Annotated in this window: 104 protein-coding genes, 1 tRNA gene and 2 pseudogenes (1 of these 107 only partly in view); 39 read left to right on the top strand and 68 right to left on the bottom strand. The window is 70.1% G+C overall.

Annotated elements, in window-relative coordinates; all coding sequences use genetic code 11:
• Positions 1-122 precede the first annotated feature (122 nt).
• The 8 genes from J8J14_RS06120 to J8J14_RS06155 all read right to left on the bottom strand — a co-directional run bounded on the left by J8J14_RS06120 (position 123) and on the right by J8J14_RS06155 (position 7,358).
• Positions 123-491: an SH3 domain-containing protein gene (locus tag J8J14_RS06120; RefSeq protein ID WP_209378593.1), complete on the bottom strand. Its 369-nt coding sequence runs from the start codon at positions 489-491 to the stop codon at positions 123-125.
• 626 nt (positions 492-1,117) lie between these two features.
• Positions 1,118-1,489: a DsrE family protein gene (locus J8J14_RS06125; RefSeq protein ID WP_209378594.1), complete on the bottom strand. Its 372-nt coding sequence runs from the start codon at positions 1,487-1,489 to the stop codon at positions 1,118-1,120.
• A complete protein-coding gene (locus J8J14_RS06130) occupies positions 1,486-2,280 on the bottom strand; it encodes a HesA/MoeB/ThiF family protein (RefSeq protein WP_209378595.1) in 795 nt (264 codons plus the stop codon). The genes J8J14_RS06125 and J8J14_RS06130 overlap by 4 nt, the downstream gene beginning before the upstream one ends.
• Positions 2,281-2,331: 51 nt before the next feature.
• Complete coding sequence (locus J8J14_RS06135; protein WP_209378596.1) at positions 2,332-2,907, bottom strand: hypothetical protein; 576 nt, start codon at positions 2,905-2,907, stop codon at positions 2,332-2,334.
• 66 nt (positions 2,908-2,973) lie between these two features.
• Positions 2,974-3,432: a dUTP diphosphatase gene (dut, locus tag J8J14_RS06140; protein ID WP_209378597.1), complete on the bottom strand. Its 459-nt coding sequence runs from the start codon at positions 3,430-3,432 to the stop codon at positions 2,974-2,976.
• Entirely contained in the window at positions 3,429-4,874 is a 1,446-nt protein-coding gene (locus J8J14_RS06145; RefSeq protein ID WP_209378598.1) for a bifunctional phosphopantothenoylcysteine decarboxylase/phosphopantothenate synthase, read from the bottom strand. Before J8J14_RS06145 ends, dut begins: the two co-directional genes overlap by 4 nt.
• Complete coding sequence (locus J8J14_RS06150) at positions 4,871-5,614, bottom strand: class I SAM-dependent methyltransferase (protein WP_209378819.1); 744 nt, start codon at positions 5,612-5,614, stop codon at positions 4,871-4,873. The genes J8J14_RS06145 and J8J14_RS06150 overlap by 4 nt, the downstream gene beginning before the upstream one ends.
• Before the next feature lie 46 nt (positions 5,615-5,660).
• Positions 5,661-7,358 (bottom strand): gamma-glutamyltransferase family protein, encoded by a 1,698-nt coding sequence (locus J8J14_RS06155; RefSeq protein ID WP_209378599.1) that lies wholly within the window; start codon positions 7,356-7,358, stop codon positions 5,661-5,663.
• Positions 7,359-7,459: 101 nt separating this feature from the next.
• On the opposite strand from J8J14_RS06155, the gene mutM reads away from it, so the two are divergent.
• Positions 7,460-8,353 carry a bifunctional DNA-formamidopyrimidine glycosylase/DNA-(apurinic or apyrimidinic site) lyase gene (gene mutM / locus J8J14_RS06160; RefSeq protein ID WP_209378600.1) on the top strand — a complete coding sequence of 298 codons (894 nt, stop codon included), beginning with the start codon at positions 7,460-7,462 and terminating at the stop codon, positions 8,351-8,353.
• On the opposite strand, the gene J8J14_RS06165 is transcribed toward mutM, so the two are convergent.
• The 13 genes from J8J14_RS06165 to J8J14_RS06225 all read right to left on the bottom strand — a co-directional run bounded on the left by J8J14_RS06165 (position 8,354) and on the right by J8J14_RS06225 (position 22,625).
• Positions 8,354-8,923: a histidine phosphatase family protein gene (locus tag J8J14_RS06165; RefSeq protein WP_209378601.1), complete on the bottom strand. Its 570-nt coding sequence runs from the start codon at positions 8,921-8,923 to the stop codon at positions 8,354-8,356. It abuts the gene before it with no gap.
• Positions 8,924-9,003: 80 nt separating this feature from the next.
• Complete coding sequence (locus J8J14_RS06170) at positions 9,004-9,630, bottom strand: glutathione S-transferase family protein (protein WP_209378602.1); 627 nt, start codon at positions 9,628-9,630, stop codon at positions 9,004-9,006.
• A gap of 147 nt (positions 9,631-9,777) precedes the next feature.
• A complete protein-coding gene (gyrB, locus tag J8J14_RS06175; protein WP_209378603.1) occupies positions 9,778-12,234 on the bottom strand; it encodes a DNA topoisomerase (ATP-hydrolyzing) subunit B in 2,457 nt (818 codons plus the stop codon).
• Positions 12,235-12,423: 189 nt separating this feature from the next.
• Positions 12,424-13,569 (bottom strand): DNA replication/repair protein RecF, encoded by a 1,146-nt coding sequence (gene recF / locus J8J14_RS06180; protein WP_209378604.1) that lies wholly within the window; start codon positions 13,567-13,569, stop codon positions 12,424-12,426.
• A 136-nt stretch (positions 13,570-13,705) separates the two neighbouring features.
• A complete protein-coding gene (gene dnaN, locus J8J14_RS06185) occupies positions 13,706-14,833 on the bottom strand; it encodes a DNA polymerase III subunit beta (RefSeq protein WP_209378605.1) in 1,128 nt (375 codons plus the stop codon).
• A 90-nt stretch (positions 14,834-14,923) separates the two neighbouring features.
• Entirely contained in the window at positions 14,924-15,619 is a 696-nt protein-coding gene (locus J8J14_RS06190; RefSeq protein WP_209378606.1) for an SDR family NAD(P)-dependent oxidoreductase, read from the bottom strand.
• A 19-nt stretch (positions 15,620-15,638) separates the two neighbouring features.
• Positions 15,639-17,108 (bottom strand): chromosomal replication initiator protein DnaA, encoded by a 1,470-nt coding sequence (gene dnaA / locus J8J14_RS06195; RefSeq protein ID WP_209378607.1) that lies wholly within the window; start codon positions 17,106-17,108, stop codon positions 15,639-15,641.
• A gap of 229 nt (positions 17,109-17,337) precedes the next feature.
• Complete coding sequence (rpsT, locus tag J8J14_RS06200) at positions 17,338-17,610, bottom strand: 30S ribosomal protein S20 (RefSeq protein ID WP_209378608.1); 273 nt, start codon at positions 17,608-17,610, stop codon at positions 17,338-17,340.
• Positions 17,611-17,805: 195 nt separating this feature from the next.
• The gene (locus J8J14_RS06205) at positions 17,806-18,585 is read right to left on the bottom strand and encodes an enoyl-CoA hydratase (protein WP_209378609.1); all 780 of its coding nucleotides are present in this window, start codon (positions 18,583-18,585) and stop codon (positions 17,806-17,808) included.
• A gap of 49 nt (positions 18,586-18,634) precedes the next feature.
• Positions 18,635-19,798 (bottom strand): ceramide glucosyltransferase, encoded by a 1,164-nt coding sequence (locus tag J8J14_RS06210; RefSeq protein WP_209378610.1) that lies wholly within the window; start codon positions 19,796-19,798, stop codon positions 18,635-18,637.
• Between the two features lie 176 nt (positions 19,799-19,974).
• Positions 19,975-20,838 (bottom strand): DMT family transporter, encoded by an 864-nt coding sequence (locus J8J14_RS06215; RefSeq protein WP_209378611.1) that lies wholly within the window; start codon positions 20,836-20,838, stop codon positions 19,975-19,977.
• 55 nt (positions 20,839-20,893) lie between these two features.
• Positions 20,894-21,868, bottom strand: a complete 975-nt coding sequence (locus tag J8J14_RS06220; RefSeq protein WP_209378612.1) for a Bug family tripartite tricarboxylate transporter substrate binding protein — start codon at positions 21,866-21,868, stop codon at positions 20,894-20,896.
• Positions 21,869-21,932: 64 nt separating this feature from the next.
• Positions 21,933-22,625 carry an SIMPL domain-containing protein gene (locus tag J8J14_RS06225; RefSeq protein ID WP_209378613.1) on the bottom strand — a complete coding sequence of 231 codons (693 nt, stop codon included), beginning with the start codon at positions 22,623-22,625 and terminating at the stop codon, positions 21,933-21,935.
• A gap of 209 nt (positions 22,626-22,834) precedes the next feature.
• On the opposite strand from J8J14_RS06225, the gene J8J14_RS06230 reads away from it, so the two are divergent.
• The 4 genes from J8J14_RS06230 to J8J14_RS06245 are packed head-to-tail and all read left to right on the top strand — an operon-like array spanning position 22,835 to position 26,651.
• Complete coding sequence (locus tag J8J14_RS06230; protein WP_209378614.1) at positions 22,835-23,221, top strand: PH domain-containing protein; 387 nt, start codon at positions 22,835-22,837, stop codon at positions 23,219-23,221.
• Between the two features lie 19 nt (positions 23,222-23,240).
• Positions 23,241-24,143 (top strand): DMT family transporter, encoded by a 903-nt coding sequence (locus tag J8J14_RS06235; RefSeq protein WP_209378615.1) that lies wholly within the window; start codon positions 23,241-23,243, stop codon positions 24,141-24,143.
• Positions 24,144-24,201: 58 nt separating this feature from the next.
• Positions 24,202-25,929, top strand: a complete 1,728-nt coding sequence (locus J8J14_RS06240; RefSeq protein ID WP_209378616.1) for a cation:proton antiporter domain-containing protein — start codon at positions 24,202-24,204, stop codon at positions 25,927-25,929.
• Positions 25,926-26,651 carry an alpha/beta hydrolase gene (locus J8J14_RS06245; RefSeq protein ID WP_209378617.1) on the top strand — a complete coding sequence of 242 codons (726 nt, stop codon included), beginning with the start codon at positions 25,926-25,928 and terminating at the stop codon, positions 26,649-26,651. The genes J8J14_RS06240 and J8J14_RS06245 overlap by 4 nt, the downstream gene beginning before the upstream one ends.
• Before the next feature lie 40 nt (positions 26,652-26,691).
• Here J8J14_RS06245 and J8J14_RS06250 read toward each other — a convergent pair whose 3' ends face one another.
• A complete protein-coding gene (locus tag J8J14_RS06250; RefSeq protein ID WP_245215514.1) occupies positions 26,692-27,666 on the bottom strand; it encodes a Bug family tripartite tricarboxylate transporter substrate binding protein in 975 nt (324 codons plus the stop codon).
• Between the two features lie 91 nt (positions 27,667-27,757).
• On the opposite strand from J8J14_RS06250, the gene J8J14_RS06255 reads away from it, so the two are divergent.
• Positions 27,758-29,317 (top strand): sulfatase-like hydrolase/transferase, encoded by a 1,560-nt coding sequence (locus J8J14_RS06255; protein WP_209378619.1) that lies wholly within the window; start codon positions 27,758-27,760, stop codon positions 29,315-29,317.
• A gap of 39 nt (positions 29,318-29,356) precedes the next feature.
• On the opposite strand, the gene J8J14_RS06260 is transcribed toward J8J14_RS06255, so the two are convergent.
• Entirely contained in the window at positions 29,357-29,617 is a 261-nt protein-coding gene (locus J8J14_RS06260; RefSeq protein WP_209378620.1) for a hypothetical protein, read from the bottom strand.
• A gap of 124 nt (positions 29,618-29,741) precedes the next feature.
• On the opposite strand from J8J14_RS06260, the gene moaB reads away from it, so the two are divergent.
• The 3 genes and pseudogenes from moaB to J8J14_RS25735 all read left to right on the top strand — a co-directional run.
• Complete coding sequence (gene moaB, locus J8J14_RS06265) at positions 29,742-30,281, top strand: molybdenum cofactor biosynthesis protein B (protein WP_209378621.1); 540 nt, start codon at positions 29,742-29,744, stop codon at positions 30,279-30,281.
• Positions 30,282-30,369: 88 nt separating this feature from the next.
• Positions 30,370-30,666: pseudogene (locus J8J14_RS25730) on the top strand (cupin domain-containing protein); the annotation flags it as partial.
• 49 nt (positions 30,667-30,715) lie between these two features.
• Positions 30,716-30,850, top strand: a pseudogene (locus J8J14_RS25735) (hypothetical protein); the annotation flags it as partial.
• A gap of 179 nt (positions 30,851-31,029) precedes the next feature.
• Here J8J14_RS25735 and J8J14_RS06275 read toward each other — a convergent pair.
• Both J8J14_RS06275 and J8J14_RS06280 read right to left on the bottom strand, forming a co-directional pair.
• A complete protein-coding gene (locus tag J8J14_RS06275) occupies positions 31,030-32,004 on the bottom strand; it encodes a threonine ammonia-lyase (RefSeq protein WP_209378623.1) in 975 nt (324 codons plus the stop codon).
• Complete coding sequence (locus J8J14_RS06280) at positions 32,001-33,119, bottom strand: NAD(P)/FAD-dependent oxidoreductase (protein ID WP_209378624.1); 1,119 nt, start codon at positions 33,117-33,119, stop codon at positions 32,001-32,003. The genes J8J14_RS06275 and J8J14_RS06280 overlap by 4 nt, the downstream gene beginning before the upstream one ends.
• A 269-nt stretch (positions 33,120-33,388) precedes the next feature.
• On the opposite strand from J8J14_RS06280, the gene J8J14_RS06285 reads away from it, so the two are divergent.
• From J8J14_RS06285 to J8J14_RS06300, 4 genes are read left to right on the top strand one after another with little or no spacing between them, the layout of a single operon-like run.
• Positions 33,389-34,453 carry a methionine ABC transporter ATP-binding protein gene (locus J8J14_RS06285; RefSeq protein WP_209378625.1) on the top strand — a complete coding sequence of 355 codons (1,065 nt, stop codon included), beginning with the start codon at positions 33,389-33,391 and terminating at the stop codon, positions 34,451-34,453.
• On the top strand, positions 34,450-35,115 hold the full coding sequence (locus tag J8J14_RS06290; protein ID WP_209378626.1) for a methionine ABC transporter permease: 666 nt from the start codon (positions 34,450-34,452) through the stop codon (positions 35,113-35,115). The genes J8J14_RS06285 and J8J14_RS06290 overlap by 4 nt, the downstream gene beginning before the upstream one ends.
• Before the next feature lie 16 nt (positions 35,116-35,131).
• On the top strand, positions 35,132-35,932 hold the full coding sequence (locus tag J8J14_RS06295) for a MetQ/NlpA family ABC transporter substrate-binding protein (protein ID WP_209378627.1): 801 nt from the start codon (positions 35,132-35,134) through the stop codon (positions 35,930-35,932).
• Positions 35,933-35,952: 20 nt separating this feature from the next.
• Positions 35,953-36,774, top strand: a complete 822-nt coding sequence (locus J8J14_RS06300) for a MetQ/NlpA family ABC transporter substrate-binding protein (protein WP_209378628.1) — start codon at positions 35,953-35,955, stop codon at positions 36,772-36,774.
• Between the two features lie 80 nt (positions 36,775-36,854).
• Here J8J14_RS06300 and J8J14_RS06305 read toward each other — a convergent pair whose 3' ends face one another.
• Entirely contained in the window at positions 36,855-38,225 is a 1,371-nt protein-coding gene (locus J8J14_RS06305) for a transglycosylase SLT domain-containing protein (RefSeq protein ID WP_245215495.1), read from the bottom strand.
• Positions 38,226-38,579: 354 nt separating this feature from the next.
• Here J8J14_RS06305 and J8J14_RS06310 point away from each other — a divergent pair, with 354 nt between their 5' ends.
• From J8J14_RS06310 to J8J14_RS06320, 3 genes are all read left to right on the top strand, one after another.
• A complete protein-coding gene (locus J8J14_RS06310) occupies positions 38,580-39,143 on the top strand; it encodes a glycine zipper 2TM domain-containing protein (RefSeq protein WP_245215496.1) in 564 nt (187 codons plus the stop codon).
• A gap of 65 nt (positions 39,144-39,208) precedes the next feature.
• Complete coding sequence (locus J8J14_RS06315) at positions 39,209-40,051, top strand: ABC transporter permease (RefSeq protein ID WP_209378630.1); 843 nt, start codon at positions 39,209-39,211, stop codon at positions 40,049-40,051.
• Between the two features lie 4 nt (positions 40,052-40,055).
• Entirely contained in the window at positions 40,056-40,802 is a 747-nt protein-coding gene (locus tag J8J14_RS06320) for an ABC transporter ATP-binding protein (protein WP_209378631.1), read from the top strand.
• A gap of 90 nt (positions 40,803-40,892) precedes the next feature.
• Here the strand turns inward: J8J14_RS06320 and J8J14_RS06325 are convergent, their stop codons facing one another.
• Together J8J14_RS06325 and J8J14_RS06330 are read right to left on the bottom strand one after the other, a co-directional pair.
• Positions 40,893-42,047, bottom strand: a complete 1,155-nt coding sequence (locus J8J14_RS06325; protein ID WP_245215497.1) for a DegT/DnrJ/EryC1/StrS family aminotransferase — start codon at positions 42,045-42,047, stop codon at positions 40,893-40,895.
• Positions 42,048-42,168: 121 nt separating this feature from the next.
• Positions 42,169-42,783 (bottom strand): acetyltransferase, encoded by a 615-nt coding sequence (locus J8J14_RS06330; RefSeq protein WP_209378632.1) that lies wholly within the window; start codon positions 42,781-42,783, stop codon positions 42,169-42,171.
• 273 nt (positions 42,784-43,056) lie between these two features.
• Here J8J14_RS06330 and J8J14_RS06335 point away from each other — a divergent pair, with 273 nt between their 5' ends.
• Positions 43,057-44,472 carry a glycosyltransferase family 4 protein gene (locus J8J14_RS06335; RefSeq protein ID WP_209378633.1) on the top strand — a complete coding sequence of 472 codons (1,416 nt, stop codon included), beginning with the start codon at positions 43,057-43,059 and terminating at the stop codon, positions 44,470-44,472.
• Positions 44,473-44,580: 108 nt separating this feature from the next.
• The gene (locus J8J14_RS06340) at positions 44,581-45,546 is read left to right on the top strand and encodes a mechanosensitive ion channel family protein (protein ID WP_209378634.1); all 966 of its coding nucleotides are present in this window, start codon (positions 44,581-44,583) and stop codon (positions 45,544-45,546) included.
• A gap of 37 nt (positions 45,547-45,583) precedes the next feature.
• Here the strand turns inward: J8J14_RS06340 and J8J14_RS06345 are convergent, their stop codons facing one another.
• The 4 genes from J8J14_RS06345 to J8J14_RS06360 form a co-directional block, all read right to left on the bottom strand.
• On the bottom strand, positions 45,584-46,558 hold the full coding sequence (locus tag J8J14_RS06345; protein ID WP_209378635.1) for a GDP-mannose 4,6-dehydratase: 975 nt from the start codon (positions 46,556-46,558) through the stop codon (positions 45,584-45,586).
• A 5-nt stretch (positions 46,559-46,563) separates the two neighbouring features.
• On the bottom strand, positions 46,564-47,544 hold the full coding sequence (gene gmd, locus J8J14_RS06350; RefSeq protein ID WP_209378636.1) for a GDP-mannose 4,6-dehydratase: 981 nt from the start codon (positions 47,542-47,544) through the stop codon (positions 46,564-46,566).
• Between the two features lie 72 nt (positions 47,545-47,616).
• Entirely contained in the window at positions 47,617-48,786 is a 1,170-nt protein-coding gene (locus J8J14_RS06355) for a glycosyltransferase (protein WP_209378637.1), read from the bottom strand.
• Positions 48,783-49,883, bottom strand: coding sequence for a glycosyltransferase family 4 protein (locus tag J8J14_RS06360; RefSeq protein ID WP_209378638.1), 1,101 nt, complete (start codon positions 49,881-49,883; stop codon positions 48,783-48,785). Before J8J14_RS06360 ends, J8J14_RS06355 begins: the two co-directional genes overlap by 4 nt.
• Positions 49,884-49,935: 52 nt before the next feature.
• Between J8J14_RS06360 and J8J14_RS06365 the strand changes: the two genes are divergently transcribed.
• The 3 genes from J8J14_RS06365 (at position 49,936) to J8J14_RS06375 (ending at position 52,674) form a co-directional block, all read left to right on the top strand.
• Positions 49,936-50,718, top strand: a complete 783-nt coding sequence (locus J8J14_RS06365; protein WP_209378639.1) for an SGNH/GDSL hydrolase family protein — start codon at positions 49,936-49,938, stop codon at positions 50,716-50,718.
• 29 nt (positions 50,719-50,747) lie between these two features.
• Positions 50,748-52,154, top strand: coding sequence for a leucyl aminopeptidase family protein (locus J8J14_RS06370; RefSeq protein ID WP_209378640.1), 1,407 nt, complete (start codon positions 50,748-50,750; stop codon positions 52,152-52,154).
• A gap of 112 nt (positions 52,155-52,266) precedes the next feature.
• A complete protein-coding gene (locus J8J14_RS06375) occupies positions 52,267-52,674 on the top strand; it encodes a MarR family transcriptional regulator (RefSeq protein WP_209378641.1) in 408 nt (135 codons plus the stop codon).
• Positions 52,675-52,730: 56 nt separating this feature from the next.
• Here J8J14_RS06375 and J8J14_RS06380 read toward each other — a convergent pair whose 3' ends face one another.
• From J8J14_RS06380 to J8J14_RS06410, 7 genes are read right to left on the bottom strand one after another with little or no spacing between them, the layout of a single operon-like run.
• Positions 52,731-53,147, bottom strand: coding sequence for a hypothetical protein (locus tag J8J14_RS06380; protein WP_209378642.1), 417 nt, complete (start codon positions 53,145-53,147; stop codon positions 52,731-52,733).
• Positions 53,144-54,751, bottom strand: a complete 1,608-nt coding sequence (locus tag J8J14_RS06385; RefSeq protein ID WP_209378643.1) for an ABC transporter ATP-binding protein — start codon at positions 54,749-54,751, stop codon at positions 53,144-53,146. Before J8J14_RS06385 ends, J8J14_RS06380 begins: the two co-directional genes overlap by 4 nt.
• On the bottom strand, positions 54,748-55,785 hold the full coding sequence (locus J8J14_RS06390; RefSeq protein ID WP_209378644.1) for an ABC transporter permease: 1,038 nt from the start codon (positions 55,783-55,785) through the stop codon (positions 54,748-54,750). Before J8J14_RS06390 ends, J8J14_RS06385 begins: the two co-directional genes overlap by 4 nt.
• Complete coding sequence (locus tag J8J14_RS06395) at positions 55,782-56,891, bottom strand: microcin C ABC transporter permease YejB (protein WP_209378645.1); 1,110 nt, start codon at positions 56,889-56,891, stop codon at positions 55,782-55,784. The genes J8J14_RS06390 and J8J14_RS06395 overlap by 4 nt, the downstream gene beginning before the upstream one ends.
• A 3-nt stretch (positions 56,892-56,894) precedes the next feature.
• Entirely contained in the window at positions 56,895-58,736 is a 1,842-nt protein-coding gene (locus tag J8J14_RS06400) for an extracellular solute-binding protein (protein WP_209378646.1), read from the bottom strand.
• Between the two features lie 46 nt (positions 58,737-58,782).
• Positions 58,783-59,556, bottom strand: a complete 774-nt coding sequence (locus J8J14_RS06405; RefSeq protein ID WP_209378647.1) for an inositol monophosphatase family protein — start codon at positions 59,554-59,556, stop codon at positions 58,783-58,785.
• Between the two features lie 13 nt (positions 59,557-59,569).
• Positions 59,570-60,100 carry a c-type cytochrome gene (locus J8J14_RS06410; protein WP_209378648.1) on the bottom strand — a complete coding sequence of 177 codons (531 nt, stop codon included), beginning with the start codon at positions 60,098-60,100 and terminating at the stop codon, positions 59,570-59,572.
• A gap of 169 nt (positions 60,101-60,269) precedes the next feature.
• Here J8J14_RS06410 and J8J14_RS06415 point away from each other — a divergent pair, with 169 nt between their 5' ends.
• The 5 genes from J8J14_RS06415 to J8J14_RS06435 all read left to right on the top strand — a co-directional run bounded on the left by J8J14_RS06415 (position 60,270) and on the right by J8J14_RS06435 (position 64,496).
• Complete coding sequence (locus J8J14_RS06415) at positions 60,270-61,028, top strand: 3-deoxy-manno-octulosonate cytidylyltransferase (protein ID WP_209378649.1); 759 nt, start codon at positions 60,270-60,272, stop codon at positions 61,026-61,028.
• Entirely contained in the window at positions 61,025-61,879 is an 855-nt protein-coding gene (locus J8J14_RS06420; RefSeq protein WP_209378650.1) for a prephenate dehydratase, read from the top strand. The genes J8J14_RS06415 and J8J14_RS06420 overlap by 4 nt, the downstream gene beginning before the upstream one ends.
• Positions 61,880-61,972: 93 nt before the next feature.
• Positions 61,973-63,076, top strand: coding sequence for a TRAP transporter substrate-binding protein (locus J8J14_RS06425; protein ID WP_209378651.1), 1,104 nt, complete (start codon positions 61,973-61,975; stop codon positions 63,074-63,076).
• Between the two features lie 101 nt (positions 63,077-63,177).
• On the top strand, positions 63,178-63,984 hold the full coding sequence (locus J8J14_RS06430; RefSeq protein WP_209378652.1) for an undecaprenyl-diphosphate phosphatase: 807 nt from the start codon (positions 63,178-63,180) through the stop codon (positions 63,982-63,984).
• Between the two features lie 68 nt (positions 63,985-64,052).
• The gene (locus tag J8J14_RS06435) at positions 64,053-64,496 is read left to right on the top strand and encodes a hypothetical protein (protein WP_209378653.1); all 444 of its coding nucleotides are present in this window, start codon (positions 64,053-64,055) and stop codon (positions 64,494-64,496) included.
• A gap of 102 nt (positions 64,497-64,598) precedes the next feature.
• On the opposite strand, the gene J8J14_RS06440 is transcribed toward J8J14_RS06435, so the two are convergent.
• Both J8J14_RS06440 and J8J14_RS06445 read right to left on the bottom strand, forming a co-directional pair.
• Complete coding sequence (locus tag J8J14_RS06440) at positions 64,599-65,246, bottom strand: CoA transferase subunit B (protein ID WP_209378654.1); 648 nt, start codon at positions 65,244-65,246, stop codon at positions 64,599-64,601.
• A 13-nt stretch (positions 65,247-65,259) separates the two neighbouring features.
• On the bottom strand, positions 65,260-66,015 hold the full coding sequence (locus J8J14_RS06445) for a CoA transferase subunit A (protein WP_209378655.1): 756 nt from the start codon (positions 66,013-66,015) through the stop codon (positions 65,260-65,262).
• A 135-nt stretch (positions 66,016-66,150) separates the two neighbouring features.
• Between J8J14_RS06445 and J8J14_RS06450 the strand changes: the two genes are divergently transcribed.
• Positions 66,151-66,226, top strand: a tRNA-Ala gene (locus J8J14_RS06450).
• 102 nt (positions 66,227-66,328) lie between these two features.
• Here J8J14_RS06450 and J8J14_RS06455 read toward each other — a convergent pair.
• The 8 genes from J8J14_RS06455 to J8J14_RS06490 all read right to left on the bottom strand — a co-directional run bounded on the left by J8J14_RS06455 (position 66,329) and on the right by J8J14_RS06490 (position 75,759).
• Positions 66,329-66,694, bottom strand: a complete 366-nt coding sequence (locus tag J8J14_RS06455; protein WP_209378656.1) for a hypothetical protein — start codon at positions 66,692-66,694, stop codon at positions 66,329-66,331.
• A 36-nt stretch (positions 66,695-66,730) separates the two neighbouring features.
• Positions 66,731-68,611 (bottom strand): potassium transporter Kup, encoded by a 1,881-nt coding sequence (locus tag J8J14_RS06460; RefSeq protein ID WP_342452404.1) that lies wholly within the window; start codon positions 68,609-68,611, stop codon positions 66,731-66,733.
• A gap of 147 nt (positions 68,612-68,758) precedes the next feature.
• On the bottom strand, positions 68,759-69,553 hold the full coding sequence (locus J8J14_RS06465; RefSeq protein WP_209378658.1) for an amino acid ABC transporter ATP-binding protein: 795 nt from the start codon (positions 69,551-69,553) through the stop codon (positions 68,759-68,761).
• 20 nt (positions 69,554-69,573) lie between these two features.
• On the bottom strand, positions 69,574-70,719 hold the full coding sequence (locus J8J14_RS06470) for an amino acid ABC transporter permease (protein WP_209378659.1): 1,146 nt from the start codon (positions 70,717-70,719) through the stop codon (positions 69,574-69,576).
• 13 nt (positions 70,720-70,732) lie between these two features.
• The gene (locus J8J14_RS06475) at positions 70,733-71,875 is read right to left on the bottom strand and encodes an amino acid ABC transporter permease (protein ID WP_456307506.1); all 1,143 of its coding nucleotides are present in this window, start codon (positions 71,873-71,875) and stop codon (positions 70,733-70,735) included.
• A gap of 138 nt (positions 71,876-72,013) precedes the next feature.
• A complete protein-coding gene (locus J8J14_RS06480; RefSeq protein ID WP_245215498.1) occupies positions 72,014-73,075 on the bottom strand; it encodes an amino acid ABC transporter substrate-binding protein in 1,062 nt (353 codons plus the stop codon).
• Between the two features lie 223 nt (positions 73,076-73,298).
• On the bottom strand, positions 73,299-73,856 hold the full coding sequence (locus J8J14_RS06485) for a hypothetical protein (protein ID WP_209378661.1): 558 nt from the start codon (positions 73,854-73,856) through the stop codon (positions 73,299-73,301).
• A 34-nt stretch (positions 73,857-73,890) separates the two neighbouring features.
• Positions 73,891-75,759 carry a transglycosylase domain-containing protein gene (locus J8J14_RS06490; RefSeq protein WP_209378662.1) on the bottom strand — a complete coding sequence of 623 codons (1,869 nt, stop codon included), beginning with the start codon at positions 75,757-75,759 and terminating at the stop codon, positions 73,891-73,893.
• A gap of 117 nt (positions 75,760-75,876) precedes the next feature.
• Here J8J14_RS06490 and J8J14_RS06495 point away from each other — a divergent pair, with 117 nt between their 5' ends.
• The 3 genes from J8J14_RS06495 (at position 75,877) to J8J14_RS06505 (ending at position 78,945) form a co-directional block, all read left to right on the top strand.
• Positions 75,877-76,746 carry a DUF4189 domain-containing protein gene (locus tag J8J14_RS06495; protein ID WP_209378663.1) on the top strand — a complete coding sequence of 290 codons (870 nt, stop codon included), beginning with the start codon at positions 75,877-75,879 and terminating at the stop codon, positions 76,744-76,746.
• Positions 76,747-76,830: 84 nt separating this feature from the next.
• On the top strand, positions 76,831-78,429 hold the full coding sequence (locus J8J14_RS06500) for a M20/M25/M40 family metallo-hydrolase (protein WP_209378664.1): 1,599 nt from the start codon (positions 76,831-76,833) through the stop codon (positions 78,427-78,429).
• A gap of 138 nt (positions 78,430-78,567) precedes the next feature.
• The gene (locus tag J8J14_RS06505; protein WP_209378665.1) at positions 78,568-78,945 is read left to right on the top strand and encodes a c-type cytochrome; all 378 of its coding nucleotides are present in this window, start codon (positions 78,568-78,570) and stop codon (positions 78,943-78,945) included.
• A 30-nt stretch (positions 78,946-78,975) separates the two neighbouring features.
• Here J8J14_RS06505 and J8J14_RS06510 read toward each other — a convergent pair whose 3' ends face one another.
• The 15 genes from J8J14_RS06510 to J8J14_RS06580 all read right to left on the bottom strand — a co-directional run bounded on the left by J8J14_RS06510 (position 78,976) and on the right by J8J14_RS06580 (position 95,900).
• Positions 78,976-79,338, bottom strand: a complete 363-nt coding sequence (locus tag J8J14_RS06510; RefSeq protein ID WP_209378666.1) for a hypothetical protein — start codon at positions 79,336-79,338, stop codon at positions 78,976-78,978.
• Complete coding sequence (locus J8J14_RS06515; RefSeq protein ID WP_245215499.1) at positions 79,335-81,845, bottom strand: cbb3-type cytochrome c oxidase subunit I; 2,511 nt, start codon at positions 81,843-81,845, stop codon at positions 79,335-79,337. Before J8J14_RS06515 ends, J8J14_RS06510 begins: the two co-directional genes overlap by 4 nt.
• Entirely contained in the window at positions 81,842-82,822 is a 981-nt protein-coding gene (coxB, locus tag J8J14_RS06520) for a cytochrome c oxidase subunit II (protein ID WP_209378667.1), read from the bottom strand. The genes J8J14_RS06515 and coxB overlap by 4 nt, the downstream gene beginning before the upstream one ends.
• Positions 82,819-83,541, bottom strand: a complete 723-nt coding sequence (locus J8J14_RS06525; RefSeq protein ID WP_209378668.1) for a cytochrome c oxidase assembly protein — start codon at positions 83,539-83,541, stop codon at positions 82,819-82,821. Before J8J14_RS06525 ends, coxB begins: the two co-directional genes overlap by 4 nt.
• A gap of 33 nt (positions 83,542-83,574) precedes the next feature.
• Positions 83,575-84,498, bottom strand: a complete 924-nt coding sequence (locus J8J14_RS06530) for a hypothetical protein (RefSeq protein ID WP_209378669.1) — start codon at positions 84,496-84,498, stop codon at positions 83,575-83,577.
• On the bottom strand, positions 84,495-84,908 hold the full coding sequence (locus tag J8J14_RS06535) for a c-type cytochrome (RefSeq protein WP_209378670.1): 414 nt from the start codon (positions 84,906-84,908) through the stop codon (positions 84,495-84,497). The genes J8J14_RS06530 and J8J14_RS06535 overlap by 4 nt, the downstream gene beginning before the upstream one ends.
• Entirely contained in the window at positions 84,905-85,444 is a 540-nt protein-coding gene (locus J8J14_RS06540; RefSeq protein ID WP_209378671.1) for a DUF3341 domain-containing protein, read from the bottom strand. Before J8J14_RS06540 ends, J8J14_RS06535 begins: the two co-directional genes overlap by 4 nt.
• The gene (gene nrfD, locus J8J14_RS06545; protein WP_209378672.1) at positions 85,441-86,763 is read right to left on the bottom strand and encodes an NrfD/PsrC family molybdoenzyme membrane anchor subunit; all 1,323 of its coding nucleotides are present in this window, start codon (positions 86,761-86,763) and stop codon (positions 85,441-85,443) included. The genes J8J14_RS06540 and nrfD overlap by 4 nt, the downstream gene beginning before the upstream one ends.
• The gene (locus J8J14_RS06550; protein ID WP_209378673.1) at positions 86,760-89,564 is read right to left on the bottom strand and encodes a 4Fe-4S dicluster domain-containing protein; all 2,805 of its coding nucleotides are present in this window, start codon (positions 89,562-89,564) and stop codon (positions 86,760-86,762) included. Before J8J14_RS06550 ends, nrfD begins: the two co-directional genes overlap by 4 nt.
• A complete protein-coding gene (locus J8J14_RS06555; RefSeq protein WP_209378674.1) occupies positions 89,561-90,232 on the bottom strand; it encodes a cytochrome c3 family protein in 672 nt (223 codons plus the stop codon). The genes J8J14_RS06550 and J8J14_RS06555 overlap by 4 nt, the downstream gene beginning before the upstream one ends.
• 72 nt (positions 90,233-90,304) lie before the next feature.
• Positions 90,305-91,915: an ABC transporter substrate-binding protein gene (locus tag J8J14_RS06560; RefSeq protein ID WP_209378675.1), complete on the bottom strand. Its 1,611-nt coding sequence runs from the start codon at positions 91,913-91,915 to the stop codon at positions 90,305-90,307.
• 87 nt (positions 91,916-92,002) lie between these two features.
• Positions 92,003-92,911, bottom strand: a complete 909-nt coding sequence (locus J8J14_RS06565; RefSeq protein ID WP_209378676.1) for an ABC transporter permease — start codon at positions 92,909-92,911, stop codon at positions 92,003-92,005.
• Complete coding sequence (locus J8J14_RS06570; RefSeq protein WP_209378677.1) at positions 92,908-93,861, bottom strand: ABC transporter permease; 954 nt, start codon at positions 93,859-93,861, stop codon at positions 92,908-92,910. Before J8J14_RS06570 ends, J8J14_RS06565 begins: the two co-directional genes overlap by 4 nt.
• Before the next feature lie 15 nt (positions 93,862-93,876).
• Positions 93,877-94,851 (bottom strand): ABC transporter ATP-binding protein, encoded by a 975-nt coding sequence (locus J8J14_RS06575; RefSeq protein WP_209378678.1) that lies wholly within the window; start codon positions 94,849-94,851, stop codon positions 93,877-93,879.
• Positions 94,848-95,900 (bottom strand): ABC transporter ATP-binding protein, encoded by a 1,053-nt coding sequence (locus J8J14_RS06580; protein WP_209378679.1) that lies wholly within the window; start codon positions 95,898-95,900, stop codon positions 94,848-94,850. Before J8J14_RS06580 ends, J8J14_RS06575 begins: the two co-directional genes overlap by 4 nt.
• A gap of 137 nt (positions 95,901-96,037) precedes the next feature.
• Here J8J14_RS06580 and J8J14_RS06585 point away from each other — a divergent pair, with 137 nt between their 5' ends.
• The 9 genes from J8J14_RS06585 to J8J14_RS06625 all read left to right on the top strand — a co-directional run bounded on the left by J8J14_RS06585 (position 96,038) and on the right by J8J14_RS06625 (position 107,448).
• The gene (locus tag J8J14_RS06585; protein ID WP_209378680.1) at positions 96,038-97,699 is read left to right on the top strand and encodes an ABC transporter substrate-binding protein; all 1,662 of its coding nucleotides are present in this window, start codon (positions 96,038-96,040) and stop codon (positions 97,697-97,699) included.
• Between the two features lie 276 nt (positions 97,700-97,975).
• Positions 97,976-99,244, top strand: coding sequence for a glucose-1-phosphate adenylyltransferase (glgC, locus tag J8J14_RS06590; RefSeq protein WP_209378681.1), 1,269 nt, complete (start codon positions 97,976-97,978; stop codon positions 99,242-99,244).
• Positions 99,245-99,562: 318 nt separating this feature from the next.
• Complete coding sequence (locus J8J14_RS06595; protein WP_209378682.1) at positions 99,563-99,832, top strand: hypothetical protein; 270 nt, start codon at positions 99,563-99,565, stop codon at positions 99,830-99,832.
• A gap of 58 nt (positions 99,833-99,890) precedes the next feature.
• Positions 99,891-100,331: a response regulator gene (locus J8J14_RS06600; RefSeq protein ID WP_209378683.1), complete on the top strand. Its 441-nt coding sequence runs from the start codon at positions 99,891-99,893 to the stop codon at positions 100,329-100,331.
• Positions 100,332-100,514: 183 nt separating this feature from the next.
• Complete coding sequence (gene glgA, locus J8J14_RS06605; RefSeq protein WP_209378824.1) at positions 100,515-101,963, top strand: glycogen synthase GlgA; 1,449 nt, start codon at positions 100,515-100,517, stop codon at positions 101,961-101,963.
• A gap of 96 nt (positions 101,964-102,059) precedes the next feature.
• On the top strand, positions 102,060-104,528 hold the full coding sequence (locus J8J14_RS06610) for a glycogen/starch/alpha-glucan phosphorylase (RefSeq protein ID WP_209378684.1): 2,469 nt from the start codon (positions 102,060-102,062) through the stop codon (positions 104,526-104,528).
• A gap of 94 nt (positions 104,529-104,622) precedes the next feature.
• Complete coding sequence (locus tag J8J14_RS06615) at positions 104,623-105,951, top strand: LLM class flavin-dependent oxidoreductase (RefSeq protein ID WP_209378685.1); 1,329 nt, start codon at positions 104,623-104,625, stop codon at positions 105,949-105,951.
• Positions 105,952-106,016: 65 nt separating this feature from the next.
• Positions 106,017-107,018 carry an LLM class flavin-dependent oxidoreductase gene (locus J8J14_RS06620; RefSeq protein WP_209378825.1) on the top strand — a complete coding sequence of 334 codons (1,002 nt, stop codon included), beginning with the start codon at positions 106,017-106,019 and terminating at the stop codon, positions 107,016-107,018.
• 94 nt (positions 107,019-107,112) lie between these two features.
• The gene (locus J8J14_RS06625) at positions 107,113-107,448 is read left to right on the top strand and encodes an FKBP-type peptidyl-prolyl cis-trans isomerase (protein ID WP_209378686.1); all 336 of its coding nucleotides are present in this window, start codon (positions 107,113-107,115) and stop codon (positions 107,446-107,448) included.
• A 134-nt stretch (positions 107,449-107,582) separates the two neighbouring features.
• On the opposite strand, the gene J8J14_RS06630 is transcribed toward J8J14_RS06625, so the two are convergent.
• The 4 genes in view from J8J14_RS06630 to J8J14_RS06645 are tightly spaced (at most 13 nt apart) and all read right to left on the bottom strand, a layout consistent with a single transcriptional unit that may run on beyond the window.
• Positions 107,583-108,644 carry a siderophore-interacting protein gene (locus tag J8J14_RS06630; RefSeq protein WP_209378687.1) on the bottom strand — a complete coding sequence of 354 codons (1,062 nt, stop codon included), beginning with the start codon at positions 108,642-108,644 and terminating at the stop codon, positions 107,583-107,585.
• Between the two features lie 13 nt (positions 108,645-108,657).
• Entirely contained in the window at positions 108,658-109,770 is a 1,113-nt protein-coding gene (locus J8J14_RS06635) for an ABC transporter substrate-binding protein (protein WP_209378688.1), read from the bottom strand.
• Entirely contained in the window at positions 109,767-110,603 is an 837-nt protein-coding gene (locus tag J8J14_RS06640; protein WP_209378689.1) for an alpha/beta hydrolase, read from the bottom strand. Before J8J14_RS06640 ends, J8J14_RS06635 begins: the two co-directional genes overlap by 4 nt.
• A protein-coding gene (locus J8J14_RS06645) for a TonB-dependent siderophore receptor (protein WP_209378690.1) crosses the window boundary here: on the bottom strand, positions 110,603-112,773 show its 3' portion. The gene runs 22 nt beyond the window's last position; only the last 2,171 of its 2,193 coding nucleotides appear in the window; its start codon lies off the right edge, out of view; it ends in the stop codon at positions 110,603-110,605. The genes J8J14_RS06640 and J8J14_RS06645 overlap by 1 nt, the downstream gene beginning before the upstream one ends.

The following is a 112,773-nucleotide window of genomic DNA, read 5'->3' on the forward strand; positions in this document are numbered from 1 at the left end:
GATCCTCGCCCACCTCAGGACCCTTTTGATCGCCCTCCTTGGCGCTCTCATTCAGAAAATGGGTCGGCCAGACTACCAGCCGGTTACGATCCAGACGGCCTGAGGAGGTTATTCAAGGCCGACTACTTGATCTCCTCCTCGGGCTTCGCGCCGAAGAATTCGCTGCGTTTCATCCAGCCGCGATGCTCGCCGACCTGGACCTCGCACCAGACCTGCCCACCCTCGCAGAGCCGGATGCGGCCGAGCACGCCCGGCTTCAGCCGGGCAATCACATGGGCCGCGTCCTCGGGCCGGCGGCGCAGGGCGCGCTCCTCCCCGGTCACCACGAAGGTGCGGCGGCCCGCAAGGTTGGACTGGTGAACCCAGCCCTCGGTGCCGTCCATGTCGCGGATGCGCCGCCAGAGCTCGTATTCCCGCACGATCTCCACGGGCAGGTCGCGCCGCTGATAGGTCCATTCGATCGGATAGCGCGTGCCGGGGCCCGCGCGCATGTTCACCTCCTCGGCCCGCAGCGCGGCGAAGCGCGGCAGGGGGAGACTCGTGACAGAACCGATGCTGGGCTGCGGTTCCGGCGGGGGAGCGGGTTGCGGAGCCGGGCTGGCGGCAGCCGCGGCAGCCCCTGCCGCCGCGCCGGCCACGGCACCGGCGGCGGCCGCGGCACGGCGGCGGTTGGGCTGGGGTTGCTGCGGTGAAACCGTGCGGGGCTGGGCCGGCTGGGATTGCGTGGGGCGCGGCGCTGGCCGGCGCTCACGCGCCGAAGCGGCGGGCGCCGGTCCAGCTGCGGGTCCAGTTGCGGGTCTGGGCGCGGGCCCAGGCCGTGCTGTGCCCGTGGCGCGGCCACTCTCAGCCGGCGCGGGGCTGGGCGGGGGCGCCGGCCGGGGCGGGGCGGGGGCTTCCCGCCGCTGGGCCGATGGCGCGGCTGGTGCGGGTGCCGGTGCCGCTGCCGGTGCCGGCGCGGCTGGCGCCGCGGGCTGGTTGCGGGGAACCGGCGGCGGAAGCGTGCCGGTCTGTGTCCAGCCCGGGGCGGCGGGGGCGAGCAGCAACAGGATGGGAAGCAGGCGTCTCATCAGGTCCGATCACGCGCATACAGGCAGGGATGGTCAAGCGGCGGGGCTATTTAGAGCGAGAGAAGCTGGCCGTCGCGCGTTGCCTCGAGAAAGGTGACGACGCCTGCCAGCTCGATCCCTTCGGAGAGCGCTTCCGCCGCGATGCCCTCGCTCCGCATCCCCGCCTCGCAGGCGATCCGGCGCAGGCCGAGTTCCACGGCAGCTTCCCAGAGCGTTGCTACCCCCGCCACCCCGCTGGCCTCGAGCCGCGCCTCACGCGGATCGGAAAGCAGGGGGGCGTCTCGGCGGAACAAGGCAAGCCCGGCATTGGTGGCGAACAGCGTCACCGGCCGCCCGATGGCGGCGGCACCCGTGGCGAGCACCAGGGCGTAATGCGCGGGCTCATGCCCGGCGCCGCGCAGGAGGATGCCGAGCGGGGTCATGCCCCCTCACCGCCCCCGCAAAGCGGGCAGGCCGGGTCACGCTTCAGCCGGATGGTGCGGAAGCGGGTGTCCAGCGCGTCCCAGAGAAGCAGGCGGCCGGAAAGGGACTCCCCGATGCCCAGGATCTCCTTCAGCACCTCCGTGGCCTGCAGCGTCCCCATCACCCCCGTCACCGCGCCGAGCACCCCCGCCTCTCCGCAGGAGGGAACGAGGCCCGGCGGCGGCGGCTCGGGGTGGAGGCAGCGATGGCAGGGATGCGGCGCGCCCAGATGCGACTTGAAGGTGGAAAGCTGCCCTTCGAAGCGCAGCACCGCCGCCGAGACGAGTGGCCGGCCGAGCCTGTGGGAGCAATCGCCCAGGAGAAAGCGCGTGGGGAAGTTGTCCGTCCCGTCGCAGACGATGTCATAGCGCGGGATCAACTCGCGGGCGGCAGCCTCGTCCAGGCGGCGGAGATGGGGCTCGACGGTGGTGAGCGGGTTCAGCGCCCGCAGGGCCGTGGCCATGCTCTCGACCTTGGGCTGGCCGATCCGGTCCGTGCTGTGCGCGACCTGGCGCTGGAGATTGGAGAGCTCCAGCGTGTCATGGTCGATCAGGCCAATCGTCCCGATTCCCGCTGCCGCAAGGTACAGCGCGAGGGGAGAACCCAGCCCCCCCGCCCCCACCACCAGCACCCGCGCCTGCCGCAGCCGCGCCTGGCCGATGGCCCCCACCTCCCCCAGAAGGATGTGGCGGGAGTAGCGGTGCAGCTCGTCCTCGGAGAAGTCGAGCGCGAGGGGGGCGGGGCCATCCATGGAGCGCATGTTGTCCAGGATGGCCGCCGGGGCAAGGACGGAAGGCGCGGGTCAGAGGGTCTGCTGGCGCCGCTCCTCCAGCTGGACGAGGAAGCGGTCGCGCTGCGCCTCGGCCTCCGCAACCCGCGTGTCGCAATCCGATCCCTGGCAGCCCTGGCGGATCGAGGCGAGATGCAGGTCGGTTGCGCGCCGGATCTCCAGGGCGCGCTGGGCGAAATAGGCGGCCTTGTCCTCGGGCGAGGGGAAGCTTGCCGGAATCAGCGTGACCTGCACGGTTTCCGGGTATTTGGAGACGGCGCCGGTGCTGACATCGACGACGAGCCCCACGACGCCGCCGATCAGGATGTTCCCGAGGGTGACGGGCTGGAATTCCGGCGTCAGCGTCGCCTGGGCGGGAAGATGGGCCTCACGCGTGCAGGTGACGGTGGTGTCATGCACGGATTTGCCGATGCGGGCGGTGCCGGGGGTGGGGCTGACCACGGCGACATGCCGGCTGTTGCGCTGGATCTCGCAGCTGGCACCAGGGGGCTCGGTGAGCACCGTCAGGTTCTGGCTCGGGCTGGTCGTGATGGTGGCGCAGGCGGAAAGGAAGACAAGCCCGATCAGGGCGCAGAGACGCAGCAGCATGCAGAATGCCTCACGGGAACGTTAATAAACCGGAATAATCTTCCCGTGAGGTATGCGCAATAACGGTCAGCCTGCGCGGGACAGGCCCGTGCTGCCGAAGCCCCCTTCTCCCCGTGCCGTATCCGGCAGTTCCGTCACCTCGGTGAGGGCCGCGCGCGTCACCGGGGCCAGCACGGCCTGGGCGATCCGCATCCCACGCTCCACCGTGAAGGGCTCCGTGCCGGCATTCAGGACGATCACCTGCACCTCGCCGCGGTAATCCTCATCGATCGTGCCGGGCGCGTTGGGCAGGACGATCCCATGCTTCAGCGCCAGGCCCGAGCGGGGGCGGATCTGCCATTCATGCCCCGGCGGGAGGGCGACGCGAAGGCCGGTTGGAACCAGGGCGCGCCCGTTCGGCGGAATGCTGAGCGGGCCGGTCACGGCGGCCAGCAGGTCCATCGCGGCCGCCCCTTCCGTGGCGTAGGCGGGCAGCGGCAGGTCCGCCGCATGGGGCAGGCGGACCACCTGGATGGCGACACTCATGCCAGCGCCTCGGCCACGCGGTCGGCCAACCGGGAGGCGACCTCCTGCTTCGGCAGGCGCGGCCAGTCCTCCACCCCGGCGTCGGTGACGAGATGCACCGTGTTCTCCGCGCCGCCCATCGCATCGCCCGAGACGTCATTCGCCACGATCCAGTCGCAGCCCTTCCGCGCCAGCTTCGACCGGGCATGCTCCACCACATGCTCCGTCTCCGCCGCGAAGCCGATGACGAGGCGCGGGCGCATGGCATGGCGGGAGAGGGTGGCGAGGATGTCGGGATTCGGTACCAGGGCCATCGGCGGGGCCGCTTCGTCAGCCGGCTTCTTCATCTTCTGCGTGGCGGCTTCCGCCGGGCGCCAATCCGCGACCGCGGCGGCAAAGACCGCGGCATCGGCCGGCAGCGCCGCCTCGGAGGCGGCGAGCATCTCGCGCGCGGTCTCCACATGCCGGACCGTCACCCCCGGCGGGTCCGGCAAGGCCACGGGGCCGGAGACGAGCGTCACCCGCGCCCCGAGCGCGGCCAGCGCGGCGGCGATGGCATGGCCCTGCTTTCCCGAGGAGCGGTTGGCCAGGTAGCGGACGGGATCCAGCGGCTCATGCGTCGGGCCCGACGTGACGAGGACATGGCGCCCGGCTAGCGGCAGGGTGCCCGGCGCGGTGCCACGCAGGGCATGCGGCGCCGGCCCCGGCGTGGCGGCATGGGAGGCCGAGAAGGTCGAGGGCGCTGTCTCGGCCGCATCGGCATGGTGGTCCAGCGCCTGCGGATGGCCGTCCGAGAAGGTGGAGGGGCTCACTGCTGGCGCGGGGCTCCGCCGTACCGGGGGCGGGGCACCGTCCTGGGCCGCGATGGCGGCGTCCAGCGCATCCTCCAGCGCCGCATCCGGTTCGCCATGGCCGGGGTCGGACAAGATGGCCGAAATCGCCGCGAGGATGGTGGCGGGTTCCGAAAGGCGGCCCGTGCCACTCTCGGCCTCGGCCATCAGCCCGTCCTCGGGCCCGATGAAGGTCACGCCGCGCGCCATGAGGGTGGCGACATTCGCGCCGGTCGCCGGATGGGCCCACATGGTCGGGTTCATGGCCGGCGCGACCAGGACGGGGCCATCCCAGGCCAGCAGGGCGGCACCGGCGAGGTCGTCGGCCAGGCCTGCCGCCATGCGCGCGATGCGGTCCGCCGAGGCGGGCGCGACGACGACAAGATCCGTCTCCCGCACCAGCCGGATATGGCCGCGCGCCGATTCCTCCTCCAACGACCAGAGATCCTGGGCCAGGGGCCGCCCGGTGATGGCCTGCAGCGCGTGGGGCGTGACGAATCGGGCCCCGCCGGCGGTGAGCAGGCCCGTGACCGCCGCGCCGGCCTTGCCGAGCAGCCGGGCCAGTTCCAGCGCCTTGAACGCGGCGACCGAGCCCGAAACGATGAGGAGGACGCGCTTGCCGGACAGGCTCACAGGCGCCAGCCCGAATGGATCGCGACGATGCCGCCGGAGAGGTTGCGGTGGCTCACATTCTCCAGCCCCGCCGCGCGGAACATGCCGGCCAGCTGCTCCTGGTCCGGCATCATGCGGATGCTTTCGGCGAGGTAGCGGTAGGACTCGGAGTCCTTCGCCACGCGCGCGCCGATAGCGGGAAGCGCCTTGAAGCTCCATGCGTCATAGACCGGGTCCAGCGCGGCAACCTGCAGGCGGGAGAATTCAAGCACGAGAAGGCGCCCGCCCGGGCGCAGCACCCGGCGCGCCTCGCGCAGCACGGCGTCCTTGTCCGTGCAGTTGCGGAGGCCGAAGGCCATGGAGACGCGCTCCACGGAGCGGTCGGGGAAGGGCAGCTTCTCCGCGTCGCAGCAGACGAAATCCAGCCCGGCGGCCAGGCCGCGGCCGAGCGCCCTGCCCTGCCCCACATTCAGCATGGCGTGGTTGATATCGGCCAGGATCACCCGGCCGGCCCCGCGTTCCTTTGCCAGGAAGCCGATATCGCCCGTGCCGGCGGCGAGATCGAGCAGCGTGTCGCGCGGCCCGGCGCCGATGGCATTGACGAAGATGCGCTTCCAGAGCCGGTGCAGGCCCAGCGACATCAGGTCGTTCATCACGTCGTATCTGGGCGCCACGCTGTCGAAGACCTGGCGCACCATCCCGGCCTTCTCGGCGCGGGGAACGGGGGTGAAGCCGAAGTCGATCGTGTCGTTCTGGGGCATGGCGGGAAGATAGGCCCACAAGGCCCGGCCGTCACGGGCGGCCCGTTCAGTCGCCCAGGGCCACACCGTCCCGCCTGGGATCGGCCGCGCCTTCCCATCCGCCGGGGACGCGGCGGATGAGCTGGAGGCCGGTGTTCATCTCCCGCAGCACGGGCCGGTGGCCCATGGCGCGGAGCGGCCCGGCCAGATCGGCCGCCTGGCTATCCTCCTCCAGCTCCTCCCGGCCCATCTGGGCGCCGATCCGGGGACGGGCGGTGGCGCGCCGCGCATCGGCGCCCCAGGCCAGCACCTCCACCGTGGCGAGGACGATGGAATCAATGATCCGGAGCCCGCCCGCGGAACCGACCAGCAGCTCCGGCGCGCCATCCGCGCCGAGCACGATGGTCGGCGCCATGCTGGTGGCCGGGCGCTTGCCGCCCTCCATCCGGTTGAAGGCCGGCGCGCCCGCCGGGCCCGGATCGGCGGCGAAATTCGTCAGCCCGTTATTCAGCACGATGCCGGCGGCCAGTCGTTCCGCGCCGAAATTCAGGTTGTTCGTCATGGTGAGGGAGAGGGCGTTGCCGGCCGCATCCACCACCACCGCCTGGGAGGTACCCCAGAGCGCCAGGGGATCCCCCGGGGGCGGCAGGGCGCCCTGGCGTTCCAGCGGATTGCCGGCCGGCGCATCCCGCATCGCCTGCCCGGGCGCCACCAGGGCCGCGCGCCGCTTCAGATAACCCTCCGAGACCAGCGCCTCGGCCGGCACCGCGGCGCGGTCCGGATCGCCCAGCCAGCGCCGGCGATCGGCCGTGCCCAGGCGGCTCGCCTCCAGAATGAGATGCGCCGCCTCGGGCGAATCCGGAGCGACGCGGGCGATCCCGAGGCGTTCGAGCAGGCCGAGCTGCTGCTGCACCGTCACCCCCGCGGAGGGCGGCGCCGCGGAGCAGACCTGGCGGCCGAAGGCCGGGCTGCAGACGGGATCCCGGCGCCTTGCCTCGTAGCCGGCCAGGTCCTCGGCCGTCATCCAGCCCGGCAGGGGCTCGCGCGCCACCGCGTTCAGCACCGCACGCCCGAGGGGGCCGGTGTACAGCGCCTCCGCGCCTCCTTCGGCCAGAAGCCGCAGCGCGGCGGCCTGGGCAGGGTTGCGGATCAGCGCACCAACAGGCAGCGGACTTCCATCCGCCCCGAAAAGCAGCGCGCGGATATCCGGATCGCGGGCAAGCTGCGCGGGCCGGGTTTCCAGGATGCGATGCAGGGTCGGCGGAAGCGGGAAGCCTTCCTCCGCCACGCGGATCGCGGGAGCGAGCAGGTCACGCCAGGGCAGGCGGCCATGATCGGCATGCACCATCGCGAGCATCCGCAGCGCGCCCGGCACGCCGATCGCGCGGCCGGAGCGCGTGATGCTGACCGGGGTGCCGCGGGTGAGGTCGGTCCCCTCCGCCAGCCGCGCGGGCGCCGCAGCCGGGGCGGATGCGAGCCCTTCATAGCCATCCAGCCGGCGCGAGGAGGCACTCCAGTGCAGGAGAAGCGAACCGCCGAGGAGGCCGGAGGCATTGGGCTCCACGACCGAGAGCATCGCCTGGATGGCCACGGCAGCATCCGCCGCGCTCCCGCCCGCGCGGAGGATATCGAGACCGGCCTGGGCAGCCAGGGGATGAGCCGCTGCGACCATCTGGCGCGTCGCGCGCGCCGGGCCATCCATCGCCGCGACGGGTCCTCCGGCGAACAGCGACAGAAGCAGCGCGGCAAAAAGGCGGAACGGCATGGGCGGGGCTCCGTAGAGGCGCGAAGGAGAGCACCGGCTCCTGGCCACGTCGATCCGGCGGGCTCTATCGCCCGGGGCCCGCGCCACCCCATATTCGGTCGATGCCTGAACTGCCCGAGGTGGAAACCGTGATGCGCGGCCTCTCCGCCGTGCTCACCGGCCGCATCATCGCCCGCGCCGAAACCCGCCGCGCCGGCCTGCGCTGGCCCTTTCCCGACATGCTCGCCGAGCGCCTGGCCGGACGCCGCGTGGAGGGGTTCCGGCGGCGCGGAAAATACATGCTGATGCGGCTTTCCGGCGGGGAATCCGCCCTGATCCATCTCGGCATGTCCGGCCGGATGGTGGCCCGCCCTCCGGGGCAGGCGCCGCAGCCCCGCATCGCGCCCCAGGGCGCCTTCTCCGATGCGCGCGGCGCGGGAGACGGGCTGGCCCATGAGCATCTGGTGATGGAGACCAGCGATGGCTGGCGCGTAGGCTTTCAGGACCCGCGCCGCTTCGGCTGCGTGGATCTGATGGCGACCGAGGCGGAGGACGCCCACCGGCTTCTTGCCGCGCTGGGCCCGGAACCGCTGGAAGAGGACTTCACCCCCGCCATCCTTTCGAAGGCCCTGGCCGGGAAGAACACGCCCATCAAGGCGGCGCTGCTGGACCAGGGCGTGGTGGCCGGCCTGGGCAACATCTATGTGGCGGAGGCGCTGTTCCGCGCCGGCATCTCGCCGCGCCGCCTGGCCGGAACCGTGCCGGGGGCGCGGGCCGCGCGGCTTGTCCCGGCCATCCGGTCCGTGCTCAGCGAGGCGATCGAGGCCGGGGGGTCATCGCTTCGCGACTATGTCCGCAGCGACGGCGAGATCGGAGGGTTCCAGGACCGGTTTGAGGTCTATGACCGAATGGGGCAGCCCTGCCCGCGCTGCCCCGGCCCGCCAGCCTGCGCCGGCGTGGCGCGGATCACCCAGGCCGGGCGCAGCACCTTCTTCTGCCCCCGGACGCAGCGCTGATCAGGCGCCCAGTTCGGCCGGCGTCAGCCGCCAGCCCCGGTCCGCCGCCGGCGGCTCCACCCAGAGCGGCAGGGCGTTGGGCGTGCGGATATTCGCCTCCAGCCCCGTGGCCTGGCGGAAGGCCCGCCACAGGGCGCCATGCGCCACCACCAGCACCGGCCCCGGATTGGCGGTGGCGCGGTTGATGGCCCGCACCGCGCGGGCGCGGAGGTCCGCGAAGGGCTCGGCGCCCTCCGGCGTGGTGATCCCGTCGATCCAGTCCTGGAACCAGCCGGACATCTCCTGCCCTTCCTGCACCCCGAAGGCGCATTCCATCAACTCGGGGTCCAGGTTCACCGGCAGGTTCAGCCGCGCCGCCACAATCTCCGCTGTCACCCGCGCGCGACCCAGCGTGCTGGCATGGATGGAACGGATGCCCTGCCCCACCAGCGCCTCGGCCGCCCGCCCGGCCTGGGCGAGGCCGACGCTGTTGAGCGGAATGTCCACCTGCCCCTGGGACAGCATGCGGGCATTCCAGTCGGTTTCCCCATGGCGGAGAAACCAGAAGGGGATGGGGTTGGGATCGGTCATGGCTGGCGCAAGGCCAGGGCGAAGGCGCACCTTCGTCCCGGCCCCTCTCCTTCTCTCGGATATGTCGCAGTCGCCCCGTCTTAGGCGGAGAGGCCTTCCTGCTCCAGGGCGCGCTGCACCGCCGGGCGCTCCAGCATGGCCCTGTAGTGGCGCTCCACCTTCGGGGGCAGCGGCTGGCCAACGCGCTTCACCTGCCAGTACTGGACGAAGAACAGCGCGGCATCGGCGATGGAATAGCCCTGGGGCATGACCCAGGTTTCGCCGGCCCAGATCCGGTCGAGCACGCCGAAGAACTTCTCCGCATTGCCGCGCGCCTGCTCCACCACCTTCGGGTGGTCCTCCTCGCGCAGGGAGAACATGTTCGGGCGAAACTGGCGTGTGAAGGCATGCGGGTGGATGGTGCCGGTGACATAGTCCACCGCCTCCAGCGTGCGGGCCTGGCCCAGCGGGTCCTTCGGCATCAGCCCCGCCTCGGGATTCGACAGGGCAAGATAGGCGGCGATGGCCGGGAACTCGGTCAGGGCACGGCTGCCATCCCCGAGATCGAGGGCCGGCACCTTCGACTTCGGGTTCACGGCCACATATTCCGGCTTGTGCTGCGCCCCTTCCTTGAGGGCGACCTGGCCCAGCTCGTAGGGCTTGCCGATCTCCTCAAGGATGATGTGGATGCCCAGGGAGCAGGCACCGGGGGCGTAATAGAGCTTCATGGCGAATTCCTCAGCCGTTCACGACGGTGCGGCGGAGGGTGGCCGGATTCGAGGGCCTGTTGAAGGGGCGGGCGCCGGTTTTTCAGAGCTTCCCGGCCCGAGGCGGCGAGGGGATCTGACGAACCCCCGCCGCCCTGATTCCCAACCTCAAACGTCGAGATTCGCCACCTTCAGCGCGTTGCCCACGATGAAGTCGCGGCGCGGCTCCACGACATCGCCCATCAGCGTCGAGAAGACGCGGCCGGCATCATCGGCATCCTCGACCGCGACGCGCAGCAGGGTGCGCGCCTCCGGGTCCAGCGTGGTCTTCCAGAGCTGCTCCGGGTTCATCTCGCCCAGCCCCTTGAAGCGCTGGACGGTGAGCCCCTTGCGGCCCTGGGCCAGGATGCGGTCGAGCGCCGTCATCGGCCCCCGCACCTCCTGGTGTTGGGCGTCGAAATGCAGCGTGGCCGGGCCGTCGAAATCGGTGAAGAGGCGCTGCCGGCGCTCCTCCAGCCAACGCGCCTCGGCCGAGCGCAACGCCACCTGGTCGAGATGGTGGCTCTCGGTCACGCCGCGCACCTGGCGGAACACCCGCAGCCCATCCTCGTCCAGCGAGGCCTTCCAGCTCCGCTCCGTCGGCGCCGCGATGTCGTTCAGGCGCGCGATCAGGCGCTGCGCCGCATCGGGATGCGGCTCGACGCCGAGCGCGCCGGCCACCGCCGCCTGCTCGACGATCTCCGCCGGCACATTCGTCGCTAGGCGGCGGATTCGGCGGGAGGTGTTGCGCAGCTCGTCCACCGTGGCGCGCAGCTCATCACCCGAGATCTCACGCCCATCGGCGAAGGACATGCGGGCGCCATGCAGCGCCTTCTCCAGGAGAAACTCCTCCAGCGCGCGGTCATCCTTCAGGTAGCGCTCATCATTGCCGCGCTTGGCGCGATAGAGGGGTGGCTGGGCGATGTAGAGATAACCACGCTCGATCAGCTCCGGCATCTGCCGGAAGAAGAAGGTCAGCAGCAGCGTGCGGATATGCGAGCCGTCCACATCCGCGTCCGTCATGATGACGATGCGGTGGTAGCGCAGCTTGTCCGGATCGAAGAACGGCATGTTCGGCCGGTCCGGATCACGCGCGCCGATGCCGGCGCCCAGCGCGGTGATCAGCGTGCCGACCTCGGCGGAGGAAAGCATCTTGTCCATCCGCGCGCGCTCGACATTCAGGATCTTGCCCTTCAACGGCAGGATCGCCTGGTTCGCGCGGTTGCGGCCCTGCTTGGCGGAGCCGCCTGCGGAGTCACCCTCGACGAGGAAGAGCTCGGACTTCGCCGGATCCTTCTCCTGGCAATCCGCCAGCTTGCCCGGCAGGGTGGAGATATCGAGCGCGTTCTTGCGGCCCACCTTCTCGCGCGCCGCCTGGGCGGCCTTCCGCGCGACGGCGGAGAGCACGACCTGGTCGAGGACGAGCTTCGACTCCTTCGGATGCGTCTCGAACCAGTGGCTGAGCGCATCGGCGACCGCCATGTGCACCACGGGCTGCACTTCGGAGGAAACGAGCTTGTCCTTGGTCTGGGACGAGAACTTGGGATCCGGCACCTTCACCGAGAGGATGCAGGTCAGGCCCTCGCGCATGTCCTCGCCGGAGAGCTCGACCTTTTCCTTCTTCGCCAGCTCCGCGGCGTATTTCGTCACCACGCGCGTCAGCGCCTGGCGGAAGCCGGCCTGGTGCGTGCCGCCGTCGCGCTGCGGGATGTTGTTGGTGAAGCAGAGGGTGCGCTCGCGCGGCGAGCGGTTCCACCACATCGCCATCTCCACCTTGATGCCGTTCACCTCCTTCGAGGAAAAGGACACGGGCGGCTTGAAGAGCGGATCCTCGGCGGCGTCCATCCACTCCACGAAGGCGACGAGGCCACCCTCGAAGTGGAAATCCACCTCCTGCACCGGGGTGTGCCGCTCGTCCCGCAGGTGGATGCGCAGGCCCGAGTTCAGGAAGGCCAGCTCGCGCAGGCGCTTCTCCAGGATGGCGAACTCGAACTCGGTCCTGGTGAAGGTCTCGGCGGAGGGCTTGAAGGTCACCTCGGTGCCGTTCGGGTGATCGCTGGGGCCGACGATCTCCAGCGGCGTCACCGTCTCGCCATGCTCGAAGCGGATGAAGTGCTCCTTGCCGTCCCGCCAGATGCGGACCTGCATCCATTCGGAAAGCGCGTTCACCACGGCCGCGCCCACGCCGTGCAGGCCGCCGGAGACCTTGTAGGAGTTCTGGTTGAACTTGCCGCCCGCATGCAGGCGCGTCAGCACCACCTCGGCGGCGGAGACGCCTTCCTCGGCATGGATGTCGGTGGGGATGCCGCGGCCATTGTCGGTGACGGTGACGCTGCCATCCCCGTTCAGCACCACCACGCAGGTGTTGGCGAAGCCGGCCTGGGCCTCGTCCACCGCGTTGTCGATAATCTCGAAGGCCATGTGGTGCAGGCCCGAGCCGTCATCGGTGTCGCCGATATACATGCCGGGGCGCTTGCGGACGGCCTCAAGGCCGCGCAGCACGGTGATGGAGGCGCTGTCATAGGCGCCATCGGCGCCAGCGGCGGCGACCTCGGCCTTATGGGCGGCGCGGGCGGATTCGGACATGCGGTATGGAGACCTCTCGGGCCGCGCAGGATGGGCGCGCGACAACAGCGGAATCAGTTGATGACAATATAAGGATTCCGCGCGCGCGAAGCCATGCTTCCGACTCGGAAATCAAGGATTTCGGCATGAAATCGCCCGCTTCCGGGGCGATTCCGGCCAGGAACGGCAGGTTCCGTCCCGGCCCCTCCGTCAGCCCGGCAAAACCCCGTCCGCCCCGATGGCAAAGCGTTCCGCCTTTCCGGCCAGGGATGCGAAGACCTCGGGCTCGGTGCCCGTCAGGAAGCTCTGCGCCGGCAAGGCGGCCAGGGCCGCGAACAGGGCTTCCCGCCGGACCGCATCCAGATGCGCCGCGATCTCGTCCAGCAGCAACAGGGGCGCGAAGCCCCGGGCTGCGGCAATCAGGGCGGAATGCGCCAGCACGGTGGAAATGAGCAGCGCCTTCTGCTCCCCCGTGGAGCAGAGCTCGGCGGGAACGCCTTTGGGCAGGTGGGAGAGGCGCAGGTCGCAGCGATGGGGACCGGCCAGGGTCATGCCGGCGCCCGAGTCCCGCCCTCGGCGGGCGGCCAGGGCCTCGCGCAGCCCATCCTCCACCTCCAGGGCGGAGCGGCTCTCAAGCGCTGCCGCAGTCTCGCATTCCAGGGCGCAGAGCGCGGCCGGGAAAGCGCCCGCCACGCCCTCTGCCAGCGCTGCGTTCAGCCGGGTGATCAGGGAACGCCTGGCGGCCGTGAGCGCCACGCCGTGGCGCGCCATGGCGTCCTCCAGCGCGTCCAGCCAGCGAGGTTCCACCCGCCCTCCCTCCCGCATGTCGGAGAGAAGCCGGTTCCGCTGGGTCATGGCGTTCTCATAGGCCGAGACCTCGCGGGCATGGTTGGGATCGAGCGCCCAGACCAGCCGGTCGAGAAAGCGGCGGCGGCCCGAGGCGGCCTCCTGAAAAAGCCGGTCCATCTGGGGCGTCAGCCAGACGGCCGCGACAAGCCGCCCCAGCTCCGCCTGGATCTTCACCGGCTCCCCATCCAGGCGGAAGGCGCGCTTTTCCGCGGGGCCGTCATGGGCCGTGCCCGTGCCCAGGTCGAAGACCCCTTCCGGGCCCTCGAAGCGGCCCGATACCGCCCAGGGCAGGCTCCCCTCCCCGACATGGCGGCCCAGATCGGCGATCCGGGCGCCGCGCAGGCCCCGGCCCGGGCCCAGCAGGCTGATCGCTTCCAGAAGGTTCGTCTTGCCCGAGCCGTTCTCCCCCGCGATCACCACGATCCCGGCGGAAAACCGCATGGCCGCGCGCGCGTGGTTGCGAAAATCCTGCAGCTGCAGGCGGGTCAGGCGGAGAGAGGGGGTCACGGGGAAGCGGCGCCCAGGGGAAGGGCCCGGAATGGCGGGCCGCCAAAACCAGGCCGGCCGCGGCGCCGGAAAGGCGCCCCGGCCGGGCGGCAACTCTCAGATGGCGCCCGCGGGCGCCACATCAAGCGATGCGGGATCAGACCCGCATCGGCATCAGGACGTAGAGCGCCTCGGGCTTGGCGGCGTCCTGGACGATGGTGGGGGCGGAGCCGTCGGCGAAGCGGAACTCCACCTGCCCATCCACCTGGTCCGTGATGTCCTTCAGGTAGCGGGCCTGGAAGCCGATCTCGAGCGGGGCGGCATCGTAGGACACCGTATCGCCATCCAGCTCCTCCTGCGCCTGCCCCTGGTCCGGGGAAGCGGCGGTGAGAAGCAGGTGGTTCTTCTCAAGGGAGAGCTTCACCGGGCGGGAACGCTCGGAGGAAATGGCCGCCACGCGGTCCACGGCGGCGGCGAAGGCCGTCTTGTCCACGGAGAGGACGCGGTCATTCCCCTTGGGGATCACCCGCTCATAATCCGGGAAGGTGCCGTCGATCAGCTTGCTGGTCAGCGTCACGGAACCGAGCTTCACCTGGAGCTTGGTGTCCGAGAGGCGCATCTCGATCTCGTCGGTCGCCTCGTCGGCCAGCTTGCGCAGCTCGGCCACGGTCTTGCGGGGCACGATCACGCCCGGCATGCCCTCGGCCCCGTCCGGCAGCGGCTCCTCCACGCGGGCAAGGCGGTGCCCATCGGTCGCCACGGCCCGCAGGACCTTGGCGCCTTCGGCCTCGGTCGCGTGCAGATAGATGCCGTTGAGGTAGTAGCGCGTCTCCTCGGTGGAGATGGCGAAGCGGGTGCGGTCCACCAGTTCCCGCAGCATCCCGGCGCCGACCGTGAAGCGGTGGGGCAGCTTGCCCTCGGTCATGGAGGGGAAGTCCTCCACGGGCAGCACCATCAGGCCGGTGCTGTAGCGGCCGGCGCGGAGCGCCAGCGGCGCGTCGCCGCCCTTGTGGTCCAGCTCGACCTTCGCGCCGTCCGGAAGCTTGCGGACGATCTCGAACAGCGTGGCGGCCGGGGCGGTGCAGCGCCCCTCCCGCGCCACCTCGACGCCGGCGACCTCCTCGACGATGGCGATCTCCATGTCGGTCGCGGTCAGGCGCAGGCGCCCCTCGCCGGCATCCAGCAGCACATTCGCCAGGATGGGGATGGTGTTGCGCCGCTCCACCACGCTCTGGACATGGGCGAGGGCCTTCAGGAGCACCGCCCGGTCCACCGTGAATTTCATCGCAGCCACCCCCGCAACGCTGTGGAGGGCAAGGAGCCCCCGGATGAGCCTCGTATCACCCTGAAAAGGCGGCGTGAAGGCCAAGGCGCCTCAGGGCGCGACGGTCTCGCCGCGATGGTCGATCAGCAGGCCGGTCCGCTCCGGCGCCAGGGCGTCGATCACCGCGAGCAGGCGGGAGGCCGCGACGGCCGGATCCTGCACCTCCAGCCCCGCCCGGGCGAAGGGGGCGGAGAGGCCCGTCTCCACCGTTCCGGGATGCAGCGCGACCAGCACGGCCTGCCGGTGCGTCCGGGCCAGCTCGATGGAGGCGGTGCGGACGACCTGGTTCAACGCCGCCTTGGCCGCGCGATAGCTGACCCAGCCGCCGAGCCGGTTGTCGGATATGCTGCCCACCCGTGCCGAGAGCGTGGCGAAGACGGCCCGCCGGTCGCGTGCCAGGCGGGGCAGGAAGTGCTTCATCAGCAGCGCGGGACCGGTGGCGTTCACCGCGAAGCTGTGAGCCATGTGGGCAGGATCGATCTCCCGGAGCGCCTTCTCGGGCCGGAAGCGGTCGTCATGCAGGAAGCCGGTGGCGTCGATCACCAGGGTCAGGCCAGTCCCGGCCCGCTCCGCCGCCGCGGCGATGCTCGCTTCGTCCAGCAGGTCGAGGGGCGGTTCCGTGCGGCGCCCCAGCCGGAGCACCGGGCGCCCGCCAGCCTCCAGCGCGTCCGAGAGAGCGGCCCCGATGCCGCCCGTGGCCCCGATCACGACCGCGGCCGGATGGCCCGCCGCCGGGGAATCCCCCATCGCCCGAGGCGAGGAGGGATCAGGTCTCAAGCATCCGCCGCAGCAACTCCACGTCCTCGGCGAAGCCGGCATCGCCCTGCATCAGCTCCGCCACGCGGGATACGGCATGCATGACCGTGGTGTGGTCGCGGTTGCCGAAGCGGCGGCCGATCTCGGGCAGGGAGCGGGAGGTGAGCTGCTTGGACAGGTACATCGCCACCTGCCGCGGCCGGGCCACGTTGCGGGCGCGGCGGGCGGAGGACATGTCGCTGATGCGGATATTGTAGTGCTCGGCCACCCGCTTCTGGATTTCCTCGATCGTCACGCGGCGATCATGGGCCCGCAGGATGTCGTGCAGCACCTCCTGGCAGGATTCCAGCGTCACCGGCCGCCCGAACAGGTTCGCATGGGCGATCAGGCGGTTCAGCGCGCCTTCGAGCTCGCGGACATTGGAGGTGATCTTGTGGGCCAGGAACTCCAGCACCCGGGCCGGCACATCCACCCCGGCCGCGGCCGCCTTGGACTCCAGAATGGAGATCCGCAGCTCATAGGTGGTGGCATGGATATCCGCCACCATGCCGCAGCCAAGCCGCGTGCGCAGCCGGTCCTCAAGCCCCGCCAGGTCGCTGGGCGGCTTGTCCGAGGAGACAACGATCTGCTTGCCCTGGTCCACCAGGGCGTTGAAGGTGTGGAAGAACTCCTCCTGCGTATTGTCCTTGCCGATCAGGAACTGCAGGTCATCGATCATCAGCACGTCGACGGAACGGAGGCTTTCCTTGAACTCCATCGTGGACTGCGAGCGCAGCGCCGCGATGAAGCGGTACATGAACTTCTCGGCGCTCATATAGGCCACGGAACGGCCGGGGCCGCCGGACTGGGGCTCGCGGATCGCCCAGGCGATGGCGTGCATCAGATGCGTCTTGCCCAGGCCGACGCCGCCATAGAGGAACAGGGGATTGAAGCCGGGCGAATTCGGCTTCTCCGCCACCCGGCGCGCGCAGGCATGGGCGAACTCGTTGGGCTTGCCCACGATGAAGCTGTCGAAGGTGAAGCGGGGATCGAGCGGCGCGGCCCAGTCCCCGCGCGGATCCGGCCTGGGCACCTCAACATGCACCTCGCCCAGGGGGCGGGTGGCCGAAAGGGGCTCCGCGATCTCCGCACCATCCAGCGCCGCCGGAGCCGGCTCCCCCCGAGGGGCGGGCTGGGCCGTGGCCACGCGGATATCCACCCGGCGCACACCCACGGACTCGGCGAGCCACAGCGCCCGCAGACGGTCGCCATACTGGCCGCGCAGCCAATCGCGAAGGAAGCGGGTGGGGACGTGGATGACCGCCTCCTCCCCTTCCACCCCGGCCAGCGTCAACTGGCGGAGCCAGGTCCGGTACTCGGCCTCGCCCACCTCTTCCCGCAGGCGCCCGCGGATGCGCGCCCAGGCAGCGTCCAGCCGGGGGTCATCGGAAAGACCCGATGCCGGCAGGGCGGACGCGGCATTGGCGTGCTGATCCGGCATGCGATCCACCCCCGAGCCCCCTTTCCATCCACGCCATGCGCGGACGGTCCCTGCATCTGAAGCGTAACTTGAGGCCCAGCCCAGGGTAAACGCCAAACACGTTCCTGGGGGCAATCAAGCACGCGCAAAGAAAAACGCCACGGCGCATAAGCACCGTGACGCTTCCGCATCACGACTTTACTGTATAATGACTTCGCGAGAGGGCGCCGGCATGGCGCCCTTCACTTGGTCAGGCGGCGGCGCCGATCGCCTTGATGCGCGCCGAGAGGCGCGACAGCTTGCGCGCCACCGTGTTGTCATGCGTCACGCCCTTGTCGGCCGCGCGCTGCAGCTCGGGCTGGGCGAGGCGGAAGGCCTCCTGGGCCTTCGCCTTGTCGCCGCCGGAAATCGCGTCCTCGACCGCCCGCAGGAAGGTGCGGACGCGCGAGCGGCGGGCGCGGTTGCGCTCGAGGCGCTTCTCGTTCTGCCGGATGCGCTTGCGCGCGGAAGCGGTGTTCGCCATGGGCCTAGGAGTTACCAGTCGAAATGTTCGCGGGACGCGCACCGCCTGGGGCGGCCGCGAGAGGGGGGCGTTCTATCCACAGCCCCCCGGAGAGTCAAGGACGAGCTGTCCCGGCCCCTCTCCACTGGCCGGGACCCTGTCCTGCGCTGCGGCGCGGGCTGCCGGAAGCGGCCTCCCGGGTGCAGCGCAGCGCCTTCAGGCATTCCGGAAGTCCGGCTTCCGCTTCTCGGCAAAGGCGGACATGCCCTCCTTCTGGTCCTCGGTCGCGAAGAGGCTGTGGAACAGGCGGCGCTCGAAGCGCACCCCCTCCCGCAACGTCATCTCATAGGCGGCATTCACCGCCTCCTTGGCCATGGCGACGGAGGGCAGCGAGTAGGACGCCATCACCCCGGCCATCTTCACCGCCTCCTCCAAGAGGCTTTCCACGGGCACCACGCGGGTGACGAGGTTGGCGCGCTCGGCCTCGGCGGCATCCATCATCCGGCCGGTCAGGATCAGGTCCATGGCCTTGGACTTGCCCACCGCCCGGATCAGGCGCTGGGTGCCGCCGGCGCCGGGGATGATGCCCAGCTTGATCTCGGGCTGGCCGAACTTCGCGTTCTCGCCGGCGATGATGAGGTCGCACATCATGGCCAGCTCGCAGCCGCCGCCCAGGGCGAAGCCGGCCACCGCCGCGATCACCGGCTTCTTGATGGTGAGGACCGTCTCCCACTTGTTGCCGATGAAGTCCTCGAAATGGACGGCGGGGAAGCTGCGGTCCTTCATCTCCTTGATGTCGGCCCCCGCGGCGAAGGCCTTCTCGCTGCCGGTGAGCACGATGGCGCCCACCGCCGGATCGGCATCGAAGCCCTTCAGGGCCTGCCCCAGCTCGGTCATCAGCTGATCGCAGAGGGCATTCAGCGCGGCGGGCCGGTCGAGCGTGACCAACCCGACCTTGCCGCGCGTTTCCACCTTGATCATCCCGTACTCGGCCATTCTACCCTCCCGTTCGAGGCGCGCAGGCTGTCGCCGGGCGCCCAGCGGGTCAACCGGGGGTGGCCGCCTCTGGCTCCGGCGCAGGGGCATCCAGCCGGGAGAAGCGGATCCGCATCGCATTGCCCCGCCAGACCGTCCGCCCCGTCCTCCAGGCCGCGGCCCACATGGCCGGGATGATGGCGTCCCGGATGAGGAAGGCCAGGACCAGCTTCCAGGAGAGGGGCCACCCCTTGCGGGCGGCCAGGGCCATTTCCGGCCCGTACCAGGCGGCCAGTACCCCGAGCGCCGCCAGGGGCATGTTCACGCCTCCGGCCAGCGCCGCCGCGATGCCAAGGGCCAGGGGCACGGCGCCGCCGCTGAGGAGTTCCGGGGCGAAGAACAGCGGAAAGGTCACGCGCCGGAGCCGCGCCCAGCGAAGCTGCCGGTCCCAGACCTGCTTTCCGCTCCGCTCGCCCAGCGGCTGCTCGAAGGGGGAGTGGACCAGATGCACATGCCGCCCCGCCGCGCGGACGAGCTTCGTGGCGGCCGCATCCTCTGCGATCTCGGCGGCCAGGGCATGGATGCCGCCCCGGGCATCGAGGAATTGGCGCTGCCAGAGCATGCTCTTGCCCTGGGCGAAGCCCAGGCCCAGGCGCTCCCCCGCATATTGCCACCGGGCCTGCAGGGTGTTGAGGAAGGCGCATTCCACCTGCGCCCAGAGATTGCCGGGGCGCACCCCCAGCGGCGTGGAGCAGACCAGCCCGGTCTCGGGGCGCCAGGCCTCCAGCAGCCGCTGGAGGTAGTCGGGGGGCATGAGCACGTTGGAATCAGCCAGCACGACCCAGTCATGCCGCGCCTCTCGCCAGCCCTTTACGCAATTGTTCAGCTTGGGGTTGGCGCTGATCCGGTCCTCGCCGACGAGCAGCCGGGCCGGAACCCCGGGATGCGCCGCGATCAGGCGGCGGACCAGGGGCACCACGGGATCATCCTCCCGCTCGACGCAGAAAAGGACCTCGTATTCCGGATAGGCGAGGGCGAAGCTCGTCCCGAGCGTCTCCTCGATATAGGACTCGATCCCGCAGACAGGCCGGATGATCGTCACGGGCGGAGTGGCCCCGAGCGCGGCCGCCGGCATGCGGCTGGGGCGCAGGCGTGACCAGGCGAGGCCGATGCTGGCAAGGTTCACGGCGGTCAGGGCGGCGCAGGCCGCCCCCGCCCAAACGGCGAATGTCATCCGAAGCTGGCTTCCCCTTGCGGTATCCTGCGCAAGCTTGCGCGGCCGGGCCATGCGCCGGGTCGCGCCGGTCCCTGGGTTCCGGCCATCGGGTTCCGATAGAAGGCGCGCCGGGACGTTCTCCTTGCAGCGCCGTGAAGTTTGGATGACGCGCCGCCCGCCCGCGAGCGCGGCGATCAGCCCCGCCGGCGCTCCGGCCAGCCCGTGACGATGCCGCCCGCGGCGATCACCGCGGCGCCCAGCATGGTCCAGCCATCCGGCGGGTCCCCGAAGACCAGGGCGGAGGAAAGGGTGGCCCAGATCAGCTGCGTGTAGGTCATGGGCGCCAGGATGCTGGCCGGGGCACGGGAATAGGCCTGGATCAGCAGGTAATGCCCGGCCGAGCCGAAGACCCCGGCCAGGATCATCAGCAGCCAGGCCAGGCCGGAGGGAGGCTGCCAGACGAAGGGCTGGGCAAGCGCCGCGACGGCACCAGCCGCCACGCCGGTATGCAGGATGATGGTGGAGGGGCTGTCCACCGCCGAAAGCTTGCGGGTGAGGATCTGGTAGACGCCGAAGGAGGCCGCCGTGCCCAGCGGCAGGAACAGCGCCCAATGCGGCATCTCCCCGGTCAGGAAGGGAGGGCGCAGCGCGACCATCACCCCGGCCAGCCCGATCCCGATCCCCACCCAGCGGCGCGGCCCCACCACCTCCCCGAGCACCAGGGCGGCGAGGGCGGCGGTGAAGATGGGGGAGGCGAAGGTCACCGCCGAGGCATCAGCCAGGGGAATATAGGAGAGCGCGACGACGAACAGGACATTGGCCAGCAGGAGGGACAGGCTGCGCACCACCTCCAGCCCCGGCGCGCGGCTGCGCCAGGGCAGGCGGCCCGTGGCCAGGCGCAGAGCCAGCGCCACCACCGCCGTGTGGAAGACGAAGCGCATGAAGACGATCTGCGGGACGGGGTAGTCGGCCGTCAGCATCTTCGTGACCGTGTCCAGCGCGACGAACAGGGCGATGGCGCAGAACTGGAGCAGCAGGCCGGCGAGGACGGGGGACATCGGGCGGCTTATCGCACGCGCCGCCCGCCCCGTCCCCTGCCCCTCCCTGGGAGGGTCAGTCCGCCGTGATGTTCGCGGACCGGGCCACCGGGCCCCAGATGGCATCCTGGGCACGGATGGTCTCGGCCAGCTCGGCGCGCGTGGAACCCACGGGCTCGGAGGCCAGCTCACGCAGCCGGGCAGCCACGGCCGGATCGCGGGCCAGGGCCATCATGGCTTCCTCCAGCCGGGCCGCGACAGGCTCGGCCAGGCCGCGCGGGCCAACCAGGGCGAGCCAGGTCTCCGCCACGAAGCCCGGCACGCTTTCCGCCACCACCGGCACGTCCGGGGCCAGGGCGGAGCGACGCGGCGAGGCAATCGCGATGGCCCGGGCGCGGCCATCCCGCGTCGGGGGAAGGCCGGTGACCACCGTGTCCGTGTAGAGGGAAATGGTGCCGGTCAGCAGGTCCGGCAGGGCCGGGCCGGTGCCGCGGTAATGCACGATGGTGCATTCACGGCCGAGCTCCCGCATCAGCAGCGACACCGCAAGATGCTGGGTGGTGCCCGCCCCCGGCGTGCCGCAGGGCAGCGGCCCCTTCTCCAACGCCGTGCGGAGCGAGGCGATATCCGTCACCCCGGAATTCGGCGCCGCCATGAAGATCACGGGAATGGCCGCGAAACGGCTGATCGGCGTGAAGTCCCGCAGCGGATCGAAGGGCATGCTGCGGTAGATATGGCGGTTGATCACCAGCGGCCCCGCGGGCACGGCGCCCAGGGTGTTGCCGTCCGGCGCCGCCTTGGCCACCGCGTCGGCCGCGATGTTGCCGCCGGCGCCGGTGCGGTTCTCCACCACCACGGTCCGCCCGAGCCGCGCGGACAGCCCCTCCGCCATCACGCGGGAGAGGAGGTCGATGCCGCCGCCGGGCGGGAAGCCGACAATCAGGCGGATGGGCGGCTGCCCCTGGGCCGCGGGCTGGGCCAGCACCGGAAGCGGCAGGGCGGCGAGCAGGCCGAGAGCAAGGGCGCCAAGCAGGGAAGCGGGGCGCGGCATGGGCGAATCCTCCGGTTTTCTTGGCCGGACCGTCCCGCCGCGCTCCCGCCGCGTCAACCGGGCGTCAGTTCGGTGCGAGGATCACCGTGGCCTGCACCATGGCGGTCACCACGATGTCCTGCGCCTGGGCAACGGGGGCCGGCGCGGCACGGGCCACCATGGCTTCCGCCATCATGGGCCGCGGCATGGGGAGATCGGGCGCTTCCAGCTGGATCTCCGCGATCCGCTCCACCCGCATGCCCATCTGGGCCGCCACCGCCTCCGCCCGGCGCCGGAGGGCGTCCAGCGCCATGGAAGCCGCCTCCTGCCGGGCCGCCCGCGCCGTATCGCGGGTGAGGCCGTGCTGGATGCCGCCCAGCGCCATGCCGCGGGACTGGAGGCTTCCCGTCAGTTCCAGCAGCGCCGCCTGGTCCCTGCCACGCAGGTTGATGGCCTGGGTGGCGAACCAGCGCGCCGGATCCTCCTGCCGCCAGGTGCGGTAGGCACCGGTGGTGGCGGTGACGCCCTGCACGCCGCGCGCTACCTCCAGCGCTGCGGCCGCGGCGCGGTTCACGCTCGCCTGGGCCGCCGCCGCCGTGGCCTCCCGCGCCTCGGCGCGCAGGCTGGCCTGCACCTCATCCGGGGCGCGGATGACCTCGGCCGTCTCCGAGAGACGCAGCAACGTCCCTGGTCCGGGGAAGACCGGACCTGGCTGGGCAAGGGCCGCTCCTGCCAGCATGGGCAGGGCGAGGAGGGAGGTCAGGAAAAGGCGTCTCATGCCACCATGCTATCGGAGGTCATGCGGCAGAGATGGGGCGGCACCGCGCCGTCACAGGGGCGGCGCAGGCTTGTGATCGGCCGGGCGCCGGCATCGCTCCGCCTCGTGGAACGCCCGCCATGCTGCCAGGAGCACCGCCGGGGCTTCCGGAACGGCCCTGCTGCTCTAGGCTGCCGCTGCCAATCCAGGCGCCGATTCAAGAGAGAGCCATGCTGGGCAAGCTGCTGGGTGCCGTGACGGGCGATGCGGGCCGGATCGAGCCGGAGGCGCTGGGCGAGCGCTTCCAGGAAGCCATCCTGCCGGGTGAAACCGTACTGGCCGCCTTCCGCACCATCCGCGACGGCTTCGCCCTGACGGATTGGCGCCTGGTCCTGGTGGACCGGCAAGGGCTCACCGGCTCCAAGACGGAGCTGGTCAGCATTCCCTATCGCTCCATCCTCCGTTTCTCGCTGGAGGCCGGCGGCACGCTGGACATGGACGAGGAACTGAAGGTCTGGGACCGGGCCGGGGATGCTCCCCTGAGCTTCAGCTTCCGCCGCGGCGGCGGGGCCGCGGCCCTGGCGCACCGCATCCTTTCGGAGAGGGTGCGCGGCTAGAACGGACCCGTTCCGCCCCATGCCTCTCTGGCTTGCCGCAACCCTTTCCGCCGCCCTGTTCCAGTGCTGGCGCACCGCGCTCCAGCAGAAGCTGCGCGGGGCGCTTTCACTGAATGCCGCCGCCGTGGTTCGGTATCTCTACGGTGTCCCGCCCGGCCTCGTGCTGATGGGCAGCTGGTGGGCGATCAGCGGCAGCCCCCTGCCCGCCTTCAGCCCCTGGGTGCTGTTCCTCTGCGCGCTGGGCGGGGTGCTGCAGATCTTCGGCACGGTCTTCCTCATCGCCTCCTTCGCGCCGCGGGGCTTCGCGGTCGGCACGGCCTATTCCAAGACAGAGGCGCTGCAGGGCGCGATCTTCGCCATGCTGCTGCTCGGCGAGCATCTCCCGCCCCTCGCCTGGGCCGGGGTGGCGCTGGGCGTCGTGGCCGTGCTGTGGCTCTCCATGGCCGGGCAGGTGGGCAGCCTGCGCCAGGCGCTCCAGGCCACGGCGCAGCCGGCTGCCCTGTTCGGCATGGCGGCCGGCGCCTGCTTCGGCCTGACCGGCATCGCCATCCGTGCCGCGAACCAGGAACTGGCGGCGGTGGACACGGTGCTGGGGGCCCTCTGCACCCTGGTGGTCACCAACATGATGCAGACGGTGATGCAGGGCACATGGCTGGTCCTGCGCGAGCCGGCCTCCGTCGGCGCGGTGTTCCGCAACTGGCGCAACGCGGCCCCGGTGGGCCTGCTCTCGGCGCTCGGCTCGGCCTGCTGGTTCACCGGCTTCGCCCTGGCGCCTGTCGCCCTGGTGCGCTCGGTGGGGCAGGTGGAGATCGTCTTCACCCTGGCTTTCGGGCGCTGGTACCTGAAGGAGGCGCTGAAGCCGCGGGATGCCGTGGGCGCGCTGCTGATCGTGGCCAGCGTGCTGCTCGTGATCCTGAGCTGAAGCGGACAGCCGATCACCCCTGGCCCTGGAACGGTTCGGCTGCAACAACTCGCCCCCGATGGAACACGCGCCGCCCTTCCTAGCCAGCCTCGTCCTCGGCCTGGCCTTCGCCTTCGCCTTCGGCATAGCGGCCCGCATGCTCAGGATGCCCCCGCTGGTCGGCTATCTCGTCGCCGGAGTCGCCATCGGGCCGAACACGCCGGGCGTGATCATCGACGGCGAGTTCACCCGGACCCTCGCCGAGGTCGGGGTGGGACTCCTGCTCTTCGGGGTGGGCCTGCATTTCCGGGCGCAGGATCTTCTCGCGGTCTGGCGGGTCGCCGTGCCCGGCGCGACGGCCCAGGTGGCAGTCGGCATGCTGCTCGGCGCGGCGCTGGGCATGGCCCTGCCGGGGCTCAGCTTCGGCACGGCCCTGGTCTTCGGCCTGGCCCTCGCCATCGCCTCCACCGCCGTCGCCACGCGGGCGCTGGAGGAGCGCGGGCAGCTTTCCGGCGAAGCGGCGCGAATCGCCATGGGCTGGCTGGTGCTGCAGGACCTGATCGTCGTGCTCGGCCTCGTCCTCCTGCCCGCCGCCGCCGGGCAGCAGGGGGACGGGCTCGGCCTCTCCATCCTGATCGCCGTCGCCAAGCTGGTGGCCTTCGCGGCCCTGATGCTGATCGTCGGGCGGCGATTGCTGCCCTGGGCGCTGGCGCGGGTGGCGCGGTCCGGCTCCAGGGAGCTGTTCACCCTTTCGGTGGTGGTGGTGGCGCTGGGCGTCGCCTTCGGCGCGACCACGCTCTTCGGCGTCTCCTTCGCGCTGGGCGCCTTCTTCGCGGGGGTGGTGCTGGGGGAAAGCGACCTGGGCCACCAGGCCGCGGCGGAAACGCTGCCGCTGCAGCGCATCTTCGCCGCGATCTTCTTCGTCTCCGTCGGCATGTTGCTGAATCCGGCGACGGTGCTGGACGCACCATTCACCTCGCTGCTCGCGCTGGCGGTGGTGCTGGTGGGCACGGGGGGCGCGACCTTCGTCCTGCTGGTCCTGCTCCGGACGCCGCCCAAGACCGCCGCCATCGTGGCGGCCGCCCTGGCGCAGATCGGCGAGTTCTCCTTCGTGCTGATGGAGCTGGCGATTGGCCAGGGCATCCTGCCGGCGGCGCTGCGCGGGCCGATCCTGCTGGGCAGCTTCGGGGCCATCCTGCTGATGCCCCTCACCTTCCGGCTGCTCACCGGCCTGGGCTCGCGGATGCGCGGGCGCATCCTTCCGGCGCGCGACGCGCGCGGGCGCTTCGTGGCGACCCTGCCGCGCATGGAGAACCACGCGATCCTCATCGGCTATGGCCGGGTGGGGGTGCTGGTCGCCGCCGCCCTGCGCCGGCACAACCTGCCCTTCATCGTGATCGAGGATGACCGCAAGCGGGCCGAGATGCTGCGCGGCCAGGGCTTGCCCGTGCTCTGGGGCAACGGAACCCAGCCGGAAATGCTGGAAGCCGCGCATGCGGAGCGGGCCCGGCTCGTGATCGTCACCCTTCCCCTGGCCTGGGAGGCACGCCGCGTGGTGGAGCTGGCGCGGGCCGCGAATCCCCGCATCGTCGTGACCGTCCGCGCCCACCAGGATGCCGAGGTGGACTGGCTGCACGACCTGGATGCCACCGGCCTTGCCGTCATGGGTGAACGGGAGGTCGCGCTGGGGATCGCCGATTTCGCGCTCCAGCGCATGGGCGTTGCCTCCAGCACATCCCAGGCCACCGTCGATGTGCTGCGCAAGCGCCGCGTGGCGGATGCCGCCACGGCGGGGCTGGGGGTTTGACCCTCCGCTTCAGCCCGCCCCGGGGGACGCCGCCGGGCCTGGCGATCATCCTTCTGCATGGCGCGGCCTGCGGCCCCTGGGTCTGGGCGGAAGGCTTCGCCCAGCGCCTTGCCGCAGCAGGGCATCCGGTTGTCGCCCCGGCGCTGCACGGGGCGACACTTTCGGACCGGGTGGGCACGCTCCGCGCCGCGCTGGATGAGGGACCCGCGATCCTGGTCGGCCATTCCCTTGGTGCGCTGATCGCCCAGCGCCTGCTGGACCACCCCTCGGTCCGGGGCGCGGCCCTGCTTGCGCCGGTTTCCCCGGAGGGATTGTGGTGGTCCAACGCCCATCTGGCCTCGAGGGACCCCGTGCTCTGGGCGGAGATCGCGCGGATGGCAGGACCGGGGGACCCATCCCCCACCGTGCTGCGCGGCCTGTTCGGGCCGCGGATGGACCCCGAAGCCGCCCTGCGCCTCGCGAGCCGGTTCAGCCAGGAATCAGCCGCCGCCCTGCTCGAGGCCCAGATGCCGCAACCCGTGTCGCCGGGCTGGATCCATGGCCGGCGGGTGATGGTGCTGGGCGCCGCGCATGACCGGCTCATCCCGCGGGACGCCGTGGAGCGCTGCGCCGCCTGGCACGGCACCACCGCCACCTTCCTCCAGGGCACCGGCCACCTGATGATGCTGGATGCCGGCTGGGAAGATGTGGCGGACCGGATCAACGCCTGGGCCGCGGCCTAGCCGGCGCGCATTCCGCGCCCCGGCCTCGGCCCGCCCCGCCTCACCCCACGCGCATCCTCGTCTCGCGCGCGACCTCTCCCCAGCGCGCATGGGCGGCGGCGATCCAGGCCGCGGCCTGCTCCGGCCCGCCGGCCTCGGGCTCCACGGCCCATCCGGCCAGCCGCTCCCGCGTGGCCGGCTCGGCCAGGACGGCCGCCACCAGCGCGGCCCAGTCCCGCTTCTGCTCCGCCGGCAGGCCGCGCGGCGCCATCAGCATGTAGGCGAAGCGCACATCGAAGCCGGGATGGCCCGCTTCCGCCACGCTGGGCGTTTCCGGCAGCATGGCCATCCGGCGCGGGCCGGAGACGGCAAGCGCCCGCAGGCGGCCATCCTTCACGAAGTCGGCCCCGCCGGAGACGGCGATGAAGGCGGCCCCGATCTGGCCGCCCAGCAGCGCGGTCATGGCCTCCGCATTGCCGCGGAACGGCACATGCTCCAGCGCCCCCGCCGGAAGGCCGAGCCGGCTGCGGAGGAACTCCATCGCCAGATGACCGGGCGATCCGTTCCCGGCCGAGGCATAGAGCAGCGGCCGCTCGCGCGCGGCCCGCAGGAAGCCGGAGAGGTCCGTGACGCCAAGCGAGGGATGGACCAGCAGCGCGAGGGGGAAGGTGCCGGCCATCGCCACCGGTTCCAGGTCGCGCGGCTCGAAGCCGAGATTGCTGTAGAGATGCGGGTTCAGGGTGAAAGTGGTGTCGATCGCCAGCAGGAAGGTCCGGCCATCGGCCGGGGCCCGCGCCACGGCGGCGGAGGCAATGTTGCCATTCGCGCCCGCCCGGTTCTCCACCACCACCGTGCCGCGCGGGCGTCCGTCCGCGCCGCGAGAGGCGCCATCGGCCAGCAAGCGGGCCACGCCGTCCAGCGCGGCGCCTGGCGGGAAGGCGGCGATGATGCGCGTGAGGTCGCCTTGCGCCAGGGCCATCCTGGGGAGCGCCGCTCCCAGCGTGAGGGCGACAGCGCTCCGCCTGGTGATGTGCATCACGCTCACTCCGTTTCCTCCGGGGCCGCCTACCGCCGCCTCTCGCCACCCCCTATCGTGGCGGCACAGACCAGGGGAGGACAAGGCCGGCATGGCTGTTCGCAACGTGCTGTTCGTGATGGCAGACCAGTTCCGCTGGGATCACATGTCCTGCGCCGGCCACCCGCATCTTCCCACGCCCAACCTGGATGCGCTGGCCGCGCGCGGCGTGCGCTTCGCCCAGGCCTATGTGCAATCCGGGATCTGCGGCCCCTCGCGCATGTCCTACTACACCGGCCGCTACGTCTCCTCCCATGGCGCCACGCATAACCGCGTGCCGCTCTCGGTCGGCGAGGTGACGCTGGGCTGGCATCTCCGCGAGACGGGAAAGGCGCTGGCCCTGGCGGGCAAGACGCATGTGCTGCCGGATGCGCGCGGCATGAAGCGCCTGCAACTGGACGGCCAGCACGACCTGAAGGCCCTGCTGGACGAGGGCTGGTTCACCCTGGTGGACCGCCATGACGGCCACCATGGCGAACCGGACTCCGCCTATGCCGACTGGCTCCGCAGCAAGGGCTATGACAGCCCCGATCCCTGGACGGACTACGTCATCGCCGTCGATGGCCCGGATGGCCCGCTCTCCGGCTGGAAAATGCGGAACGCCCGCCTGCCCGCCCGCGTGAAGGAGGAGCACAGCGAAACCGCCTACACCACGGATGTCGCCATCCGCTTCATGGAGGAGCGCGGCGACGAGCCCTGGGTGCTGCATCTTTCCTATGTGAAGCCGCATTGGCCCTACATCGCCCCCGCCCCCTGGCACGAGAAATTCAGCCCCGGGGATTGCCTGCCCGTGGTGCGCAGCGAGGCGGAGCGCGGTCCGCAGGCGCATCCTGTGCTGCGGGAGTTCCAGAACGAGGAGGTGGCGCAGAACTTCGCCCGTGACGAGACGGTTTCCACCGTGCGCCCGGCCTATCAGGGCCTGATCGCGCAACTCGACCACCATCTGGGCCGTGTCTGGGAGGCGATGGAGCGGCTGGGGCGCTGGGAGGACACGCTGGTCGTCTTCTGCTCCGACCATGGCGACTATCTCGGCGACCACTGGCTCGGCGAGAAGGAGCTGTTCCACGACTGCATCCAGCGCGTGCCCTTCATCCTCTACGATCCCTCGCCGGAGGCGGACGGGACGCGGGGCAAGGTGGAGAAGCGCTTCGCGGAGGCGGTGGATGTGGTGCCCACCATCCTCGACGCGCTGCGGCTCGACCCCGCCGAGCACCTCATCGATGGCCGCTCCCTCCTTCCCGTGACGCGCGGGCAGGAGGTGGCCTGGCGCGACGCCGCCTTCTCGGAGCTGGACTGGACCTTCCGGGGCGCCCGCCGGCGGCTCGGCCTGCCCACGGGCCATCACCACGCCTGGATGGTGCGGACCGAGCGCTGGAAATACGTCCACTGGACCGATGGGCTGCGCCCGATGCTGTTCGACCTGGCCGCCGATCCGGATGAGCTGAACGACCTGGGCGGTGATCCGGATATGGGCGAGATATGCCAGGAGATGCGGGAACGGCTGCTGGCCTGGTTCCAGGGCCTCAAGCGCCGGACCACCATCACCTGGGCGGAGGCGGAGCTGCGCACCGACAGCCACAAGCGCGCCGGTGTGTTCCTGGGAGAGTGGTGAGGCCTGCGGCCGGGCTGGCCAGCCCGGCCCGCCCGGGTCTCAGGGTGCGACGGTGGCCTGGATTTCCTGCCGCCACTGGGCCCGGGCCGCCGCCCGGGCCAGCAAGGCGCCGATGATCAGCAGCGCCAGCCCGGCCACGCCGAGGACCAGCATGGTGTTCAACCCGGCGATCATCGGCCGGCCATGGCTGAATGGGTTCCAGCCGATCACCCCGGCCAGAAGAACATAGACCGCCACCGCCAGGGCCACCGCGCCCAGCACGAAGATGACGAAACCGAGGATGTTCAGCAGCCTGGGCATCCGATTCTCCTCATGGCCGGGCAGGCGGACCCTGCCATGGCTTCGACGCGGCGCGAAGGGGAGCGCTGCGCGGGACAGGCCCGGCCGCCGCCCCTATATGAGGGTCCTGCCGAGGAGACCTGCTATGCCGATCGATGAAAGCCGCAGCTTCCTGCCCGTGAACATCGCCATCCTGACGGTGAGCGACACGCGCGACCTCGCCTCGGACCGCTCGGGCGATACGCTGGCGGCCCGGATCGGGGCGGCCGGCCATCGTCTGGCGGACCGCGCCATCTGCCCGGACGATGCCGGGACCATCGAAAGCCATCTGCGCCGCTGGATCGCCGATCCGCAGGTGGATTGCGTCATCACCACGGGCGGCACCGGCATCACCGGCCGCGACGTGACGCCGGAGGCCTTTGCCCGGGTGCTGGAGAAGGAGATCACCGGCTTCGGGGAGCTCTTCCGGATGCTCAGCTACCAGAAGATCGGCACCTCCACGATCCAGTCCCGCGCCATCGGCGGAGTCTCGGGCGGCACCTATCTCTTCGCCCTGCCCGGCAGCACCGGGGCGGTGAAGGATGCCTGGGACGACATCCTGGTCCACCAGCTCGATGCACGTTTCCGCCCCTGCAATCTTGTGGAGCTGATGCCGCGCCTGCTGGAGCATCTGCGGGCGGCGTGAAGCCGCACCCTGGCAACTTCCGCATCCGGGGCCACGTTCGTTGCGCTCGGACAGGTGGAGGCAAGACATGGCTGGCAGCGGCTTGCGCATGGCCCAGGCGGGCGAGGCAGTTCCCTTCGAAATCCCCGGCGCGACCGGCGAGTTCCGGATCCAGATCCTGAACGAGGACAAGGCGAAGGGCGTCGTCACCTCCATCGTCCACCTGCCCGCGGGCGGGAAGATCCCGGCGCATCACCACGATGCCGGCGAGGAGATGCACTATGTGCTGGAAGGCGACCTGATCGAGGCCGGGGAAACCCTGGGCGCCGGCGCCTTCCTCACCCATGCCAAGGGCGTGGTGCATGGCCCGCATGAGAGCCGGGGCGGCGCCAAGGTGCTGACCGTGCAGACCTGGCAGAGCCAGGGCGGCGAGTTCGACTTCATCCCCGAAGGCGATGCCGCCGCGGGCGGTTCCGGCGGCCAGGGCTCGTCTAGCGGCCAGGGTTCGGGCGGCCAGGGTTCGGGCGGCCAGGCTTCGGGCGGCCAGGCTTCGGGCGGCCAGGCTTCGGGCGGCCAGGCTTCGGGCGGCCAGGCTTCGGGCGGCCAGGCTTCGGGCGGCCAGGCTTCGGGCGGCCAGGCTTCGGGGGGCAGTTCCTCCGGTTCCAGCACCTCCCAGGTCGGCGCGGAGAGCCAGGAAGAGGCCGCGAAGGACCACCGGAACAAGGGCTACTCCTGAGCGCTGGGGGGCGGCCTTCCGCCCCCCTTCGGCTCAGGCCAGGGCGCGGGAGAAGACGGCCGGGTCCACATTGCCCCCGCTGATCACCACGCCCACCGTCCGGCCCTTGGCCGAGACATGGCCTGCCATGACCGCCGCCAGGGCCACGGCCCCGCCCGGCTCCACCACCAGCTTCAGGTGATCGAAGGCGAAGCGCATGGCCTTCAGCACCTCATCGGGCGTGACGGTCACGCCGCCAGCCAGGCGCGGCTTGTTCACCGCGAAGGTGATCTCCCCCGGGGCGACCGAGAGAAGGGCGTCGCAGAAGGTCGAGCCCTTGCCATCCGCGCGCAGCCTTTCGCCGGCCGCCAGGGACCGGGCGGTGTCGTCCCACCCCTCCGGCTCAACGGCGAAGACCTGGGTGCCGGGGCTGGCCCCTTCCACCGCCAGGGCACAGCCGCCGATCAGCCCGCCGCCGCCGGTGCAGACGGCCAGGGCGTCCATGCGCAGCCCGGCCGCCTCGGCATCCTCGATCAGTTCCAGCGCCACCGTGCCCTGGCCCGCGATCACGTCCGGGTGGTCGAAAGGCGGGATCAGGGTGGCGCCGCGCTCCTCCGTCAGCCGGTTCGCCAGGGCGTCCCGGTCAGTGGTCAGGCGGTCGAAGAAGGTGATTTCGGCGCCCCAGCGCCGGGTGCTCTCCACCTTGATCGAGGGGGCGTCCTTCGGCATGGCGATCAAGGCCCGGACACCCTCCGATGCCGCGGCGCAGGCGATGGCCTGGCCATGATTGCCGGAGGAATGGGTCACCACCCCCGCATCCCGCTTCTCCGCCGGCAGGCGCAGCACCGCATGGGTGGCGCCGCGGAACTTGAAGGAACCGGTCCGCTGCAGCGGCTCCGGCTTCACCAGCACCGTGCCGCCGGCCAGCGCATCCAGCACGGGATGGCGCAGCATGGGCGTGCGGACGACGCGGCCGGCCAGCCGGCCGGCGGCCGCGCGGACATCATCATAGGTCGGCAGGGTGGTCATGCGTGTTCTCTCGCAAAGCGCCGCGGATCGACCATCGGCACGATATCACTGAAGCCTTCCGGGTCCTGCTCGTTCACCAGCAGGGCCAGCAGGCGGCCGGCGGCCGGGGCGGTCTGGATGCCGTAGCCGCCCTGGCCGCAATTCCAGAAGAAGCCGGGCGTGCCGGAGGGGCCGATGGCCAGGCCACGATCCGGGGTGAAGGTGCGAAGCCCGGCCCAGCGGTGCTCCACACGGCGGACCGGGATGTCCAGCGCCTGCTCGAAACGGTCCACGGCGATGGCCACGTCCAGCTCGTCCGGCTGGGCGTCGCAGGGGTCGCTGTCGATCTCATCCGCCGGAGACACCATCAGCTTCGAACGCGCCTCGGGGCGCGCATACCATTGGTGCGCCACATCCCCGAGCAGCGGCCAGTCCGAGACATCGAAGGGGGCCGGATCGACGATCAGCGCCGTCCGCCGCTTGGGCTGCAGGCCCAGAGGCGCCACGCCTGCCATCCGCGCCACCTCGTCGCCCCAGGCTCCGGCGGCATTGACCAGGATGGGAGCGGCGAAGACGGTGCCGTCGCTCGTCTCGGCATGCCAGAGCCCGGCGTCCTGCCAGATGCGCCCGGCGCGCTGCCGCAGCGCAAGGACGCCACCATGGGCCTTCACCTGCCGCAGGAAGCCGGCATGGAGCGCGGCGACATCCATGTCGAAGGCATTCCGCTCGATCGCCGCCGCGGCCGCGTAGCCCGGGCGGAGCGCCGGGGCCATTTCGCGCACCGCCTCCGGCGTGATCGGCTCCACCCCCTCCCCGCGCGCCATCAGGGCCTCCAGCGCCGGAACCTGGTCGGGGGGCGCGAGGTGCACGACCGGGCGCGCTGCCATCAGTGGCCCGTCCGCGAAACCCGGTGGCGGATTGCGGAAGAAATTGCCCGATGCGGCGGTGAGGAGCTGCGCATCGGCCGTGCCGTAGTTGAGGATCCAGATCGCGGCCGAGCGCCCGGTGGTGTGGTAGCCCGCGCTCTCCTCCGCCTCGAGCAGAGCGATGCGGCGGGTGGGGGCGAGATGCGCCGCGGCCGTCGCGCCGCCGATCCCGGCGCCGACCACCAGCGCTTCGAAGCGTTGGATATCCATGCCCGGCATGGTGCGGCGCTACCGGGCCGGCGGCAACCCATGCGCCCCGCATTGACAGCGTTGCACGATAACCCTAGGTGCCAATCCGCAAATCACGCTCTTGATCGGGAGATAAGGCCGGTGCGCTCCGGAACGCGATACCGCGAGGAACGCTCGGCCAGCCGCCCCATGGCGCAACACAGCGTCGCGGCCTGTTGGATTTCTCGGGCCACCCTTTCGTGGCAGACCCCGCGGGCCTGACCGCCCCCCTCCCCTTCCGGGTTCCATCCATGCCTGATGCCCCCGGCCAGCCGCCGGCCATTTCCCTCCACGCGCTGGTCCGCGAGTTCCGCGGCCGCGGCACGCCGATGCGCGCGCTGGATGGCGTGTCGCTGGACGTCGCCCCGGGCGAGGTCTTCGGCATTGTCGGCCGCTCCGGCGCCGGCAAATCCACCCTTCTCCGCTGCGTGAACCTGCTGGAGAGGCCGGATTCGGGCACCGTCACCGTCCTGGGCCAGGAGATGACGCGCCTGGACGAGGCGGCGCTGCGCCAGGCCCGGCGCGGCATCGGGATGGTGTTCCAGCACTTCAACCTGCTCTCCGCGCGCACCGTGGCGGGCAACATCGCCTTTCCGCTGGAGATCGCGGGGGTGCCGAGGGCGGAGCGGGAGGCAAGGGTGGCGGAACTGCTGCCTCTCGTGGGGCTGGAGGCGCGGCGGGACTACTACCCGGCCCAACTCTCGGGCGGGCAGAAGCAGCGCGTGGGCATCGCCCGCGCCCTCGCCTCCCGCCCCCGCATCCTTCTCTGCGACGAGGCGACCAGCGCGCTGGACCCGGAGACGACGGAGGAGATCCTTTCCCTCATCCGCTCCATCCGGGACCGGCTGGACCTGACGGTGCTGCTGATCACGCATGAGATGGCCGTGGTGAAGGCCATCTGCGACCGCGTGGCTGTTATGGAGGCGGGCATGGTGATCGAGCAGGGCCGCGTCTTCGACGTGTTCACCCGCCCGGCCCACCCCACCACGCGCCGCTTCGTCTCGGAGGTGATCGGCCATGTCGTGCCGCCCGGCACCGTCGCCCGGCTGCCCGACCCCAATCCGGGCGAGGAGCGGCGGCTGCTGCAGGTTCTCTTCGCCGGTCCCTCCTCCACCCGCGCCGTGGTCAGCGAGGCCTCCCGGCGCTTCGGGCTCGACCTGAACATCGTCTCCGGCCGGATCGATGCGATCGGCTCCGAGCCCTATGGCCTCATGGCCCTGGCCGCCTATGGCCCGCCCAACGCCATCGAGGAGGCCAGCGCCTGGATGCGCAGCCTCGGCCTCGATGTCTCGGATATCGGGGAGGACCCGGCATGATCCCCTGGCTGCCGCCCGCATTGACGGACCTCCTGATCGAGGCCGCCTGGCAGACCCTGCTCATGACCTTCGGCGGCGCGGTGATCGCGATCATCGCCGGGCTGCCGCTCGCGCTTCTCCTGCACACCACGGGGCCGGGCGGGCTGTTGCCGAATGGCTGGATCAACCGGCCGATCGGGCTGCTGGTGAACGCCATCCGCTCCACGCCCTTCATCATCCTGATGGTGGCGATCGTGCCCTTCACGCGGCTGGTCGCCGGCACATCCATCGGCACCACGGCCGCCCTGGTGCCGCTCGCCCTCGCCGCCACCGCCTTCATCGTCCGCCTGTTCGAGAACGCGCTGCGGGAAGTTGACCGGGGCGTGATCGAGGCCGCGCGTGCCATGGGCGCCACGCGCACCCAGATCATGGCCCGCGTGCTGGTACCCGAAGCCCTTCCCGGGCTGATCGCGGCCATCACCGTCACCCTGGTGGGCCTGGTCGGCTATTCCGCCATGGCCGGGGCGATCGGCGGCGGCGGGCTGGGCGACCTGGGCATCCGCTTCGGCTACCAGCGCTTCATGCCGGAGGTCATGGCCACGGTCGTGGCCATCCTCATCCTCTTCGTCCAGGGGCTGCAATCCCTGGGCGACTGGCTCGTCCGGCGGTTCAGCCGGCGCTGACACACGGGACACAACAATGCCGGTCACACGTCGCATCCTCGGCGCCCTTGCCGCCCTCACCCCTGTTGCCGCCTTCGCCCAGGACATCGGCACGGCGCAGCGGCCGATCCGCATCGGCGTCACCGCCGGGCCGCATGCCCAGGCCATGGAGAAGGTGCGCGAGATCGCGGCGCGTGACGGGCTGGTCCTGCGCATCGTGGAATTCACCGACTACATCCAGCCCAACGCGGCCCTCGCCGCCGGTGACCTGGACGCCAATTCCTACCAGCACCAGCCCTTCCTGGACGCGGCGGTGCGCGACCGCCGCCTGCCCCTGGTTTCCGTGGGCAAGACGATGCTCTTCCCGATGGGCGCCTATTCGCGCCGCCACAAGGCAGCCCAGGACGTGCCCAATGGCGGCCGCGTGGCCATCCCCAACGACCCCTCCAATGGCGGCCGCGCGCTGGTGCTGCTCGCCAAGGGCGGCCTGTTCGGCCTGAAGGAGGGCGCGGATCATCGCGCGACGGTCGCCGACATCACCAGCAATCCCCGCCGCATCCGCGTGGTGGAGCTGGAAGCCGCGCAGCTTCCACGCGCCCTGGAGGAGGTGGAACTGGCCGCCATCAACACCAACTACGCCATCAATGCCGGGCTGAACCCCGTGCGGGACGCCATTGTCCTGGAGGGGACCGACAGCCCCTATGCCAACCTCATCGTGGTTCGCCAGCAGGACAAGGATGCGCCCTGGGTGCGCCGCCTTCTCGCGGCCTACCATACCAACGAGGTGAAGGACTTCGTCCAGGCGACCTTCCAGGGCTCCGTCATCCCCGCCTTCTGATCGCAAAGGATCGATCCGCCATGCTCCGCCGTAGCCTTCTCCTCGCCGCGCCCGGCCTCCTGCTCGCGCGCGGGGCCTTTGCCCAGGGCGCACAGGCCTTCGGCACCGCCGCCCGGCCGCTCCGCGTGGGCGTCACCTCCGGTGTCCATGCCCAGGTGCTCGAGCGCGTGCGCGACGCCCTGGCGCGCGAGAACTTCGTGATCCGCATCACGGAGTTCGCGGACTTCATCCAGCCGAATGTCGCCCTGCAGGGTGGCGACATCGACGCCAACACCTACCAGCACCAGCCCTTCCTCGATGCGCAGAAGCAGCAGCGCGGCTACGACTTCGTGCCGGTGGGCAAGACGGTGCTGACGGCGATGGCGGTGTTCAGCCGCAAGCACAAGCAGCTCTCCGAACTGCCGAACGGCGCCCGCGTGGCCATCCCGAACGACCCGACCAATGGCGGCCGGGCCCTGGTGCTGCTGGCCCAGGCCGGGCTGTTCAAGCTGCGCGCCGGCGCGGATTTCCGGGCCACCGTCGCGGACATCACCGAGAACCCGAAGCGCATCCGCATCGTGGAACTGGAGGCCGCGACCATCGCCCGCGCCCTGGAAGACGTGGATGCGGCGGCCATCACCGGCAACTACGCCGTGCCGGCCGGGCTGCAGCCCGGGCGTGACAGCCTGGCGGCGGAATCGGCCGAGGGGGCCCGGACCAACCCCTATACCTGCCTCGTGGTGGTGCGCCGCGCCGATGCCAACGCGCCCTGGGCCGCGAAGCTGGCCTCCGGCTACACCGATCCCTCCGTGCGGGAGTTCGTGCAGCGCGAGTTCGGCGGCGCCGTGGTTCTGGGTGTCTGAAACGAAAAGGCCGGGGAGGAGGCTCCCCGGCCTTTCGTCACTCTTTCGAACGGCCGGGCTTTCGCCCGGCCGTTCGCCGTTCAGCCCTGCGCGTCGGGCGAGATCACCATGCAGTTGCCACGGGCCCGCAGCCGGTCGCAGGCGGATTGCGCGGCATCACGCGAAAGGCCGGTGACGCGGGCGCGGTAGAGGGTGCCGCGGCCCTGGGGCACGGGCATCACGGTTGCCCGCCCATTGCCGGTGCCGCTGCGCGCCTGGCCGGCCGCATCGCGGGCCAGGTTCTCGCTGGCGAAGGCGCCGACCTGGATGGCCCAGCCACCCGCAACCGCCGCCGGGGTGGAGGGGACGCCGGCGCGAAGCACGCCGGGCGGCAGGTTGTTCTGGCGCATCAGCGGCGCCGGCAGCGTGCCGGCCTGGGCCGGGGCAACCAGGAAGCCGAAGCCGCCACCACGGCGCGGGGCCGGCTCGGGCATGGTCGGGCGCGCCTCGGCCGAAGCAAGGGCCATGGGGCGCGAGGGCGCGGGAGCATAGGTCTGGGCCGGGGTCGGAGCGGGCGGATCCGGAATCGGGTCCATCCGGGCCACCACCACCGGCGCCGGCTCACGCGAATAGGTGGAGCCGTCCGGGATCGGCTCCATGCGGATCACGTTCGGGCCGAGCGAGGCGAGCTGGGTCTGCACCGGCGCAGCCGCCGGAGAGGCGCTGGACGCATAGGTCGAGCCGTCCGGGATCGGCTCCATCCGGATGACGGTGCCGGCCAGCTGGGTCGGGCGGATACCGGGATCCACGGAACGCCGCTGCTCGCGCAGGGCCAGCATGGTCGCAGGGTCGCCGCTGCGGCGCGTCGGCGGGTTCAGGCCGATATCGGCGGCGGCATAGACCTCATCCGGCGCGCGGCGCCTGGGATGCGCGCCCTGGATCCGCGGCCCGATGCGGGCGACGTAGTTGCGCGTCTCGTCCGGCATCCGGCCGCCGGACCAGAGATAGTTCTCCAGCCGGCGCGGGCCACCATTATAGGCGGCCAGGAAGCCCGGCGACCCGTAGAGATCGTACATCTCCCGGATATAGGCGGTGCCCGCCATGATATTGGACCAGGGGTGGTACGGATCGTCCCCCAGCGCATGCTTGTTGTTCAGCTCGGCATAGGTGCCCGGCATCAGCTGGAGCAGGCCCATCGCACCCACGCGGGAGGTGGCCGCGACACGGCCGCCGCTTTCCTGGCGCATCACCTCGCGGATCCAGCGCTCCGGAACGTCGAAGCGCGCGGAGGCCTCACGGATATACGGTCCCCACGGATCCGAGGAAGGCCCGGGCGGGTCATAGCTGCTGGGACGGCTGGAAACCGCCGCGCGGGAAGAACTGGTGACGGGGCCGGTGTCCGGCTGGCTGCTGCATGCCGCCAGCGCGGCCATGACGGTCATCGCCGCCAGTGCCCGCGCACCCCGACGCATGACAGGTGCGTGCGCACCCCGAGCGATCAGGATCATCCCCCAAAACCCCCTGTCCTGTGGCCCGGCGGCCAAGTCGTCCGCCGGGTGCAGGAACCACCGCCGCCACGTCCCCACGCGGCGTCGCCGGCTCCCACCGGTTGCGATCAACTGTCGCACCGCCAGGGCTAACGGATGCTTGCGGCCACGGCAAGGAGACTTTGCGGCCGGCAGGCGGCAATATCCAGGCCGGGCGAGGTCATTCCGGTGCGCGCCAGCCCCCGGGCTCGGAATATCGGGCGGGACTGGTGTAGGATGCCGGCGCTGCCCCCGCGACGGGGCGGCACGCTATATTCGCTTGGCCGGAGGAAGAACCTGATGCCAATCCGCCACACCCGTTTGCCGGTCCTGCGCGCCGGCCTCGCGGCAGTGCTTCTCGCAGCCGGCCTCACGGCCTGCGCGCCCCAGAACACCGGCGGGGTCTACAGCTCGGCGGCCATGGGGCGCACGGCAGCGGTGTCCTATGGCACGATCGTCGGCACGCGCCCGGTCACGGTGCGGGGCGAGGGCGGCTCGACGATCGGAACGGCCGCAGGCGCCGTGGCGGGCGGCGTGGCGGGCTCCTTCATCGGCGGCGACCCGCGCTCCAACATCCTGGGCGGCCTCGGCGGCGCGCTGGTGGGCGGCCTGGCCGGCAACGCGATCGGCTCCGCCGTCAGCACCGGCCAGGCGGCGGAGTTCACCGTTCGCGAGGATACCGGCGGCGACTTCCAGGTGGTGCAGACGAATGAGGAAGGGCTGCAGGCTGGCGACCGGGTTGTGATCTCCCGCGGGGACCGCACCCGGATCAGCCGCGCGGCCGGTGGCCCGCCCGCTCCCGCCTATCGTGCCCCGGCCGGCTACGGTGCCCCCGCCGGCTATACGGGCGGCGCCTGGAAGTAGCCTCGGGTCAGGCGCCCCGGCCGCCGCTGGCCGTCGGGGCGCCAATCGTTGTATAGGCCCGCCAAATGCTCGCAGGCCCACTCCCCGCTTCCGAAACCTACGCCTTCGACGCGGCCGCGCCTCGCCGCGTCGAGGTCGCGCGCGACGACTTGCGGAAGGGCCTCGCCTCCTGGCGTCTGGCCTGGGCTCTCGCGCGGCTTGATCTCCGGAACCGCTACCGCGGCTCCGTGATCGGGCCGTTCTGGATGACCCTTTCGACCCTGCTGATGCTGATCGGGCTCGGGCTTCTCTACGCCCGGCTCCTCAACATGAGCCTGACCGAGTACCTGCCGCACCTGACCGTCAGCCTCGTGGTCTGGACCATCATCTCCGGCATGGTGACGGATTCCTGCACCACCATGACCAATGCCGAGGGCGTGATCCGCCAGCTCCGCGTGCCCTTCTCGGTGCATGCCCTGCGGAGCGTGTTCCGGAACGGGCTGACCGCGGCACACAGCTTCCCGCTGATCCCCCTGGTCTTCCTGGCCTTCGGCACCTTCCCCGGGGTGGAGGGGCTGCTCGTTGTTTTCGGGCTGCTCATCCTTCTGGTGAATGCCTTCTTCGCCGCGATGTTCCTGGGCATGCTCTGCGCGCGCTTCCGGGACATTTCCCCGATCGTGGCGAATGTGATGCAGCTCGCCTTCTTCCTAACCCCGATCCTCTGGAAGCCGGAGCTGCTCGGGGAAGGCGCGGCCTGGCTGCCCTTCAATCCCTTCTACACGCTTCTTGAAACCATCCGTGGCCCCCTGCTTGGCGGCGGCGGGGATCCGCTGGTCTGGCTGGCGGCCATCATCTACACGCTGCTGCTCGGCGCCGTGTCCCTGTCCTTTTTCGCCCGCTTCCGCGGGCGCCTGGCCTTCTGGGTCTGATTCCATGGCGCTGATCGAAGCGAATGACCTGCGGGTCGAGTTCCCGCTGTACCACCTCGCGGCCCGCAGCCTGAAGAAGCGGCTGCTGGCCCGCGCGGCCGCCCGCGTCCGGACGGACGAGTCGAATCGCGTGGTGGTCAGCGCGCTGCGCGAACTGAACTTCCGGATCAGCTCGGGAGACCGCGTGGCCCTCATCGGCCGGAACGGCGCGGGCAAGACGACCTTGCTGCGCTCCCTCGCCGGCATCTACGAGCCGGTGGGCGGCAGGATCCGGATCGAGGGTGCCATCGGCTCCCTGATCGATCCGGCGGCCGGCATGGACATGGACAGCACGGGGCGGGAGAATATCCGCCTCCGCGCCCTCTACCGGAACCTGGACGAGGCGGCCCAGGCCGCGCTCGAGGAGGAGGTGGTGGCTTTCGCCGGCCTCGGCGAGTTTATGGACGTTCCCATCAAGGGCTATTCGGCCGGCATGCTGATCCGGCTGGCCTTCGCCCTGGCCACGGCGATGCAGCCGCAGATCCTGCTGATGGACGAATGGTTCATGGCGGGTGACGCGAGCTTCATCGACAAGGCCGAAGCCCGCCTGGCAACCCTCGTCTCGGGCGCCGAAATCCTGGTGATCGCGACGCATGACATGGACATCGCGCGCCGCTGGTGCAATCGCGCCATCCGCCTCGATGCCGGACGGATCGTGGCCGACGGGCCGGTGGGCCCCGTCGTCGAGAGCATGCTGGCCCAGACGGCCTGAAGCAGGGAGGGGGGTTCCCCCCCGGCGGGCTGGCCATGATGGCCAGTAGCCCCGCCGGATGGTTGCCCCGCCTGAGGGGTTAAGGCCTGGCTAGGCCTTACCCTGCTGGCGCAGGCTGTTCACCAGCGCCTCGCAAACCCGCGCCAGCTCACCATCCGTCAGGGCCGGGAAGCTCGGCAGCGAAAGCCCACGCGCGGCGATGTCCTCCGCGATCGGGAAATGCTCTTCCCGGCGGTACATCGGCATATGATGCGCGGGGTAGAAAACCGGGCGGGTTTCCACGCCCACGGCCTGCATCTCGGCCATCAGCCGGTCCCGATCCGTGCCGGGCGGCAGGAGCAGGCTGACAAGCCAGTCCGCGCTCTCCACCCCCGCCATGGCCTGCTGGAAGGTGACGGGCATGCCTGCCAGCGATTCCTTGTAGATCTTCGCCACCCGGCGCTTGGCCGCGAGGATCTGGGGCAGCCGCTCCGTCTGAGCCAGGCCGATGGCGGCGCTGATATTGGTCATCCGGTAGTTGAAGCCCAGCACCTCATGCCAGTAGCGGCGGGTGGTGGACTGGCCCTGCCCCTTGGTCATCCGCATGGTGGCGGCCAGCGCGTCGTCATTCGTGACCACCATGCCACCCTCGCCGGTGGTCACGGTCTTGTTCCCGAAGAAGGAGAAGCTGCCGGCATGGCCGAAGGTGCCGACATGCTGGCCGCCGATGGTCGTCCCCAGCGCTTCCGCCGCGTCCTCAAGCACCTGCAGGCCGTGCCGCTGGGCGATGTCCATGATGGCGGCCATGTCGCAGGCCCCGCCATAGAGATGCACGGGCATGATGGCCTTGGTGCGCGGCGTGATGCGGCGCTCCACATCCTCGGGGTCCAGCAGCCAGTCCCCGCGGAGGCTCTCGGCGAAGACGGGGACAGCCCCTGTCTGGGCAATGGTGTTGACCGAGGCGATGTAGGTGAAGGCCGGCACGATCACCTCGTCGCCCGGACCGATACCCATGCAATGCAGGGGCAGGTGGAGGGCAACGGTGCCGTTGCAGACGGAAAGCGCATGCTTCGCCCCCGTCACTCCGGCGATGGCCGCCTCGAACTTGCCGATATAGGCCCCGATGGACGAGATCCAGGTGCTGTCCACGCAGTCGATCACATAGTCGCGCTCTTTGCCGGACAGGTCAGGGCGATAGACGGGAATGACAGGCTGTGCTGCGCGCACCGGCCGCTCCGCCTGAGCCGGATTCATCGCACCGCTCATGGTGACTGCGCCTCCGTAGCCGGACTATCCGCCGGCGAAACTGGTCTTCGGCTTCATAAACCGGATTCAAATCCGCCGCACCAGGGCCCGGCGGCGCATTTCTTGGCAGGTCCCGGGGTTTTCATCGCCGGAGTGGCGCGGCCGGCGCGCCTCCCACCCGCGCTTTCGCCGGAACGTCGCGCACCACCGCGGAGCCGGCCCCGATGACGGCATCCGCCCCGATGGTGATCCCTGGCCTGACAGCCGATCCCACGCCCACCAGCGCACGGTCTCCGACCGTCACATTTCCCGCCAGCGCGCAGCCCGGGGCCACATGGGCCGACACGCCGATCACGTTGTCATGCTCCACCACCGCGTTGGTGTTCACGATGGCCAGGGAACCGATCACCGCATCTGGCCCCAGGCAGGCCCGCGCCATCACCACGGCGCCATCCCCGATCCGGGCACTCGGGGAGAGCTGGACGGCGGGATGGACGAGGGCAGGCAGGGCATAGCCCATCGCCGCAAGCGCATCGCCGACGCGCTGGCGCAGGCCGTTGCCGCCGAGGGCGACGATGGCTGCCGCGGCGCCTTCCGCCCGGAGGCGGGGCAGGATGTCGTCGCCGCCGAGGACGGGCACGCCATGGATGACCGCCGCCGCCGGGTGCGGGTCCACCAGGCCGAGGGGCGGCGGGTAGCCGGCCGCGCGCAAGGCCTCGATCACCACCTTGGCGTGCCCGCCGGCCCCAATGATCACGACAGCAGGCAGTTCAGACACAGGATCGCTCCGTCAGGCAAGGAAGGCGGGTGGCGCCGGGGCCGGAGCCCCCCGGAGAGGGAGCGCCGGACCGGGCACGCGCCCTGCCGGAGGTCGCGCCAGCCGGGACGATGCGCGCCCGGCATGGCCCGCGCCTTGGCACCGCCTGACGCATCGCGTATCGCCGTGGCCCGATTTCCGCAATCTGCCCTGGCCTGCCCCTGGTCCCCGGACCGGCCGGCATGAGCCGGCGCCGCGCAGGTGCCTTCCCGAATGACCTACTGGATCGATGTAGAGGACCTGTTCGAATACGTCCTCGTCGCCCGCCGGCCGAGCGGCATTCAGCGCCTGTCCTATGAGCTGTACCGTGCCCTGCTGGCCGAAAGGCCGGGGGAAATCGCCTTCTGCCGGCATGACCGGATCCGGGACACGCTCCGGGCCGTGCCCTGGTCCGAGGTGGAGGCGCTTTTCCAGGACCTGACCCAGACCGCGGGCCGGAAGGCCCTCAGCGGCATGGGCGCCTCGGGCGCCATGACGCAGAAGCTCGGGCAGGCCGGCACGGCCCGCCGGCTGGCGTCCCGCCTGCCGGCGGATATCCGGCTTCCCATGGGCCAGGTGATGCGGAGCCAGGCCGCGGCGATCCAGGCCGGGGTCCTGCTCGGCCGTGGACTGATGGCCGCGCTGCGCCGCCAGCTGCGCCCCGCCCAGACCAGGCCGGGCCAGGATGCCGTGGCCGGCGGCGGGGACCTCAAGGCCCTGGCCAAACCAGGCGACATGCTGCTGATCCTGGGCTCCCCATGGTTCCGCACGGATTACGGCGAGCTGCTGGAGCGGGTGAAGCAGGCGACCGGGCTGGAGGTGTGCCTGCTGGTCTATGACCTGATCCCGGTCTTTCGCCCTGAGTTCTGCGACCCTGGCCTCGTGCGCACCTTCACCGCCTGGTTCCGCTCGACCCTCCCGGCGGTGGACCGCTTCTTCGCGATCTCCCAGGCGACGGCACGGGATCTCGAGCGCCTCGCGGAGCGGATGGGGCTTCGGCTTCCCGGCCCGGTGCTCACCCTTCCCATCGGCAGTGGCTTCGGCCAGATGCCGGATGCCAGCCAGGGCCGCACCGCCCGGGTGAAGGCGCTGCCTCCCGGCTTCGCGCTCTTCGTTTCCACGATGGAGGCCCGCAAGAACCACCTGCTTGCCTTCCGCGCCTGGCGGCAGCTGCTGGAGGAGATGCCGCGTGACCAGGTGCCCAGCCTCGTCTTCGCCGGGCGGATCGGCTGGATGGTGGCGGACCTGCTGCAGCAGCTGGAGAACTGCCAGTGGCTGGAGGGCAAGGTCGTGCTGGTGGATGATCCCACCGATGACGAACTGGCCGCGCTCTACGCCGATTGCCGCTTCACGCTGTTCCCCTCCCATTATGAGGGCTGGGGCCTGCCCGTGACCGAGAGCCTGGCCTTCGGCAAGCCCTGCATCGCCTCCTCGGTGACGTCGGTTCCAGAAGCGGGCGGTAGCTTCTGCTTCTACCACCACCCCGAGGACGTGCCCGAGGCCGTGGAGATCCTGCGCCGCATCCTGTCCCATCCCGGGGAGATCAAGGCGCTGGAGGACCGCATCCGCACCGAGTTCCAGCCGGTGCCCTGGTCGGCCACGGCCCGGGCCCTGCTCTCCGGGCTGGAGGCGCCCCAGGTCCCGGACTGAGGGGAGGCGCCGCAGCCCGGCAGCGCCCACAACCCCGCTGCGTTGGGCGGAATGTTCAGACCTTTCCCGACCTGCGGCGTTCGGGCTCCGTCGGGTCCGGAGAACGCCATGTTTGATGAAGCGCTGAACCGCCTGGAATCCCTCGGCGAAGGGGCCGCTGCGATCCTTCCGGGCCTGCTGGTCGGTATCGTCGTGTTCGCGCTGGGGCTGCTGCTCGTCCGGGGAATACGCGCCGGGGTGACCCGGGCCGCGTCGCTGCGCGAGGCCTCCGCCGGGTCCGCGCTCGTGCTCGGCCGCATCGCGAGCGGCGTGGCGACGATGGTGCTGTTCCTGATTTCGGCCTCGATCGCCTTCCCCTCCGTCTCGGCGGCCGATCTCTTCAACCTGCTGGGCATCGGCGGCGTCGCCATCGGCTTCGCCTTCCGCGACGTGCTCCAGAACCTGCTGGCGGGCGTGCTGATCCTGCTGACCCGCCCCTTCCGCATCGGGGACCAGATCCGGCACGGCGAACAGGAAGGCACGGTGGAGGATATCTGGGTCCGGGCCACCGTGCTGCGCACCTATGACAACCGCCGCATCCTCATCCCCAACGCGTCACTCTTCACCGACAAGATCGAGGTCATCACGGCCTATGAGAAGCGCCGGCTGCAATTCGCGCTGACGATCGGGAACGGGGATTCGATCGGCGAGGCGCGCGAGGTGATCGTACAGGCCCTGCGCGGCACCCCAGGCGTCCTGGCCGATCCGCCCCCGGAGGCGCTGGTGACCGGCCTGGGCAGTTCCGGGGTCGACATGGTGGCACGGTTCTGGATCGACCCGCCACGCCGGCGGGAGGCGGTGGACGCGCTGGACAAGACCGTGGAGTCGGTCAAGCAGGCGCTGACCGACGCTGGCATCGACCTGCCCTTCCCGACCTCCCAGGTGCTCTGGCACGACCAGACCGAGGAGGCGGATGGCGACCGGTCCCGCCAGCGCGAGGGATGGCCCGCCGGCCGTGCCGGCGGCACAAGGCCGCGCTGGATGATACTGCGCCAGGGGAAGGACACGGCTTCCACCCCGGAGGCGCAGCGATGAGAATCAGGCCCGGCGGCCCGGCCCCGGGCCGCGTGCCCTAACCCGGCCCGGCGACCCGGCCCCGCCAATCCGCCAGCACGGTGGCCAGCGTGTCCTCCCAGGGGATGACCGGGGCCCAGCCCAGCGCAGCCCGGGCCCGGGTGCAATCGCCGAGGACACGTTCGACATCGGTCGGCCGGAGGCGCGACGCCTCCTGCTCCACCTCCACCCGAAGACCGGACAGCTCCAGCAGGGTGTCCAGCATGTCGCCGATCCGGCGCGGCGTGCCCGAGCAGATATTGAGCGCCGTGCCCGGGGCAAGGGAGGCAGCCCGCTGCAGGGCTTTGACATAGGCAGCGCAGACATCCCGGACATCCAGGAAGTCGCGCCAGCGGTCCAGCGCGCCGGTCCGCAGGATGGGGGGTTGCAGCCCCGCCTCGATCCGCGCCAGCTGGTGGGCGAAGGCCGCGACCACGAAATCGTCCGACTGGCCGGCCCCCGTATGGGTGAACAGACGCATCCGGATGGCGCGCAGGCCGCGAAGCGCCATTTCGCCCAGGGCCAGGTCCGCCGCGGCCTTGCTGGCGGCATAGGGATTGGCCGGGGAGGGAAGCGTGTCCTCCGAAACCGGCGCCCCCGCCTTGAAGGCCAGGCCATAGACCTCGCCCGACGAGGCCATGATGAAGGTCGCCTCCGGGGCTATCCGCAGGACAGCCTCCGCGAGGGCGACCGTGCCCATCAGATTGGTGCGCCAGACCGGGAGCGGGTCCCGGAAGGAGGACCCCACAACGGCCCGGGCGGCCAGGTGCACCACGGCATCGGGGCGCGCCCGGGACACCGCCTCGGGGATCGCGGCGAGATCATCCAGGTCCAGGGCCAGGACTTCATCCGCCCCCGGAACCGGTTCCTCGCCAGGATGGCGCGTGGCGCCGACAAGGACGGCGCCGGGAAAGGCGACGCGCAGCGCGGGCAGCAGATGGCGGCCGACGAAGCCGCCGGCTCCCGTCAGCAGGATACGCCCGGGCTGCGCCACGCCGGCTAGCGCATCCGAGCCCGGTGGCGGGCCAGGTCAGCCTCGACCATTTCCTGGATCATGTCCTCCAGGCTCGCCTCGGGAGCCCAGCCGAGCTTCTCGCGGGCCTTGGAGGAATCGCCCAGCAGCACATCCACCTCGGCGGGGCGCATGAAGGCCTGATCGACCTTCACGAATTCCTCGTAGTCCAGCCCGACATGCGCGAAGGCGATGCGGCACATGTCGCGCACCGTGACCGTGCGCCCGGTGGCCACGACATAGTCGTCGGGCACATCCTGCTGCAGCATCAGCCACATGGCCTTCACATAGTCCCGCGCATGGCCCCAGTCGCGCTTGGCGTCCAGGTTGCCCATGGGCAGTTCGCGGGCCAGGCCCAGCTTGATGCGCGCCGCGCCATCCGTGACCTTGCGGGTCACGAACTCGATGCCGCGCAGCGGGCTCTCATGGTTGAACAGGATGCCGCTGCTGGCATGCAGGCCGAAGCTCTCGCGGTAGTTCACCGTCATCCAATGCGCGTAGAGCTTGGCCACGGCATAGGGGGAGCGGGGGTAGAAGGGCGTCTTCTCGCTCTGGATCGGCTCCTGGATCAGGCCGTACATCTCGGAGGATGAGGCCTGGTAGAAGCGCGCCTTCGGGGCGGCGAGGCGCACCGCCTCCAGCATGTTGCCCGCGCCCAGCGCGGTGACCTCGCCGGTGAGCAGCGGCTGGTTCCACGAGGTCTTCACGAAGGACTGGGCGCCGAGGTTGTACACCTCGTCCGGCTTCACCTCCTGCAGGATCCGCAGCAGGGAGGACAGGTCGATCAGGTTCCCGTCCATCATCTGCACGCGCCCGGCGATGCCGAGCCAACGCAGCCGCTCGTCGATCACGTCCCCCGAGGAGGATCGGCGCAGAAGGCCAAAGACCTCATAGCCCTTGTCGAGCAGGAGTTGCGACAGGTAGGCCCCGTCCTGTCCGGTCACACCGGTGATAAGCGCGCGCGGCATCTGTTCCAATTTTACTGCGGTTCAGGCCGGTCGCGTTTAACCCCCTTGCGCCGCCACTGCTAGAGGCAGCCGTCAGGCCGGCTCGGCGAGGCCGAGCGCCGACCTGTAGTCCGGCGGCGGAAACCGGACTGCGGGCGGGTGGCGCAAGGCCGGGTCAGCCTCGATCCGGCGCAGGGCGGCGGCGGCGCCGTCGATGTCGGGCTCGGCCCAGCGGGCCTCGGGCAGGTCATAGGTATCCTGCGGGTCATGCGCAGGAATCAGTTGCCAGCCAACGGCGTGGCAACCCGGGCCATGCATGAAGTCCGTGTTGCCCGACCACCCCGTGGCGACCACGGGGCGCCCAAGTTCCATCATCTCGGCGATCGCGAAGCCATAGCCCTCCGAGCGGTGGAGGGAGAGAAGCACGTCGCTGGTGGCCATCAGGGCCCAGAGATCCGCGCGCGAAAGGGCCGCATCAATCACGCGAATGTTAGGGTGCCGTGCCGCCGCATCCGCCACCGCCTGCCAGCTCGGCCCCGCCTTGGCGGCACCATGGGTCTTGAGAAGCAGGATATGCCCGGGGTCATCGCCGAAAGCGCGGGAATGGGCCTCGATCGCGCCCAGCGGGTTCTTCCGGGCCAGGGATGAGGTGGCGTCGAACACGGTGAGGGTGACGAAGGCATCCTCGGGCAGGCTGAAATCCGCACGCCCCAGGCTGGATGGCGCCGGGCTCGGCAGCGGATAGGGAACCACCCGGACCGGTGGGCCGCCCGGCCTGCGGCAGGCCGCGGCCACGAATTCCGTGCCCGCCCAGATCTCGTGGCAGGCGGCAAAGCCGCGCTCCCAGTCTGGCGGCAGGATGGGCAGTTCCCAGTTCCAGACGCCGATCACCCTTTTCCCGGCGACCGCGCGCCGACCCAGCGCCAGGAGCGCCCAGGGCAGCATCGGGCCGTTCACATGCACCAGCAGCGTTCCGGCCCCCGGCGGGATCGCGGGCGGCGGCCCTGGGGGCCCCTGGCGCAACGGGCCGGTCAGGTCCGCCTCCCCCACCGCGATACCCTGGGCGCGAAGGCCAGCGGCGAGGCGCCTCGTCGCGGCACCCAGCCCGGTGGTCGCGTTGAAATAGCCCGCGACGGTTACGGGCAGAGCCGCCGCCGGGGCAGGCGAGGCGATCCGGGGAGCCAGGGCGGCCGTGACCGAGAAAAGCGCTTCCCGCCGGGCGGAGCGCGGCAGGAGCGACCAGAGTCGGTGTAACACGCTCATGGGCTGGTCCTTCGCAGGTCTTCGAGCCATCGCACCAACATCCCGGCCTGGGCATCCCAATCCGTCAGCCGCGCCCCGGCGGCCCGGGCACCCGCTGACAGGGCGGCATGGCACAGGGGGTCGAGCAGCTTGGCCATGCATTCCGCGAGGGCGGGCGCCGAGGCTTCCCGTGCCAGCAATCCGCTGCCGCCATGCTCAAGCTGGTCGGACAACCCGCCCACCGGGGTGGCCACCACGGGCACGCCAAGCGCGAGGGCGATGGGCAGCACGCCGGATTGGCTCGCTTCCCGATAGGGCAGCACCACGCTCCGGGCGGCCGCGATCAGGGTCGGCATCTCGTCATCGGACACCCAGCGCGCCTCCACCGTGACGCCTGGCAGGTACGAGAGCCCGGGCGCGCAGGCTTCCGCATCGCCCTCACCCACCACGCGGAGCGTGACGCCGGGATGGCGGCTTCGCAGGGCGGCAAAGGCGTCCCTCAGAAGATCCAGGCCCTTGTAGGCGCGAAACCGGCCGAAGAAGAGGAAGTCCGCCACCGGCGCCCCGGGCGCTGCCGTGGCAGCGGCCGGCAGATGGGCGCCCAGGGGAAGGCGCAGGATCGGCAGCCCCGGGCGCCGCGCCGCGATGGCCCGCTCCACCGGCTCCGAAAAGGTCACCACCCCCGTGGCGGCATCCAGTTCGCGGCCCAGGCGCCAGTTCCAGGCCAGGGCGGGATCGCCCGGATGGGGCACGGCGTCATGGATCATGCTGACGAAGGAGATTCCCGCGCGCCGGAGCGCGGGGGCGACAAAAGGCGTCCAGACATGGTTCATGGCGGAGACCACGACATCTGCCCCCATCTCGCGCGCCTGCCGGACCAGATCCGCGCGGAGGCCCGGCAGGCGAGCCAGGCCGAGCACGGCCCCGGCGGGGCCGCGAAAGGTCTCGATCGTTTCCAGGGGCACGCCGAGGGCGCGCATCTCGGGCAGCAGGCTGTTCCGCCCCGCCAAGGAGAGGCCGAGCGTCACGCCGGGGCGCCCGGCCAGCCCGCGCGCGAGGCAGAGGGCAAACTGGGCTCCCCCGCCGCGTCGGCCCCAATACCAAAGCAGGATGCGCATGGGATGCGCCCCTAACACCCGCATCGCATCCGGAAAAGCAGGGCGGCCCCGAATGCAGGCCCTTGGCGCCATGCGGGTGCTGCGGCATAGCCGCTGGATGGTGCCGGGCCGCATCCTCGCCGTGTTCTGCCTCCTCCTGGGCCTTCTCCTGATGGGCCAAGCCCGGGCGGAGGATGTTCCCGCATGCCCGCCAGCGCCGCTCCAGCTCCTCCATCTCCCCCGTCTCGCCCAGGCCCTGGCTGAGGGACGGGAAGCGCGCATCCTCGCCTTCGGCAGTTCCTCCACCCAGGGCGCCTATGCCTCCGCCCCCGACCGGACCTATCCGGCCCGGCTGGAAGCGGCGCTGCGGCGCGAAGGCCTTGCGGTGCGGGTGCTCAACCTTGGCCGTGGCGGGGAGGATGCGCTCGAGATGCGGGCGCGGCTGGAGGCCGATGTGGTCGCGGCGGAGCCCGACCTGGTCATATGGCAACTCGGGGTGAACGGCGCGATCCGCGAGCACAGCCTCACCCGGTTCCGCACCTTGCTGCGCCAGGGTGTCGCACGCATGCAGGAGGCTGGGGCCGATGTCGTGCTCATGGACAGCCAGCGGGGCCCATGGGCCCGGGCCCATGCGGTGCTGCGGGACGCCTTCGACGGCGTGCTGGCCGAGGTGGCGCAGGAACGCGGCATCCAGCTCTTCTCCCGCAGGAAGATGATGGATGCCTGGGCGGCCGGCGGGACGGCCGATGCGGCGGTGATCGCCCCGGATGGGCTGCACCATAACGACCGCGGCTATGCCTGCCTTGCCGAGGCCCTGGCGGCAGGCATACGCGCCGAAATGCCTGTATCGCGATAAGCGCCGATGATTTACAATCCATAGTTGCAATGACCATCGACCGCCTGCCAGACCCTCCTCTTGCCGGTCCGGACCCCGCGGCCCGCACCGTTCATGCGGTCACGCAGGATGAGCTGCCTGGCCTGCTGGAAAGGCTGGAGCCAGGGGCCGCCGCCTATCTGACCGAAAGCGGCTTCACCTGCGAGGCAGGAAAGATCCTCCTTCTCCCCGGTCCCTCCGGGATCTCCGCGGCCGTGCTGGGCTTGGGAAGCTCCGGCTCCGCCCCCTGGCCCTATGGCGCCCTCCCCTTCGGCCTGCCGGCGAACACGAGCTGGAAGATGGCCGAGGGCAGCGACCTGGCCGCCGCGACCCTGGGCTGGCTGCTGGGCGCCTATCGCTTCACCCGCCACAAGGCCCCGCCCCGTTCCCCCGCCCTGCTCGTCCTGCCCGATGACGTGCCGGAGGAAGTGCGCCGCGCCCGCATCCTCGCCGAAGCCATGCTGCGCGCGCGGGAGTTGATCAACCTGCCCGCCGCCGACCTGGGGCCGGCCGAGCTGTCCGACGCCGCCCGCGCCTTGGCGGAGCGTTGCGGGGCGGCGTTCGAGGAGGTGTCCGGGGAGGCACTGGACCAGGGCTTCCCGGCCGTTGCGGCGGTGGGTGCCGGCAGCCACCGGGCGCCACGGGTCGCGCTGATCCGCTGGGAGGGCGCGAAGGATGGCCCGCTCATCGCCCTTTGCGGAAAGGGTGTTTGCTTCGACACGGGCGGCCTGGACCTCAAGACGCCCGACGGCATGAAGCGCATGAAGAAGGACATGGGCGGGGCCGCGATCATGCTCGGCCTGGCCGAGGCGCTGATCCGCCTGGGTGCCCCGATCCGGCTGCTGGTCGCGATCGGCGCCGTGGAGAACGCGGTCTCCTCCACCGCCATGCGCCCGCTGGACGTGCTGCGCACCCGGGCCGGCCTGACGGTGGAGGTTGGCAACACCGATGCCGAGGGCCGGCTCGTCCTGGCCGATCTTCTCACCTTCGCCTCGGAACAGCGGCCCGACCTGCTGCTGGATGCCGCGACGCTCACCGGCGCGGCACGCGTCGCGCTCGGCCCGGATCTCCCTGCGCTCTTCACGAATGACGAAGGCGTTGCCGCCGCCCTTTCCGCGGCAGCCGATGCGTGCCACGACCCGATCTGGCGACTGCCGTTGCATGAAGGTTACGCTTCGTGGCTCGACAGTTCGGCTGCCGACATCAACAACGTCGGCAGTCGGCCGATGGCAGGGGCCATCGTCGCGGCGCTCTTTCTTCGCCGTTTCGTTCCGCGCGGCATACGTTGGGCTCATCTCGACGTTTATGCATGGAACGATGTGGCGCGACCGGGTCGTCCGGAAGGCGGGGAAGCCATGGGCCTCAGGGCCATGCACGCCGGATTGATGAGCCTGTTGCCCATAGGGGCCGGTGCCTGATGAACCCCATCAGGCCGGCCCGGGCTATTCCCGATGCGGTAAGCCCCGGCGACCGAACCAGTGACAGCGGCCCTTTCGCAAGGCTTGGCCGCCCCTAGAGGAGGGATAATTGATGCCCGTGCAAGGCACTCCGGACCAGCTCGTTGGCGTTCTGCGAGACACGGTTGTGGCCCTGGTGCGCCGTGATGGTCCTGACCTATCGGCACGGCAGCTGGGTGTTTTCCTGACTGTCTATCTCAGCGAGGGCCCGCATACCGTGCGCGGCCTGGCCGCGTCGCTGAACGTCTCCAAGCCCGCCATCACCCGCGCCCTGGACCGGCTGGGCGAGCTGGACTTCGCCCGCCGCAAGACGGATCCGCAGGACCGGCGCTCGGTGCTTGTCCAGCGCACCGTGAAGGGCGCGGCCCTGCTGCGCGAGATGCGCAGCATCATGGGCGAGGCCGCGGCCACGGCCGAGGACGAGAACGTGGCGGCCCAGCGCACCGGGAACGGCCTCATGGTGGCCCAGCGCGCGAGCTGAGGCAGGGCGGATCTTCCCGCCGGGGCGTCGCCCCGGCGGCCGGTCCGCCACGGTGCTTAGCCCTCCGAGAGGGACCGGACGAAGGCCCGCCAGTCCTGGCGCTTCGCGGCCGCCCTCTCCGTGCCGTCCGGCATCTTCGCGTAGAGGCTGAGCACGCCCTTGACCCAGAGCGCGTCGAAGACGGCCTCGTTCGAGAGGGCGAAGGCAGCGCTGCGGTCGAACACGCCATCCCGGATCTTGGGCAGGACCTTGAGGATCCACCAGGCGGAGCCGAGGCCGAGAATGGCGAAGCCCAGCCAGGTGTGAATGTACATCGTGGCCACCAGGCTTGAGACGAGCAGGATCGAGGGCACGGTCACGTTCTCCCAGGTCCTGTAGACCGGGGATCCCGGCGCGTTCATCTGCCGGATGTTGATGCCGAGCTTCACCTGCCCCTGGTCCAGCATCTCCCTCAGCTTCTCAAGTTCGCTCACGTCTCCACCCCGGCTTCGGTCCGCAGCTCGAATGCGGCATCCATCAGGGCGCGGGTGTAGGCCGCCTGCGGCGCGCCGACCACCTGTTCCGTCTCGCCCGCCTCCACCAGCCGGCCGTCCTTCATCACGACGATCCGGTGGGCGAGCGCGCGGACGACGCGAAGATCATGCGAGATGAAGATGTAGGACAGGCCCCGCCGCAGCTGCAGGTCGCGCAGGAGCTCGACCACCTGCGCCTGGACGGACACATCCAGCGCGCTGGTCGGCTCGTCCAGCACCACCAGCTCGGGCTGCAGGACAAGGGCGCGGGCGATGGCGATGCGCTGGCGCTGCCCGCCGGAGAATTCATGCGGGTAGCGAATGGCGGTGGCGGGATCCAACCCGACCTCGCGCAGCGCCTCCGCCACGCGCGCATCCCGTTCCGCGCGGGACAGGCCGGGCTCATGCACCGCCAGCCCCTCCCCCACGATCTCGCCCACGCTCATGCGCGGGGAGAGGCTGCCATAGGGATCCTGGAACACCACCTGCATCCGGCGCCGCAGCGGGCGTAGCGCCTTGCGCGAATGGTCCTGGATGGGCTGTCCGTCCAGCACCACCAGGCCGGCAGAGGGCTCCAGCTGGAGAAGGGCGAGGCCGAGCGTGGTCTTGCCGCTGCCGCTCTCTCCCACCACGCCCAGCGTCTCGCCGCGGCGCAGGGTGAGGTCCACGCCGTCAACCGCCTTCACATGCCCCACCACGCGGCGGAACAGGCCGCGCCGCACGGGAAAATGCACCTTCACCCCTTCGGCGCGCAGGATTTCCGGCGCATCCGCCGGGAGGGGTGCCGCACGGCCATGCGGCTGGGTTTCCAGCAGCATGGTGGTGTAGGGGTGCTTCGGGCGGGAGAAGACCTCCGACACCAGGCCCTGCTCGACCGCGGCGCCGTCCTTCATCACCACGACCCGGTCCGCATAGCGGCGCACGATCGCCAGGTCATGGGTGATGAGGAGCATCGCCATGCCGAGCTCGCGCTTCAGCTTCGCGAGAAGTTCCAGAACCTGGGCCTGGATGGTGACGTCCAGCGCGGTGGTCGGCTCATCCGCGATCAACAGACGAGGGTCGTTGGCCAGGGCGATGGCGATCATCACCCTCTGGCGCTGGCCGCCGGAGAGCTGGTGCGGGTAGGCATCCAGCCGCTCGGCGGCGGCACCGAGGCCGGCTCGCTGCAGCAACTCGATCACACGCTGACGAAGGGCGTCCCCCCGCATCGGGCGATGCAGGGTCACCGCTTCCGCGACCTGGCGCCCGATGCTGTGCAGCGGGTTGAGGGAGGTCATGGGTTCCTGGAACACCATGCCAGCCACGCCGCCGCGCAATCGCTGCAGCTCGTCCGGGGAGGCCTTCAGCACATCCACGCCATCCAGCGTGACCTGCCCGGCGGGATTGGTGCCGCCAGGGCCGAGAAGGCGCAGGCAGGACAGCGCCGTGACGCTCTTGCCGCTGCCGCTTTCCCCCACCAGCGCAAGGGTCTCCCCAGGCTGCACCGAGAAGGAGACGCCGCCGACCACCTGCTGGCCACGGAAGGCGACGCAGAGATCCCGCACATCGAGGATGGGTGCGCTCACGGGCGCCCTCCGGGCTGCTTGCGGGGATCGAAGGCGTCGCGCACGGCCTCTCCGATGAAGGCGAGCAGGGTGAGCATGCCGCCCAGCACGACAAAGGCCGTGATGCCGAGCCAGGGAGCCTGGAGATTGTTCTTGGCCTGGGACACCAGTTCACCCAGCGATGGCGAGCCCGGAGGCAGCCCGAATCCGAGGAAGTCCAGGCTGGCCAGCACCGTGACCGAGCCCGCCAGGATGAAGGGCAGCATGGTCAGCGTGGCCACCATCGCATTGGGCAGGATATGGCGGCTCATCAACCGCGCATCCGAGACGCCGAGCGCCCGGGCGGCACGGACATAGTCGAGATTGCGGCCGCGCAGGAACTCGGCCCGCACCACGCCCGTGAGGGCCATCCAGGAAAAGAGAAGAAGGAAGCCGAGAAGCGAGAAGAAGCTCGGCTCGATCACGCTCGCCAGGATGATGAGCAGGAGCAGCTGCGGCATGCCGGACCAGATCTCGATGACGCGCTGGAAGATGAGGTCCACCCAGCCTCCATAATAACCCTGCACGGCCCCGGCGGCGACGCCGACAACGGAGGAGAGGATGGTCAGGGTGAAGCCGAAGAGCACCGAGATGCGGAAACCGTAGATCACGCGTGCCAGCACGTCGCGGGCCTGGTCATCCGTGCCCAGGAAGTTGCGGGCGGAAGGCGGGGAAGGCGCGGGGCGGCCGAGATCCCGCACAACCGTGCGGTGGCTGAACGGCACGGGCGGCCAGATCGCCCAGCCGCGCTTCTCCACCTCCTCGGCCAGCACCGGGTCGTGCCAGTCGGCGGCGGTTGGGAAGCCGTCGCTCAGGATGTCGCTCTCGGCATATTCGACGGCCACGGGAAAAAACCACCGGCCGTCCACACGCGCCACGATAGGGCGGTCATTCGCGATCAACTCGGCGAACAGCGTGAGGATGAAGAGGATCGCGAAGATCCAGAGCGACCACCAGCCGCGCCGGTTGGCGCGGAAATTGGCGAAGCGGCGGAGGGTAAGGGGCGAGAGGGTCAACGGCGGGCGCTGAAATCGATGCGGGGATCCACCAGCGTGTAGCTGATATCGCCCACGATCTGCATGACGAGGCCAAGCAGGGTGAAGATGTAGAGCGTGGCGAACATCACGGGGTAGTCGCGGCGGATCGCCGCCTCGAAGCCCAGCAGACCCAGCCCGTCCAGGCTGAACACGATTTCCACCAGCAGAGCGCCGGTGAAGAGGATGCCGATGAAGGCCGCCGGGAAGCCCGCGATGATCAGCAGCATCGCATTCCGGAACACATGCCCGTAGAGCACGCGCCCTTCCCCCGCGCCCTTGGCGCGGGCGGTGAGGACGTATTGCTTGTTGATCTCGTCCAGGAAGGCGTTCTTGGTCAGCATGGTCAGCCCGGCGAAGCCGCCGACGACCAGCGCGATGGTGGGCAGCACCATGTGCCAGGCATAGTCCGCCGCGCGCTGCCAGAAGGGCCAGCTCTCGCTGCCGCTGCTGGTCAGCCCGCGCAGCGGGAACCACTGCACGAAGGAGCCGCCGGCAAAGAGCACCACCAGCAGGATGGCAAAGAGGAATCCGGGGATGGCATAGCCCAGCAGCACGACGCCGGAGGTCCAGGCGTCAAAGCGCGTCCCGTCCCGGACCGCCTTGCGGATGCCCAGGGGGATGGAGACGAAATAGATGATCAGCGTGGACCAGAGCCCGAGCGAGATGGAGACGGGCATCTTCTCCAGGAGCAGGTCCACCACCGGGCGGTCCTGGAACAGCGAACGGCCGAAATCGAAGCGCAGATAGCTGGTGATCATTTCCCAGAAGCGCTCGGTCGCCGGGCGGTCGAAGCCGAAGGTCTTCTCGATCTCGGCGACCACGGCGGGGTCGAGCCCGCGCGCGCCGCGATAGGTGGAGCGCGGCCCCTCGCCGCTGACCTGATCCTGCGGCCGTGGCGCGCGGGTCTCCCCGCCCCCCTCGCCGGTCAGCCGCCCCAGGGTGGTGTTCCCCTGGCCGCGCAGCTCGGCCAGCATCTGCTCCACGGGGCCGCCGGGTGCGAATTGCGTCACCGCGAAGTTGATGAGGATGATGCCGAACAGCGTCGGCACCAGCAGCATCAGCCGGCGAAGGACATAGGCGCCCAAGGCCTAGCCCGCGGTCCGGCGGGCTTCGGCGAGGGCACGCTCCTTCTCCGCATCCACCCACCAGCTGTCGAGGCCGATGGCGCGGCGCGGGGCGCGCTCGGGCCTTCCGAACTTGTCCCACCAGGCCAGGCGGAAGGTGCGGCTGTGCCATTGGGGGATGCTGTGGAAACCCCAGAGCAGCACGCGGTCCAGGGCGCGGCAGGCTGCGGTCAGCTCCTGGATGGATTGCGCGCCAACGATCATCTCCACGATCGCGTCCACCACCGGGTCCTTGATGCCGATGGTGTTGCGGCTGCCATTCTCGTCGGCCTTGCCGCTGGTCCAGTAATCCCGCTGCTCATTGCCGGGGGAAGAGGACTGGCCGAACACCTCGACCGTCATGTCATAGTCGAAATTATCCATCCGCACCTGGTACTGGGGCGGATCCACCGTGCGCACCCGCGCCTCGATGCCCAGGCGCTGCAGGGACTGGATATAGGGCAGCGCGATGCGCTCGAAGGTCGGGCCGTTCAGCAGGATCTCGAACTCGAAGCGCTGCCCCTGCGCATTCACCAGGCGGCGGTCGCGCACGGTCCAGCCGGCCTCCCGCAGCAACTCCAGCGCCCGGCGAGCCTGCTCCCGGTTGTTGCCGCTGCCATCCGTCCCGGGGAGCTTGAACTCGCGGGTGAAGACCTCCGCCGGCAGGCGGTCCTTGAAGCGCTCCAGGATCTCCTTCTCACGGCCTTCCGGAAGGCCGCGCGACGCGAAATCGGAGTTGGAGAAGTAGGAACTCGTGCGCGTGTAGGAATTGTAGAAGAGGTTGGCGTTCATCCACTCGAAGTCGAAGACAAGCCCCAGCGCCTCCCGGACGCGGCGATCCTGGAAAAGCGGGCGGCGCTCATTCATGATGAAGCCCTGCAGCCCGGTCGGCAGTTCGTGCCGGATCTCCTCCCGCTTCACCAGGCCGCGGCGGACCGCCGGGAAGTCGTAGGAGGTCGCCCAGTCGCGGGCCACGTTCTCCGTGCGGAACTCGATCTGCCCGGCCTTGAAGGCCTCCAGCGAGACGATGGCGTCGCGGTAGTACTCGTACCGCATGAGATCGAAGTTGTTCGTGCCCTTCATGGTGGGCAGGTCCCGGCCCCAATAGTCGGGCACCCGGCGATAGGCGATGGAGCGGCCGGCCTCGAAGCGCTCGATCCGGTAGGGTCCGGAACCGAGGGGCGGCTCCAGCAGGGGCCGGGAGAAGTCCCGCCCCTCCCACCAGTGCTTCGGCAGCACGGTCAGCTGCCCAAGAATGAGGGGCAGCTCCCGGTTCTGGTCGGTGGAGAAGCGGAAGGTGACCCGCCGCGGCCCCTCCGCCACCACCTCAGACACATCGGCCCAATAGGCGCGGTAGAAGGGGCGGCCGTGCTGGCGAAGCATGGTGAAGGTCCAGACCACGTCCTCGGCCGTGATGGGGCGCCCATCATGCCAGCGGGCGGTCTCGCGCAGTTCGAAGGTGACGCCACGCCCATCCGCGGGCAGCTCGACCGTGCCGGCGAGGTGGCCATATTCGGCGCTGGCCTCGTCGGCGCTCTCCTTCAGCAGGGGATCGTAAAGGGTCCCGCTGCCCACGGCGGCCGTGCCGCGCAGGATGAAGGGGTTGAAGCTGTCGAAGCTTCCAAGGGCGTAAAGGGTGATTTCGCCGCCCTTGGGAGCATCCGGGTTCACCCAGGGGAAATGCGTGAAATCCGCCGGCAGGGCCGGCTCCCCCAGAAGGGAGAGGGCATGGACCCGGCGCGGACCGGGGTTTGCTCCCTGGGCCAGCGCGGGGGGAAGGGGCAGCCCGGTGGCAAGGCCCGAAAGGAGGAGGGTGCGGCGGCGCATACCCCCAAGATTGGGGGCTAACGCCCCGTCTCTCAACAGGAGACCATCATACGGAAAGGAATGATACGCAGGCGGGCAGCAGGGCCGGGTCGCCAACCGCCAGGACATCCCCGCCGGATTCCAGCGTGAGCGGCCGCCCGGCATGATCCGTCACCCGCCCGCCAGCCCCCTCGATGACAGGCACGAGCGCCCCCCAGTCCCACGGCTTCATCGCGGCCTCGACCACGATATCCACCAGCCCCAGGGCGACAAGGCCGTAGCTGTAGCAATCCCCGCCCCAGGTTGTCCGGCGGGCAGCCTGGCGGAGGGCGTGGAAGCCCGTGTCCTCGCCAGGGGGGAACATGTCCGGGCTGGTGCAGGACAGTTCCGCATGGCCGATCTCCGGGCAGGGACGGCAGCCGACCGTGCCGCCGAAAGGCCCCCGGAACACCGTGCGGCGCCCTTCCACGCCGATCCAGCGCTCCCCCGTGGCCGGCTGGTCGATAATGCCGAGGACAGGGCGCCCGCGATGGAAAAGGCCGATCAGCGTGCCGAAGAGAGGGCGCCCCGTGACAAAGGCCCGGGTGCCATCGATCGGATCGAGGACCCATACCCACTCGGCATCCGCCCGGTCCGGCCCATACTCCTCCCCGATCACGCCGTGGCCGGGGTGGTGCCGGGCGATGTGATCCCGGATGGCTCGCTCGGCGCCCCGGTCGGCCTCGGTGACGGGGCTGGCGTCGCCCTTGGCTTCCACCAGGAGCGCGGAACGAAAGAGGGGGCGGATCACCGCCCCCGCCAGATCCGCCGCGGCCTCGGCCGAGGCGAGCAAGCTGTCCATCAGTGCCCCAGCCTTACGGCAGCGGCACCGGGCTGCCGGCCAGGCTGCGCAGATAGGCGATCACATCCGCCCGCTGCTGCGCCTGGTTCAGGCCGGCGAAGGCCATGCGCGTGCCGGGGATGGCGGCCGCCGGGCGGTTCAGGAAGGCATTCAGCGCCTCATAATCCCAGGGCTTCTCGTGCAGCGCCTTCATCGCGGGGGAATAGTTGAAGTCCTCCCGGTGGGCGTGCGGGCCGCCGACAACGCCGTAGAGATTCGGCCCCACGGCATTGCGCCCACCCTCGGTGAAGGTGTGGCAGGCCGCGCATTGGCGGCTGGCAATGGTGCGGCCGTTCTCGACATTGGCGCTGGCCAGCAGCGGCGCGATCGGCTCCAGCGCGGCCGGCGCGGCCGGCGCGGCGGCGGTGACCACCTCGCCCGTCTCGATGGCCGGCTTGTCCAGGCGTTGAGGATGAACGACCAGCCCGCCGACCAGCCCGGCGACCATGAAGCAGATGCCGGCCGTGAGGACCGCCGCGAACGCCTTGTTAGCTTCCAGGCTCATACGCCTTGCCCGAATCCCGTGTTGTGCCGCATCCAAACGCTTCGCGGCGCGCGCGTTTGCGCAGCCCCGCCGTCGCGGCTAGAAGCCCGCGGACCATAATGATCCCGGGCTTCCGCGACAACCCGTGGCCGCCCGGCCCCGCCGGGGGCGCCGTCGCAAAGGGCCAGCCTTGAATCCGATCGTCCTGATCCCCGCCCGAATGGCCTCCACCCGCCTGCCGGGCAAGCCAATGGCCGATATCCATGGCCGGCCGATGATCGTGCATGTGCTGGAAGCGGCCCGCGCGGCCGGAATCGGGCCCGTGGCCGTGGCTTGTGACGACCCCGCCATTGAGGCCGCCGTGGTCGCCGCCGGGGGCACCAGCGTCATGGTCGCGGATGACCTGCCTTCCGGCACGGATCGGATCGAGCGCGCCCTGGCGCTGCTGGATCCGGGGGGCCAGCACGATGTGGTGGTGAACCTCCAGGGCGATCTCCCGGCCCTTCCGCCGGATCTGCTGCGGACCGTCCTCATCCCCCTCGCGGATCCGGCGGTGGACATCGCCACCCTGGTCGCGCCCGTGGTCAGCGCCGAGGAGGCAGCCGCCCCCAGCGTGGTGAAATGTGCCTGCGCCTTCCCGCCAGGCGCCACCGTGGCGCCGGCCCTTTATTTCTCCCGCCACCCGATTCCCTTCGGGGAAGGGCCGCTCTGGCACCATATCGGGCTCTACGCCTATCGGCGCGCCGCGCTGGCCCGGTTCGTGGCCCTGCCGGCAAGCCCGCTTGAGAACCGGGAGAAGCTGGAGCAGCTTCGCGCCTTGGAAGCCGGGATGCGGATCGCCGTCGCGCGGGTGGACCACGCCCCCTTCGGCGTGGACACCCCCGCCGACCTCGCCCGCGCCCGCGCCGTGCTGCACCCTGGCATCGCCGCCCAGAGAGAGACCCCGTGAACCAGATCATCGCCTTCCAGGGCGTAGCCGGCGCCTATTCGGACCTGGCCTGCCGCGCCGCCTATCCTGGCTGGACCACCCTGCCCTGCCCCTCCTTCGAGGCGGCGATGGCGGCGGTACGGGAAAGCCGGGCCGAGCTGGCCATGCTCCCCTGCGAGAATTCCCTGGCCGGGCGGGTGCCGGACATCCACCGGCTTCTTCCCGATTCGGGCCTGCATGTCGTGGGCGAGCATTTCGAGCGGGTGGAGCACTGCGTTCTCGCCCCGCCCGGCGCGACGCTGGAGACGATCCGCCGGGCCCATTCCCACCCGGTCGCGCTCGGCCAAGTGCTGAACCTGCTGCGCGACATGCGCTGGCAGGCGGTGATCGAGGCCGACACGGCCGGTGCCGCCCAGCTGGTGGCGCAGCGCGGCGGGGTGGAGGACGCGGCCATCGCCTCCTCCCTGGCCGGGGAGATCTACGGGCTCCAGGTGCTGCGGCGGAACGTGGAGGACGAGGCGCACAACACCACGCGCTTCTACGTCATGTCGCGCGAGGCCGCCCTGCCGCCGGTCACGGCGCCGGGCTGCATCACCACCTTCGTCTTCCGGGTGCGATCCGTTCCCGCCGCCCTCTACAAGGCCCTGGGCGGCTTCGCGACCAATGGCGTGAACATGACGAAGCTGGAGTCCTACATGCTGGACGGCCAGTTCACGGCCGTTCAGTTCCTCTGCGACGTGGATGGCCATCCGGACCAGCCGCCGCTGCGCCGCGCGCTGGAGGAGCTGCGCTTCTTCTCGCGCGAGGTGCATGTGCTCGGGTGCTATCTCGCCCATCCCTACCGGCAGCAGCAGGCTGCCGCCGCAGAGTAATCGCGTCTTGGTGATATGTTCTTTCGCCAAGCCCGGGCATGCCGTAAGCAGATGGCAACCAAAACCGCCTTTCAGGGAAAGGAACGCTTCCGAATGACGTCCCGCGTCAACCGCCGCGCGCTTCTCACGGCGGCACCCGCCGCCGTGGTTCCGGTGGCCCTGGCCGCCCCGGCCATTGCACAGACCAACCCGGAGGTGCGCTGGCGCCTCACCTCCTCGTTCCCGCGCAACACGGACATCCTGTGGGGCACGGCCGAGGCCGTGGCGCGCCGCGTGGGCGAGCTGACCGATGGGCGCTTCCGCATCCAGCCCTTCCCGGGCGGCGAGATCGCGCCCGCCCTGGCCGCTCTGGACGCCGTGCAGTCGGGCAGCATCGAATGCGCCCACACCGCATCGTATTACTATATCGGCAAGGACCCGGCCCTGGCCTTCTTCACGGCCGTGCCCTTCGGCCTGAATGCGCGCCAGAACACGGCCTGGCTCCGCTTCGGCGGGGGCCAGGACCTGATGAACGAGATGATGCGCGAGTACAACGCGATCGCCTTCCCCTGCGGCGATACGGGCGCGCAGATGGGCGGCTGGTTCCGGCGCGAGATCCGCACCGTGGACGACGTGAAGGGGCTGAAGTTCCGCATCACCGGCCTGGCCGGGCAGGTGTTCCAGAAGATGGGCGCCACCCCCTCGGTGGTGCCGGCCTCGGACATCTACTCCTCGCTGGAGCGCGGGACGATCGATGCGGCCGAGTTCGTCGGCCCGCATGACGACGAGAAGCTCGGCTTCGCGCGGGTGGCGCCGAACTACTATGCCCCGGGCTTCTGGGAGCCGGGCGCCCGCCTGCACCTCATTGCCAACCAGCGGGCTTATGAGGCGCTGCCCGCTGCCTACAAGGCGGCGATCGCGGTGGCTTCCGCCGAGGCGGATGCCGAGATGGTGGCGAAGTACGACTACGCGAATCCGCAGGCGCTGCGCCGCCTTGTGGCCGGCGGCGCGCAGCTCCGCTTCTGGTCCCGCCCGATCCTCGAGGCCGCCTGGCGCGCCACGAACGAGGTTATGGACGACCTGGCCAGCAAGAATGAGCGCTTCAAGCGGATCATGGAGAGCCAGCGCCGCTTCCGGGACGAGGTTTACACCTGGCACCGCGTGAGCGAGAATTCATTCGACAACTTCGCTTTCACGGCCTCGCAGACGGTGCGCTGAACCGCCTGGGGGCTTAAAGGAAAGGGGCGGGGCCGGGGGGCCCCGCCCCTTTCTCGTTCCATCCGCGCCCGCCCCTCGCGCCGACGCCCACGGAAAACCCCATGGATATTCCCGGCCTCTTGTCCGCCCTTCTCCTGGGCGTGGTGGAAGGGCTGACCGAGTTCCTGCCGATCTCCTCCACAGGGCACCTGATCCTGCTGGGCGAGCTGATCGGCTTCGAGGGACCGCCGGGCAAGGTTTTCGAGATCGCGGTCCAGCTTGGCGCAATCCTGGCGGTGGTGCTCACCTATTGGGGGCAGCTCTGGCGCATAGCGCTGGGCATGTGGCGCCCCGGCACGGTGGAGCGCTTCACCGCCGTCAATCTGTTCCTTGCCTTCCTCCCCGCCCTGGTGATCGGCGCCGTGCTGCACGGACCGATCACCCGGATGCTGTTCAATCCCTGGGTCGTGGCGATCGCGCTGATCCTGGGCGGCATCGCCATCATCGCCATCGAACGGGCACGGCCGAATCCCACCATCGCCTCGGTGCCGGAGATCGGTCCGCTCGCGGCGTTGCTGATCGGCTTCGGGCAGGTCCTGGCCATGATCCCCGGAACCAGCCGTTCCGGCGCCACGATCATCACCGCCCTGCTGCTTGGCGTGGAGCGGCGGACGGCGGCGGAGTTTTCCTTCCTTCTCGCCATCCCCACCATGCTGGCGGCGACGGTCTACAGCCTCTGGAAAGCGCGCCAGGACCTTGATCTCTCGAGCCTTGGCCAGATTGGCATCGGCTTCGCCGCGGCCTTCGTCGTCGCCATGGTCGTGATCCGCGTGGTCCTGGCCTCCATCTCGCGAATCGGGTTTACGCCCTTCGGGTGGTATCGGATCGCGCTGGGCGGAATCATTCTCGTCTGGCTTGCGCTTCGCTGACGAGCCTTCGCTTCCTTCATCGCGCCGGGTAGCGTAACGGTGCGATGCCGCGAAAAGGAGAGGGCTGCATGGTGACGCCGCGGATTCGTGCCGGGCTGTTTGGGCTTGGCCTGCTTGGCCTGGCCGCATCGCCGGTTGCGGCACAGAGCTGGCCGAGCGATTCCGGGCCGACCGGCGACTATCTCGGCTCTGCGGTCCGGCAGTTCGAAAGGCTGGCGCCCCCGCCCATCGAGGCGGCGGGGCGTGCGGAGCGGCCCGTGCCCAACCTGCCCATCACGGATGTGCCGGGCGGTGCCGTGGATGTCGGCATGCCCGTCATCACCTCGGCCCCGCTCATGGAGCGCAGCACGCCCCAGCCCCGGGCCAGCCGGCGCGCGCCCTATCGCCAGGGTCGCGCGACCTCTGTTCGCACCCGCTCGCCGGATATCCGCGAATCGCGGCTCGAGCGGCGGATCGCGGCGCAGGAGCGCCGGATCCAGGAACTCGAGCGGCAGCTTCAGCAGTCCCGCTGAGGAAACAGCGGGCTTTTCGCTCAGCACGCCGGCAGATGTCCTGCTTACGCCGGGGCCGCAACCGGCGGCCAGGCCGGGGCGCCGGGGCGCCCCGGTGGGTTCTCAGCGGTTGCGCAGGGCCACGTCGTATTCGGCCTCGGTCTTGGCCCGCATCTCCTCCTCGGTCACGCCGGGCGCAAGCTCCAGCAGGCGCATCCGGCCCGCGGCCTTGTCCACCTCCAGCACGCCGAGATCGGTGACCACCAGATCGACCACGCCCTGGCCGGTCAGGGGAAGGGTGCACTCCTTCAGCAGCTTGGGCTTGCCGCCGGCGGTGTGCTCCATCAGCACCACCACGCGCTTCACGCCGGCCACCAGATCCATGGCGCCGCCCATGCCCTTCACCATCTTGCCCGGGATCATCCAGTTCGCCAGGTCACCGTTCTGGGCCACCTGCAGCGCACCGAGGATGGACAGGTCGATATGCCCGCCACGGATCATGGCGAAGCTGTCGGCCGAGGAGAAATAGCTGGTCGACGGCAGCTCGGAGACGGTCTGCTTGCCGGCGTTGATGAGGTCCGGGTCCTCCTCGCCCTCCAGCGGGAAGGGACCGATCCCGAGCATCCCGTTCTCGCTCTGCAGCTGAACGGAGACGCCCTCGGGGATGTGGTTGGCCACCAGGGTCGGGATGCCGATGCCCAGGTTCACATAGAAGCCGTCCTCCAGCTCGCGGGCAGCGCGGGCGGCCATTTCGTCGCGGGTCCAGGCCATGGCTCGGCGCTCCTCAGCGGGTGGGAAGGGGATCAGTGCCGGCGGCGGCCGGCGCGGCGGATTCGGAGCGCTTCCGGACCGTTCGCTGCTCGATGCGCTTCTCCGTGCCGGGGGGCACGACGATCATGCGCTTCACATAGATGCCGGGCGTGTGGATGTGGTCCGGGTTCAGCTCTCCCTGCCCGACCATTTCCTCCACCTGCACCACCGTCATGCGGGCGGCGGTGGCCATCACCGGGTTGAAGTTCCGCGCCGTCTTGCGGAAGACCAGATTGCCTTCCGGATCCGCCTTCCAGGCATGGATGATGGCGAGGTCCGCCATGATCCCGCGCTCCATCACATAGGTCACCCCGTCGAATTCCTGGGTCGGCTTGCCCTCGGCCACGGCGGTGCCCACGCCCGTGCGGGTGAAGAAGGCCGGGATGCCCGCGCCGCCGGCGCGGATCCGCTCGGCCAGCGTGCCCTGCGGGTTGAACTCGATCTCCAATTCCCCGGCCAGGAACTGGCGGGCGAATTCTGCATTCTCGCCGACATAGGAGGCGATCATCTTCCGGACCTGCCGTGTCTTCAGCAGCAGGCCCAGCCCGGCATCGTCCACGCCGGCATTGTTCGAGACGAAGGTGAGATCCTTCACGCCGCTGTCGCGAATGGCCTCGATCAGAAGGTTCGGAATGCCGCAGAGACCGAAGCCGCCGGAATGGATGAGCATCCCGTCGCGCAGCAGCCCGTCCAGCGCCGCCTTCGCGTCCGGGTAGAGTTTCCTGCTCATTCGATGGCTTCCTCCAGCGCTTTCGGCGGCCGGAGGCTAGCCCTCCCTCCCTCCTTCATAAAGGGGCGGAAAATCGCAAGAAGGGGTATTGCCGCCCCTGCGGCAGGGGGCTATATCGCGGCACCCGCACGGTGGGGGGCCATAGCTCAGTTGGGAGAGCGCTTGAATGGCATTCAAGAGGTCGTCGGTTCGATTCCGATTGGCTCCACCAGTTTAAGCGGATGACGCGGGGCGCTCGGAAACGGGCGCCCCGCTCTCTTTTCTGCCTCTCTTCTTTCCGTTCTCTTTGTCCTCACGGACAAGAACTTGCCGCTTACCCCACGCCGACGATCCGCCAGGCGTATTCACTTCCATCCGGCTCAGAGATCGTCACCGTCTCCCCGGGCCGGCACGGCGCCCTGCCGCGGATCACAGCCTGCAACGGGGCGTCCACCGGGTTGTCGTCCCGCCGGAAGAAGCGCAGGGCCCAGCCCATGTCGGGGTCATACAGGACATCCCCGTCCATGAGGCCCTGGCCGGGCCAGAAGCGGCGGGCCGGCCACATGGCCGCATCCTCACGCCAGGCATTCGGATCCGGAAAACCCTGGTGATCCAGGGTGAGCGTCACCTCGTAGCGGTGCTCGGGGCTGCCCTCGGGAAGTCCGCCTCCGCCGCTCGGCGACAGGACGACGAGCGGCATGCGGAACCTCCTTCCTCTCAGCTGGCCTCCGGCCGCCTAGATGGCGACCCGGACGCCCAGTTCGACCACGCGGTCACTTGGGATACGGAAAAACTCAGTTGCCGGAACCGAGTTGCGGGACATGATGCCGAAGAGCCATTGCTGCCAGCGCGGCATCTTCGGGATCGCTGAGGCCACGACGGTTTCCCGCCCCAGGAAGTAGGAGGCCTGCATCGGCTCGTAATCGACGCCCACCTCGCGCAGGCCTTCAAGCTCCCGCGGGATATTGGGGCTCTCCTGGAAGCCGTAGCACAGGGACACCCGGTGGATGCCCGGCGCCAGCTCCTCCACATGGCGGCGGGCCCTCACCTGCGGCACGTCCTCGCCCGAGACCGTGACGAAGAGCACGCGCTCATGCAGGACCTTGTTGTGCTTCAGGTTGTGCAGGAGGGCGCTGGGCACGTAGTCGGCCTGGCTGGTCATGAAGACGGCAATCCCGGGCACCCGCACCGTGCGGGACTGCGGCAGGCGGGCGAGGAAAGATTTGAGCGGAAGGCTGTCCTGCCGGAACCGGCTGAAGAGCAGGTCCCGCCCACGCCGCCAGGTGAGCATCATGGCGAAGAGCCCACCACCAAGCAGGAGAGGCACCCAGCCGCCATCCGGGATCTTGAGGACGTTGGAGATGAAGAAGGCGAGGTCGAGCAGGAAGAGCGGCGTGAAGACCGCGATGACCAGGGACAGCGACCAGCCGAAGCTGCGGCGGAAGACCAGCCCCGCCAGGGTGGACGTCGCCAGGAAGGTGCCGGTGACGGCCAGGCCATAAGCGGCCGCCAGGCTGTCCGAGTTGCGGAAGGTGACCACCAGGATGACCACCCCGAGCAGCAGCGCGAAGTTCACCTGGGGCATGTAGATCTGCCCCTCCTCCGTCTCGCTGGTGTGGCGCACGACGAGGCGGGGCAGGAAGCCGAGTTGCACGCATTGCCGGGCGATCGAATAGGCCCCCGAGATCATCGCCTGGCTGGCGATGATGGTGGCGGCGGTCGCGAGGACCACGAGCGGCAGGCGCAGCCATTCGGGAGCCAGCAGGTAGAAGGGGTTCTCCAGCGCCGCACGGTCGGAGAGCAGCAGGGCGCCCTGCCCCAGATAGTTCAGGCTGAGCGCCGGCAGGACGAAGGCGATCCAGGCCAGCTGGATCGGGCGGCGGCCGAAATGCCCCATGTCGGCATAGAGGGCCTCGGCCCCCGTCACGGCCAGCACCACGGAGCCCAGGGCGATGAAGGCGGCCAGATGATAGGCCAGCGCGAAGCGCACGGCGTAATGAGGGGAGAGGGCGACCAGCACCTCAGGCTCCCGGACCACCTCAATCAGGCCGAGGAGGCCGATCACGCCGAACCACAGCACGGTGATCGGGCCGAAGACCGCGCCCATGCTCCCGGTGCCACGGTACTGGAAGAGGAACAGGGCCAGAAGGACGGCCAGGGAAAGGGGGACCACCGCGTCCTCGAAGGTCGGGGAGATGACCTTCAGGCCCTCAACGGCGGAAAGGACCGAGATGGCCGGGGTGATGACACCGTCGCCGAAGAAGAGCGCCGCGCCCGCGATCCCGACCAGGGCGATGAGCCAACGGCCCCGCTCCGTCACGGCAGCGCGCTGGGCGAGCGCCATGAGGGCCAGGATACCGCCCTCCCCCTTGTTGTCCGCCCGCATGACAAGGAAGACATATTTCACGGTCACCACAATGATGAGCGACCAGATGATGAGGCTGAGGATCCCCAGGATCTCCCAGCGCTCCAGCCCATCGGAGGAGAAGTGCGACAGGGCCGCCCGCATCGCGTAGAGCGGGCTTGTTCCGATATCGCCGTAAACGATGCCGAGGACGGCCAGGAGGACGGCCGCGCTGAGAGGCTGCCGATCGCCGTGGGTGGCCGCAGATGTCACGTCCGTTGTCCGCGCTAATTGGTTGGCGGCGGCATATGACCGCTGCCCCGGACGCTGCAACCCCCGGTCCGGCCGGGTGGTTGCAGGGCCGTTATGCGTTTCGCGGAAAGGGGCGGCATGGAGGCTGCCGCGCCCTGGCCTCCGGGCTCAGTGCCCGCGCAGGATCTGGGACAGGAAGGTCTGCAGGCGCTCGGTGGATGGATTGCTGAAAAGCTGCTCCGGCGCGCCCTGCTCCACCACCTCGCCCCGGTCCATGAAGACCACGCGGTCCGCCACCTGGCGGGCGAAGCCCATCTCATGGGTCACGCAGATCATGGTCATGCCGTCCTCGGCCAGCCCGACCATGGTGTCCAGAACCTCCTTGATCATCTCGGGGTCGAGCGCGGAGGTTGGCTCGTCGAAAAGCATGATCTTGGGCTTCATGCACAGCGCCCGGGCGATGGCCACGCGCTGCTGCTGCCCGCCGGAAAGCTGGCCCGGGTATTTGCGCGCCTGGTCCGGGATCTTCACCCGGGTCAGGTAGTGCATCGCCAGCTCCTCCGCCTCCTTCTTGGGCATGTGGCGGACCCAGATCGGGGCGAGGGTGCAGTTCTCAAGAATCGTCAGATGCGGGAACAGGTTGAAGGACTGGAACACCATCCCGACCTCGCGCCGGATAGCGTCCAGGGCGCGGACATCATCCGTCAGTTCCGTCCCGTCCACGACGATCCGGCCCTCCTGGTGCTGCTCCAGCCGGTTGATGCAGCGGATCATGGTGGACTTGCCGGAGCCGGAGGGCCCGCAGACCACGACCCGCTCGCCGGTCGCGACCTGGAGGGAGATGTCCCGCAGGACATGCATGGAGCCGTACCACTTGTTCACCTTGTCCAGCAGGATGGCCGGAGGCGCATCCGCGCGGATGGAGGAGGCGATGTGGGTTTCGGTGTCGAGCGCGGCGCTCATGACGTGATCCTTCTCGGCGCTCAGCGAACGCGGTGGCGGTTCAGCTCCGCCTCCAGGTTCTGGCTGTAGCGGGACATGGCGAAGCAATAGATGAAGTAGATGACGGAAATGGCGATGTAGACCTCGACGCCGAAGCCCTGCCAGGCCGGCTCCACGATCGCGGTCTTGCCCGCGGTCAGCAGGTCGAAGATGCCGATGATGAGCACCAGCGACGTGTCCTTGAAGAAGCCGATGAAGGTGTTCACCAGCGGCGGGATCACGAGGCGGAGCGCCTGAGGCAGGATGATGAAGCCGGTCTTCTGCCAGTAGGAAAGGCCAAGCGCCTCGGCCGCCTCATACTGCCCCTTGGGCAGGGCCTGCAGGCCACCGCGCACCACCTCCGCCAGATAGGCGCCGGCGAAGAGGATCACGGCCACCTGGGCACGCAGCAGCTTGTCGATATTGAGCCCCTCCGGAAGGAAAAGGGGGAACATGACGCTGGCCATGAAGAGAAGGGAGATCAGCGGCACGCCGCGGATCAGCTCGACATAGGCGATGCAGAGCACCCGGATCGCCGGCATGGAGGAACGCCGCCCCAGCGCCACCAGGATGGCCAGCGGGAAGGCGAAGGCCAGGCCGAAGGTGGCAAGGATGAGCGTGATCGGGAGCCCGCCCCAGCGCTCCTGCGGGACATAGCTGAGGCCGAACACCCCGCCCCACATCAGGATGCCGATGGTGATCAGGGTGACGGCCCAGATGATGGCCAGCTCCCAGCGCCAGAAACGGCGCATGGCGGAGACGATATAGAGGCCCGTGAAGAGAAGGCAGACGATCGCCGGCCGCCAGTGCTCCTCATAGGGATAGGTGCCGAAAAGGATGAAGCGGTGCTTTTCCGTGATCACGGCCCAGCAGGCCCCGGGATCGGCGGAAGCCTTCAGCGCGCGGCAGGCCTGGGTCTGGTTGTTCTCGACCGACCAGATGGCGTTGATGAAGGCCCAGTCCACGAAGCTGATCGCATAGCGGACGATGAAATAGCCCAGGACCAGCGTCACCGCTGTGTTCAGCCAGGACGAGAAGAGATTCGCCCGAAGCCAGGCGGCAGGGCCCGTGGTCAGGGCAGGCGGCTGGCGCGGCGCGGCCGCCTCCGGCACGCCCGCGACCGAAGTGGTGAGGGGAATGTCGCTCATTCCGGTTCTTCCCTCAGCGCTCGACCAGCGCGATGCGCGAGTTGTACCAGTTCATGAAGAAGCTGATGGACAGCGAGATCGACAGGTAGACCAGCATGATGATGGCGATACCCTCGATCGCCTGTCCCGTCTGGTTCAGGGTGGTGTTGGCGATGCTGACGATGTCCTGGTAGCCGATCGCGACCGCCAGCGAGGAGTTCTTCGTCAGGTTCAGGTACTGGCTGGTCATCGGCGGCACGATCACCCGGAGCGCCTGCGGCAACACGATCTGCCGGAGCACTGTCCCGGAGCGGAGCCCGAGGGCCTGCGCCGCTTCCCACTGCCCATGCGGCACGGCCAGGATGCCGGCGCGCACGATCTCGGCGATGAAGCCGGCGGTGTAGGTGGTGAGCCCGATCAGGAGCGCGAAGTATTCCGGGGTGACCGTCATGCCGCCACGGAAGTTGAAGCCGCGCAGCTCGGGCCAGTCGATCGCGGTCGGCGCCCCGCCGGCCAGCCACACGACGAGCGGCAGGCCGAGCATGAAGCCCAGGGCCGCCGGCCAGATCCGGCGCGGCTGGCCGTCCTGCATCTGCCTGCGGCGCATGGCCTTCGCGAAGAGCCAGGTGGCCACGCAGCCCACCACAAAGGCGAGCAGGGCCCAGCTATGGGCGGGCTGCCAGTCGAGGAAGGGCAGCTTCAGGCCACGATTCGAAAGAAACACGCCCGCCGCGGGGTTCAGCGCCTGGCGCGGCCCGGGAAGGCTCTGGAGGATGGTGTACCAGAACAGCAGCTGCAGCAGCAGCGGCACGTCGCGGATCAGCTCGACATAGACCGCGGCGATCTTCGACAGCAGCCAGTTCCGGGACAGGCGCGCGATGCCGATCAGCGTGCCGAAGATGGTGGCCAGCACGATGCCGATCACGGCCACTTTCAGCGTGTTCAGCACGCCCACCGTGAGGGCGCGCAGATAGGTGCTTGCGGGCGTGTACTCGATCAGGGCCTCGCCGATCGGCAGCCCGGCCTCGCGCTGCAGGAAGCCGAAGCCCGTGGCGATCCGCCGGACCTCCAGGTTGTGCTGCGTGTTGCGCACCAACCACCAGATCACGCCGATGACGGCACCGACGATCAGCACCTGCCAGACGATGGCCCTGACGCGTTCATCGGCCCATGACAACCGAAGTTGCCGTTTCGGGGGTGTGCGGAGGTGCCGCGGGTCAGTGGCGGTCTGCGACATCCGGTGGGGCCTTTGTCTATTCTTGTTCTTCGAACAGGTCCGCGGGGGCCTGCGAACAGGCCCCCGCGGCGATGCGGATCAACGGAACGGCATCGAGTACTGCTGGCCGCCCGGGGTCGTCCAAAGCGCGTTCGGGCCGCGCTGGATGCCGATCGGCTGCAGGTGGCGGGCGAAGATCTCGCCATAGTTGCCGGTGGCCCGGAGCACGTTCACGACCCACTCATTCGGCACGCCGAGCATCTGGCCGAGCCCGCCATTCTTGCCGAGCATGCGCTGCACCTCGGGGCGCTGGTCGTTGGCGGCCATCTGGGCGACGTTCGCCTGGGTGATGCCCATCTCCTCGGCGCCGACGAGGGCGTAGTGGAGCCAGCGGACGAGGTCGGCGAAGCGCTGGTCACCATGGCGCACCAGCGGGCCGAGCGGCTCCTTCGAGATCACGTCCGGCAGGATCGTGTGCTCACCGGGATTGGGCTGGCTGGAGCGGGTGGCGGCGAGGCCGGACACATCGGTGGTGTAGGCGTCGCAGCGGCCGGACGCATAGGCGCCGACCACTTCCTCGAGGCGCTCGATCACGACGGGGGTGAAGCGCACATTGTTGGCGCGGGCCCAGTCGGTCAGGTTCTGCTCGGTGGTGGTGCCGGGCTGGACGCAGATCGTGGCGCCCTCCAGCTCCTTGGCCGTCTTCACGCCGGTCGAGGTCTTCACCATGAAGCCCTGGCCGTCATAGAAGTTGACGCCGGCGAAATCGAGGCCGAGCGACGTGTCGCGGGACAGCGTCCAGGTCGTGTTGCGGATCAGGACGTCCACCTCGCCGGACTGCAGCGCCGTGAAGCGGCTCTGCGCGGTCGTGGGGACGTAGCGGACCTTGTTCGGGTCATTGAAGATCGCGGCGGCCAGGCCGCGGCAATATTCCACGTCGAATCCGCGCCAGACGCCCTGGCTGTCAGGCTGGGCGAAGCCGGCCAGGCCGGTGTTCACGCCGCAGACAAGCGTTCCACGGGACCTGATCGTGTCGATCATCGACGCGCCGCCGGCCGCCGGGGCCTGCTGCTGGGCCGCAACCGGTGCCGCACCCAGCGCCGCCATGGCGGCCGCGCCGAGGATTCCAAACGTCACGCGCCGCAAGGGCTGCATCGTCATTAAACTCTCCCTGAGTGCCTTAGAAGCGCTCCCGGCGTCATGCTGCGCCAGGGTTGTGCCTGGATCAACGCGGGATTGCGCGGACCGCAGAGCACGCCCTTAGCCTCCCGCGGCGCGCGGGGCAATTCCATGCGGCCGGCAAGGGGCAGGGGCGCGATTCACGCCCGGCATGTCAGCAAGCCCCGTGCCGTTGTAACCTGGCGCGATGATCTGCCGGCGCCGATCAGCCCGGAGGCAGGGTGACCACCACCCCATCCCCTTCAGGCTCGATCGAGGCGCCGAGCGAGAGCAGGGCTTCGCGCGCCTCGGGCGGAATCGGCCAGCCGAAGCTCAGCTTCGCGCCATCGAGGCGCAGGGGCGGCCGTGGCCCCGCGGGCAGGCCGGCCCCGCCCGAAGCCGCCACGATCAGCGCCCCATCCAGGATGGGGGAGCGGCGCTCCACCACCGCGTTACCAAGAATCCGGAGCTCCACCGGCCCGCCCGCCGCCAGGATCAGGAGCGGCAGAAGTTCCTGAATCATGCGGCTGGCCGGGACGGGCCGCGTGCCCTCCTCGCGCCCCAGGGCGAGGTAGCCCCGGGCCAGCTGGTCATAGTCGATCGCCGCCTCACGGGCGCGGTTCACCTGCCGCGTCACCACCTCTCCCTGCGGCAATTTCGGAACCGCCGAATCCAGGTTGGCCGTGACCACCATGGAAAGATTGTTCACGGCGTGCCGCACGGGCCGCAACAGCAGGGCCATGGCCTGCTCCGCCACGGGCGCGATGGGCTTGCTCTCGGCCATCAGGCAGCACTTCCGGCGGGGCGGCGGATGGTGGTCATCGGGGCATGGCCTCCAGAATGTCGTGGAAAAGGCGGGCCGGCAGGGTGCCGCCGCGAACATCGTCCATCGGGGTCGCGTCGTCATTGCCGAGCCAGACGCCGATCACGGTGCCCCCGGAGAAGCCGACGAACCAGGCGTCCCGGAAGTCCTGCGTGGTCCCCGTCTTCCCGGCAACCGGGCGCCCTGGAACGGCCGCGGCCCGGCCGGAGCCGCGGGAGACCACGGCCTCCATCATCCGGCGAATCGCCTGGGCATCATCCGGCTGAACCACGCGCGCCGGGGCCGGGTTCCCCGGCGCCAGGCTCCGCCCCTCGGCCCGGGCGGCTGCGATGCCATGCGGCACCACCTTCATGCCGCCATTCGCGAAAGCCGCATAGGCTGCGACCAGCTCCAGCAGGCTCGCCTCTCCGGTGCCGAGGGCGATGGTCGCATCCTTCGGGAAGGGACCGGCGAGGCCGAGGCGCCGCGCGACCGAGGCCGCCTCCCTCGCCCCGCCGGCGCGGGCGAGGACGCGAACCGCGGCGGTGTTCACGCTGTGCGCCAGGGCGTCCTCCAGGGGCAGGTCCCCGCGGGGGCGCCAGCTTCCGTTGCCGGGGGACCATCGCCCCAGGGTGATCGGCGCGTCGGAGACGGTGGATTCGGGGTGCAGCCCGCGCTCCAGCGCGGCGAGGAAAACGAAGGGCTTGAAGACCGAGCCGGGCTGCCGCCGTGCCGAGACCGCCCGGTTGAAGCTGCTCCGCCGGTAGTCGCGCCCGCCTGCCATGGCGCGCACGGCGCCCGTGGCGGCGTCCATCACCACCACAGCGCCCTGGCCGACATCGGCCGCGGCACCGGCGCCGGAGAGCAGCGCCTCCAGCTTCGCCTCCACCATGGCCTGCACGCGCAGGTCGAGCGTGGTGCGGAGCGTGAGGTCGGCGGAGCCAGGGAAGCGGGTGGCCAGGTCGTCATTCACCCAGTCCGCGAACCATCCGGAATCGCGGGATGGGCGCGGGGGAAAGGCGATGCGCTCGGCTTCCGCCTGCGCCTGGGCATCGGTGAGCGCGCCGGTGGCCGCCATGGCGCGCAGGACCTCCGCCCCGCGCTCCGCAGCCGCGGTGGGGTTGGCGCGGGGGTTCAGCCGCGACGGGGCGCGGGGCAGCCCGACGAGAACCGCCGATTGCCAGACCGCCAGCCGGCGCGCGGGAACGCCGAAATAGAGCCGCGCGGCGGCATCCACCCCGAAGGCGCCGGCACCGAGATAGACCCGGTTCAGGTAGATCTCGAGCAACTGGTCCTTGGTGAAGCGGCTCTCGAGCCACAGGGCCAGCATGGCTTCCTGCACCTTGCGGCGCAGCGAACGCTCGGGCGTCAGGAACAGGTTCTTGGCGAGCTGCTGGGTCAGGGTCGAGCCGCCCTGGGCCACCCGCCCCGTGGTCATGTTCACCCAGGCCGCGCGCAGCAGCCCGACAGGGTCCAGGCCGAAATGGTCGCGGAAGCGCCGGTCCTCGATGGCGAGGAGCGCGGTGGGCAGATGCACCGGCAGATCCCGCAGGCGCACCGTCTCGCCATAGAGATCGCCGCTGGTCGAGAGCAGCCGGCCATCCGCCGCCTCGAGCGTGACGGAGGGGCGGCGTGTGGTCTCCAGCGCATCCCCAGGCCTTGGAAGGTCCCAGGCGAAGGCCAGCAGGAGGATGCCCAGCGCGATGCTTCCCCAGACCGCGGCCATGAGGGACCAGGCGGCCAGCCGGCGAACCAGGCGGCGCCGGCGGCGCGCTGCCTGGGGCAAGGCAGGCGGCTGGGCCTCGGCACGCTTGGCAGGGCGGCGGCCGGCGTTCCTCTGCGGTGGGGCATTGCGCGCGGCGGTTGCGATGGGAGCCCTGGGCATGGCAGATGCCGCGTAGCACGAACCGGTGATGCCTGCACTTGCTGCGGGAACCGGTTGCGTGAGCGGGGGTGCAGGATGCACGGGAAGAGGATGCGGCGGCCGCCGGTCCGGCAGGGCTTGGGCCTCGTTCTCCTGGCGGGCCTGCTCGCCCCTGCTGGCGCCCTGGCCCAGGCCGACAGCCAGATGTGCCGCATCGAATGCGCGGCGCTCTTCGCAGAGCGCGCGCAGAACACGGCCACCGTCCAGTCCTGCCTGGTCCGCTGCGCGGCCCGGACTGCCGCGCTGGGCAAGGCGAATGTCACGGGTACCATGGCCATGCCCACGCCGCAGACGCCCTGGACCGCCCTGCCCGACAGCCGGCGCCAGGCGCCCGCTGCCCGGCCCCAGGAGGCCCGGAGGCAGGCCGCCCGCACGCCGCAGCGCGAGGCCGCGGCGCGGCAGGGGCGGCCCGCGCCGGAACGGGGGGCGGTGGCATCCGCCCAGCCGCCGGCACCCGCACCCGCTCCGGCCGTGCCCCCCGCTCCGAATGCACCGTCATCGCTGTTCGGTTCGCTGATCGCCGCACAGGCCGCCATGCCCGGCGCGGCCGCGGCTTCCCCGCCTGCGGCAGCGGCCGCCCAGCCATCCCGCGGCGGATTCGGCGCCATCTATGTCGCGGCGGCCCCGTCCCGCGCCTATGGGCTTTCCGTGGGGGTCGCCGACCGGGGAAGCGCGCATCGCTCGGCGGAGAGCAGCTGCCATGGCGGTGTCGGGAATGCCTGCCGCCTTGCCGCGGATTTCTCGGCGCGCTGCGCCGCCGTGGCCCATGCCCTGCGCTCGAACGGCGCGGTGGTGATGACGGCGCATCCGAGCACCTACACCGTGATGGCCGCGACCATCGGCACCGGAGCGACCCGTGAGGACGCGGAGCGCGAGGCCCGCGCCGCCTGCGCGCAGCGCGGCCGGGGCCTGGTGTGCCAGGTGACCGAGGCGCGCTGCGCCGGCTGATCCACGGGATTCCCGCCCCGCCCGATCCGACCTAGGCTTCCCGTTCGCGCCGGCGTGGCGCGCCTTGGGGAGTGTTCCGACGCGATGAGTGACCCGCAAGCGATCCGCCAGTCCGCGCTGGACTGGATCACCGCGAATGAGGCGCGCCTTTCCGCGTTCAACGAGCGCATCTGGGGCTATGCCGAGCCGGCCTGGCGCGAGTACCGCTCCCTCAAGGCCTATGCCGAGATCCTGCGCGAGGAAGGCTTCACGGTGGAGGAAGGCTCGGGCGGGATGCCCACCGCCTTCGCCGCGCATTGGGGCCATGGCGGGCCGGTGCTGGCCGGTTTCTCGGAATACGATGCCGTGCCCGGCAACTCGCAGCAGGTGGTGCCCTATGAGGCGCCCCGGGCCGGGCTGCACCCCTATGCGGCCGGGCATACCGATCCGCATTCGGTGCTGGGCACGGCCTCGCTGACGGCGATGCTGGCAACCAGGGCGGCCTTCGAGAAGCACGGGGTGAATGCCACGCTGAAGCTCTTCGGCGAACCCGCGGAGAAGGTCTGCGGCTCCAAGCCCATCCATGCCGCCAAGGGATATTTCGACGGGCTGGACGCCGCCGTGGTCTGGCATCCCTGGCCCAGCAACACGGTGACCGGCGAGATCCATTTCGGCGCCTATTGGAGCGCCGTGATCACCTTCGAGGCGCCGGCGCCCGAAACCTGGGTGGACCCCTCCCTCATGCCGACCCAGGCGGCGCATGCCGTGGCCCGTGCCCCCGGCGCGCTGGACGCGATGTGCCTGATGTACACGACGACGAAATACACGAAGGAGGCGATGTTCCCGCATAGCGGGTCCTGGACGCTGAACGAGTTCGTGCTGGGCGATGCCGGCGCCACCTCCGACAATCTCGCGCCGCGCTTCAGCCAGATCCAGTATTCCTGGCGCTCCTCCTCCCTGGCGATCCAGGAGCAGATCTGGCGCGTGCTGGCGAATAACGCAAAATCCGCGGCCATGGCGACGGGCTGCCGGGCCCATGTCCGCTGGGTGACGAAGACCAGGGTGGGCCTGCCCAACACGGCGTTGACGGAGCTGACCTGGGCGAACCTCCAGGAGGTGGGCGCCCCGGCCTATGGCGAGGAGGCGCTGGCCTTCGGCCGGGAGATCCAGAAGAACCTTGGCCTGGAGCCGATGGAGAACCCCTTCATTCCCAGCGTGACCAGGCTGACAACCCCGGCCGAGAACGACGCCGGGCTGCGGCGGACCCTGGCGGGCTGGCAGACCCATCTCAGCGCCGACGACTATGTCGAATATTCCTGGCACTGCCCGACGGTGCGGCTGCTCGCGGCGCGCCCGCGGCTGCAGCCGCCCTCGCCCGGCTATGCCTATCCCAACTGGGCCTATCTGGCGCTGGGCGGCCTGCCGGCGGTGGTGGACCCGGGCATGTTCGTCGCGGGCAGGACCATGGCGCTCACCATGGTGGACCTGGCGGTGAAGCCGGGCGCGCTGGAGGCCTGCCAGGCGGAGTTCCGGGAGCGGACCGGCGGCGGCGTGGGCGGCACGGAATGGGTCGGCCCCCTGCTTCCGGCCGATTTCGACCCGCCCGTGGACCTGCGCTGGCCGGAATATGTCACGACGGCACGCGGGGAGGAGTGGACCTTTCCGACCCCGCATCACGGCACCGGCGCCGGCGAGCCGATCTGAACGCAACCCCGCCCGGCGAAGCCGCGTTCGCCGGGCGGTGCAACCCGAGAGGAGGCCCTCCCTATCCGCGCCTCCCCTGCCGTTTTTCTCCTCGGCCTCCTGGCGGCCTGCGACAGCCAGCCGCCCGCCCAGCTCCGGGTGGCGGGGGGCGATTCCGAGCGCGGGCGCCTCGTGGCGCTGAACTATGGCTGCGGCGCCTGCCATGTGATTCCGGGCGTGCGCGGCGCGGTCTCCTGGGCCGGCCCCCCGCTCATGGAATGGTCCCGCCGGGGCTATCTGGCGGGGCATCTGCCGAATTCGCCGGAGAACCTGGTCGCCTGGCTCCAGAACCCTCAGGCGATCTCACCCGGCAGCGCCATGCCCAATCTCGGCCTGACCGAGACGGAGGCGCGGGACGCCGCCGCCTATCTTTTCACCCTTGGAGCGGAGCGCCTGCCCCCTGTCCCGGCCGGCATCCCGCTCGGCCCGGATCAGGCCGGGCAAAGGGAGGAGCCCCGGATCCGGCCGCGCGCCTGATCCGCCCTCCCAACCGCGAGCCCGCGCGCCTCAGGAGCAGGGTGGCAGTACCATCGCGGGGGCGGCCTGGAACACAACGGCGAAGGCCGAGACAACGCAGGCGATGGCGCCGAACCACAGCGTGAAGCGTGGCTCCGCCTCCCCGCCCTGGGTCAGGGCGCCGCCCGGGTAGCCGAGCCAGAAAAGCAGGCCCAGCATCAGCAGGGCGAGGATCGTCACCCCCAGGATCATTGCCATGACCCAGGGAATGCCGAACAGCTGCTCACCGGCAAAGCCACGCTCGCAGGCGAAGGCGTGGATCGCGTAGATCGCCCCGAAATGGGCGGCCCACACGCCCAGCCCGGCCGCGGGCCAGGCCACCGCGCGGGCGACGGAGGCGGCCGCCTTGCTCATAGCAGCCGCGGGAAGCCGTGCAGCAGCACGATCCCCACCGCCCCCTGCCCGGCCGTGTAGAGCCAGAAGAGCATGGTGTTGTCGAAGGTCAGGCGGCGCGTGCCGTCGATCATGCCCGCCCAGGAGCGTGCCTGGGTGTAGAGAGCCATGATGAAGGCCACTGCGATGTGCACGCCCTGCCAGAAGAACATCGCGTAGCAGGCGGCCGAATAGGCATGCTGCGACGGCCTCAGCCCCGCTCCCCAGAGCGCGGAATAATCGGCGAAGTATCCGGCACCGAACAAGAGCAGCGCGAGAGGCATCCCCCAGAAGGGCAGGACGCCCCGGCGCCGCAGCATGGCACCGGCCAGAAGCATCACCGCGCCGCCGCCGAGATAGAGCAGCAGGGCGGCCCCGCCCCATTCCAGCAGGGGCAGCCCCATGCCGGCCGGCGGCCACATGCCGTCGCCATTCACGAGCCAGAGATAGAGGTAGCTTCCGATCAGGCAGGCATAGGCAGATCCCATCACGAGCATCAGCGCGGACATGGCCCACCAGGAGGTGGCCATGGGCCCCGTGACATAGGTCGGGAGCACGATCCCGCCGCCGATATGGCCCTGCCCGGAGCCGATCACCCCGTAATCCGTTCCGGTCCAGAGCCAGCGTATGAAGGCAGCGAGGGCAAGCGCCGCGAAGGCCGCCGCGGGCACCACCCATTCCACCGTCAGGACGAGGAAGAAGCCAGCCGTCCCGACCGCCGCGACGAGGTGGGCCCAACTGGGTCCCGGCAGGACCGCGACATATTGGGGAGTGCCCTCGGACGGGCTGACGACCAGTCCCTCCCGAAGGCCCGTGATGGTGGAGGGCAGGTAGTGGCCGCCCGCCTCCACCTCATCCGCCAGGCCAGGACGGTCCCAGAGCGGGTAGCGGCTATGGGCGGCCGGCAGGCTGCGTGGGCCGTAATTGTAGTTGGGCAGCCATTCCAGCGTGCCGGCTCCCCAGTGATTGCCGCCCCCGTTCTGCGGGCGGAAGTTCCTCAGGAGATCGAAGAAGAGCAGCAGCCCCCCGGCCAGGGCGATGAGCGCGCCGATGGTGGAGAGCATGTTCGGGATCTCCAGCCCCATGCCGGCCGGATAGGTGTAGATGCGCCGCGGCATGCCCATGAAGCCCGCGAAGTGCATCGGGAAGAAGGTGAGGTTCACGCCGAGGAACAGGAGCCCGAAAACCCATTTCCCGAGGCGCTCCGACAAAGGCGCACCGACGCAGGGCGCCCAGTAGTAGAGCGCCGCCAGCACGGGAAAGACCATGCCCCCGATCAGCACGTAGTGCAGATGGGCGACGATGAAATAGGTGTCATGCGCCTGCCAGTCGAAGGGCGTGACGGACACCATCACGCCGGTCAGGCCACCCAGGGAGAAGATGAACAGGAACCCGAAGATAAAGAGGGTCGGCGTCGCGATCTGAACCTTCTTGCCCGATGCCAGGGTGCCGATCCAGGCGAAGACCTGCAGGCCCGAAGGGATGGAGACGACAAACCCGGCCGAAGCGAAGAAGGCGAGGCTCAGCCCAGGGATTCCCGTGGTGTACATATGGTGCACCCAGAGGCCGAAGGAGAGGAAGGCCGTCGCCACCAGTGCCAGCACCACCAGCGAATGGGCAAGCAGCGGCGCCCGCGCCATGGCCGGCACGATCATGGAGACCATGCCGGCGGCGGGAAGGAAGATGATGTAGACCTCCGGGTGGCCGAAGAACCAGAACAGGTGCTGCCAGAGCAGCGGGTCGCCGCCCCGTTCGGGAATGAAGAAGGGCCAGTCGAAGGCGCGCTCCAGCTCCAGCAGCGTGGAGGCGACGATCACGGCGGGGAAGGCGAAGATCACCATCCCGGCGAAGACAAGCATGGCCCAGCCGAAGATCGGCATGCGCCCCAGCGTCATGCCCGGCGCGCGGCAGCGCAGGATGCCCGTGATCAGCTCGATCGCGCCCGCAATGGCGCTGATCTCGATGAAGCCGATGCCCAGCAGGTACATGTCCGTGTTGATGCCGGGCGAATGCGCCTTGCCCGTCAGCGGCGGATACATGAACCACCCCCCATCCGGCGCCGCGCCGAAGAAGAGGGAGCAGAAGAAGGCCGTGCCGCCGATCAGGTAGATCCAATAGGCATAGGCACCGAGCCGCGGCATCGGCATTTCCCGCGCGCCGAGCATGGCGGGCAGCAGGGCAATGCCCACCGCCTCCACCACCGGCACGGAGAAAAGGAACATCATGATCGTGCCGTGGGTGGTGAAGACCTGGTTGTATGTGTCGGGGTCCAGGATCGTCAGGCCCGGCACGGCCAGCTGCAGCCGGATGAGCACGCCCAGCAGCCCGGCCAGCAGCAGGAAGACGAGCGCGGTCGCGACGAAGAGCGGCCCGATCAGGTTGTTGTTGACCTCGGTGATCACCGAGAAGCCGCGCGGGAAAGCCCAGGCGTTCGTGAGCCGTCCCAATTCCTCCGGCGGGCGCGGCAGCGTGTTCGGCAGGTCGCTCAACGCAGGGATTCCAGCCAGGAGGCAAGGGCGAGCAGGTCTGAACCCTCCAGCGAACGGGCATAGGCGGGCATGGCATTGCCGGGCTTGATGTCCTGCGGTGCCGCGATCCAGCCGGCAAGGTTGCCATGCGTGTTCGGCAGCGCGCCCGCCGCCAGGGTGGCGCGGGAGCCGACGCGGGAGAGATCCGGCGCGATCCGGGCATTCCATGGCGTGCCCCGCACCGCATGGCAGGCGCCGCATCCGGCCTCTCCGAAAACCTGCATGCCGCGGCGCAGTTCATCCGTCTGCGGTTCGGGCACGGGCGCGCGCTGCCGCGCGATCCAGGCATCGAACTCCTCCGGCTCCTGCACCACCACATCGAAGGCCATGAGGGTGTGCTGGAGCCCGCAGAACTCGGTGCATTGGCCGCGCAGCGTGCCCACGCGATCGGCGCGCAGGCGCTGGCGGTTCACGCGCCCGGGGATCATGTCCATCTTGCCGTGCAGGTTCGGCACCCAGACGCTGTGGATGACATCCCCGGAGGTAAGGTGCAGCTCCACCTCTCGTCCGCGCGGAAGATGCAGCGCATTGGCCGTCACCGCGCCCTCCCCCAGGTCGAGGTAGCGCATCTCCCACCAGTATTGCCGGCCGATGATCTCGATGCGCAGCGGCTCCTCGGACATGGGCATGGTCAGCGCCCGGGATAGCCCGAGAGAGTAGACCAGCAGTGTCGTCAGTACTGTCACGGGAAAAAGGATCCCGGCCCCGATGACGAAGCGGTGGGATGCCATGGCCCTACGCACACCGTGCGGCGCGAGGATGGCGAGGGTGAGGAAGCCCATGGTGATCAGGAAGATCACCGCCCCGCCCCAGAACAGCACATGGCTCAGCGTGGCGACCCGGGCAGCCTGGATGCCCCAGGCATCCAGCGGCGTCTGTATGCCCGAGCAGCCGGCGAGCGCCGGAAGCAGCGCCAGAAGCGGAAGGAGCCGTCTCACGTCTTCAGCCGGTCCGGCATGGCGCCAAGGGCACGGGACAGCGCGAAAAGGGCCAGGGCCGCGAAGGCGGTACCGCCGGGCACCCACATCAGCAGCCCCCCGAGCTGCTGGTCTTCCAGCGGCGTCAGCCCCCAGGGAAGGGTGCTCAGCGCATGCGGGGCGAAAAGCGGGCGCGGCGCGAAGGTGAGGAAGGCGCCCAGCGCCCCCATCTGGGCTGCCGTGGCCAGGCCCGAGAGCAGGGCGGCATCGGCGCGGCTGGCCCGCATGGCCCCGTGCCACAGCCACACGGCGCTCGCGAACAGGGAGGCGTGCATCGCCCACCAGGCGCCGTCCGAGACGAAGGTCCAGGCATAGGGCGCGGGCAGGTGCCAGAACCACAGGATGACCGCGAAGACAGCAGCCGAGCCCGCCAGCTCCGCCGGCGCGGCGGTGCGCGGGCGCAGCCCCATGGCAAGGAGGGGCGCCGCCACCAGCATCAGGATGAGGTGCTGCCCCACCCGCACCGAGAACAGCGCGACGGCAAGGCTGCAGAGCGGCGACACAAGGGCGAGGGCCAGCAAGGCCCAGCCCGCCAGGAACAGAGGCCGGTTCCCTCCGGCCCGCCAACCCAGGGCAAGGCCGCCGGCCAGGATGGCCAGAAGCAGCGGATCGAGGTTCCAGGCCCAGTCCCCCGGCAGAGGGGGCAGGCCGCAGAAGGGCACGGCATCGCTTCCGGTCATGCGTGGCTCCCTCCAGTGCTCAGACATGAACGATCATACAGATTGCCTGTCCGCACGCCCTGCCAGGCGGGCCGTGAAAAACAGCAGAAGCCCTATCGCTCCGATCACAATCACGTCCGCCCATAGGTACGGGCTGCCATGGGCCGCCCCGGGCGCCAGGGGCGCGTCGGGCCGGACGGTCCAGAGCACCAGCGCGACGTGCTGGACAAGCAGGAGCGCGCAGACCAGCCGCATGCGCCTTGGCCCCCATTGCGGCACGGCCGCGAGGACGATGCTGCCGACAAGGGCGGGCAGGATGATCCCGAGCGTCAGCCAGTGCCAGAAGCCCTGCTGCCGCCGGAGATACCAGGCAGCCTCCACCGGCAGGTCCGCCGCCCAGACGGTCACGAAGGGTACGAAGAGCAGCCAGAGGGCGAAGACCGCGGAGGTCAGGAGCGCACGCTCCATCCCGGTCCGCTCATCCGGATCCTCAAGCGGCCCGTGGATCAGAACGGCAAGGCCCAGGAACGCCGCCCCACCCCCGACCAGCATCGCCAGCCCGTTGAGGCTGCCCACCCAGCCCATGTCCCGGGACAGTGCCAGGTCCTCGAACCCTATGGCCCCGGACAGCACGAGCAGGAGGAGCGCGATCCCCGCCATGCGGCGCGTCGGCGCCGGGCGTGTGAGAAGGTGGCCCAGCACGGCCCAGAGCAGGAGGATCCCCAAACCGCCGCCGAGCATGACCGGCGCCGCCCTGCCCTCTGCCCAGGGATAAAGTGTGCCCGAAAGGAAATAGAGGGGTAGCGCGAGCAGGATGAGGGCCGGCATGGCACGCCCCGCCCGGAAGAAGATGGGCGCGAGGGGCTCGACCCAGCGTTCCTGCAGCAGGATTCCCACGGAAAGCACCGCCAGCGCTCCCGCCCCCAGCGTGGCGGCGATGGTGAAGGCGAGCAGCCAGGCCTCGGCGAAAGGCGTCATGGCGCGCCCCCCATCAGCCTTTCCACATAGCGTGCGACGGCCCAGCGCTGGCGCGGGTCCAGCCGGTCGGACATGGGATGCGCGCCGAGATGGTTCCCGGCGATCACCTCCATGCTGCGCGCGGGATCGGCCGGCAGGGGCGGAATGGGCGGATGGCCGCGCGAGACCACCACGCTGTCTCCCATCCCCCTCGGGCCATGGCAGGGCGTGCAGTAGATGGCGTAGCGCTCCTGCCCCTGGGCCAGCAGGGCGGCATCCACCACCGGGCCGGGCGGAGCAAGGGCGGCCTGCCTTGCGGCCGCGCCCAGCGGCACCGCGCCCTCGGGCGGCGGAACCGGGGGCGGCGGCTTCGGGCTCTCCGGCCAACCGTCGCACCCCGCAAGCAGGAGCAGCAGGAGGAGCCGCTTCATGTGCTCCGCACCTCCGTCACGCGGAGCGGCGACAGGGAGCGAAGGAAGTGCGACGCCTCATCCGCCTCGTAGAGCGGATCTTCCACGGAGAGGAACAGGAAGAAGCGATCCTCCGTGGCCCGGTTGAACCCGCGGGCGAAGAAGGCGGGGTGGTTCAGCCGGGGCAGGCGGTTCAGCGTCAGCATGCCGATCAGGGCTGCCGCGCAGGCCCAGAGAATGCCCACGAGATAGGTGGTGGGCATGAAGACCGGCCAGGCATTCGGCGGGCGCCCACCGACATTCACGGGATAGAGGTGGACCGAGACATACCATGCCGCACCGGCCGAAATGGCAGCCCCGACGGCGCCTGCTGCCAGGGCGATATAACCCACCGGAGCAGCACTCACCCCCAGGGCCTCAGCCGCTTCCGGCAAGGGATAGGGAGAATAGGCCTCCAGCCTCGTCCAGCCGGCGGCGCGTGCGGCGCGGACGGCGCCGGTCAGGGCATCGCCCTCGGTGAATTCGGCCATGATACCGAAGGCGGGGGGATGGCTCATCGCTCCTCCTCCTCCGCCTCGGCCTCGCTCTCCTCATGGCGCGTCTCGTACATGGAGACGGCGGGGATGACGCGGCCGAACAACAGCAGGACCAGGCCGAACAGGGCGATGGTGCCGCCCAGCAGGCCCCATTCGGCGAGGCTTGGCGAGTAGCCCCGGCTCATGCTCGGCAGATGGGGGCGCAGCAGCCCGTCCACCACGATCGACCAGCGGTCCAGCCACACTCCGGCCGCGGCGAGGAGCCCGATCGGCACGGTCGCCAGGGCATGGCGCCGCAGCGTCGCGCTCCAGAGAAGCTGCGGCAGCAGGGCGACGAGCAGCACCGCGCCCCAATAGGCAGTGGCCCCATCGCCAAGGACACGGGCGGCCAGCGCCGCGCGGGTCGTCGGGTCCTCCTCCAGGAAGCCGACCAGCAGCTCATGCGCATAGGCGAGCCCGGCCGCCAGCGCCGCGCAGGCGACGAGCTGGCCCAGCAGGTCCATGTCCTTGTCATCGATGAAGCGCTCCAGCGAGAGCGCGACGCGCAGCACGGCCGCGAGCGCCAGCACGATCCCGAGGCCGGAGGGCAGGCCGGTGACGATGACATGCAGGGGCAGCCGCGCCTGGTGCCAGGCCGGCACGACCGTGGTGGCGAATTCGAGCGCGACCACGGTCTGCGCCCAGAGCAGCAGCGGCAGCACCAGGGCCGCGACCATGCGGTAGGCCGCCTGGTGCCGATGCCAATGGGCGACCGATCCGCGCCAGCCCAGGGCCAGCAGCCCATAGGCGCGCGCCAGGGTTGTCCGCCCGGCCATGGCAGCGCGGTCCCGCATGGTCGCGAGGTCAGGGATGAGGCCGATATACCAGAAGAGGGATGTCACGATGATATGCGACATGATCCCCCAGAAATCCCAGACCAGGGCGCTGCCGAACTGGGGCCAGAGGCCGGTGTAGGAGGGATAGGAAAGGGTCCAGTAGAAGAGCCAGGCCCGGCCGAGATGCAGGATGGGGTAGAAGCCGGCCGCCAGGATGGCGGCCAGGGCCGCGGCTTCCGCGAAGCGGTTCACGGCCGTGCGCAGCCCGTGCCGCCGGAGCACGAGGATGGAGGCGAAAAGACTGGCGGCGTTCGCGATCCCGATCCACCAGGCATAGGCAATCAGGTCGAAGCCCCAGACATGGGGAATGTTGTTCCCCCATACCCCGACACCCCAGACCAGCACCGCGGCGACGGACGCGGCGAGCACGATGATCCCCATGGCGCAGGCGGCCACGGAAAGGCGGAAGCTCCAGGCGCCCGGGCGGAGCGCGGCTTCCGCGACAGGGACGGTGATATCGCTCACGACCCGACCTCGGTCCGCACGCGCGCGAGATAGGTGGTGCGCGGCCGCGTGCCGAGCTGGCCGAGCAGGGCATAGTGCCGGCCGTTCCGCTTCGCGCGGGAGACGGCGCTGTCAGGGTCGTTGATGTCCCCGAAGGTGATCGCGCGGGTCGGGCAGGCGCGCTGGCACGCGGTTTCCACCTCGCCGTCGCGCAGGGGGCGCCCCTCGGTGGATGCCTGGCTGCGCGCGGTGGTGATCCGCTGGATGCAGTAGGTGCATTTCTCCATCACACCGCGCGTCCGCAGCGTGACATCGGGATTCCGCGCGGGCGTATCGAGCAGCCGCCGGTGATCCGCCCAGTTGAAGCGGCGCACCTTGTAGGGGCAGTTGTTGGAGCAGGTGCGCGTGCCGACGCAGCGCGGATAGACCATGAGGTTCAGCCCCTCATGGTCGTGCAGCGTCGCGTTGACCGGGCAGACGGGCTCGCAGGGCGCCTGCTCGCAATGCATGCAGGGCACGGGCTGGAAGCTGGCGCCGGGATTCTCGTCCACGCCGTGGTGGTAGCGGTCCACCCGCAGCCAGTGCATCTCGCGCCCCTGCTGGACGGCGAGCGGCCCGACGACGGGCACGTTGTTCTCCGCCTGGCAGGCCATGGCGCAGGCGTTGCAGCCGATGCAGGCGTCGATGTCGATCGCCATGCCCCAGGCATGGCCGGGATAGGGCCAGTCCCGGTACAGGGAAGCATCGCGCTCCGGCTGGGGCAGGACTTCCCCGGGCAGGACGCTGCGGATCGCCTCGACCGGGTCGAGGCGATGGTGGGAATCCGTAGTGATCGGCGGGCGGTTCCGCCCGGTGGGGCGGAAGGACAGGCCCGGCGCGGACCAGGCGCCATCGGCCGGGCGCAGGACATAGGCATCGAAGCCCCTCCCCTCCCCGACCGGCCCGCCTGCGCGGCGGCCACTGCCAAGGGGCAGGGTCACGCAGCCCGCCGCATGCCCCGGCAGGGGCCAGCACGGCGCCAGGACCCGGCGCCCGCCCAGTTCGAGTTCCACCTCATCGCCGGGCGCCAGGCCCAGCTCCACCATCATCGCCGGGGCCATCAGCGCGGCATTGCCCCAGGTGATCTTCGTCAGGGGGCGCGGCATTTCCTGCAGCCAGGCGTCATGCGCCTCCTGCCCGGCCCGTATGTGGGGGTCCGGGGCGAAGACAGCCGCCATCCCGGCCGGCATCGGGGGGGAAGGCCGGTCCCAGCCCGGCCGGAGGGAGAGGTCGAGCGGAGGCGGCGCCTCCCCGGCCAGGCCCTCCTCCAGCGCGGCCGCCCAGCGCGCGGGGAAGGAGGCTTCGCCCCAGGTCTCGCGCCAGGTTTCCTGGACGGCCTGGTAGGCACCCAGGGGCGCGCCCAGCAGGGCGGAGAGAAGCTCCACCTCACCCCGCGCTTCCTCGGCGAGGGTGGCGGTGGCGGGTTGCCGGATAGCCGGGGTGCCGTCGAAGGCACGGGAGTCACCCCAGGCCTCCAGCGGATGCGGCTGGGGCAGGTGCCAGTGGCAGAGCCGGGCCGTCTCATCCTGCCGGAAGCCGAGATGAAGGGTGAAGGGCAGGTCCCGCAGGGCCTCCGCGAAGCCGAGGGCCGCCGGTGCGTCATAGGCGGGGTTGGTCCCGAGCATGAGAAGATGCGTGACGCGCCCCGCCGCCATGTCGGCCGCGAGTTCCACGAGGGAAGCAGCCATGGGCTCGGGCCGCACCAGCGGGTGCGGCAGCAGGCGCCGGGCAGCGCCCAGATGGGCGTTCATGGCATGGGCCAGGGCGTGAACCGCCGCCCCCTGGCCGAGCCCGGCCACGACCACAGCACCGGGTGAGGCCCTGAGAAGGGCGGCGACATCCCCGGCCGCCGGGTGCTCCGCGCGGGCCGCCAGCCCTTCCACGCCCAGGGCCGCGGCCACCGCGCGCGCGAAGGGCTCCGCTTCCGCGGGGTGGAGGGGAATGCGGAGATCAGCCCGTGCCCCGGTGATGCTGGGCGTGGCTTCGGCGACGATAAGGCGCGGGGCCCGCCCGGCCTCGCGCGCGTTGATCCATTCGCGGGCGTGGCGGAGATGCCCGGGCGCCTGGCCCAGCAGATCCGCGCCGATGCAGAGAATGGCCCCTGCGCGCCCGGGATCGGGCACGGAGATGAGCGGCTGGTCATAGGCGCGCATGGCGGCCTCCAGCGCGGCATCATCCGACAGCGGGTCGTGCTGGTGCCAGCGGGCTTCCGGAAACGCCGCGAGGACCGCGCCCATGACCCGGCCGATCGTGGGGGAGGATACCGGGCCGGTGAGGATCCGCAGCCCCTGCCCGCCCCTGGCCGAGAGATCGGCGCGGAGCCTTTCCATCGCGGCATCCAGCATCGCCGGCGGAACCGGGCGCCCGTCCCTGCGGATGCGGCGGGAGCGGTTGGGGTCGTGCAGCGACAGCACGGACGCTTCGGCGAACACGTCGGTCGCGCCCAGGCTGGCGGGGTGGCGCGGATTTCCCTGCACCTTCACGGCATGGCCGTTGCGGGTGCGGACGAACACGCCGCGGGACAGCCCGTCCAGCTCCAGGACGGTGGCATATTCGGCGTCGGAAACCTCGGCATGCGCGGCCCGGGCCGGTGCGTAGAGCGGATGGCCATGCTCCTGCGCCTCGTCGCAGCCCGCGACGGCGGCAAGGGCCAGGGAGGCTCCCATCAGCTTCAATGCGTCGCGGCGCTCCACGGCATTGTGGGGCGCCGGCGCCAGGGCTGCGGGCTGGGGCGGCTCGGGCGCGGGATCGGGGCCGTGCCGGGGCGGGAGGGATGTGCTCATTGATGGCAGGTCGAGCAGCGCGTCATCGGGGAAACCTCCACGCCGAAATGCTCGTAGCGCTGCACCTGCAGGCCATAGGGGCGAAGATCGCGGGTGCCATCCGTGGGCACGTAGTCCCGCGCCATCACGGCCGCGGCGGGCCGCTGGTTCGGGGCCGGGTCGCGGTGGCAGTCCAGGCAGAAGCCCATGTTGAGCGTCTCGGCCTTCACCGTGCGCGGCATCTCCTGCACCTCTCCGTGGCAGGTCGAGCAGGCAACGCCGGCCTGGGTATGGGCCGAGTGATCGAAGCGCGCATGGTCCGGCAGGCGGCTGACCGAGGACCATTGCACCGGCGCGCCGCGCGCGAGGGCCGCCCGCAAGGGCGCGAATTGCGCCGTGACGTTCCACACCCGGTCATGGCAGCCAAGGCAGGTCTCGGCGCTGGGCATGCCCGCACCCGCCATCCGCTCCACCCCCGCATGGCAGAAGCGGCAATCCAGCCCGAGCCCGCCGGCATGCACCGCGTGGCTGAAGGGAATCGGCTGTGGCGCGGGTTCGCCCACCGCCCAGGCCGTGCCGGAACGAACCCAGGCAAAAGCGGACGCCCCGATCAGGATGACCAGGCCGGCCCCGACGATAAGGGCGAGACGCAGACGGGCATCGGCCCGTGGTGTGAAGATCTGGGCCATCCTGCTCCCTGGTCCGGCAGGAGCCGCAACGCCGGGGAGGCAGGATGGTTGGATGCGGCGCCTGCCGTCCGCTCAGGAAATCGTGCTGAGATCCTGGAACCAGTGCTGCGCCTGCGTGTAGCCGCGCACGTTGCGGCCCAGCACATGCGGGTTCGTGTCGTGCACCACGAAGACCAGCAGCGCCTGGTCCACCACGCGCTCATGCACGCGGGCCATGAGCCGGTCCTGCTCCGCCGGGTCGAAGGACCGCACGGCCTGGTCGATCAGCCCGTCCGTCTCCGCATCTTTGTAATGGGACCAGTTCACGCCGGTGGGCGCCACCTGGCCGGAGTGGAAGAACCGGACCAGGGCGTAGAGCGGGTCGGAGGTGACATAGGCGACGTTGTTGGCGGTGACATCCCGCAGGGATTCATGCGCCGCGCCGTTGCGCCATGCGGTGTAGAGAACCTCCAGTTCCACGGGCCGGAACTCAACCTCGATGCCGATCTCCTTCCAGGCCTGCTGGATGTATTCGTTCATCGGCATGGAGAGCATCTGGCCGGAGCCGCCGGTCGCGATCAGGAACCGGGTCTTCAGCGGATTGCGCGGCGAGAAGCCGGCGGCGCGGACCAGCTTGCGTGCCTCGTCCGGATCGTGCCGGACCTTGAAGGAGGGATTGCCGAACCACGGAGATGCCGGATCCACCACGCCTGTCGCCGGCTTGGCCAGGCCGCCGAGCAGCTGGACGACCTCGTCGCGATTGATGGCGAGGTTCGCGGCCTGCCGCAGCCGCAGGTCCCGCCAGGGCGAGCCCTCCAGCATGGAGAGGTGATAGTTCCAGACATGGGGGGTGACGTTCTCCACCACCCGGTTCCCGGCCGCCCTGAGCTGCGGGACCATGTCCAGCGCCGGGGTCTCGATCATGTCCACCTGCCCCGAGAGCAGCGCATTGCTGCGAGTGACGGCATCCGGGGCGCAGACCAGGACCAGCCGGTCCAGCTTCGGGATCCGCTTCGGGTTCCAGTAAGCCGCGTTCCTGACCAGCTCCGCCCGCTCACGCGGGACGAGGCGGGCCAGCCTGAACGGGCCGGTACCCGAGGGCTCGGCGGCGAAGCGGTCCCAGGAACGGCCGAGCTTCTCGTATTGCGCGGGCGAGGAGACGAGGAACCAGAGAAGCTGGTAGGGAAAGAGGCTGTCGACCGCCTTGGTCGTCAGCTCCACCGTCATGGCATCCAGCTTCTTCCATGCGGCCAGGGAAGGCAGGCGCGGGCGAACCTGCGCGGCCTGGCGCTGGTCGAAATGCGGCGCCTGGGCGTTCATCACCTTCTCAAGGTTCCAGATCACCGCATCGGCATCGAAGGCCGAGCCGTCATGGAACGTCACGCCCTCGCGCAGCTTCAGCACCCAGCGCCTGCGGTCGGCCGGATCGGCCTCCCAGGAGGTGGCGAGGCCGGGGATGAGCTTGCCCGGCCGGTCCGCCACGTCCATCTCCCAGGCCACCAGCGGGTCGTAGATCGTATGGCCGGTGAACTGATAGGCGCCGGCCCCGCGGTCCGGCTGGCCGGCGGTGAGGGGGATGTCGGCCATCGAGATCGCGTAGCGCAGGACGCGCTCGGATTGCGCCTGGGCCTCGGGGAGGATGAGGCCGGATGGAAGCGCGGCAAGACCGGTGGCGCCCAGAAGAGCGCGACGAGAGAGGGTCATCAGTGGCTCCGGGTTAGGTTACGCCACCCGAAGCAACCCGCGTGCCGTGAGGCGAAAGGTCAGGGGCTAGCGCCCCTGGCCCGTTCGTTATGCCCGCACATCCATGGCGGAACGCAGCCCGTCGCTGACCATGTTGAAGCACATGCTGGTGGCGAAGATGCACAGGCCCGGCAGCATGGCGATGAAAGGCTGGGTGTAGATGGCGGTGCGCAGCGTGTTCAGCATCAGCCCCCATTCCGGCTCCGGCGGCTTGGTGCCGAGGCCAAGGAAGGAAAGGCCCGAGGCCAGGATCATGGAGACGCTGATGAGGCTTGTGGCATAGACGAAGATCGGGCCGAGCACATTGGGCAGGACATGCACGCGCACGATGGTCAACGCGCCCGCCCCGCTGGCCCGCGCGGATTCCACATAGTCCAGGTTGCGGACCGATGTGGTGGTGCTCTCCGCCACGCGGATGATCTGCGGGATGAAGACCAGCGTCAGGGACAGCATGGCGTTGGAGATTCCCGGCCCCAGCGCGCCGGAGATGGCGACGGCCAGCAGCACGGAGGGGAAGGCGTAGAACACGTCCGTGGTCCGCATGATCATCATGTTGACCCAGCCGCCCGCGAATCCCGCGATCACGCCCAGCGTGCCGCCGATGGCGAAGGCGATGAGCACCGGCGTGATGCCCAGGAACCAGGAAAGCCGCCCGCCATGGAGAAGGCGGGTCAGCATGTCGCGCCCAAGCTCATCCGTGCCCAGCGGGTAACGCCCATCCTGGAACCAGATGGGGCGGAGACGGCGGATCATGCTGGTCTGGTAGGGATCATGCGGCGCCAGCAGCGGGGCGAAGAGGATCGCCAGCGCCATCAGCAGCAGGATGGCCCCGAAGAACAGCGTGACCGGATCACGCGAGAGACGGCGCGCGACGCCCTGCCAGTAGCCCCTGCTCCGGCTGGGCGCGGGCTGCGGAACGGCGATGGCGGCCGGCGGGGAGGCGATGGTCGTGCTCATGCGCGGCGGATCCGGGGGTCGAGCGCGGTCTGGATGAGATCGACCGCGAGGTTGAGCACAACGAAGAAGATGGCCAGCACCAGGATCGTGCCCTGCAGCACCGGCAGGTCACGCTGGAAGATGGCGCTGTTCAGCAGGAAGCCGGTGCCGGGCCAGGAGAAGACCGTCTCGACCAGGATCGAGCCCCCCATGAGATAGCCGAGCTGCAGCCCCATCACCGCGAGCACGGAGGGGGCGGCGTTCTTCACCACATGCAGGGCGATGCCGCCCCGCCGCAGCCCCTTGCCGCGCAGGGTGGTGACGAAGTCCTGGTTCAGCAACTCCATCACCACGCCACGCACGGTGCGCGTGATGATGCCCATGGGAATCACGGAAAGGGTGACGGCGGGCAGGATGAGGAACTTCACGTGCTCCCAGTCCCAGGCCCAGGAGCCGGAGCCGCCAGGCCCCGCGCCCATGGCGGGGAGCCAGTTCAGGGTGACGCTGAACAGCACCACCAGCACCATGCCGAGCCAGTAGTGTGGGATGGAGACGCCTGCGGCCGCGAAGCCGACCGCCGCCTTGTCCAGCAGGCTGCCACGGAACACGGCGGCGATGGTGCCGAGGATGCTGCCCATGACGAAGCCGATCCCGGCCGCGACAAGGGCCAGCATCAGCGTGTTGCCGATCGCGGAAACCAGATCCGCCGTCACCGGCCGCCCCGTGGCCAGGGAGCGGCCCAGATCGCCCTGCACAACGCGTGAGATCCACAGGCCGAACTGGATCGGCAGCGGCTTGTCCAGCCCATAGTCGCGCCGGACCTGCTCCACCACCTCCTGCGGGGCATCGGCGGGCACGATGGCGTTGATGGGATCGCCCGGGGCGATCTGCACCAGCATGAAGCAGACCAGGCCGACGGCGAGGGCAATGGGAATGGCGTAGAGGACGCGCCGGACGAGATAGAGAAGCATGCTGCGCCCTCCTGCTCAGGCTGCCTGCGGCACGCGCACGCAGCGCGCGGCATGGCCAGGGGTGGGGCTGCGGAATTCCGGCACCCTGGGAAGGCAGGCTTCCTCCACATGGGCGCAGCGGGGGGCGAAGGCGCAGCCCTGCGGCACGCGCTCCAGATTCGGGGGCGCGCCGGGGATGGTGGTCAGCCGCTCGCCGCGCAGGCCGGAATGAACGGTGGCGCCGAGCAGGCCCTGCGCATAGGGATGCAGCGGGCTGCGCATGAGGCCGCGCACCGGCCCTTCCTCGATGAATTTGCCGGCATACATCACGGCCACGCGGTCCGCGATCTCCCCCGCCACGCCGAGGTCATGCGTGACGAAGATCACGCCCATGCCCATCTCCTCCTGCAGGCGGCGGAGCAGTAGCAGGATCTGGATCTGCACCGTGGCATCGAGCGCGGTGGTGGGCTCATCGGCCAGCAGCAGCCTGGGGCGGCAGGAGAGGGCGATGGCGATCATCGCGCGCTGGCGCAGCCCGCCCGACAGCTCATGCGGATAGGCCGCCAGCCGCCGCTTGGCGGAGGGAATCTGGACCAGCTCCAGCAGCTCCAGCGCGCGCGCATCGGCGGCGCCGCGGCTCAGCCCCTCATGGCGCATCACCGTTTCGGCGATCTGGCGTCCGATGGTGAAGACCGGATCCAGCGCCGTCATCGGCTCCTGGAAGATCATGGACACGGTGCTGCCGCGGATATCGGCCATCTTCCGCTCGGAAGCGGCGATGATGTCATGCCCGCCGACCCGCACCGTGCCTGAAAGCTGCGTGCGGCGTGGCGGATTCAGCGCCATCAGCGCGCGCAGCGTGACCGACTTGCCCGAGCCGCTCTCCCCCAGGATGCAGAGGGATTCACGCTCGGCGAGATCGAAGGACACGCCGTTGACGGCGTGGACGGTGGCATCGCGCGAGACGAAGCGGACATTCAGGTTGCGGACATGGACAAGGGGTTCGGTCATGCGGCCAGCTCCGGGGCCCGGCTATGCCCGCTTTCCGGCACCACCATCAGGCAGGATGCCGACTGCCCCGCCGGCGCCGGGTGCAGCGGCGGCACGGTGATGGAGCAGACCGGCTCCGCGAAGGCACAGCGCGTGTGAAAGCGGCAGCCGGAGGGCGGGTTGATGGGATTGGGAGGATCCCCGGTCAGCGGCGGCTCGGTCCGCCGGAGATCGGGATCCATGGAGGGGCGGCTGGCCAGGAGCGCCGCGGTATAGGGATGCGCCGCGGCGGCATAGATCGCGCCCACCGGCCCCACCTCGGCGACACGGCCGAGATACATGACCAGCACCCGGTCCGACATGTACTGCACCACGTTCAGGTCGTGGCTGATGAAGATGTAGGTCAGGCCGAACTGGGCCTTCAGGTCCTGCAGCAGGTTCAGGACCTGGGCCTCGACCGATTTGTCCAGCGCCGAGACCGGCTCGTCCAGGATGACCAGGCGCGGGCGAAGGGCGAGGGCGCGGGCGATGTTGATGCGCTGGCGCTGCCCGCCCGAGAGCTCATGCGGGTAGCGGCGCGCGAACTGGTCGGGGTTGAGGCCGACGGCGGCAAGCAGGTCCCGCGCCCGTGCCCGCGCATCTTTCCGGGCCAGCCCATGCACCTCCGGCGCGAAGCCGATGGATTCCTCGATGGTCAGGCGCGGGTTCAGGGAGGCGTAGCTGTCCTGGAACACCATCTGCACCTGGCGGCGGTACTCCTTCAGCGGCAGCTCCCGCCCGCCGACGACCTGGCCATCGAACAGCACCTCCCCCGCCGTGGGCGCCATCAGCGCCATCACCAGGCGCGAGGTGGTGGATTTCCCGCAGCCGGATTCCCCGACGATGCCGAGGGTCTCGCCCTTGCGGACCTCGAAGTTCAGGTCGTCCACGGCCTGCACCACGCCGGAGGCGCGGCCGAGGAAGCCCGACTTGAGCGGGAAGTGCTTCGTCAGCCCGCGCACGGTGAGAAGGGGCTGGGCGGGGCCGCCGATATCGGGCAGCGGCGGCAGGACGTCTTTTCGGGCCTTCATCGTTTCCCCATGGGGCCGGGCAGGAGGGCATCGCCCGGCCTGGGAGCAAGCAAGCGGCGGGCCAATGGCGGAGAAGGCCCGCTGGCACCGAACTTGCGAACGCCTGGTCCGGACCGTCACCCACGGAGAGGACACGGATGAGGAAGACCACGCGAAGGGCCTGGCTGATGGCGGGCGCCCTGTTCGCCGGCCTGGCCGGCTTCGGCGCCGCCCCCGCGCTCGCGCAGGAGAAGGTGCTGCGGATCGGCATGACCGCGGCCGACATCCCCCGGACCCTGGGCCAGCCCGACCAGGGCTTCGAGGGCAACCGCTTCACCGGCATCCCCCTGTATGACGCGCTGGTCCACTGGGACCTTTCCAGCGCGGATAAGCCCTCCGTCATCATTCCCGGCTTGGCCACGGAATGGCGCGTGGACGAGGCGGACAAGACCAAGTGGCGCTTCACGCTGCGCCAGGGCGTGACCTTCCATGACGGCAGCCCGTTCAACGCCGCCGCCGTGGTGTGGAACGTGCAGAAGGTGCTGGACCAGGGCGCGCCGCATTACGATGCCTCCCAGGTGGGCGTGACCGTCAGCCGCATGCCCACGCTGCGCGCCGCCCGCGCCATCTCCGACTACGAGGTGGAGCTGACCACCAGCGAGCCGGACAGCTTCCTGCCCATCAACCTGACCAACCTGTTCATGGCCTCCCCCGCCCATTGGCAGGCGAAGCTGGCCGCCGTGCCGGCGAGCGTGACGGATGCCCGGCAGCGGGCGAACCAGGCCTGGGCGGCCTTCGCGGCCGAACCCTCCGGCACCGGCCCCTTCCGTGGCGTGCGGCTTTCCCCGCGCGAGCGCTTCGAGATGGTAGCGAACCGCAACTACTGGGATCCGGCACGCCGCCCGAAGATCGACCGGGTGGTCCTGCTGCCCATCCCCGAGGCCAATACCCGGACCGCCGCGCTGCTGGGCAACCAGGTGGACTGGATCGAAGCACCGGCGCCCGATGCGGTGCAGCAGATCACCTCGCGCGGGTTCAAGCTGTACCAGAACGAGCAGCCGCATGTCTGGCCCTGGCAGTTCTCCTTCGTCGAGGGCTCGCCCTGGCTGGATCGCCGCGTCCGCCACGCCGCCAATCTCTGCGTGAACCGCGCGGAGCTGAAGACGCTGCTCTCCGGCCTGATGGTGGAGGCGCATGGCACGGTGGAGCGTGGGCATCCCTGGTGGGGCAATCCCTCCTTCAACATCCGCTACGACCTTGCCGAGGCGCAGCGGCTGATGCGGGAGGCCGGGCATTCCGCCCAGCGGCCGCTGCGGGTGAAGGTTCTCACCTCCGCCTCGGGCTCCGGCCAGATGCAGCCCCTGACGATGAACGAGTTCCTGCAGGAGGCTCTGCGCGCCTGCTACTTCGACGTGCAGCTGGAAGTGGGTGAGTGGAACGCGGTGTTCACCAACTGGCGCGAGGGGGCCAAGCACCCGAACGCCCGTGGCGCGAACGCGACCAACGTGACCTTCGCCACCATGGACCCCTTCTTCGCCATGGTGCGCTTCGTGGCCACGGCCGCACAGCCGCCGGTCTCCAACAACTGGGGCTTCGTCTCGAACCCCGAGTTCGACGAGCTGATCGCGACCGCCCGCACCACCTTCGATGCCGCGGGGCGGGATGCGGCACTGGCCCGGCTGCATGCGCGCATCGTGGAGGAGGCCCCCTTCCTCTGGGTGGGGCATGATGTCGGCCCTCGCGCCATTTCCCCGCGCGTGACCGGGGTGGTCCAGCCCCGGAGCTGGTTCATCGACATCGCGACGATGTCCATGAACTGATCGTGCCGAAACGGCCGGGGGAGCACCGCTTCCCCGGCCTGCCCGCTACGCCGCCTTGCGCAACCCGCGACAGGCGGCGGGCAGCAGGATGCGGCGCCCCCCTTTCCACCGGGGGTTGCAGGCCCGCCGGGCTTCGCCCCGAACACCGCCGTCCCGACCTTCCGTCGCTGCCCGTCCCGCCGGACGGCGATGCCGATTTTGTTCATGGCGCCCCCCATTCCCGGCGTTCCGAAAGCTGCCATAGTCCGGTGGCTTGCACGGGAGGAACAGGAGAGCATGTCGAGACGGCCGGTCCATTCCGCGCCACTGGCGCGTTCGGCCATGGCCTATGTGCTGGCGGGCGGACGAGGATCCCGATTGATGGAGTTGACGGACCGGCGCGCGAAGCCGGCCGTGTTCTTCGGCGCCAAGTCCCGCATCATCGATTTCGCGCTTTCCAACGCCGTGAATTCCGGCATCCGGCGGATCGGGGTGGCCACCCAGTACAAGGCGCACAGCCTGATCCGCCACATGCAGCGCGGGTGGAACTTCCTGCGTCCTGGCGCGAACGAAACCTTCGACATCCTCCCGGCCAGTCAGCGCGTCTCGGAAACCGAATGGTATGCCGGCACGGCCGACGCCGTGTACCAGAACCTCGATATCATCGAGAGCTACGCGCCGCGCTACATGATCATCCTGGCCGGGGATCATGTGTACAAGATGGACTACGAGGTGATGCTGCAGCGCCACTGCGAGTCCGGCGCCGAGGTCACCGTTGCCTGCATCGAGGTGCCGCGGCAGGAGGCAAGCGCCTTCGGCGTGATGCATGTCGACGAGGCCGACCGGGTCGTCTCCTTCCTGGAAAAGCCCGCGGATCCCCCCAGCATCCCCGGGCGCCCGGACGTGGCCCTGGCCTCGATGGGGATCTATGTCTTCGAGACCAGCCTCCTGACGGAGGAACTCAAGCGCGACGCCGCGACACCGGGATCGAGCCGCGACTTCGGCAAGGACATCATCCCCGCCATCGTCGCGCGGGGTGGGGCCGTTGCGCACCGCTTCGAGGACTCCTGCGTCCGCTCGAGCGGGGAGGCTGATGCCTATTGGCGGGATGTGGGCACGGTCGATGCCTATTGGCGGGCCAATATCGACCTGACGGACGTGGTTCCCGCCCTGGACCTGTATGACCGCGACTGGCCGATCTGGACCTATGGCGAGGTCACGCCGCCCGCGAAATTCGTCATGGACGACGATAACCGGCGCGGCATGGCGGTCGATTCCCTCGTTTCCGGCGGCTGCATCGTTTCCGGCACCCGCGTGCGCCGGTCACTCCTGTTCTCGAATGTGCATGTGCGCTCCTACGGGCAGATCGAGGAGGCTGTTCTGCTGCCCGGCGTGCTGGTCGGCCGCCATGTGCGCCTTCGCAAGGTGGTGGTGGATAGCGGGGTGGTGCTGCCTGAAGGGCTGGTTGTCGGGGAGGATCCGGATGAGGACGCGCGCCGCTTCCGCCGCTCCCCTGAGGGGGTAAGCCTCATCACGCAGCCGATGATCGATGCGCTGAAGGCCTGACCGGGCCGGCCCTCACGGGCGCGCCCCCGAGTCGCGCCCGAGCGGGCTGGGCGGTGCGCCGTTCCACCCGCTCCAGCCATGCGGAAGCCGGCGCATGTATCGGCCGCAAATACACGGAATGGGCGGCGCCGGTCCGCCCGGCACGGGCGTCATCACTTCTAGGATGGGTGCGGCGCACAAGGGCCCCGGGGCCCTGAACCCGGGTGCTTCCGCATTGACGCCATTCCGGCATTTGGCATGCTTTTCCCGCCGGGCGCTTCCAGGCCCCGGACAAGTTGAGAGGCTTGGGAAGACCAGACGCGATAGTGGAGCCATTGCATGATCTCTCGCACCACAGACCCCATGGCGACCGTGATCGAAGCGGTGGAAGTTCTGGCGCGATACGCTTCCGCCAACGGCATGACCGGTGCCCAGGAAGTGCTGATGGAGATTCTGGCCGTGGCCCATGGATGGCCCGGGGAGGGCATGGGGGCTGCTCAAGGCGAGGCGTCCGCCCGTCAGGGCGGGGCACGACCGGACCTCGTTCGGTCCGGCTTTCGCTCCATGGCCATGTCCACACCGGAACGTGTCGCACACGCGGCTCGCTGAAGCGCCATGCCGTTGCCTGGCCTCACCTGCGTGACCGGTTGGGCGGGAGTGCGGGTGCATGCATGACCTGCTCCTCCTGGAACCGGACGACCTGCTGAGGGACGTGCTGCACCACGCCCTGGAGGATGCCGGCTTTCGCGTGCAGGCCGCGGCGCTGGCGGGGGAGGCGCTGAGCTGCCTCCGCTCGCCACGGTCCGCCCGGCTTCTCCTGGCCAATCTGGATGGGGCGGACGGCCTCGCCGGCTTTGCCATCATCGATGCCGTCCGGACCGAGCGGCCCGATCTTCCCATCCTGTATCACGCGAGCCGGCGTACCATGCCGGACACCCCGCGCTGCGCGCCGCAGATGGAGCGGCTCGCAAGACCGGTACGGCTCCTGGACGTGCTGCAGGCCATTGGCCGGTTCGGGGTAAGCCCAGGCAGGCCATCGGTCGCGCCCTTCAGGCCAGCCTCCGTCCCCTGCCCTGGAAAGGGCGGCCAGCGGCATCCCTTGCCGTAGAAGGCCGCCCAGGCGTGGCTTGACCGGACGGGTAGCGGTCGTCATCACGCTTTCCTGCCATGATGGCCGCCCATCGGGGCCCGCCCGCAAGCGGGCCAGGCACCGGTTGCCGGCCTGTGGATTCCGAGGGGGGCGCGAAGCTTGTCCGATCACAACACGCCACCCTCGGCAGCATCGTCGGGCATCCTCCGCGTGCTCTCGGTCGCTTCGGAGTGCTTTCCGCTCATCAAGACGGGAGGGCTCGCCGACGTGGTCGGGGCGCTTCCGGCCGCGCTGGCCGGTGAATCCGTCGCGATGCGGATCCTGCTGCCCGGATTTCCCGATGTGCTGGCGAAAGCCGGCAGCACCGATGAGCTCCACCGCTTCGAGGAACTTTTCGGCGGGCCGGCGCGGCTTCTGGCCGCCCGCGCCGCCGGGCTCGACCTCCTGCTCCTGGATGCCCCTCATCTCTATGCCCGCCCCGGCGGGCCCTACAATGATCCGCAAGGGCGGGACTGGCCGGACAATCCGCGGCGCTTCGCCGCGCTGTGCTGGGCGGCGGCCGAGATCGGCCGGGGCCTCCTCCCGGGATGGCGCCCCCATGTGCTGCATGCCCATGACTGGCAGGCCGGGCTTGTCCCGGCCTATGTCCAGTATGGCCCTGAGGGCCGCAGGCCCGGCACGGTCTTCACGGTCCACAACCTCGCGTTCCAGGGATGGGCGCCGCCGGAGCAGCTGGAACAGCTCCGCCTGCCGCGCCACGCCTTCCATATCGACGGGGTGGAATTCTATGGCGGGATCGGCACGCTGAAGGCCGGCCTGCGACTGGCCGACCGGATCACGACGGTTTCCCCGACCTATGCGCGGGAGATCACCACGCCGGAGCATGGGATGGGGCTGGACGGGCTGCTCCGTGCCCGCTCATCCGCGCTGCACGGCATCCTGAACGGGATCGACGACGAGGCCTGGAACCCCGCGGCGGACCCGCATCTCGCCGCCTCCTTCGGGCCGGACGACCTGGCCGGGCGGGAGCTGAACCGCGGCGCCCTCCGCGCCCGGATGGGCCTGGCGGGGGAGCCGGATTCCCCCATTCTTGGCGTCGTCAGCCGGCTCACCGGGCAGAAGGGCATGGACCTGCTCCTGGCCTGCCTCCCCACCCTCCTGCGGCACGGGATGCAGCTGGCCGTGCTCGGCGCCGGGGAGCCAGGCCTGGAGGCAGGGTTCCAGGCCGCCGCGGAGGCCCATCCCGGGCGCGTGGCCGTTCGGATCGGCTATGACGAGGCGCTGGCCCATGCGATCCAGGGCGGCTGCGACGCGCTGCTCGTCCCCTCCCGCTTCGAGCCCTGCGGCCTGACCCAGCTATGCGCCCTGCGCTACGGCGCCGTGCCCCTCGTGGCCCGCGTCGGCGGGCTGGCCGATACGGTGATCGATGCGAACGAGGCCGCCCTCGCCACCGGCGTCGCCACGGGGCTCCAGTTCATTCCGACCACAGCCGGGGCGCTGGATGCGACCCTCGACAGGCTGGCGGCGCTCTGGCGGGACCGGGAGGCCTGGTCCCGGATCCAGTCGAACGGCCTGCGTGCCCCTGTCGGCTGGGCCCGGTCGGCGGCGCGCTACGCCGCCCTCTATCGCAGCGTCGCGGCAACGGCCTGATGCCTCGCGCAGAAGGCGAGCGGCCACGAAGTGACTCGCGCCTTACGTTCAGGGCCCATCCCTGGCAGGATGGCCCTCTCATGACCAGGACGGCCCATGAACGATAGCCTCTCCCCTGCCCTCTCCGGAATCGAAACCCCGAGCGCGGCCGCGGTGCAGGACTTCCGCAAGAATATCCTCGCGAAGCTGATCTACCAGGTCGGCGGCCGGCCGGAGCGCGCCAGCGCGCGCGACTGGTTCATCGCGACGGCGCTCGCCGCCCGGGATCATGCGGTGGATGACTGGCGCCGGACAAATGACGAGACCCGCGCCGAGGACCGCAAGGGCGTCTGCTATCTCTCAATGGAGTTCCTGATCGGCCGGCTGCTCTCGGATGCGCTCGGCAATCTGGGGCTGACCGAGACGGCGCGGCAGGCCCTTGCCGGCCTGGGGGTCGATCTGGAGGAGGTGGCCGGGCAGGAGGCGGACGCGGCCCTGGGCAATGGCGGCCTCGGGCGGCTGGCCGCCTGCTTCATGGAAAGCATGGCGAGCATCGGCGTGCCCGCCTATGGCTATGGCATCCGCTACGAGAACGGCCTCTTCCGGCAGATCATCGCGGGCGGCATCCAGCATGAGGTGCCCGAGGACTGGCTCGCCCTGGGCAACCCCTGGGAATTCGAGCGCTCGAGCCTCGTCTATGAGATCCGCTTCGGTGGCCATGTCCGGTCCGAGGTCTCGGTGGATGGTTCCACCCGCATGGTCTGGCATGCGGGCGAGATCGTGAACGCGCTGGCCTATGACACGCCCGTGGTCGGCTGGCGCGGCAAGCGGGTCAACACGCTGCGGCTCTGGTCGGCCCGGGCGACGGACCCGCTGCAGCTGAGCGACTTCAACCGCGGCGACCATGTCGGCGCCCAGGCTGCGCGGATGCGTGCGGAGGCGATCTCCCGCGTGCTCTACCCCGGCGACGAGACGGAATCGGGGCAGGAGCTGCGCCTGCGCCAGGAGTATTTCTTCGCCTCCGCCTCCCTGCAGGACATCATCCGCCGCCACCTGTCCCGGCATCCCTCGCTGGAGAACCTGGCCGACCGCGTGGCGGTCCAGCTGAACGACACCCATCCCGCCATTGGCGTCGCGGAGCTGATGCGACTGCTGGTCGATGTGCATGGCATGGAATGGGACGCGGCCTGGGCGGTGACGCAGGCCACCTTCTCCTACACCAACCACACCTTGCTGCCGGAGGCGCTGGAAACCTGGCCGGTGCCGATGATGGAGCGGATGCTGCCGCGCCACATGCAGATCATCTACCTGATCAATGCACGGCACCTGGACCGGGCCCGGAGCGGCGGCGCGGATGACCAGCTCCTGGCCTCCGTCTCCCTCATTGACGAGCGGCATGGGCGCCGGGTGCGGATGGGGCATCTCGCCTTCGTCGGCTCGCACCGGATCAACGGCGTCTCCGCCCTGCATTCGCAGCTCATGCAGGACACGGTGTTTGCGGATCTGAACAAGGTCTGCGGCGACCGGATCACCAACAAGACCAACGGCATCACCTTCCGCCGCTGGCTGCACCGGGCCAACCCTGGCCTGACGCGGCTGCTGGTGGATGCCATCGGCCCCGCCGTGCTGGACGATCCGGACCGGCTGGCGGATCTGGTGCCCCTCGCGGAGGATTCCTCCTTCCGCCAGGGCTTCGCGGCGCAGCGCCGCGAGGCGAAGGAGCGCCTGGTGCACCTTATCGCCGCGCGCAACGGACTCCGGGTGGATCCCGAGGCCCTGTTCGACGTGCAGATCAAGCGCATCCACGAGTACAAGCGGCAGCTGCTGAACGTGATCCAGACGGTCGCGCTCTACAACGCGATGCGTGCCCGGCCGACCGGCCACTGGGTTCCCCGGGTGAAGATCTTCGCCGGCAAGGCGGCCCCGAGCTACCACCAGGCCAAGCTGATCATCCGGCTGGCGAATGACGTGGCAGCCACGATCAATGACGATCCCACGCTGAGGGGCCTCCTCAAGGTGGCCTTCCTGCCGAACTACAATGTCAGCCTGGCCGAGATGATCATCCCCGCGGCGGATCTTTCGGAACAGATCTCGACCGCCGGTCTCGAAGCCTCCGGCACGGGCAACATGAAGCTCGCCCTCAACGGAGCCCTGACGATCGGCACGCTGGATGGCGCGAATGTGGAGATCGACGAAAGGGTTGGGCGCGACAACATCTTCATCTTCGGCCTGACCGCGGAGGAAGTGGCCGCCCGCAAGCGCATGGGCTACGACCCCCGCGCGGCCATCACCGCCTCGCCCGAGTTGCGCGGGGCGCTGGATGCGATCGCCTCCGGCGTCTTCTCCCCCGGGGAGCCCGATCGCTACCGCGGCCTGGTGGAAGGGCTGCTGCGGGATGACCGCTACCTCGTCACCGCCGATTTCGATGCCTATCACGCCAGGCAGCGCGACGTGGCGGATCGCTGGTCGCAACCGGATGCCTGGTGGCGCTCGGCGGTGCTGAACACGGCGCAGGTCGGCTGGTTCTCCTCCGACCGAACGATCCGTGAATATGCCGAGGATATCTGGGGGGTCGTGCCCCGGTAGCGGGAGGGGCCCTGGCGGGCCGGGCACCGCCTTGCACGGCGGGCCCGGGGTGATCATATAAATACACGAAACAAGTTCGTGGTTTTATCGCCCGATGTCCCGCCGCCTTCGCCTTGGCGCCTTCATGCGCCCTGTCAGCATCCACACGGCCGCCTGGCGCTATCCAGGGGCCTTCCCGGATGCGAACTTCAACCTGGATCACCTGGTCCGCTTCGCCCGCAGCCTGGAGGCGGCGCGGTTCGACGCCTTCTTCATGGCCGACCATCAGGCCGTGCTGAACATGCCGATCCAGGCGCTGAAGCGCAGCGCCACCGTCACCAGCTTCGACCCGCTGACCCTGTTGCCGGCGCTCGCCATGGTGACGGAACGGCTGGGCCTGATCGCCACGGCCTCCACCACCTATAACGAACCCTGGCATGTGGCGCGCAAGTTCGCCTCCCTCGACCATCTCAGCGGCGGCCGCGCGGGCTGGAACGTGGTGACCTCCGGCAACCCGGACGAGGCCAGGAATTTCGGGCGCGAGGAGCATTGGGAACACGCCGCCCGGTATCGCCGCGCCCATGAGTTCATCGATGTGGTGAAGGGCCTCTGGGACAGCTGGGACGATGACGCCTTCATTCGCGATGTCTCGAACGGCGTGTATTTCGACCCGGAGAAGATGCGTGTCCTCGGCCATAAGGGGGAACATTTCTCCGTCCGCGGGCCGCTGAATGTCGCCCGGCCGATCCAGGGCTGGCCCGTGATCGTGCAGGCCGGTGCCTCGGAGGATGGCCGCCAGCTCGCCGCGGAGACGGCCGAGGTGATCTTCGCCGCCGGCAGCCGGATCGAGGACGCACAGGCCTTCTACGCCGATGTGAAGTCCCGCACCGCCGCGGCCGGACGGAACCCGGACCACCTTCTCGTCCTGCCCGGCGCCTTCGTGGTGGTGGGCGACAGTGACGAGGAAGCCCGCGAGAAGCGCGCCAGGCTGGATGCGGGCGTGCATTATGACAGCGCGATCGCGTCCCTTTCCGTCGCCCTGGGTACCGACGCCTCGGCTTTCGACCCCGACGCCCCGCTGCCCGAGAACATCCCGGAGACGAATGCAAGCAAGAGCGGCCGGGACCGGGCCATCGGCATCGCCCGGCGCGAGAACCTCACCGTCCGCCAGCTCGCCCAGCGCCTGGGCGGCTACGGGGGTGCCGCCATGGTCGGCACGCCGAAGCGGATCGCGGACGAGATGCAGGCCTGGCTGGAGGGTGGCGCCTGCGACGGGTTCAACATCATGTTCCCCTACCTGCCCGGCGGCCTGGACGACTTCGTGACCAAGGTGGTGCCGGAGCTGCAGCGGCGCGGGCTGCACCGCACCGAATATGAGGGCCGGACCCTGCGCGAGAACCTGGGCCTTCCCCGGCCCGCCAACCGCTTCTTCCAGCCCGCTTGACCCCTTCCACAAGCGCCGGACCCCCTGGCCTTCCGGCCGGGGCAGGAGCCAACCATATGCCCCCCATGATCCCGCTCTCCGTCCTTGACCTCTCCCCCGTCCCCGAGGGCAGCGACCCCGGCCAGGCGCTGCGCAACTCGGCCGACCTTGCGCGGCATGCCGAGGATCTCGGCTACAACCGCTACTGGATGGCCGAGCACCACAACATGCCCGGCATCGCCAGCGCGGCCACGGCCGTAGCCCTCGCCCATGTGGCGCATGGCACGAAGCGCATCCGCTTCGGCGCGGGTGGCATCATGCTGCCCAACCACGCGCCCCTGACCATCGCGGAGCAGTTCGGCACCCTCGCCTCCCTCTATCCGGGCCGCGTCGATCTCGGCCTCGGCCGTGCCCCCGGCACGGACCAGGTCACGGCCCATGCGCTGCGCCGCACCCTGCAGGGCGATGTGGATTCCTTCCCGCAGGATGTGATGGAGCTGATGGCCTATTTCCGCCCGGCCCAGCCCGGGCAGCGGGTGCAGGCCGTGCCCGGCGCCGGGCTGGAGGTGCCGGTCTGGATCCTCGGCTCCTCCACCTATGGGGCGCAGCTCGCGGCCGCGCTCGGCCTGCCCTACGCCTTTGCCTCCCACTTCGCCCCGGCCGCGCTGCACGACGCCATCGCCATCTACCGGGAACGCTTCCGCCCCTCCGGCCATATCGAGAAGCCGCATGTGATGATCGGCGTGAACCTTCATGCCGCGCCGACGGATGAGGAGGCGCGATTCATCTTCTCCTCCCACCAGCAGTCCTTCGTGAACCTGCGCAGCGGCCGCCCGGGCAAGCTGCCGGCACCGAAGGAGGGCTTCTACGAGAGCCTGGACCCGTATGCGCGCGCGATGATCGACAACAGCCTCTCCTGCACCATCGTGGGCGGGCCCGATGCGGTGCGGCGTGGGCTGCGGGACATCATCGAGCGCACCGGGGCGGATGAGCTGATGCTTACCGGCCATATCCACGACCACGAGGCCCGGAAGCGCTCCTTCGCCATCATGGCAGAGGTGGCGGCCTCCCAGCCCGTTGCCGCCTGAGGGGGCCGCCGGAAGGAACCCGGCGCGCCCTCGTCATTTGGCCCTGGCGCGCTGCCCGGATAGAACCGCCCCCTTCCAGCAAGGAACGAGACGCATGATCGAGGATCGCAAGGCCGGTACGGGCGACGAGGCCGTGTCGGGCAAGGAGGTCACGGTGCACTACACCGGCTGGCTGTTCGATGCCTCCAAGCCCGAGAACAAGGGCCGCAAGTTCGACAGCTCGCGCGACCGGGCCGAGCCCTTCTCCTTCCCTCTCGGCATGGGCCATGTGATCCGTGGCTGGGACGAGGGCGTGCAGGGCATGAAGGTGGGCGGCCAGCGCACGCTGACCATCCCGCCGGAGAAGGGCTATGGCGCCCGCGGCGCCGGCGGCGTGATCCCGCCGAACGCGACGCTGGTCTTCGATGTGGAGTTGCTGGGCGTCGGCTGACGCCCGAGGCACTGGGGCGGATCCCGGGCTTCGGTCCTGACCTGCTGCTTTCCGAAGAGGGCCCTGCCCTCTCCGGACCTCGCCCGCCGAGGGGCAGACCACCACCGCAGGATCAGAACGAAGCCGCGGCGGGATCAGCCCTCCCCATCGGCGGCACCCTGGCGCCAATAGGCCACGGCGCGGAAGCGGGAGCGGTCCAGGCCGCACCTCTCCCCCCAATGCTCGCGCAGGGCACGGGCCGTGGCGTTCTCGCACGCGGCCCAGCAGGTCGGGGATTCGCCTTCCGGCCATTCCACCCCCCGCACCGCTTCCAGCAGCCTTTCGCCGTAAGGGGCGCCGTTCCGGTGCACCCAGCGCAGCGCGATGCCGGGCGGGTGGCGCAGCGGCTGCTCCTCCGCCGGATCAGCTACCTCGATCAGCGCCACACCGCGCGCATCGGCCGGCATCTTCTCCATGCCACGCGCGATGGCGGGCAGCGCGGTTTCGTCGCCGGCCAGCAGGGTCCAGCCATCGGCCGCGATGGTGCCGCCGCCCGGCCCCATGATGCCCAGCCAGTCTCCCGGTTCGGCACGGATGGCGAAGCGGGAGCCAGGGCTCTCCTCCCCATGCAGGACGAAATCAATGTCCAGCGTGCCGGCCGCCAGATCCAGGCTGCGGATCGTATAGGTACGGCGCGTGAGGCCGCAGCCATCGAGGATGGGCTGTCCGCTGGGGCTTACCCCCGGCCAGGTCGGCGCTGCCCCCTTCTCCGGCATCAGGATCTTCACATGCATCTGGTCGGCGTCGAAGCGCTCCAGCTTCTCGCCAGAGAGGGTGAGGCGCCGCATCCGGGGCGTCAGCGCCGTCACGCGCAGCACGCGCAGGGCACGGAAGTTGTGCGGGTGAGCATCGGGAGGAACGGCGCCGTCCCCTATCCAGACAATGCCCAGCGCCTCATCCGTCGCGAAGGCATCCAGGTGGCCGGAAACGATGTTCTTGGCATCGGCCAGCCGGTCGGGGTTGGCGGCCTCGATCCGCAGGTCGATCTCGCCGTCCTTCATGCGCAGCAGCGCGGTCACGTCCGGGAAGATGATGCGGGAATCCGCGAGCGGCCCGGCGACCTGCAGGCCGTGATCGACCATGTGCTCCCGGAAGCGGGCGATCAGCGCCTCGGGGCTGCGGGTGCGGGCACGCGCCTCGGCAATCAGCGTGGTCATGGCGGGTGTTCCTCTAGCGGATGGCGCCAGGCGGCAGGCTGGCCCAGTGCGCGCCTTCCATGGGAATGGACAGGAAGGATGCGTTGAGTTCGCCCATGGTCGCGGCAGGATCCAGGTCGGCGCAGCGATCCGGATGGAACCAGCGCGCCAGCGCTTCCAGCATCACCAGATGGGCGGGGGTGTCGTTGAAGCCGTGCCAGATGGCGTGGGCCCTTCCCTTCCTCACGGCGGTCAGGCTTTCAAGCCGGCTGCGGCGGATGACGGCGGCCAGTTCCCGCCCGGCCTCCGCCGCGCCCACCCCTGGCCCGAGCGGGATGCCGCCGCGCCCTGCGAATGGGCCGCCCGTCGCGACATAGACCGCCGGGTCCTGGGCCAGCACATATTCCAGCGCCAGCTGGCCATTGGGGCCGGGCAGGATGTCCGCGCCGATATTATGCCCGCCCGCGAAGCGGATCATGGAATCGAAGGCGCCTTTTCCCGGGGATGAGCAGCAGGGCGGCCCGCCCGCATGGGCATGGACCAGGACCTTCGGCCTGTCCTCCCCGATCCCGGCCAGACGGGCACCGATGTGCTCCAGCCGTTCCGCATAGAAGCGGTCGAAGGCGCCGGCGCGCTCCTCCAGCCCCAGCGCCTGGCCCAGCATGGCCATGCTGCGCCGCGTGTCCCGGATGGGGTTCGTGAAGAAGTCGATCACCAGGCCGGGGATGCCGAGCGCGGCGATCCGGTCCGGGGCGTCCTGCCCGATCCGGCGCAACCCGTTGCCGCTGAAGATCACCAGGTCCGGCCGCGCGGCCAGGACGGATTCCAGCGACAACCCCTCCCCCTCCACGCGCCCGACGAGCGGGATGGCGTCGGCCGCCGGGAAGCGTGCGCGCAGGGCGGCGTAGTCCGGCGGGTTCATGCCGCGCAGGTCGTCGCCCCAGCCCACCACCAGCGAGACAGGATCGGGATGCAGCAGCGCCATCGCGAGCACATGCCGCCCCTGGGCAAGCACCACGCGCCGCGCCGGCCTGGAAAGCGTAACCCTGCGCCCCAGCATATCCGTGACCTGGATGGGCGACTGGGCGCGCAGGAGGCCGGGCATGGCAAGGGCGGGCAGGCTGCCGAGGAGGATGCGGCGTCTCATGCGGGCGTTCCCGGAAGTGGCACGTCATGGGGAAGGGCGAAGGGCAGCGCCCGGGCAATGGCCGCCGGAATGACCGAGCCATGGGTTTCGCCGGGGAACTCCACGAAATCGAGCGTGGGACCTCGTCCCCGCAGAAGCGCCGCGAGGTCACGGGCATTCCCGGCCATGCGGCGTTCGGCATGGAGCGCGGCATGGGGGCCACGCTCCCGGCCCTCCGCCCCGCCTACCGTCAGGAGAAGGGCTGCGCCCCGTGCTTCGGCCGGCGGGGCCGCCGCAAACTCTCGCGCGGCTTCCATCACGGCGCCGCCCGCCCACCAGAGCGAAGGGCTGGCAGACACCAGGCGGCTGAACAGCGCTGGGCGGGTGAACAGGGCGTGCAGCGCCAGCAACCCGCCGAAGGAGTGCCCGAACAGGGCGAGGCGGGTGCGGTCGAGCGGGGCATGCCGCCCGATGGCGGGGAGCAGCTCCGTCTCGATAAAATCCAGGAAGGCATCGGCGCCGCCCATGCCTTCCGGCGCGCCAGGAAGGGAAGGCGTGTAGTCGCGGCTGCGGGCGGGGATGTCGAAGGGTTCCTCCCCCGCATGGCCGAGGCCGATGATCAGGCCCGGGGCGATATCCGCCGCCGTCCCGCGCCAGGCCCGCGCACGGGCGGCGTCCACGGCGGTGGCGAAGGTCGCGTTCCCATCCGTCAGCAGCAAGGCAGGGAAGCCGCCCGGCGGGGGCGGCCCTTCCGGCCAGGCAAGCAGGATCCGGTGGGCGCGCGCCGGATCGCCGCCGGCGCGCATGTCCCACCAGCAGGTCCGGGGCAGCGTGACGGCGCGGCCCTCCGCCATCACCACCGCACGCGCAGCCCCGCCAGCACCAGCCGGCGGTTGCCGTAGTAGCAGGTGGTGATGGTGTTGCAGCTGGAGACGTATTCCTTGTCCGCCAGGTTCTGGCCGTTCAGCGTGAACTCCAGCCCGCGCAGATTGTCGAAGCGCTGCCCGAAGTCGTAGCGGATGGCGGCGTCGAACAGGGTAACGTCGGGCACCTTGAAGGTGTTCGTCTCGTTCCCGTAGGTCTCGCCGATGTAGCGCACGCCGCCGCCGATCTCGAGGCCGCGCAGCGGGCCCTCGCGGAAGGCGTAGTTCGCCCAGCCGTTGGCGATATGGTGCGGCACCTGCGGCACGCGGCTGCCCGAGACACCCGCCGTGTTCGATCTGGTGATCTCGGCGTCGATGTAGGTGTAGGTGCCGATCAGGTCGATGTTGTTCGTCAGGCTCGCCCGCCCTTCCAGCTCCACGCCACGTGAGCGGATCTCGCCCGTCTGCACCGAAAAGAGCGTGCTGTTCGGATCCGGCGTCAGCACGTTCTGCTGGCGGATCTGGTAGATCGCAGCCTGGATGAAGCTGTTCATTCCCGGCGGCTGATACTTCACGCCGACCTCGTACTGCTCGCCCGTGGTCGGCTCGAAGTTGCCGCCGCCGCGCGCGGGCGAGAAAGTCCCGGAATTCGGCAGGAAGGAGGTGGAGTAGCTGGCATAGGGCGCGAAGCCACTGTCGAAAAGATAGAGCGCGCCCGCGCGCCAGGTGAAGGCATCATCCACCTGGCTGGTGTGGCTGCTGTTGATGCGCTGCACCGTCTCGGAGGTCGCGAAGTCCTGGCGCACGCCGATATTGAAGCGGAAGCGGCCGATCGCGATCTGGTCCTGCGCATAGACGCCAAGCTGGTCCGTGATCTGGCCGATGGTCTGGGCCAGGCCCAGGGTCGGCCGCGTGACCGGCAGGTAGTAGCTGGGCGAGAAGAGGTCGATCGTCGGCCCCGTCGCGGTTCCGAGCCGGCGCTTCGCGGAGGAGCGCGACCAGTCGAGGCCGGTCAGCAGCGTGTGGCGCACCGGCCCCGTGCTGAAATCCGCCTGCAGCTGGTTGTCCAGCGCGAAGGTGTCCGCATGCTCGATGGCATGAGTCACGGTGCGGTTGCCCGTGCGCCCATTGGCCGCGACCGACTGCACCGAGAGCACGCGGCGCTCGGAATCGATGTGCATGTAGCGGAAGTTCTGGCGCGCGGTGAACACGTTATCGAAGCGGTGCTCGAACTGGTAGCCAATCGAGGCCTGGCGCCGCTGCTCCGTGTTCCAGTTCGGGTCGCCGCCGAAGAAGTTGGAGCCGATGCGGCCATGCGGGCTGGGCAGCACCGTGCCAACGGCCGGCACGAAGTTGTAGAAGCCTGCGCGCGGATCATCCTGGTAGGAGCCAAGGAGCGTGAAAGTGGTGTTGCTGTCCGGCCGCCAGGTGAAGGCGGGCGCGATGGCGATACGCTCCTCGCCCACATGGTCATACTGCGTCTCGCCCTTCCGGGCGATGCCGGTCAGGCGGTAGAGGAACTGGCCATCGCTGGTCAGCGGACCGCCGAAGTCGAAGGCGGCCTGCAGCCGCGCGTCGGTCCCCGCCTCCAGCCGCACCTCGTGGATCGGCGTCTCGGTCGGGCGACGGCTGACGAGGTTCACCAGCCCGCCCGCACCTGTCTGCCCATAGAGGACGGAGGCGGGGCCGCGCAGCACCTCGATCCGCTCCAGCAGATAGGGGTCGAAGGTCGGCACGGCGAAGGAAGCGCCGCGGCCGACGCGCAGCCCGTCGAGGAAGTTGATGAAGGCCGCCCCCGTGCCCTGGCCGCCGAAGCCGCGCACGAAGACGCTGTCGAAGCGGGCGCTGGGCCGGATCTCCGACAGCACGCCGGCGGTGTAGCGCAACGCCTGGGAAACGCTCTGCGGCTGCTGATCGTCGATCTGGTCGCGGGTGACGACGCCCAGGGATTGCGGCGCCTCGATCAGCGGGGTGTCGGTCTTGGTGCCCGTGGTGGTGACGGGCGCGACATAGCCCTGCACGGGCTGCCAGCTGCGCCAGGCGGTGGCCTGCACATCCACTTCCGGAACGGCGATCGCGGCCTCGTTCCCCTCGGTCTGCGCGCCAGCGGGAAGGGCGATGGCGGCCAGGGCGGCCGTGGCCAGCAGGATACGGCGCAGGG

This window comes from Pararoseomonas baculiformis (assembly GCF_017813395.1).
GTDB lineage: Bacteria > Pseudomonadota > Alphaproteobacteria > Acetobacterales > Acetobacteraceae > Roseomonas > Roseomonas baculiformis.

Bases quoted from the DNA above. Each gene is read 5' to 3' on its own strand.
- J8J14_RS06375 (WP_209378641.1), top strand. From the start codon at position 52,267: ATGCCCGTGCAAGGCACTCCGGACCAGCTCGTTGGCGTTCTGCGAGAC.
- J8J14_RS06410 (WP_209378648.1), bottom strand. From the start codon at position 60,100: ATGAGCCTGGAAGCTAACAAGGCGTTCGCGGCGGTCCTCACGGCCGGC.
- J8J14_RS06335 (WP_209378633.1), top strand. From the start codon at position 43,057: ATGACCTACTGGATCGATGTAGAGGACCTGTTCGAATACGTCCTCGTC.
- J8J14_RS06190 (WP_209378606.1), bottom strand. From the start codon at position 15,619: ATGGGGGATTCCCCGGCGGCGGGCCATCCGGCCGCGGTCGTGATCGGG.
- J8J14_RS06480 (WP_245215498.1), bottom strand. From the start codon at position 73,075: ATGACGATGCAGCCCTTGCGGCGCGTGACGTTTGGAATCCTCGGCGCG.
- J8J14_RS06230 (WP_209378614.1), top strand. From the start codon at position 22,835: ATGCTGGGCAAGCTGCTGGGTGCCGTGACGGGCGATGCGGGCCGGATC.
- dnaA (WP_209378607.1), bottom strand. From the start codon at position 17,108: ATGCCGGATCAGCACGCCAATGCCGCGTCCGCCCTGCCGGCATCGGGT.
- J8J14_RS06285 (WP_209378625.1), top strand. From the start codon at position 33,389: ATGCCTGATGCCCCCGGCCAGCCGCCGGCCATTTCCCTCCACGCGCTG.
- J8J14_RS06295 (WP_209378627.1), top strand. From the start codon at position 35,132: ATGCCGGTCACACGTCGCATCCTCGGCGCCCTTGCCGCCCTCACCCCT.
- J8J14_RS06370 (WP_209378640.1), top strand. From the start codon at position 50,748: ATGACCATCGACCGCCTGCCAGACCCTCCTCTTGCCGGTCCGGACCCC.
- J8J14_RS06290 (WP_209378626.1), top strand. From the start codon at position 34,450: ATGATCCCCTGGCTGCCGCCCGCATTGACGGACCTCCTGATCGAGGCC.
- J8J14_RS06280 (WP_209378624.1), bottom strand. From the start codon at position 33,119: ATGGATATCCAACGCTTCGAAGCGCTGGTGGTCGGCGCCGGGATCGGC.
- glgC (WP_209378681.1), top strand. From the start codon at position 97,976: ATGTCGAGACGGCCGGTCCATTCCGCGCCACTGGCGCGTTCGGCCATG.
- J8J14_RS06530 (WP_209378669.1), bottom strand. From the start codon at position 84,498: ATGACGCCTTTCGCCGAGGCCTGGCTGCTCGCCTTCACCATCGCCGCC.
- dnaN (WP_209378605.1), bottom strand. From the start codon at position 14,833: ATGAAATTCACGGTGGACCGGGCGGTGCTCCTGAAGGCCCTCGCCCAT.
- J8J14_RS06325 (WP_245215497.1), bottom strand. From the start codon at position 42,047: ATGAGCGGTGCGATGAATCCGGCTCAGGCGGAGCGGCCGGTGCGCGCA.
- J8J14_RS06535 (WP_209378670.1), bottom strand. From the start codon at position 84,908: ATGAAGCGGCTCCTCCTGCTGCTCCTGCTTGCGGGGTGCGACGGTTGG.
- J8J14_RS06600 (WP_209378683.1), top strand. From the start codon at position 99,891: ATGCATGACCTGCTCCTCCTGGAACCGGACGACCTGCTGAGGGACGTG.
- J8J14_RS06255 (WP_209378619.1), top strand. From the start codon at position 27,758: ATGGCTGTTCGCAACGTGCTGTTCGTGATGGCAGACCAGTTCCGCTGG.
- J8J14_RS06455 (WP_209378656.1), bottom strand. From the start codon at position 66,694: ATGCCGCTCGTCGTCCTGTCGCCGAGCGGCGGAGGCGGACTTCCCGAG.
- J8J14_RS06125 (WP_209378594.1), bottom strand. From the start codon at position 1,489: ATGACCCCGCTCGGCATCCTCCTGCGCGGCGCCGGGCATGAGCCCGCG.
- J8J14_RS06130 (WP_209378595.1), bottom strand. From the start codon at position 2,280: ATGGATGGCCCCGCCCCCCTCGCGCTCGACTTCTCCGAGGACGAGCTG.
- J8J14_RS06575 (WP_209378678.1), bottom strand. From the start codon at position 94,851: ATGACCGAACCCCTTGTCCATGTCCGCAACCTGAATGTCCGCTTCGTC.
- J8J14_RS06610 (WP_209378684.1), top strand. From the start codon at position 102,060: ATGAACGATAGCCTCTCCCCTGCCCTCTCCGGAATCGAAACCCCGAGC.
- J8J14_RS06225 (WP_209378613.1), bottom strand. From the start codon at position 22,625: ATGAGACGCCTTTTCCTGACCTCCCTCCTCGCCCTGCCCATGCTGGCA.
- J8J14_RS06585 (WP_209378680.1), top strand. From the start codon at position 96,038: ATGAGGAAGACCACGCGAAGGGCCTGGCTGATGGCGGGCGCCCTGTTC.
- J8J14_RS06250 (WP_245215514.1), bottom strand. From the start codon at position 27,666: ATGCACATCACCAGGCGGAGCGCTGTCGCCCTCACGCTGGGAGCGGCG.
- J8J14_RS06465 (WP_209378658.1), bottom strand. From the start codon at position 69,553: ATGAGCGCCGCGCTCGACACCGAAACCCACATCGCCTCCTCCATCCGC.
- J8J14_RS06490 (WP_209378662.1), bottom strand. From the start codon at position 75,759: ATGCCCAGGGCTCCCATCGCAACCGCCGCGCGCAATGCCCCACCGCAG.
- moaB (WP_209378621.1), top strand. From the start codon at position 29,742: ATGCCGATCGATGAAAGCCGCAGCTTCCTGCCCGTGAACATCGCCATC.
- J8J14_RS06580 (WP_209378679.1), bottom strand. From the start codon at position 95,900: ATGAAGGCCCGAAAAGACGTCCTGCCGCCGCTGCCCGATATCGGCGGC.
- J8J14_RS06120 (WP_209378593.1), bottom strand. From the start codon at position 491: ATGCGCGCGGGCCCCGGCACGCGCTATCCGATCGAATGGACCTATCAG.
- J8J14_RS06135 (WP_209378596.1), bottom strand. From the start codon at position 2,907: ATGCTGCTGCGTCTCTGCGCCCTGATCGGGCTTGTCTTCCTTTCCGCC.
- J8J14_RS06170 (WP_209378602.1), bottom strand. From the start codon at position 9,630: ATGAAGCTCTATTACGCCCCCGGTGCCTGCTCCCTGGGCATCCACATC.
- J8J14_RS06620 (WP_209378825.1), top strand. From the start codon at position 106,017: ATGATCCCGCTCTCCGTCCTTGACCTCTCCCCCGTCCCCGAGGGCAGC.
- J8J14_RS06320 (WP_209378631.1), top strand. From the start codon at position 40,056: ATGGCGCTGATCGAAGCGAATGACCTGCGGGTCGAGTTCCCGCTGTAC.
- J8J14_RS06485 (WP_209378661.1), bottom strand. From the start codon at position 73,856: ATGGCCGAGAGCAAGCCCATCGCGCCCGTGGCGGAGCAGGCCATGGCC.
- J8J14_RS06210 (WP_209378610.1), bottom strand. From the start codon at position 19,798: ATGACATTCGCCGTTTGGGCGGGGGCGGCCTGCGCCGCCCTGACCGCC.
- J8J14_RS06595 (WP_209378682.1), top strand. From the start codon at position 99,563: ATGATCTCTCGCACCACAGACCCCATGGCGACCGTGATCGAAGCGGTG.
- J8J14_RS06540 (WP_209378671.1), bottom strand. From the start codon at position 85,444: ATGAGCCATCCCCCCGCCTTCGGTATCATGGCCGAATTCACCGAGGGC.
- J8J14_RS06310 (WP_245215496.1), top strand. From the start codon at position 38,580: ATGCCAATCCGCCACACCCGTTTGCCGGTCCTGCGCGCCGGCCTCGCG.
- J8J14_RS06565 (WP_209378676.1), bottom strand. From the start codon at position 92,911: ATGAGCACGACCATCGCCTCCCCGCCGGCCGCCATCGCCGTTCCGCAG.
- J8J14_RS06240 (WP_209378616.1), top strand. From the start codon at position 24,202: ATGGAACACGCGCCGCCCTTCCTAGCCAGCCTCGTCCTCGGCCTGGCC.
- J8J14_RS06150 (WP_209378819.1), bottom strand. From the start codon at position 5,614: ATGCCCCAGAACGACACGATCGACTTCGGCTTCACCCCCGTTCCCCGC.
- rpsT (WP_209378608.1), bottom strand. From the start codon at position 17,610: ATGGCGAACACCGCTTCCGCGCGCAAGCGCATCCGGCAGAACGAGAAG.
- J8J14_RS06315 (WP_209378630.1), top strand. From the start codon at position 39,209: ATGCTCGCAGGCCCACTCCCCGCTTCCGAAACCTACGCCTTCGACGCG.
- J8J14_RS06355 (WP_209378637.1), bottom strand. From the start codon at position 48,786: ATGAGCGTGTTACACCGACTCTGGTCGCTCCTGCCGCGCTCCGCCCGG.
- J8J14_RS06445 (WP_209378655.1), bottom strand. From the start codon at position 66,015: ATGAGCAGGAAACTCTACCCGGACGCGAAGGCGGCGCTGGACGGGCTG.
- gyrB (WP_209378603.1), bottom strand. From the start codon at position 12,234: ATGTCCGAATCCGCCCGCGCCGCCCATAAGGCCGAGGTCGCCGCCGCT.
- J8J14_RS06220 (WP_209378612.1), bottom strand. From the start codon at position 21,868: ATGCCGCGCCCCGCTTCCCTGCTTGGCGCCCTTGCTCTCGGCCTGCTC.
- J8J14_RS06570 (WP_209378677.1), bottom strand. From the start codon at position 93,861: ATGCTTCTCTATCTCGTCCGGCGCGTCCTCTACGCCATTCCCATTGCC.
- J8J14_RS06500 (WP_209378664.1), top strand. From the start codon at position 76,831: ATGAGTGACCCGCAAGCGATCCGCCAGTCCGCGCTGGACTGGATCACC.
- J8J14_RS06260 (WP_209378620.1), bottom strand. From the start codon at position 29,617: ATGCCCAGGCTGCTGAACATCCTCGGTTTCGTCATCTTCGTGCTGGGC.
- dut (WP_209378597.1), bottom strand. From the start codon at position 3,432: ATGAGTGTCGCCATCCAGGTGGTCCGCCTGCCCCATGCGGCGGACCTG.
- J8J14_RS06510 (WP_209378666.1), bottom strand. From the start codon at position 79,338: ATGAGCAAGGCGGCCGCCTCCGTCGCCCGCGCGGTGGCCTGGCCCGCG.
- J8J14_RS06470 (WP_209378659.1), bottom strand. From the start codon at position 70,719: ATGAGCGACATTCCCCTCACCACTTCGGTCGCGGGCGTGCCGGAGGCG.
- mutM (WP_209378600.1), top strand. From the start codon at position 7,460: ATGCCTGAACTGCCCGAGGTGGAAACCGTGATGCGCGGCCTCTCCGCC.
- J8J14_RS06525 (WP_209378668.1), bottom strand. From the start codon at position 83,541: ATGACCGGAAGCGATGCCGTGCCCTTCTGCGGCCTGCCCCCTCTGCCG.
- J8J14_RS06165 (WP_209378601.1), bottom strand. From the start codon at position 8,923: ATGACCGATCCCAACCCCATCCCCTTCTGGTTTCTCCGCCATGGGGAA.
- J8J14_RS06155 (WP_209378599.1), bottom strand. From the start codon at position 7,358: ATGCCGTTCCGCCTTTTTGCCGCGCTGCTTCTGTCGCTGTTCGCCGGA.
- J8J14_RS06640 (WP_209378689.1), bottom strand. From the start codon at position 110,603: ATGGCGGAGGGCCGCGCCGTCACGCTGCCCCGGACCTGCTGGTGGGAC.
- J8J14_RS06235 (WP_209378615.1), top strand. From the start codon at position 23,241: ATGCCTCTCTGGCTTGCCGCAACCCTTTCCGCCGCCCTGTTCCAGTGC.
- J8J14_RS06560 (WP_209378675.1), bottom strand. From the start codon at position 91,915: ATGACCCTCTCTCGTCGCGCTCTTCTGGGCGCCACCGGTCTTGCCGCG.
- J8J14_RS06205 (WP_209378609.1), bottom strand. From the start codon at position 18,585: ATGGCCGAGTACGGGATGATCAAGGTGGAAACGCGCGGCAAGGTCGGG.
- J8J14_RS06555 (WP_209378674.1), bottom strand. From the start codon at position 90,232: ATGGCCCAGATCTTCACACCACGGGCCGATGCCCGTCTGCGTCTCGCC.
- J8J14_RS06360 (WP_209378638.1), bottom strand. From the start codon at position 49,883: ATGCGCATCCTGCTTTGGTATTGGGGCCGACGCGGCGGGGGAGCCCAG.
- J8J14_RS06400 (WP_209378646.1), bottom strand. From the start codon at position 58,736: ATGCGCCGCCGCACCCTCCTCCTTTCGGGCCTTGCCACCGGGCTGCCC.
- gmd (WP_209378636.1), bottom strand. From the start codon at position 47,544: ATGCCGCGCGCGCTTATCACCGGTGTGACCGGACAGGACGGGGCCTAC.
- J8J14_RS06305 (WP_245215495.1), bottom strand. From the start codon at position 38,225: ATGCGTCGGGGTGCGCGGGCACTGGCGGCGATGACCGTCATGGCCGCG.
- J8J14_RS06405 (WP_209378647.1), bottom strand. From the start codon at position 59,556: ATGGACAGCTTGCTCGCCTCGGCCGAGGCCGCGGCGGATCTGGCGGGG.
- J8J14_RS06430 (WP_209378652.1), top strand. From the start codon at position 63,178: ATGGATATTCCCGGCCTCTTGTCCGCCCTTCTCCTGGGCGTGGTGGAA.
- J8J14_RS06365 (WP_209378639.1), top strand. From the start codon at position 49,936: ATGCAGGCCCTTGGCGCCATGCGGGTGCTGCGGCATAGCCGCTGGATG.
- J8J14_RS06300 (WP_209378628.1), top strand. From the start codon at position 35,953: ATGCTCCGCCGTAGCCTTCTCCTCGCCGCGCCCGGCCTCCTGCTCGCG.
- J8J14_RS06215 (WP_209378611.1), bottom strand. From the start codon at position 20,838: ATGTCCCCCGTCCTCGCCGGCCTGCTGCTCCAGTTCTGCGCCATCGCC.
- J8J14_RS06635 (WP_209378688.1), bottom strand. From the start codon at position 109,770: ATGAGACGCCGCATCCTCCTCGGCAGCCTGCCCGCCCTTGCCATGCCC.
- J8J14_RS06625 (WP_209378686.1), top strand. From the start codon at position 107,113: ATGATCGAGGATCGCAAGGCCGGTACGGGCGACGAGGCCGTGTCGGGC.
- J8J14_RS06440 (WP_209378654.1), bottom strand. From the start codon at position 65,246: ATGGCCTGGACCCGCGACGAAATGGCCGCCCGCGCTGCCCGCGAGCTG.
- J8J14_RS06615 (WP_209378685.1), top strand. From the start codon at position 104,623: ATGTCCCGCCGCCTTCGCCTTGGCGCCTTCATGCGCCCTGTCAGCATC.
- J8J14_RS06275 (WP_209378623.1), bottom strand. From the start codon at position 32,004: ATGACCACCCTGCCGACCTATGATGATGTCCGCGCGGCCGCCGGCCGG.
- J8J14_RS06435 (WP_209378653.1), top strand. From the start codon at position 64,053: ATGGTGACGCCGCGGATTCGTGCCGGGCTGTTTGGGCTTGGCCTGCTT.
- J8J14_RS06340 (WP_209378634.1), top strand. From the start codon at position 44,581: ATGTTTGATGAAGCGCTGAACCGCCTGGAATCCCTCGGCGAAGGGGCC.
- J8J14_RS06630 (WP_209378687.1), bottom strand. From the start codon at position 108,644: ATGACCACGCTGATTGCCGAGGCGCGTGCCCGCACCCGCAGCCCCGAG.
- J8J14_RS06550 (WP_209378673.1), bottom strand. From the start codon at position 89,564: ATGAGCACATCCCTCCCGCCCCGGCACGGCCCCGATCCCGCGCCCGAG.
- J8J14_RS06425 (WP_209378651.1), top strand. From the start codon at position 61,973: ATGACGTCCCGCGTCAACCGCCGCGCGCTTCTCACGGCGGCACCCGCC.